The organism is Mesorhizobium sp. B2-5-3 (genome assembly GCF_006441005.1).
GTDB lineage: Bacteria > Pseudomonadota > Alphaproteobacteria > Rhizobiales > Rhizobiaceae > Mesorhizobium.
In genome coordinates this window covers 1-115343 of the sequence record NZ_VFUS01000016.1, presented here as the reverse complement: position 1 = coordinate 115343, position 115343 = coordinate 1, and the positions used below count along the sequence as shown (strand labels likewise).

Genomic DNA, 115343 nt, shown 5'->3' with positions numbered 1-115343 from the left:
GACCTCGCTTGCCTCCAACATGCTCATCGTCGCCGCATTCCCTATCCTTACCGCAACCCTGGCCATGCTAACCCTCGACCGTTATCTCGGCTTCCATTTTTTCACCAACGAAGCCGGCGGTAACCAGATGATGTTCGTCAATCTCATCTGGGCCTGGGGTCACCCCGAGGTCTACATCCTCGTGCTTCCCGCCTTCGGGATCTATTCGGAGATCTTCTCGACCTTCTCGTCGAAACCGCTGTTCGGCTATCGTTCGATGGTTGCGGCGACGATGTTCATCTGCATCGTCTCCTTCATGGTCTGGCTGCACCACTTCTTCACCATGGGCGCCGGCGCTGATGTCAATGCGGCTTTCGGCATCGCCACCTCGGTTATCGCCGTCGGCACCGGGGTCAAGATCTACAACTGGCTCTTTACCATGTATGGCGGGCGCGTGCGCTTCGAAACGCCAATGCTGTGGGCGCTAGGCTTTGTCACCACTTTCATCATCGGCGGCATGACCGGCGTGCTGCTCGCCGTTCCGCCGGCCGATTTCATGCTGCACAATTCGCTCTTTCTCGTGGCGCATTTTCACAACGTCATCATCTCGGGCGTGCTGTTCGCGGCCTTTGCCGGCTTCACCTACTGGTTCCCGAAAGCCTTCGGGTTCCGGCTGCATGAGGGTTGGGGCAAGGCGGCGTTCTGGGTCACGCTTGCCGGCTACATTCTGGTGTTCGTGCCGCTCTATATCGTCGGCCTTCTCGGCATGACCCGCCGCCTTCAGCATATCGACATGGATATGTGGGCGCCGTGGCTTGTCGTGGCGGCCTTCGGAATCGTGGTGATGATCGTCGGCGCCTCATGCCAGATCACGCAGCTCGTCGTCTCGATCAGGCATCGCGACGAGTTGCGCGACGAGACCGGCGACCCTTGGGACGGGCGCTCGCTGGAATGGTCGACATCCTCGCCGCCGCCCGTCTTCAACTACGCGCGGCTGCCGCATGTCGAAAACGAGGAGCCCTACTGGACCATCAAGCAAAGGGCAATGGACGAGCAGAGTCAGGAGACCGAAGAGGACTACGAGGCGATCGAGATGCCGCGCAATAGCCCCACAGGCTTCGTCACCGCCTTCTTCAGCACTCTGATTGGCTTCGCGCTCATCTGGCACATCTGGTGGTTGGCGGTTGTCGGCTTCATCGGGGCCTATGCCACCTTCGTTGTATTCGCCTGGCGCGAGCATGGCGATTACGAGATCCCTGCCGACGAGGTCGGCCGCATCGATCTTGACCGCAAGGCAGCCCAGCTTGCCTGGATGCGTAGACGCGAGCGTGTGGCATGAGCGACATCCCCGCCGGCACCGCAACGCGCGATCCCTACCGGCTGGGCCGCACCGCAGGGCATGGCCATCACGTATTCTCGGTGACCGGCCACGGCGAGGGAGGCCCGGCCTCGAAGTTCGTCACGGTTGCCTACGGCTTTTGGATCTTCCTGTTGTCGGACATCATAATGTTCTCGGCTTTCTTCGCCGCGTATGCCGTCCTGTCCAATTCGGCGGCGGGCGGGCCAACAGGCAAGGAGCTGTTTGAGTTGACGCGCGTCGCGGCACAGACGGCGCTGCTGCTCACCTCGAGCTTCACCGGCGGCCTTGCGATGCTCGCGACCCACCGCCGGTCAATGGCCGCCACCCAGTTCTGGTTGCTGGTGACCGGCCTGCTTGGTGCAGCCTTCCTGTTCCTGGAGGTGCAGGAATTCGCGGCCATGGTGAATGAGCAGGCGGGCCCATCACGCAGCGCCTTCCTGTCCGCGTTCTTCGCCCTTGTGGGCTGCCACGGAACTCATGTTGGACTTGGCCTGCTTTGGCTCGGCACCATGATGGCGCAGCTCTGGATAAAAGGCTTTCGTCCCGACATATTGCGCCGGCTTCACTGCTTCAGCCTGTTCTGGCACGCGCTCGACATCATCTGGATCGCCATCTTCACCCTGGTCTATCTGCTGGGAGCGTCATCATGAGCGAAATGGACAGCCGGAACGAGGACATGCTTGACCGCCGCGATTCCGCACCAGGCGAAGAACGCAGCGAGGAACACGAGGTGGCGGGAGGCCTTTCCGGCTATCTGCTGGGCTTTGGCCTGGCAATCCTGTTGTCAGTGGCGTCCTTCATTGCGGCACAAACCGATCTAATTTACCAGCCGGCCGTGATCTCGGCCCTGACGGTGCTTGCCATCGCACAAATGGGCGTCCATCTCGTCTTCTTCCTGCACCTGACGACAGGACCTGACAACACCAACAACGTGCTCGCGCTCGCTTTCGGTGTGCTGATCGTGACCTTGGTCGTTTTGGGCTCGGTGTGGATCATGAATCATCTCAGCCAGAACATGGGAGCGATGGATGCGCACCAGGCTCACATGATGCCATAACGCGGTTCCAGGTCTGTGGCCTGGGCGCAAAACCGCCTGTCCGTCGGTTCGGTTACCTTGCGCATAGCGTCTGCACTTTCAGGCGTCGAAAATCCATAGGTGCGGAGAGCGGTGAGGAGCTGGTCGAGCTGTTTGGCCCGGCAATGTCTATATCGGCCCGCTCACGGTCGGCGGCAGAATGAGCTGCTGCCCATGGTCGCAACGTCTGTGCCTTCCATCATAATTTCAGGAACTAGGAACATAGGGGCCTCGTCCGAGTTCCATTGAAAGCGTGGGAACATAGCTCAGTTTGCCAAGGGATCGGGCGAGGATTCCTTGCTCTGTGAGCGCTCCCACTTTCCACATTGTGTTCAACGAATGCTCCGGATCATGGGTCGCCCACAGCTTTCCTCCCTGGCTTTCAGCCTCCTGGTACTCGTTAATTGTGCATTGCTGCAAAGCAGGGCCTGGGCACAGCTACCCTGCCCCGCCGACCACGCCAAGCTCCTGGCTGCCCTCAAGGCAAACGTCAAAGCAAGCGGAGGCCCCGCCAATGGCGGCTTCGAGACCAATGAATGGGCGGCGATCGTTACGCGTGACGGGACAGTTTGCGCCGTTGCTTTCAGCGGCCCCACCAGCGATGCGCAGTGGCCCGGCAGCCGGCTGATCGCAGCCGAAAAGGCCAGCACGGCCAACGGGCTCAGCGTTGCCCAGATGGCTCTCTCGACGGCGAATCTATATGCTTCTGTTCAGCCGGGTGGCCCCTTGTTCGGCTTGCAGCTTACCAATCCTGTCGACCAGGCAGCCGCTTATGCCGGCGACAGCAAGACCTTTGGGAGTGCGAGCGATCCGCTGATTGGCAAGCCGATCGGCGGCGTCGTGGCATTTGGCGGCGGCCTTGCTCTCTACGACGGCAAAACGATTGTCGGCGGGCTTGGCATCAGCGGCGACTCCTCCTGCGCCGATCACAATGTCGCTTGGCGCCTGCGTGCGGCCCTGGGCCTGGACAAGGTTCCGGCGGGCGTCAACCCCAACGCCAAGGACGCCATCGTCTACGATCTCGATCCTGGCGGAAAGAGCGCCTCCGGCTGGGGTCATCCGTTGTGCGCGGGAACCGAGGCGGACGTCGCGGCGGAACTCGGCGCCGGAGTGGGAGGTTCGATCCGCAAATGAGGGGATCTCTGAAAGTGGCGGGGAAATACGCATCTGCGACACCAGACGGCCGAGGAGCGGAAAGGGGCCGCGGTTTCGACTTTAGGCCGTTGAAGTGGCTGGTGCTGGCCGCAAGCTGCTCATTGCTGAACGCCGCGGCCGCGCAGTCCGCGGTGACACCATCCATCGCACCGCCCGCCGCGGCCGCGCCACCTGATGACGGCCAATGGACAATGCCGGCTAAGAACTATGCCTCGACGCGCTACAGCGAACTGGCGGACATTAACGAGGACAATGTCAGGAACCTTCAAGTTGCCTTCACTTTTTCGACCGGAGTGAACAAGGGTCAGGAAGCGGCGCCACTCGTGGTCGGCAACACGATGTATATCGTGACCCCTTTTCCAAACATCGTCTACGCGCTCGATCTTTCCAAGCCGGGCGCGCCGATGAAATGGAAATATGAGCCAAATCCTGAACCTGCCGCGCAGGGCGTTGCCTGCTGCGACGTCGTCAACCGCGGCGCGGTCTTCGCCGACGGGCGCCTCTTCTTCAACACGCTGGATGGTCACACCATCGCGCTGGATGCTGCCACTGGCCAACCGGTGTGGAACGCGCATGTCGGCAACATCAACATCGGCGAGACCATAACCATGGCGCCGCTTGTGGTGAAGGGCAAAGTGCTGGTCGGCAATTCCGGCGGCGAGATGGGTGTGCGCGGCTGGGTCAAGGCGCTGGACGCGGGCGACGGACATGTCGTCTGGACGGCTTACGGCACCGGACCGGACAAGGACGTGCTGATCGGGCCGGATTTCAAGCCGCATTACGACATGGACAAGGGCAAGGACCTTGGCGTGACCACATGGCCGCCGGAAGCCTGGAAGATCGGCGGCGGCAACATGTGGGGCTGGATCTCTTACGATCCGGACCTCAACTTGATCTATCACGGGACCGGCAATCCAGGGCCGTGGAATCCGGACCTTCGGCCCGGCGACAACAAATGGACCTCTGGGATTTTCGCGCGCGATCCCGATACCGGAGCCGCGAAATGGTTCTACCAATGGAGCCCGCACGACCTGCACGACTACGACGGCATCAACGAGCAGATCCTGCTCGATATGAATTGGCAGGGTAAGCCGCGCAAAGTGCTCGTCCGCCCGGAGCGCAACGGCTATCTCTACATTCTGGATCGGACCACCGGGGAAGTCCTGTCAGCGACACCCTATGGGGCCGTCAATTCCAGCAAGGGCGTCGATCTGAAAACCGGGCGCCTGATCGAAAACCCGGACAAGAAGACCGGCACCGGCAGGGTGATCCGGGATATCTGCCCGACAGCATCCGGGCTCAAGGATTGGCAGCCATCTGCGTTCTCGCCGAAGACAGGACTGCTCTACATCCCACACAACAATCTGTGCATGGACGAAGAGGGCCTCGAGGTGAACTACATCGCCGGCACTCCCTATGTCGGCATGAATGTGCGCATGATCCCGGGCCCGGGTGGCAACCGCGGTGCTTTCACCGCCTGGGACATCGCGGCCGCAAAGCCAGCTTGGAACCTGAAAGAGAATTTTCCGGTGTGGAGTGGCGCGGTCGCCACCGCCGGCAATGTCGTGTTCTACGGCACAATGGAGGGCTGGTTCAAAGCTGTGAGCGCAAGGACAGGGGAATTGCTTTGGCAGTTCAAGACCTCGTCCGGGATCATCGGCCAGCCGGTCACCTATCGCGGCCCCGACGGGCACCAATACGTCGCGATCCTGTCGGGCGTCGGCGGTTGGGCCGGCGCGATCGTATCGGGCGACCTCGACCCGCGCGACGCTACCGCCGCGCTCGGCTTCGTCAATGCGATGAAAGACCTGAAGAACGCGACCACGGCGGGAGGCACGCTCTATGTGTTCCGGCTCCCCTGATGCTTTCGAGTTGAAGGCAGTTCGAAGACGCGAGGCGAACGGGCGTCTTGTGGCCGCGGTGGTAGCGTTTGCCTCGCTGCTCTTCGCGGTTGCCGCCGACGCACGTGAACTCAAGGTATGTGCCGACCCTAACAACATGCCGTTTTCCAACGCCGCTGGACAGGGCTTCGAAAACAAGATTGCCCAGATCATCGCCAAAGAGCTGGATGCAAGACTTTCCTATACCTGGTGGGCCCAACGCCGCGGTTTCGTTCGCAACACGCTCAAGGCAGGCCTGTGCGATCTCATACCTGGCACTCCCGCCAATCTCGAAATTCTCCGCGCCACCGCTCCCTATTACCGCTCGACCTATGTCTTCGTGACGCGGCGGGACAGTCCCGAGATCACGTCTTTCAACGATCCACGCCTGCGCACTCTACGCATCGGCGTGCAGCTCATCGGCGATGACGGGGCCAACTCCCCACCGGCCCAGGCACTCGGCCGCCGCGGCATTGTCGGTCATCTCGTCGGCTATCCAGTCTATGGCGACTATTCGGCTCCCAACCCGCCCGCGCGCATTGTCGAGGCGGTGGCCAGCGGCGAGATCGATGTTGCCGTCGTCTGGGGCCCGCTCGCTGGTTATTTCGCCGCCAAGCAGAAGACACCGCTGCGCATCACGCCCGTGACACCTCGAATCGACGGGCCTCAATTGCCAATGGTCTACGACATCTCCATGGGCGTCCGACGCGGGGACGACGGGCTGCGCGACGAAGTGGATGCAGCCCTTGCCAAGCACAAGGCTGAGATCGACGCGACCCTGGCCCGATACGGTGTGCCGCGCCTTGATACCGGCGGGAGCGCGGACCGATGAGGCGGAACCTCACCGTGCTCTTGTCGGCGATGCTGGCCCTTGCCGCTTGCCAGCGGGAAGAGCGCGACACACGTCCGCAATCGGCCCTTGGGTCCGGCCAACAGCCAACGCCGGTGACTGCGCTGGAGCCAGGCGGCCAAAGGCCGCTCCCGAGCGACAACAAGGCGGCCAGCTTCGAGGCCAACGCCTTTCATCTTAGCGAGGGCAAGCGCCTGTTCAGCTGGTTCAATTGCTCGGGGTGCCATGCCAATGGCGGCGGCGGCATGGGACCGGCGCTGATGGATGAGAAGTGGGTTTACGGCAGCTCGATCGAGAGTATCCACGCAACTATCCGGGACGGGCGGCCTAACGGCATGCCTAGCTTCCGAAACAAGATACCCGATGATCAGATTTGGGAGCTTGCAGCCTTCGTACGTTCGCTGAGCGGCAACGCCCCCTCCTCCGCCGCACCACAGCGTAACGACGACATGATGGTCCATCCGTCGGAAAATCGCCTCCCCGATGCCGCGACGCTGGGGAAATCGCCGTGAAACGATTTTTTCCCAAAGCGAGTTGCGCAGCCGCTCTCCTGGCGCTTTCAGGTTGCAGCGGCTGGCAGTCCGCTCTCGATCCGAAAGGCCCGGCCGCGGGCGAGCTCGCCTGGCTGATCTGGTTTTTCACTGCCCTGTGCGCGGCCGTGTGGATGCTGGTGATGGTCGTGCTGGTCGCCACCCTGTTCCAGCGAGTTCGAACAGGAAAAGATCCGCTCGTGCTCGACCTCGCTTCCGAACATCGCAAAATGCGCGTGGTCTTGACCGCGGTTGGGGTGACTGCGGCGATCCTAATTGGGCTGACCCTGTTGAGCTTTTTCGCCAACAGGACGCTTGCCGGGATCGGCTCGGATGAGGCGCTGACGGTCCGCGTGACCGGCCATCAATGGTGGTGGGAAGTGCGCTACGAGAATGCCCAGCCAAGCCGCATCCTGACGACGGCGAACGAAATCCATATTCCGGCCGGCGAGCCGGTTCGGCTTCTTTTGACTTCAACAGACGTAATCCACTCCTTCTGGGTGCCGAGCCTTGCCGGCAAGCTCGACCTCATCCCCGGACATATGAATGTGCTGGACATCAGGGCTGACAAGCCAGGCGTCTATCGTGGTCAATGTGCTGAGTTCTGCGGCGCGCAGCACGCCAACATGGGCACCTTCATCATTGCCGAGCCGCGGCCGCAGTTCGATGCCTGGCTGGACGACCAGTTGCGGCCTGCCGCCGCTCCGACCAATGCCGAAGCCAAGGCCGGCGCGGATCTTTTCCTCCAGCGGCCCTGCGTGATGTGCCACAGGATCGGCGGCACACCCGCAGGTGGCACGGTAGCGCCCGATCTTACCCATATAGCCAGCCGGCAAACTCTCGCAGCCGGAACGCTGACGATGAGCCGCGGCAATCTCGCCGCTTGGATCGCCGACCCGCAAGGCATCAAGCCCGGCTCCCACATGCCTGTAACGGCTCTCAATGGCGACGAGCTCAATGCCATCATTGCCTACCTCGAGGGGCTGAAATGACCAGCGCCGACCTGACGAGCGGACGTGACCTGCGGGCGGAGGCGCAAGCAAAGGGAGATCTCGCTCCCGAGCATGACGGACCGCGCGATACCGGTATGGAGCAAGCCGATCTCCAGCGGTGGCTGGAGCGCACCTGGCGTACGCCCCCGGGCATCATCGGCGCGCTGTCGAGCGTCGACCACAAGGTGATCGCCAGGCGCTATCTGATCACTGCCTTTGTCTTTCTGTGTCTGGGCGGGCTCAACGCAGTGGCTATGCGTGTTCAGCTCTCGGGACCACAGCGTGGGCTGATCGGGCCGGACCTCTACAACCAGCTGTTTACCATGCACGGCGTCACGATGATGTTCCTGTTCGCGGTACCGATCGTGCAGGCGACCGGCATTTATCTCGTGCCGCTGATGGTCGGCACCCGCAACATCGCGTTTCCGCGGCTGAATGCGTTCAGTTACTGGGTCTATGTCTCGGGCGGCCTGTTCGCCTGGGTGTCTTTCGCTCTCAACATGGCGCCGGACGTCGGCTGGTTCGCCTATGTGCCGCTGTCCGGTCCCGAATTCGCCCCTGGCAAGCGCGCCGACGTCTGGGCGCAGATGATTACCTATACCGAGGTGTCTTCATTGGCTGTGGCAGTGGCGACGATCGTCACGATCTTGAAGCAGCGTGCTCCCGGCATGTCGCTGGACAAGATCCCGCTATACGTCTGGGCGATGCTGGTCACCTCCTTTGTCATCGTCTTCGCAATGCCCGCGGTGATGATCACCTCGACATTCCTGATCCTCGACAGGCTGGTCGGCACACACATCTTCAACCCGGCCGAAGGCGGTGATGCCTTGCTGTTCCAGCATCTGTTCTGGTTCTTCGGTCACCCCGAGGTCTACATCATCTTCCTGCCGGCGACCGGCATGGTCTCCTCGATCATCCCGGCTTTCGCCCGGCGACCGGTGTTCGGCCATCTCGGCATGGTTCTGTCGTTGATCGCGGTCGGCTTCCTGTCCTTCGGCCTGTGGGTCCACCATATGTTCGCGACAGGCCTGCCCAAGCTCGGCGCCAGCTTCTTCACCGCTTCCAGCATGATGATCGCTATTCCCAACGGCGTACAGATCTTCTGCTGGCTGGCAACGATGTGGGACGGCAGACCGGTGATCCGCACGCCAATGTTGTTCGTGTTCGGCTTCTTCTTCATCTTCGTCATCGGCGGTCTCACCGGCGTCATGCTGGCCTCCGTACCGCTGGATCTGCAGGTGCACGACACCTACTTCGTCGTCGCGCATTTCCACTATGTGCTGATCGGCGGATCGGTATTCCCGCTGCTGGGTGCGGCCTATTTCTGGTTTCCTAAAATCACCGGCCGCATGATGAGCGAGCGCCTGGGCCGCTTGCATTTCTGGCTGGCCTTCATTGGCTTCAACGCCGCCTTTTTCCCGATGCACATCGTGGGGCTGTGGGGCATGCCGCGAAGGGTCTACACCTATCCGGCCGAGCTTGGCTGGGGGAACATCAACCTGTTCATAACAGCAGGCGCGGTGGTCTTCTTCCTGAGTTTCGTCCTGTTCACCTTCAATCTTGTGCATGGCGCGTTGAAAGGCGCAGCGGCAGGCAACAATCCCTGGGAGGCCGGCACCCTGGAATGGGCAACGCCCTCGCCGCCGCCGAGCTATAATTTCGCGCGCATTCCGGTCGTCACCAACGCGGAGCCACTCTGGGCCGAGCGCGACGCTCTTCCCGTAGCGACCGGGCTTCGCGTCGACGCGCGCGAGCTGCTGGTCTCGACAGTCGCTGAAGCGCATCCCGACATTCGCGAGAAATCGGCGACACCGTCGATCTGGCCGCTCTTTGCAGCGTTCGCCGTAGGCGGCACGTTTCTCTATTCGATCTTCACCCCCTGGGCCATCGTGTGGGGCGCCCTGCCAATCGCCGTCACCTTGATCGGCTGGTTCTGGCCAAAAGGTGATCTGGAGGACGAGGAATGAACGAGCGTCCCGTCACAGATGTTTCCGGTCTCCCCACCTTTGGGCATGGTCCGCGCAGCCCGACCTGGTGGGGCACGCTCGCTTTCATGGCTCTGGAGGGCACCGGCTTTGCGCTCGCCGCAGCCGCCTATCTCTACCTGGCGGTCTCTTGGCCTGAATGGCCGTTGAGTGCACCGCAGCCGAACCATTGGCCAGGAACGATCGTCACGCTGCTGCTGATCGCCAGCCTGGTGCCGAACCACATCCTCGATCGCTATGCCAAGCAATGCGCCATCGTGCCGGTGCGGATCGGACTGGTTGTCATGTCGCTGCTCGGCCTCGCCCCGCTCCTTGTGCGCTGGTTCGAGTTTCCGGCCTTGAACGTTTACTGGGATACGAACGCCTACGGCTCGATGCTTTGGGTGCTGCTCGGGCTCCACACCACGCATCTGATAACAGATGTCGGCGATACGATCGTGCTGACGGTGCTGATGTTCACGCGCCATGGCTATAGCGGGCGACGCTTCGGCGACGTCGGCGACAATGTTTTCTATTGGGATTTCGTGGTCGCAACCTGGCTTCCGATCTATCTGCTGATCTACTGGGTACCGAGGCTCGGCTGACATGCGCGCGGTCCGGTTGGGAACTTCTTGGGGTGGGCTTTTGTCGGGCCCGTTGGCTTGGGCGGTCTCGACGCAACTGAACTACTCGCTGGTTCCCTGGCAATGCAATCACCAGGTGCCGGTCGTGCTTCCCTTAGCGTTGCTGCTCGCCTTGTTCTCGCTTCTGGGCGGTGCTCTGTCCTGGCAGGCAAAGCGGCAAGGCGGCGCTGCTTTCAAAGCAGAACGCACGCGCGGTACCGAGCATTTTGTCGCCGATCTCGGCATGCTGGCGGCTCTCCTGTTTGCACTGGTCATCATCATGCAGGGAAGCGCCGCACTTATCCTGGACGAGTGTCTGCGATGAACCTGGCCACGCTCTTCTCCACCTCGATCTGCTATGGCTCCGACGCGCCCGAGGCCGGATGGACACTTGCGCTTCCCATCACGGTCCCGCTGACGGCCGTCGCGCTCATCTACATGGCCGGTGCGATGCGGCTGTGGCGCCGCAGCACTCGCGGCCGTCCGCTACGGATGCGTCAGGCGCTGCTGTTTGCCGCCGGCTGGAGCGTACTGACGGCAGCGTTGGTCAGTCCGATTCATGCTCTCGGCGAGCGGCTGTTTGTCGCGCACATGATCGAACACGAGTTTCTGATGGCGGTGGCGGCGCCGTTGCTGGTCATCGCCTGCCCCGCCCCTGCTCTGCTGTGGGCATTTCCCGTAACGTTCCGGCGTGCCCTGGGCACGGTCGGGCATGGCAAATCGCTGCGAGCGCTCTGGACCTTTGCGAGCCGGCCTGTCACCGCAACGATTGTTCACGGGATCGCGATATGGGTGTGGCACATTCCGGTCCTGTTTGAGGCAGCGCTCGAGCATGGCGTGCTGCATTATGCCCAACATGCGAGCTTCCTCGGCACAGGCCTGCTCTTCTGGTGGGCGTTGCTGCCGCGCCCAAGCCAACAGCAGGCCTATGGAAATGCCGTGATGCATCTTTTCTTCACCTCCCTGCACACCGGCCTGCTCGGTGTCCTGCTTCTTCTATCGCCGAAGCTCTGGTACCCGGAGAATGCTGCCGGGGCGGCAGTGTGGAATTTAAGCCCGATCGAGGACCAGCAGCTTGCCGGGCTCGTTATGTGGATCCCGGCCGGCCTTATCTATGGCGGGGCAGCGCTATTGCTGGCCGGCCTCTGGATAACGACGAGCGGAACCAGGAAGGTCGCGCATGCGCCCTGGCCCATCTAAATTGATCATTGCCGTGTGCATTCTGCTGGTCGTCGCGGGCGGCGCGCTCGCATTGTGGGCCGACCAAGCCCGTCGGGTGCAGCAAGAGGCGGATGCCGCTACCGGCGGCGTCGGTGCACGTGCAATACCGATCATGCTGGCGAATGGCTGCGCCGGCTGCCACACCATCACCGGTGTACCCGGTGCGGTAGGCCACGTCGGCCCACGCCTGGACGCCAGTCTATCTGACAGGATCTATGTTGGCGGTGTGCTGGCTAACAATCCGGAGAACATGATCCGCTGGATACGGTCAGCAAGGGACATTAATCCGCACACCGCCATGCCCTCCACCGGCATCACCGAGCAGCAAGCGCGTGACATCGCCGCCTATCTCTATGCTTTGAGATAGACCGCCGCCTCGGCGGGACTACGGGCTGCGCCCAGGACCATAGCCGACGACGGGGAACAAAGCTGCCCGATTACGGTTTGGACAGCAGCCGGCGCAGTACAAATTCAAGTCCGCCGTGCTGCTGGGCCATAAGCCCCCAGCCAAGAGCCCGCTTCCCCCTCCCTCAAGAGCGGGCTCTTTCCTTGTGGATCGATGCGGAGCGATCAGGGGCGAGGACTGAGGCGACATGAAGCAACTTCTGTCAGATCTCGCCGCAATGGCCGAACCCGGCTTCTGGATCGCCTTGGGGCTTTTAGCCCTGCCTTACTCCGTGGGAGTAATCTTCCTGATCAAGACATGCCACTGCCTCTGATCGCCCAGCCTTCCGATCGTACGGGCTTTGTTACCTGCCAGCGCAAGATGTGAGTGACCATCACGAACTGGAATCGTCGCCGAGGCCATCCGCGCCGCTCGAACACCCATAAGGTTGCCGACCACGCGTTGGAGGAGTTGCTGGGGGAGCATGCATTGCCGCGGAGGAGCCTTCCGCACTTGTATGTCGCCTTCGGTGGGCCCTGAACGATGCGCGGAAGCGCGCGTTCACAGCATCGAACTGGCCGGTTGAGCATACCGCGACGTTGGTCGAAGAATCCGGATTGCGGCGAGCACATTTCTCCCCTTTTTCGGTCACATTTTATCGGGGCGGATCCCACTCACACCGATGCGGCAACCATCGAGTCCGAGGAGACACTGGACAAGTCGTTCTGTTGCTGGCGGCGAAACCAGTCCAGGGTGAGGCGCACACCCTCTTCAAGAGGTATTTGACAGGCCCAGCCGGGGATGATCCTCCGCGCTAGGGTTAAGTCCGGACAGCGGTTCGTCGGATCTTGGGGAATCGGATCAACATGCACGATTTTGGTGCCTGGCACCAAGCCAGCGACGTAACGGGCAACATCGACAACGGAAATCTCACGATCGTTTCCGATGTTCAGGGGACCAATATAACCATGCTCCTTCCCCCAGAAGAATTGTTCTAGGCCGTCCACGATATCGCTGACGTATCCCCAACTCCGCGACTGCAAGCCGTCGCCAAAAACGATTATAGGTTTGCCGAACAGCGCATTCGTGATGAAATTTGATACTGCACGTCCATCGTCAGGTCGTGTCCTAGGTCCGTAGACGTTGAACAATCTTGCAACTCGAATGTCGAGCCCGCTCAATCGGTTACTCTCAAAAAGCAGGGCCTCGGCGCAACGCTTACCTTCGTCATACGATGAACGCGGCCCGGTGCAATCAACGGAGCCCCTATAAGTTTCCGGTTGCGGCGTTACCAGCGGATCGCCGTAAACCTCAGACGTGGACGTGAAACAGAAGCGGCCCCCGGCGCGAAGAAGGGTCAGAAGCCGCATAGTTCCTATTACGTTGGCCGAGATGGTTCGTACCGGATCTTGCATATACCAGGGAGGCGAAGCAGGCGAGGCGAGATGATAGATCTCGTCAAAAAGGCTCCCCTGCTGAAAATCTTCAACAGCCACATCTATCACGACCAAGCGAGGGTCGGCGATATGATCCAGATTGGCACGCGTACCAGTCCAGAAATTGTCAACAGCAACAATTCGATTGATTTCTTGCCTTAACAACAGTCGATCAACCAGGTGGGATCCGATGAACCCGGCTGCTCCCGCGACAAGAACACTTTTCATTTCCGACCCAAAGCTTTGCAGCTTGCTCAGGAGCTATGAACGCTGACTCGTCAAGCCGTCTGAATTTCCAATGAGATGTCACTCCCTCCACGCAATGATGGTTCGCGCAACGCGCATCGCCCGAACAACCCTAATCCGCGCAAATAGTACCACCCCATTGGACAATGGCACATCTTAAGGACCCTGTCACCAGCGGTGCAGTGCATACACTACACTGTAAAAACGACAGATTTCTGTAGCCTGACTATCTTCGATGGGCATAACATCACCACAAGTTCAATGGGAAATGTATCCTCGACAAACCCAGCACAGGTGGGAGAGTAGCGGTAGAAACTCAGACGGCCCGGGCAGGTGTTCGTTCGCATCCGGATCGAACGTAAAGTCCGTGTGCGAGAAATGCCCTCCTTCTTATCGAACAACGGGGATATGTGGCGCGATCTCGCGCCCCCGGAGGATCTGGTCGAGCATTAAGGGCGGCTGCTTGCGCTCTCGAATGGTGAGGTTCGTGGAACGGCAGGCACCATCAAAAGTGCTGATTGCACTGCGCGGAAATGTAGGCCTCAATGGGGCTGTCAAGGGAGGCGGACGCCATCATCGTGTCAGATCGGACAGGCGCGCAATCAGCTGTCGTGACAATCATCGATCCGTCCCGCAAGCGAGGACTGTTCGAACCTTCCGAGCTTTGGCGATATCGGGAAGTTGTGTTCTTCCTGGCCTGGCGTGATTTCAAGGTCAAATACCGGCAGACTTATCTGGGCATCCTTTGGGCAATGCTGCAGCCGCTCGTTGCTATGTCGGTCTTCAGCATCTTCTTCGGCAAGCTCGCAGGCATTTCGTCCAACGGCGCGCCATACCCGCTATTTGTTCTGTGTGGGCTTGTGCCATGGAGTTTTTTTTCGCGAGCCGTCGCCAGCATGACGGGCAGCCTCGTCAGAAACCAGGAACTGGTGAAACGCGTCTATTTCCCGCGTCTGATCATTCCCATCTCCACGATGGCCTCATGCCTGACCGATATGCTCGTCGGCTTCGCTCTTTTGTTCGCCGCCATGCTGGCATTCGGAAGCTGGCCGGCACCACAAGCAGTCTTCTTGCCGCTGTTCGTGCTCGTAATGGCTGCGTCAGCGACTGGAGTGGGCGTGGCATTGTCGGCGATCAACGTTCGCTTTCGCGATGTGGGCTATCTGTTGCCGTTCAGCCTTCAGATACTTCTGTTCATGACCCCGATCGTGTACCCAGCCAATCTCGTCCCTCAATTGTGGCGGCCGCTTTATAGTCTGAACCCAATGGTTGGGACAGTCGAGGCCATCCGCTGGAGCGTGCTGGGCACGCCTGCGGACTGGCTCATGATCTCGATATCAACGCTCTCCTCGCTAGCCCTTCTCGTTGCCGGACTGACTATCTTCTCAAAATCCGAACGCGCGTTTCCGGACCTGATCTGAGTGATGACCGACATCGTGATCCAGGCTGCCAATCTCTCCAAGGCGTATAGACTTGGTGTGGCGAACAACAGCTTCCCCACGCTGCGAGACGCGCTCGCCAGCAAAAGGCGGGGTCTTCGCGGGGAGGCCGATACAAGCCACCGCAAAGGTGCGGACGAGCCGTTCTGGGCGTTGAAAAACGTCTCCTTCGAGGTGCACGCAGGCGAAGTCCTTGCCGTGATCGGTCCCAACGGTGCAGGAAAGAGCACCATTCTCAAGATACTGGCGAAGATCGTGGAGCCGACTTCCGGCCGCGCGACGATACATGGACGGCTGGGAGCTTTGCTGGAGGTCGGCACGGGGTTCCATGCCGAACTGACCGGCCGTGAGAACATTTATCTCAACGGGGCCATACTCGGCATGCGGCGCATCGAGATCAATTCCAAGCTTGACGAGATCGTGGATTTCTCCGGGGTCGAGCCGTTTCTCGATACGCCTGTCAAACGATACTCAAGCGGCATGTACTTGCGTCTGGCCTTCGCGATTGCCGCCCACGTCAATCCCGACATTCTGGTGGTCGATGAGGTCTTGGCCGTCGGCGATGCCACGTTCCAGAAGAAATGCATCGCCAAGGCAGCGAGCATCGCCGGGACAGGCCGCACCGTGCTGATCGTCAGTCACCAGATGCCGGTTCTGCAGCGACTTTGCACCCGCGCAATCCTTATCGACGGCGGGATGATCCAGGCGGACGGTCCGACTCAGGACGTGGTCCGGGATTATCTCCAGACGCTTGAGGCCCGCGCAGGAACCGATCTGATTGTGCGATCCACGCGCACCGGGCGCGGCCGCCTCCGTGTGGTCGGCATCGAAGTTTTCAATGAAATGGGTCCCGTCGCGTCCGGGCAGCCGGCAACTTTTCGGCTTCAGGTTGATGGGCCGCGCGAAACATTGCAGTGCCTTGTGACTATCATTGATGATCTCGGGGATCCTGTGACCTCATTTGATAGCCGGGAGCATTCCCTGCATGACCGTCACGGCGAAGTCTACACGGTACATGTGGACAGCCTTATGCTGAGACCAGGGCGCTACAGGATTGACGTAGCGCTGGTGGCGGACGACAGGGTGGTCGAAGACCATGTCGAGACGGCCGCTGTGTTCGATGTCATGCCCGGTTTGCTCGACGATCGACCGGTCAGCGCCCAGCCTGGCTTTGGCAATGTCAGCTTCCCGCATCGATGGGTGGTCAGGAAGTGACGCCTGTTTTCACCTAGCCACGTGCGCAAGCTGTCGCCGAATCCTGCGCCGCTGCTTTGCTGTCCACATCATGATCTTCAGGGCAAGCCGTTCGGCTTTGCTTCCGATCGTTGCAGGCGTGACATAGGGCGCGCGTGCCAGCCGCAGCGCCAATTGGAGGCGGAAATCCCGCGTTCCACTTTCCATCATATGCTCCGCGATCCAGTCCAGAAAAGCGGCGCGGGCGGGGTGTTTCCCCATCCGATCGTAGAGCCCTCGCTGAGTGGCAATCGCCGAGGCCGAACTGGAATGCTGCCGGTAACGTGCGAGAGTTACAGGAGTGATAAAGGCTGGGAATCGCAGGAACAGCTTCGCCCACAGAGCCTGGTCTTCATAGAGCTCAAAGTGCTCCTCAAAGCCACCAACCGTGCCAACCGCGCTTCTCCGCAAGAGCACGGAACAGGTACACGGAACGTGGCCGTCCTGCATCAGCAGCAGCCGACCCAAAAGCCGGGGGGGCTGATGTAAGCGTGCGGCAAGTCCATCCGTCGGCTCGACCCAGTCGGAGCGCGCTCCATCCGGGTACCACCATTTGGTCGGCCCGAAAATCATTGCGGCATCCGGGTTGGCATCGGCTGCCGCCAGGACCGTCTGCAGCATATGCGGCTCGTACAAATCATCTGCATCCAGGAAGGCAAGCAAATCGCCGCAGCTGGCCGCTATTCCGGCGTTTCTCGCTGCCGCGGCGCCACGCTTGGATCCGGGAGGCCTGCGCAGCACCTTAATTCGAGGATCGATTGCCGCGGCATCATTGGCGATCCTGATACTGTCGTCCGTCGAATTGTCGTCAACCAGCAAGAGCTCCCAATCTGCAATCGTCTGGGCCCGGACGCTGGCGATCGCTTCACCCAGATTTGACGCCGCATTGAGGAAGGGGGTTATGATCGTCACCCGCGGCACGGAAGTCATCGCTGCAGCCGTCTTACGATGCTTCGCTTGCTCGTCTTCCAGGTTTCGCGCGCGAGCACTTTCCAGATTGCGGAACGAATGCGGAAGGAGGCGCCCTGATCCGCCATCACCCCATTCAGCCATCTGAGAAACGTGATACGCGCGGCTTCGTCAGCGCCTGCCCTGGCAGAAGCGGCAGAGCAGCTTTCGACGTGCTGGCGGTATCTCGCCCAGGTCTGGCCGGACACGTAGACGGGCGCGAATGCGAGCGCCTTCGCAAAGAATGTCTGGTCTTCGAACATCAGGCGAAAGCTGTTCTCGAATCCCCCGAGCGTTGCCAACAAACTTGAACGCATCAGGGCGTTGCAAGTTGTCGGCGTCTGGGCTTGGTTCTGCAGCAGCAGTTCCAGCAGCACGGGCGGATCGTATCGGGCGTTCGGTTCGACTCCGAGCGGGTAATAGTAGTCCGCACGACCAGCAAGCTTTGCCCAGCTATGCCAGATCAACGTCCGGCCGTAGATTAGACCGAGCGCCGGATCGTTTTCCATGATGCAGACTTGTTCGGACAGCTTTTCGGGCAGCCATGTATCGTCTGCATCGAGAAACGCGACATAGGCGCCCCGCGCCTCGGCCAGCCCGCGGTTGCGCGACGCGCTGATACCATGATTGCCGTTATCGGGATGGGAGAGTAGTCGCACCTTGCCTGGCAAGCGCTGCGCATAGTCGCGCACGATGACAGATGACCGGTCCGTCGAGCCATCGTCGACGACGAGGAGTTCCCAGTCGGTGAAGCTTTGACCTACAACGCTGTCAATAGCTTCTCGGAGATATTTCTCGCCGTTGAACACGACGATGATTCCCGTGACGCGCGGTTCTCGGCATGCATGGTCAGCCATGGCAAAGGACCGCGCGCCGGAACTCTATCTCACCCCAATCAGCGACCGTGACCCGCGGCAGTCGGAAAGGGTCGACCCTGAGCCCAGCTTCACGCGGCAGGGTGGTTACTGCATAGTCCATGCCAGCAGATCTTACCGCTTCGGCGGTGCTGTCGTCGAAGTCTCCGAAGGGGTATGCGAATCCCGCCACCCTCCGCCCTGTAATCTCTTCGCATTGTTGACGGCTAGCAGAGATCTCGCGTTCAAGACTGTCCCGTTTCAGCAACGGCAGGGATGGATGCGTGCAGGTGTGGGCACCGATCGAAACGCCATCGGTGTCGGCGAGATGCCGCAGCTCCGAATGAGTCATGGCGCGGTCACGCCTTCGGGGGCTGGCGTCGGTTCCTGCCCATCTTGCCAGCTGCTGCAGCGCCCTCCTCCGTTCGTGTACTCTCAACGGCTTCAGCAGTGCGTGCAAGCCGAAATGGAGCGCCGTGCGGCTGATGACGAGATTCGATTTCGCGCGCGTGGCGTCCTCCGTCACGAGCCAATCATAGTTTCGGCCTGCGATCTGGATCGCGAGCCTCTCCGGGAGAGCAGGCGTTTCCAAAGTGATGCGCGACAGAATATCCCACCAGAACACTGAGGGGTCGCTGAGCGCGTGGGTAGTGACGAAGACGGTCACAGGAGCGTTCATGCGTAGCATGACCGGCACGGCATTTTGCACGACATCCGCATAACCGTCGTCAAAGGTAACTGCCGCGGCATTTCTCGCTGGCTTTCCGTCCCGAAGCCGTTGTGCCAGCCATTGCAGGGGAACAATATCGCGCGCCTTTGTCAGGATTTCGATTTGGCGTGCGAAATTTTGTGGCGAGACCGAGAGTTCCCAAGGATCGACGCGTGGTTCTCCGACGCGATGATACATCAGCACGAGCGGCCGGTTGTAACCGGCAAGCAATCGGCCCCGTCGCAGGAGCTTGCTAAGAGCTTGACGCACTGTCACGCCGCTCGTCGCCTGAAAGCGCGCGCGGCGACAATCACCGGGCAACATGGGTCATGCACATCGAGCATTGCCGAATTCAGCTCATGCTCCGCCAAGCCATAGAGAAACCCGGTAGCCGAATAGGCGTTTCCATAGTGGCGGACTTCGACATTCTCCACCCCGAACCTGTCTGAGAGAAGCCGGCCCAGCGCCGCCGGGGTTATCGACCAGAACCAGCTCTCGCCCCATTCTCCTCGGTCAATCGGGCTTACCCAAGGGACCGTGACCAGAAGCACGCCTCCCGGTTTCAGCATCCGCCATAGGGTTGCAACCGCGACAGGCATGTTGAAAAGGAGGTGCAGGGTCTGGGTGAGCACGATGCAGTCAAATGTCTCGAGCGGCAGGTCGTCGCCGTTGGCCAGATCGCCAACGAAGGTCGTCAGCGGGTGGCCTTCATATCGGTTTAGAACGTCGCTCCTGGCAACTCGACTGCCTCCGAAGCGGGTCGTATAGGCGTTGTCCCCGATCTCCAGAACCCTGCCGGATATGTTCAGCGAACATGATGCGAGGAAAGTCTCGACATAGCGGCGGTCCACTGGCTTGCCGCGATCAAAACCGAAATTTGTACTGAAGGGCAGCGGGCGGCTGAGGTCACCGAACCGGACGCCCGATCGGCGCCGACTTGACCAGCCCTTGAAACGCTGCCGCAGCATCATGGTGGTCTGCAATGGCGCTGCGAGCGAAACGGCAATGGTGTTCAGGAGCTGACCGCCGAGCGAAGAACGGGATCGAACCGCTGTACTAAGCTGTCCCAGTTGCATGTGCGCATAATAGCGTTTCCAATTTTCGACGCCCTGATGGTAGGCGGCCGTCCAGTCTGGATTGGTCCGCGCAAGATTCCTCTGCCGGCCAAGGACTTTGAGCGCCGCGCGCAACATCATCGGATTGCTGTTGGACATATTCGTTGCGTGCCTGCGGTAATCTGCGAGACACTCCGGGGTGCATGCGGCCTTGTTTGCCCGAGACAGGCGAAGGTAGACGTCGTAATCCTCGCAAGCCCGCAGGGATCGGTCAAATCCGCCAGCAGCCTCCAATGTGCTACGCCGATAGAGCACTGTCGCATGCATTCCAATCAGGTTGCCGGTCAAGAATCCGGCATACGGGTCCTCTCCCACCGGCCTCAGCGGAACTGAATTCCTGACTGCGCCGGCCTCATCGATGTAGCAATAGGCTCCATAGACAAAGGCGCAATCCGGACTGTCATGGAACAAAGCAAGATTGGTAGCGAGCGCCGTCGGGCGCAGCCTGTCATCGGCATCCAGGAACGCGATGAATTCGCCACGTGCTGCCTTCATTCCCGTATTGCGGGCAGCGGCTAAACCCTGGTTTTCTTGGCGGATGTAGTGGACGTCGACATACCGGCGAACAACATTTTCGGGATTGTCCAACGAACCATCGTCCACAACGATGATCTCATCGGGCCGCACGCTCTGGTTCCGGACACTGTCGATCGCTTCCGCGAGAAATCGAGCATGGTTATAGGTCGTAATGACAACCGAGACACAGGCTGCGGCGGGTCTGACGGTCATCTTTCGCCCACTTGGCTCTGCGCAGTCGGGTAGCCGGCAAAGGTTAGCCATGCGACTGAGCGCCGACATGCCTCCTCGAAGCCGACCACCGGCTGGTATCCGAGCTCGCGCTCGGCCTTAGCCGACGGGAGTTTCACCCGACACCGGTGCAACAGCGCACGTTCTTCAGATACCTTGATCTTTGGAGCCATAGGCGGCCTCTGATCGAGCCCTGATTTCCGCCACTCGGCATAGCCTACCTTTAGTCCGCTACGAACGGGTCTCGGGAGGCTTCGGACAAGCCGCCGGTAAAGGTCGCCATCTCTCAGCCATTGTGTCCAGTTCGGCGCGAATGACAATGGCGCGGAAACCGAAATCGCAGCCAGGTCGAAGCCCAATGCCTCGGCTATCGGGCGGCAAAGATCTGCCCAACTTATCCTTTCGCGGTCCCCGACCAGATAAGTTCGCCCAGCCGCCTCGGGCACTTCGATGGCAAGCTTGATCGCATGAACGACATTGTCGACATAAGCGCTGTTGCAGATGCCATGGCCGCCATCCACCAGATAGGCAGAGCCGTCGAGGAGATCGTTGGCGAAGCCCCCCGTCCAGCTGGAGCGCGGGCCAAAGACAATTCCGGGCCGCAGCACCACCACCTGGACTGCACCGTCCCGTGACAATTCCCCGAGACGACGTTCAGCACGAACCTTGGCATTGTTGTACTCGACCGTCTGGCCGTCGTGCAGCGCGCTCGTTTCGTCCGTTCCGGGCAGCGGCGATTGGCCATGAACGGATGCGCTACTGAGGTAGACCAGGCGAACGACGCCCGCAGCGGCGGCGGCAAGATAGACAGGCTCGACGGCATCGACGATCGTGCGACTATCACCGGCAACTGCATGAACAACGGACTGACAGCCAAGAAGGGCCGCAGTAAGAGCCGGAACGTCATGCGCGTCCGCCACCCTTCCATCGATCGCAAAGCGGGACAGGCTGGCGAAAGCACTCGGCCTGCGAACGATCGGCCTCACCTCAGCCCAGCCGGAAAGATGCAGCAACTCCACTGTCCGGCAACCTATGAAGCCGTTGGCGCCAAGCACGGCAACAGTGCCGGTCATTGTCTGGTCTCGGCGGAAGCAATGACGTGGCGAAAGTCTTCTGCTCCGAGCCAAGGCATGTCCAGCCGTTTCCGTCTGGCATAGCATTCCTCGATTCGCTTGAGCACGTTGCGCCCCGCTGTGGCTGACCCGGAAAGGAGGGTTCCATTTCGGACCGTGTCGACCAAGTCCGAAATCTGATCGCAGAACGCGTCGACGAAATCGCGCGACCGGTCGTCGGTGTTGGTGAAGGAGGCGGTGGCTGCCGTGCGGCATCCTTTCAAGGCGATCTCTACAAGCTCCGTCTCATTGACTGCCCAAGAAATCGAGCCACGTTCGCCCTCAAGACGGTAAAGGTTCGGACGAGCCCAATCACGGCTCAGCCGGACCGTTGCCTCGAAGCCGCCAAAACCTAACCGGACAAGGCAGTTCGCCTCGACGCCGCCCATTGCGTCATCGGCGTAGTGGATTTCATGGGGCTCTCCGAACCACCAGGTCAGGAGGTCAAGGCAATGCGTGCCTATGTCCTGAAGCACGCCACCGCCGGATTCCGCGCGGCTGAAATAGCTCGTCGAAGCGACAGGCCACTGGAAAGGGCCACCCTCAAAACAACAGACACCTTGAATTTTTCCGATCAATCCGCCCTCGACCATGGCCTTTATCGATCGGGTGGCAGGGAACTGCCTTCTGACGAGGCCTGTTGCCACATGTAGATTGTTGGCTGCCGCTACCGCCAGGATAAGGTCTGCGTCGGAGCTGCTCGTGGCCATCGGCTTCTCGCACAGAACATGCATGCCGGCCCGCAACGCCTGCATCGACTGATCAAGATGGTATCGAGGCGGGGAAGCGATGATCGCCACATCGGCGCCCACAGCCAGAAGGCCGTCGAAACTGGCTGCAACCTTCGCTCCGGGCAGCCGCGCCTGTACGACCGCGGCGGATTTCGCTTCGGGATCAAAGATGGCTGCGACTGCGATCTGGCCTCTGCCTTGAAGGCGCGACAGCGCTTCCGCATAGTAGAGCTTCGTGACGGCGCCACATCCGGCCAAAACGAGACGGACAGGCTCACCTTGCCGCAGCCGTGCCGGCTGCCGTTGCACAGTTTCAATTTGGGCGGACAATCTCGCCTCCCTGCTTCGCAACGAGCCACAGCATACGTCCAATTGTCTTGAGCGACGGATCGAGGTGGAAGGCTTCACTCATTTGCGCGAGGCATCCAGCCCAATCACCAGAGCTAAGCAGCCGCCGTCCGGTTTCGAGAGCGCTTTGCGAATAAGTCCGCCGAGCCGATGCGGCGACATCGTCCGCGAGTTCGCTTGGAAGATAGCTCTTGAAAATATCAATCGCCATTCGCGTGTAGGCCATGTCCGCGGCATTCCGGATATGGCGCCCTGTGTTCGATTGCGGGTGCATCCGATAAAGCGCAAGGGCTTGCGGTTCGTACCAGACAGGAAAACGAGAAGCGATGCGTATCCACATCTCCCAGTCTTCGCTGCATTTCAGCCGCCGGTCGAAGCCGCCGAGTTCTTCGTAGACCGCGCGTCGGACCGCGATGGACGGCGTCATGATGCGCTGTTCGAGCGCCAATCGGACCACCGCATTCTCAAGCCTTCCGGAGATTGACTGCATTGCAGGTTCGATCGACAACTGCTGTCCGTGGGCGTCCATGAAGACCGTCCGGCAGAACGCCGCTCCTACTCTCGGATCCGCATCGAAACCCCGACCGAGCAATTCGTAAAATTCTGGTCGGACGGCATCGTCGCCGTGCAGGAGATGGACAAGTTCCCCCTGGGCTCGGCTCAGACAGGTATGGAAGTTGCCGATGTGGCCGAGGTTTTGCGGCTGGCGGAAAAAGCCGACACGCCTTCCCCCGATTTCGTTCACGACTTTTTGCGGATCGTCGGACGAACAATCGTCAACCACTTCGATCTGCATATGAGCCGGGTCAGGGGCTTGCGCGAGCACGCTTTGCAGCGTTGAGGCAAGAAAGCGGGCGCTATTATAGACGGGGATCATCACCGACCACTTCGGACGAACAGCCGCCTGTGGCAATGACGGGACCGGATCGCGATTCTCGAAGTTGCGGAAAGCCGTCATCTCCCGAGCACCGAGGATTTCAGCAGGAGCAGTGCCAACCGCGCGATATCGCGTTTCGGCACGTTGTTTCCGCCAGTGCCGCTTCGCAGCAATCGTAGGAAGCACGATCTGGCCGACGGCAAGTCACCTCCGTTCAGATACTGCTTCGACCATTCGTAAAAGTAGCGGGAACAGCCGCCACGGGCAAACTGTGCCCCACGGGCATCCATGACATTCGCCATTCGCCGGTAGAATCCCTCGATCGCATCAAGCCTGAGCGGGCTTGGCAGCGCCGATACAAGCCCACCCGGGTGCAGACGATAGATACCTGCCACCTCGTCGACAAAGGCGAGGTCTGCTGTCTTTGCGCAATGCACATACAGCGGCCAATCAGTAATCGGAAAGAAATCTGCATACCAAGACGGTACATCCCGAACGCACGCGGTTCGCATCATACCGCCGCAAGTGGCGAAGGGATTGCCTTCCCAAATTTCCCTTTGTGTGATTAAGGGCTTCTGATCCCGTGGCGTCCACCGCCGCGACGTGATCTCGTCGCCGTGCGCCACGAGCGCATTGTAAAATATGGCCGAGAGCTCAGGATGCGCGTCAAGATGGGCCACCTGATCTCGCAGCTTGGTCTTGGATGTCCACAGGTCGTCGCCATCAAGGATCGAGACATAGCGCCCGCGCGCAACCCGGAGTCCTCTCGCAACGACCTCGTTGGATCTCAAATTGCTGCCAGAATAGATCGCCGATAGTCTTTCGGGATAATCGGATACATACCGCTCCACGATCTCCCGGGTACCGTCCGTCGAAAAATCTTCGCTGATCAGGATCTCGACACCGGATTCCGTATCTTGCATGAGAACGCTGTCGATCGCTGCCGCTACGTAGCGAGCGTGATTGTAGGTGACAATGAGCACGGTCACACTGACCGTCGGTTCATTCACTGTCCGCTCAAAAGTGCATTCTGCCCTCTGAGCCAAATTGCGGCCCGACGACATCTGCTCTTCCGACAGCAGCAGCTTCTTCATTCCAAGCCTCTAAGGAGAAACGGGCTGTCTGAGCCGCTGCCTTCTTGGGGCATTGCAAAGGTTCCTCGTTCGGGATGCTGCGCCAAATAGCCTCCGCAGGGTCCAAGTTTGCTGTCCATTGCAGCCAGATTGTTGAGCAAGGCACGGTAATCGGTATTCTCGCCGCGATCGAAAAGCTCATCGACAGCGTAGTCCCAGAACGGTTTCCCGATCCCCGAGCCGCGGCCTTCGCGTTCCAGTTTGGTTCCTTGCTTCGCCTTGCGCCGGAAAATGGCAAGCGTCGCACCGACGACTTTCGCGAACTGCGAGGGCGATCGCCAGAGCACTCTGGCGAAGTTCATGCCGACGGCAGCAAAGCGGCGCCTTTTAAGCCCGAGCCTGGCGATCTCGACATCGTTACGGAACATCACATCCGATAGGATCGGGCTCACCATCTCGCTGCAGCGAGCAAAGAGGCTCTCGAGCACCATCCGACGCGAGATGAGCATTCGGACGAAATCTTGCGACATGGCTCCTGGCGTTCGGCGGTATCCGACCAAGTGCTCCTTGACGACATCGAATCGGTATTTCGAGGCGATACTCAATTGGAGGAAGAAGTCCTCACAACCCTCCGCACCGTTTTCGCGCAGTCGCGAGGAATAGCCACCCATTTCGAGTAAGACATCGCGCCGGAACATTGCCGAACTTCCGTGACCGATAAAGTTCTGTCCGAGATGCTGCATGAATACCCATCCGTGCGGGTGCATGCGCTTAGGCGTAATGATCGCCTTATCATCGGCATCAATCGTCCGGTAAAGCGTATAGACAAGCCCAACATCATTGCCTGCTGCAGCGAAAACACGCAGCTGCTTTTCGAGTTTGGTTGGATGCCAGAGATCGTCGGCGTCTATAGGAGCTATATAGATGCCTTTGCTTGCACGTATCCCCGTATTCCGCGCCGACGCGACGCCACTGTTCTTCTGTTGTAGCAACTTGATACGCGGATCGTCATTGGATAGTCGGCGGACAATTGATGCAGTTTCATCAATCGAACCGTCGTCAACGACTATTATTTCGATGTTTCTGTATGTCTGGTTTATCACCGACGCCAAGGTGCGTTCGATAAATTGTTCTGCGTTGTAGGCAGGGATAATGACAGCCACGAATGCGTGAGTAGGACATTGTGAGTTGCTCGTAGAACAACTCCCCTTGGTGCGGCCACTTCCCTTCACTGTCACCCGGCCTCTGAGCTCTGCATGTACTGCTAAACGGCCGTTGTCCGGCTCACTAACATTTTGGGCCACGCACACTGGACGGCCCTCGCCCGGCCTTCTTAGGTGGCCGATCCATTCTCTTTGTGCCACAGCCCATAGCGTATTTTCCTTTCGCCCCTGGCCGACTTGGGGTTCGAAAACTCACGCAATAGCCCACGCTGCACCCTGACTAAGTGACCCAAAATGATCTCGCCCGTGCGTAGAGCCGCCCACGCAGAGTGGCGGATCCGAGAGTATCTCCTGTTCCTGCAATCTATGCCCCTGGATGGCGAGTAGATAGATCGTCAAAAGCGGTACCCGTTAAGGAAAATTCGCGACGGTTTCGGGATGCCGCGAGAATAAACGGTCTCTTTTCTGCGCGCGTTCACGAATGTCACGAGCTGACTGAATCGCACCCAAGACTGCGGAAATTCGCCTTCCATCTGGAGTTCGCCCCTGGGACCGGACAAATTGAACAAGCAGGATTGCCGGCTGATGGTGCGCGATCAACCTACTACGATCAGCCCGACACCGCCGTGGATGACACAGCGCTCGTCGAGACGATGGGTCAAATCTCCGACAGCTTCGAAGCTTACGGCTATCGCCGCATGCAGGCGGCGCTGCGGCAGCGCGGCATCGTCGTCAGCCCCAAGAAGGTCAGGCGGTTGATGCGCGAGCGTGATCTGCAGCCCAGGATCAGGCGCCGCTTTGTCGCTGGCTGCCTCCGCCCGCCCGATGATGAAGAGCGGGGGTGCCTCGCCCTGATCGATGCGGCACAGGAATTTCCAGATAGACCTTACTGCCATCGTCGAAGGGCGCGCGTCGGCCTCACCCGGTGCCCCGGCAACGGCCGCCTTCGGCGGCAGGACATCGCCGTATATGTCACGACCTTTGCCGGGAAGAATGCTTGCGAATCGCTGCGGAGATCGCCGCCAGGCCACCCCGCAGTTCGTCCTCAAGAGGATAGAGGAAGCCGACACGCATGTGGTTGCGCGGCATCTCGAACCAGTGGCCCGGACCGACATAGGTGCCATAGCTTTCCAGCAGGTCGGCGTAAAAGTCGTCGAAATCGAATCCCGGACCATGACGGAAACGGGGGAAGCAGACCACGCCGCCCTGGGGCTCGACCCATTCGATCAGCTCGTCGCTCTCAATCCAATCGCGCATGATGGCAAGGCGTCCGGCCAGCACTGGCGCCTGCGCGGCGAGGAAGGCGTCGCGGCCTTCCAGGATGCGGGCGCCGATCCACTCGTCGACGACGCTGCCGCAGATGCCGATCTGCTCCTTCGCCGCCAGGAAGCGCTCCATCAAGTGCACGTCGCGCGTCATGATCCAGCCCACGCGGATGCCCGGCGCGCCGTAAGCCTTGGACAGCGAAGCCACACTGATCGCGGCGGGGCTGAGCGAGGCGGCGGGGGGCAGCATCTCGCCATGGGTCAGGTCGCGGTAGGTTTCGTCCACCAGTAGCCTGCATCCCGCCTTTTCGACCAAGGCGATCAGCGCGTCCAGTTGAGGGCGGCCGATCATCGTGCCGGTTGGGTTATGCGGGCAGGTGATGCTGACATAGCGGGTGTTCGGGCGCAGAGCGCTGGCGACGGCATCGATGTCGAGGCCGAACCGATCGTCGAATTTGAGGTCGATAAAGGTGATGCCGCAGCCGATGGCGCGCGGCGTCTCGATGTTAGTGGCATAGTTCGGCCGCACCACGACAAGATGGTCGTCGCGCGATAGAAGCGTGGTGGCGATGATGAACAGCGCGCCAGCGGCGCCGGCGGCCACCAAAACGTTGTTGGGGCCGAGGCCCTTGCCCTGCGCGGCTACCAACGCCCGAAGCTCAGGGTCGCCGCGATGCTCGCCATAGGGCAGCAGCAGGTCAGGGACGGAGAGATGGAAATCGGACAGCTTACGGTCTCGTACGGAGCTTTCCGACAGGTTGAAGCGAATGCGGTCATAGCCGTATTCCTCCGGTGATTCCTTCTCGATCACCATGCGTGCGTAGTCCATGCTTTCCCCCGTCAGGCTGCCAGCCGGGCGACGGCCAAAACGGCCTGGTCGACCTCGTCTGCTGTGGTGTAATGCGATAGGCCGAGCCGAGCGACGCCGCCTTGCTCGCGCAGGCCGAGCAGGCCGGAGGCTTCATAAGCGTAGAAATCGCCGGCCCAGCCGAAGATGTTTTCGCCCGCCAGCGCGGCTGCGATCTCCTGCGGCGACCTCTTGGCCAGCCGGAAGCTGAAGGTGGGCACACGGGCGTCCAGCCGGTTGCGGCTGGCGATGCCGCAGAGCTTGAAACCGGGAATGCCGGCAACACCCGCCAGGAACCGGTCCATCAGTCCGGCTTCGTAGTCGGTCGCCGCCTCCAATCCCGCCACGATGCGCTGGCGCAGCGGCGCGGCAACGTCGACGCCGGCGCACTGCTCGCCGAGCCAAGCGATGTGCTCGATCGCCGCCTGCGTGCCGGCCTGCGCCTCGAAGGAGGGAGTGCCGGGGGTGTGGCGCCACGGCATGTCGAAGGAGGCGGGCCGCACCTTGAGCGGCGTGAGCCGGTCGCACAGCTCCGGCCGTATATACATGACCCCGGCGTGCGGACCGAAGAACTTGTAGGCAGAGCATGCGAGCAGGTCGCAGCCGATCGCCGACACGTCGAGGGCCAAATGCGGCGCCGACTGCACGGCATCGACCATGGTGACGGCGCCGGCAGCTTTACCAGCAGCCACGATACGGGCAACGTCGTTGACGGTGCCAAAAATGTTGCTCGCGTGATTGCAGGCAACCAGACGCGTGCGCGGGCCGATCAGTTCGTCCAGCATGTCGTAGCGATATTCGAAGGTTTCGGTATCGAACTCGAGCCAGCGGACGGTGACGCCACGTTCCTCGGCTGCGATGATCCACGGGCCGACATTGCCATCATGGTCCATGCGGGTAAGCACGATCTCGTCGCCCGGTTTCCAGTCGCGTGCCACCATGCGCGAAAAATGGAAGATCAGCGAGGTGCTGTTGAGGCCGAAGACGATCTCGTCCGGCTGTGCACCGAGCAAGGCGGCCGCCGCTGCATGCGCTCCCACCAAGATGCGGTCGCTATCACGCGAGGTGTGGAAGGCACCGCCCTCGTTGGCGCAGCTTCGCAGCATCACCTCGCTCATGCGCTCGACCACGCGTGCCGGTACTTGCGAGCCGCCCGGCGCGTCGAGATAGATACGTGGCTTGCCGTCGTCGGTGATCGCCAGCGCCGGGAAGGCCCCGCGCACCGCCTCGATGTCCCATCGTCCAGTCGTCATGGAATTCCCTTTCAGGTCGGTCGCACCGCCGCGATCGCGGCCGTCAGTTCGTCGTAGTCGAAATTCCCGCCGCACAGCACGATCGCATTGACTTGGCCGCGGTACCGTTCCGGGTGCTTCATCAGCCCTGCCAGCGCTAGGCCGGCTGCACCCTCGACCAATAGATGCTCTTCGATCGCGAGACGGGCGAGCGCGCCGGCGATCTCGGCTTCGGAACAGATGACCACATCGTCGACGACCGACCGGGCGAGGCCGAGCGTGACTGAATCCTCATCCATGCCGCCGGCGACGCCGTCGGCCAACGTCGGCAAGTGCTCGACATCGATCACCTTGCCCGCTTCCATCGACGCTGCCAGCGCCATGCTGTTGGCGGCCGCGCAGCCGATGATCCGCGTGCGCGGACTGAAGGCCTTCATCACGGCGCCGATGCCGCCGATCAACCCGCCGCCGCCCATGGCGATGAAGACATTGTCGATACGCGAATGCTCTTCCAGCAGTTCGAGCCCGATCGTGCCCTGGCCAGCAACAACGTCGGGATCGTTGTACGGAGATACGTAGACGAGTCCCTTCTCCTCGCCCAGGCGGCGCGCGTGCGCCTCGGACTGGCCGCTTTCATCGCCATGCAGGATCACGTCGACGCCAAAGGACCGTATGCGCGCCAGTTTGGCCTTCGTGACATTGTGCGGAAGCACGACCGACAATTTTCGGAACAGGCGCGACGCCGCGAAGCTGGAGGCTATGCCGTGGTTGCCGGACGAGGCGGTGACGAACGGCCGGCCCCCGGTCGCATCGTCCATCGCGGTCAGCTTCGAGAAGGCGCCTCGCGCCTTGAAGGAGTTGGTGAACTGGAAATTTTCGCATTTGAACAAAACGGTGCTACCGATCGCGTCGCCGACGGCGGACGCGCCCAGCAGCGGCGTCTTCGCGATGTGGCCGCGGATGCGGGCATGCGCCCGCACGGACCGCGCGGCAGCGGCGGCGATGTCACCTTCGTTCGACATGGTTCTGTCCTGGGTCAAGAGTTTGCGGCTGTGCCGGCGCTCGCGAGGATGGCGCTGGCGATTGCCGCGTCCTCTGCGCCGAGGCCGGTCAGGTCGGCGATGCTGATGTCACCAGGCTTGCGCGTCAATGAGCCAGTCCGCAGCGATACGCCGATCTCACCGATCCGCTCTGGCTCGACGAGGCCGGCCGCGATGGCATGAGCGAACTCGCCATGGTCGATGCTCTGCAGGGCCGAATCGGCGAGCAACGTGTTGGCGCGCGCGACCAGCGTATTCTCCAATTCCTGTTTGCCGGGCGCATCGGCTCCGATGGCTGTAATGTGCGTGCCGGGCGCGATCCATTCAGCGCGCACCAGCGGCGCGGTCGCGGGCGTCGTGGTGACAATCACTTGTGAATCGGAACAAAGGTCGGCGAGCGAGCCGACTGGCGATACCTGGAGGCCAAGGTCGGCCACGTCGGCGGCGAAGCGTCCCGCCGCCGCTGGCGAGCGGCCCCATACCGCGACCGAAAGCGGCTCGCCGTGAGCCAGCGCTCGCAGCGCGCGTAACTGCATGCGTGCCTGGGTTCCGGTGCCGACGATGCCGAGGCGCGTCGCGCCCTTAGGCCAGCACAGCCGGGTCGCCAGCGCGCCGGCATAGCCAGTGCGCCAGTCGGTCAGCATGCCTTGGTCGAACAGCAGCGCTACCGGTTCGCCTGTCGTGGCCGACAGCGCCACCATCATGCCGTTGCCGCTTGGAAGGCCCTTGGTCGGATTGTCGTAGAACCCAGTCGCGACTTTGACGACGAAGATCGACGCGCCCGATACATGGGCGCATTTCACATGGCAATCGCCGTTCGCCGCCGCGAATCCCATGTGGACGACGGGCGGCTGCTGGACTGCCCCGGCGCTGTAGGCGACGAGGCTTTCGCGAACGGCCGCAATACCGGCGGCGTGGTCGAGCCGCCGCAGGATCTCCGCCCGGTCGAGGATGAGCGGCATGTTTGCGGCTGGCCTAGCCATGGTCGTTCCGTTCAGGCCGCCGAGCGGGCAAGGCCGCGCAGGAAGAGCTGCACACGTTCCAACCCGCCTTCCAGGACATGCGCCGGCGCGCCGATGCCGACGCGGAAATAGCCGTCCATGCCGTAGACGTCGCCCGGCGCGACAAGCACGCCCTGCTCGTCCTTGACGCGATGCGCCAGCTCGGTCGAATTTATCGGCAAGTGATAGCGCACGAATGCCATGCCGCCTGCCTGCGGCGGCGCCAGCGAGACCAGCCCCTCGTTGGCGCGGACCCAGCGCACCATCATGTCGACATTGCGTGACAGGAGGTCCCGGCTGCGGTCGAGGATCGCCTTGCGGCGCGCCGGCTGCAACACCATCGACGCGACCAGTTCGCTGACCGCGCCGGTAGTGATGGAGGTATAGTCCTTGCGCTGCCAGGAGGCATAGATCTCGGCAGCGGGGCCGACCAGCCAGCCGATGCGCAGGCCCGGCATCGCCATCGCCTTCGACAAGCCGCTGGTGACGATGGCTTTCTCATAAAGGTCGACGCTGCTCGGCGGCTCGAGGGTACCGTATTCGGCTCCCTTGTAGACCTCGTCCGTATGTAGCCAGATGCCGTTGGTGCGTGCGATGGCCACAATTTCCCCGAGCAGGTCCGCCGGCACCACGCGTCCGGTCGGATTGTTGGGCGTGCAGAGCGTGATGACCTTGGTGCGGGGCGAAATCGCCGCGCGGATGTCGGCCGGATCGGGCAGCCAGCCCAGTTCCTCGCGCAGCGGCACATCACGTACCACCGCGCCGAGCGCCTTCGCCCATCCCCTGATCTGCAGGTAGTTGGGGACGACGACGATGATCTCGTCGCCCGGCTCCAGCAGCGTCATCGCCATCAGAAAATTGGCTTCGGCCGAGCCGTTGGTGACCATCACCTCGTCGGCCGTACGATTCTTGTATGTGGCCGCGATCGCCTCGCGAAGGACGACGGCACCGTTCGTCCAGCCGTAACCGAGTTCGGCGGCAAGCACCTTTTCGCGTTCCTCCGGGCTCAGCAGTTCGTTGAGCGAATAGGGGTGTACCCCGCTATCGGAGAGGTTGTACTCGACGATGTTCTCGTAGAGCGACTGGATGCGTTCGAGGGTGAATTCTTCGATCTGCATGTGTGTACGATTCCTCTTCTTCAGGAAGCCGCGCGGGCCGGTGAGGTCGCGTTGGCCAGGATGCCTAGCACAGTTCTGTGCAACTCAGGTGTGGCGCTGGCCACGACGGAACGGCGGCCGGAACGGATCGTCAGCTCGCCGCCCTGCCAGTCGGTCATGACGCCACCGGCGTTACGCACGATCGGGATCAGTGCGCAATAATCGAAGGCGTCCAGCCCCCCGTCCACATTGATGTCCAGCGCGCCGTCGGCGACGCGGCCATAGGCATGGCAACCGCCGCCATAGACGCTCCAGCGCACCTGGCGCCGCAGCCTCTTGTAGGCGGCCGTATCCTTGTCGTCGAAGGATTCCGGGTTGCCGTTGCCGACAAGGGCCTCGCTAAGGTCCTGGCAGGCGCGCGTGCGTACGGGCTTGCCGTTGAGGGTGGTCGGCGAACCGTCGGCGCCCAGCCAGCGCTCGTTGGTGACGGGATTGTCGATGACCCCGAGCATGGGAACGCCGTTGCGGGCCAGCGCGATCAGCGTGCCGAAGGTCGGAATGCCGGTGATGAAGGCTTTGGTGCCGTCGATCGGATCGATGACCCAGACCCATTCCGCGTCGAGGCCGACGGACCCAAATTCCTCGCCAAGGATGCCGTGGTCGGGATACGCCTCCTGGATGCGCGCGCGCAGCCTCTCCTCGACCTCCCGGTCTACCGCGGTGACAGGGCTTGCATCGCCCTTGGAAACGAAGCCGTGTTGCTCGCTGAGCGCTTCCTGGATTGTCGCCCGGCTGACGTCTGCCAGCGAACCGGCGAAAGCCGTAAAGGTCTTGGGGTCAGATGCCGGCATTGTCGGCTCCCTCTATGAGTGGGGTTGCGGGTTCGTCCAGAGGACGCGTGTGTCGTGAAAGCCTGTATTCGAGGGCGCGCAACGCCGTGGTGAGCACGTAGGTAATGGTGAGGTAGATAAGCGCCGCGGTGATGAAGAGCTCATAGGGCGCGAAGGTGCGGGCGACGATCGTGTTGGCGGCGCCGGTCAGCTCCATGACGGTGATGGTCGAGGCGAGTGATGTGGATTTCAGCATGCTGACCACCTCGTTGCCGTAAGCCGGCAGGGCGATGCGGAAGGCGCCCGGCAGGATGATCGTGCGGTAGGTCAACGCCGTCGACATGCCGCAGGCACGCGCCGCCTCGATCTCACCGGCTGGCACCGCCTCGATGGCGCCGCGCAGGATGTAGGCGGTGTAGGCGGCCGTGTTCAGGCTGAAGGTCAGAATGGCGCACACCCAGGCCTGGCGCAGATATGGCCACAGAAAGCTGTCGCGAACGACCTCGAGCTGGGCGAGACCGTAATAGACAAGGAATATCTGGACCAGGAGCGGCGTGCCGCGGAAGAAGTAAATGTACCAGTGCAGCAGGAGGCGCACCGGCGCCGGGCCGCTGACGCGCAGGATGGCGACGGGAAGTGCCACCGCCATGCCGCAGAAGAGTGAGGCGACGAGCAGTTCGATCGTCGTGACGGTGGCCGACAGCAGCGCCGGCAAGCTCTCGACCATAAGCTCGAAGTTCATCGCGCCAGCTTCCTCTCGCCGCGCGTCGCACGCCGTTCCAGCGCGTCGACAATCGAGGTGTTCAGTATGGTGAGCAGGAGGTAGATCAGCGCCGCGGCGAGGTAGAAGCGGAAGGGTTCGCCATTGACCTGCGTCGCCATGGTGGAGATGCGCATCAGCTCCTCCAGCCCGACGATGGAGATAAGCGACGTGTCCTTGATGAGCGAGATCCAGTTGTTGCCGAGGCCGGGCAGCGCGTAGCGCCACATCAGCGGCAGGCGGATGTGGATGAAGCTGGTCGCGGCCGACATGCCGAAGGCATCTGCCGCCTCGATCTCGCCCTTGGGAATGGCGAGATAGGCGCCGCGCAGCACCTCGGCCGCGTAGCCGCCGAAGACCAGGCTGAGCGCGAAGACGCCGGCCGGCATCGCCGGCACTTCGAGAAAGTGGATGCTGGGGTCAATCATCTTCGCCAAGCCGGTCAGGGCCACCGTGCCGCCGAAATAGGCGATGAGGATGATGAGGAGTTCGGGCGTGCCGCGCACGACCAGAGTGAAGCCCCGGCCGATGGCGCGCAGCACACAGTTCGAGGAGAGCTGTGCCAGCGCGCCGAGAATGCCCCAAACGAGGCCGACCGCCAGCGACAGCAGCGCGACCTCGACGGTGGTCATGAGCCCGCTCGCGACCTCCAAACCCCATCCCTGGAAAATGTCCATCTGCCGCTCCTGCGGTGGCAAGAAGAAAGACGCCGGCCATCGGGTGAAATGGCCGGCGATGAACCGTACGGCTCGGCCTAGTTCGATGCCGGCAGCACGCTGAACGACCAGTACTTGTCGTTGATGGTCTTGAACGTGCCGTCGTCGATCATGGCCTTCATCGCCTTGTCGAGCTCGTCGCGAAGGCCGGCATCGTCCTTGCGCATGCCGATGCCCACGCCTGGCCCGAAATACTTCACGTCCTTGATCTCCGGACCGATGAATTTGTAACCCTTGCCTCGGTCCTTGTTGAGGAAGTCGTTGGCGAGCTTGATCGGGCCGGCGAAGACGAGATCGGTCCGCTTGGAGGTCAGGTCGAGCAGCATGTTGTCGGCCGTGTCGTAGAGCTGGATCGTGGCCTCAGGAAAGTTGTCTCGCATGTAGTTCTCGTAAGTTGAGGCACGCTCGATCCCGATGGTCTTGCCCTTGAGACCATCGGGGTTGGGCTTGCCGTCGTCCGTCAGCGGCTTGGCATCGCTTCCGTCCGGACCGACGAACCGGGCGGTGGAGGAGCGGTACGGGATCGAAAAGTCGATGCTCTTCTTGCGCTCGTCGGTGATCGACATCGACGCGGCGAGAAGATCGAACTTGCCGGCGACAAGGCCCGGAATAAGCGAATCGAAAGGCATGCAGACAAAGGAGGCGTCGGCGCCGAGGCGCTTGACAACTTCCTTCGCGACATCGATGTCGAAGCCGCGCAACTCGCCGTTCGCGTCCTTGTAGTTGAACGGCGGGTATGTGCATTCACTGCCGACGCGCAGGTCGCGCGCCGAGACCTGCGTGGCGAAGGCGGCGAGGCCGGCCGCAAGCACCAAGACAAGTTTTTTCATCATGTTCCCCTGTTGTTTGTCCTGTTCAAAGAACGCGCTGCAGGAAGGCCCGGCAGCGCGCCGATTGCGGATCGCCGAGAACCTGTCCCGGCGGGCCGCGCTCCTCCACCATGCCCTGGTGGAGAAAGAGCACCTCGCGCGAGATCTCGCGCGCGAAACCTATTTCATGGGTGACGACGATCATCGTGCGTCCTTCTTCGGCGAGCGTGCGCATGACCGAGAGCACCTCGCCGACCAGTTCCGGGTCGAGCGCGGAGGTCGGCTCGTCGAACAGCATCAGCTTCGGCTCCATCGCCAGCGCGCGGGCGATGCCGACGCGCTGCTGCTGGCCGCCGGAAATATGCGCGGGGTAGTGGTCGCGCTTCTCGAACAGCCCGACCTTGGCGAGATAGGCCCCGGCTCGCTGCCGGGCCTCCTGTTTGGACAGGCCGAGCACCTTCATCGGTGCAAGCATCACGTTGTCGAGCACGGTGCGCTGGCTCCACAGATTGAAGCTCTGGAAGACCATGCCGATGCGGCTGCGGATGCGATTGATCTGGCGCGCATTCAGCTTCGCGCGCCCCGAACTGCGATCCAGCGTCAATTCCTCGCCTTCCACCGCGATCGTGCCGGCGTCGGGAATTTCCAGAAGATTCATGCAGCGCAGGAAGGTGCTCTTGCCCGACCCGCTGGCGCCGATCATGGTGATCACGTCATGGGCATGGGCGACCAGGTCGACGCCTTTCAAGACTTCCAGAGCGCCGAAGCTCTTACGGATGTTATTTGCCCGCAGGACGGTGTTTTGGTCCATGTCCACTTGGTGCCCTTGCCTCCCGATCGGCTGGACACGGAGATTGTCCCGGAAGCGCGGCTGCCCAAAGAGCCAATTTCGCCGACGGGCAGCGGACCAATTCCAGTCCCGTGGGCTGTGAATGCGTCGTCAACCGTGTTCGAGGATAGTCTGCGCGAGGATGTCGACGCAACGCGGGATGCGGCGGACCGACGTGTTGCCGAAGCCCAGCACAAGACCCCTCGGCTTGGTTTCCCGGCGTGCGTAGCGCGAGAGTGGTGGGCAGTCCAGCCCCTTCTGGAGCAGTGTTCGCGATACGGCCACGTCGTCAAACGGTTCGCGTGCGTGGACGGTCAGGTGCAGGCCGGCGTGAACGTCGGGAACGTCGAAGCCGTCTCGCAGCTTTGCGCGCAGGCATTGTGTCAGGCAGGCGGCGCGATCGCGGTAGATGGTGCGCATACGCCGAAGGTGCGAGGCGAGTCGCCCCTGGTCCATGAAGTCGGCGACCAGCGCCTGGTCCGGTAGCGGTGCGTAGAAGGAGAAAATACGCTGGGCGAGGGCGAACGCCTCGACCAGCGGCATCGGCGCGATCAAATAGGCGAGCCGCAGGCCGGGCGCCAGCATGCGGTTGAACGAGCCGGCATAGATGACCCGCCGCGGATCGCGCGCGTAGAGCGTCGTCTGCGCTTCGCCCGACCAGCGGATCTCGCTATTGGAATCATCCTCGAATATCCAGCCGGGCCGGTCCGCCGCCCAATCAAGCAGCTTTTGCCGGCGATCCGCCGTCATCGTGCAGCCGAACGGCCATTGCTCGGTCGGGGAGACAACGGCCATACGCGCCTCTCGGACCATCACGCCGGCGGCTTCTGTATCGAAGCCTTGCCTGTCGAGCGGGGCGGGAACGGTGACAAGGCCGAAGGCTTCCAGCGTGGCGATCTCGGGCATGTGGCAAGGATCCTCGACCAGAACGGTGTCGCCGCGGTCGAGCAGAACATGAGACGCGAGAGCGGCCGCTTGCAGCGTATTGCCGATGACGATGATCTGTTCGGGACGACAGTTGATCGCTTTAGCCTCCGCCAGATAGCCCGCGATGCGGGTGGCCAGCAGTGGCGCGCCGCGCGAATAGTCATAGCCGGTGTGGGCGCTGGCGTGCTCGCGCCAGCGGCGGCTAGCGATCTGAGCGAACTCGTCATAGGGGAACTCGCTCAGCGCCGGCACGCCGGCGCTGAGATCGTAGGTCTCGATGCGTTCGGCTGGCAGGTTCATGTCGAGCAGCGCCTGGCCGCGGCGCGAGGGTGCCGGGAGCGCATTTGGACCTGACACCGGTATGACCGCCGTCTCGGCTCGGGGGTGATTGTCTTCCGGCAGCATGGTTTCGACGAAGGTGCCGGCGCCGATCCGACGTGCGACATAGCCCTCCGTGGCAAGTCGCTCATAGGCGAGGACAACGGTGTTGCGCGAGAGCCCGAGTTCCTCGGCCATGACGCGGCTTGGCGGCAGGCGCGCTCCTGGCGCCACGATGCCATCCCGTATCCAGCGGCGCAACTGCTCGAAAAGTTGCTCGTTCAACGGCGTGCCACGGCTGCGGTCGAAGACGATCCTGTTCCAGCTGGGATAGTTGAAAGCGTGCATGTCTGTTCACCGGCTACGGCGGGACCTCACGAGCGGCGACGCAGCCATAAGGATGATCTTCCTATCGAATTGAAATCACCCTATCACATGACGAACGATGAGCAGAAAGCCTTCTCTGCATGCGTCGAATGCCAGCTTTCAGCCACTGGCAGCGTGCACCAAATGGCCGAGATGCACGCGCAAATTGTTCACGGCTCCACTCGTGAAGTGGAGCCGCTCTTGATCACACCTCAGTTGCCTCGGCAAGTTCGAGAGCATCTTCTACATCGACTCCCAGATAGCGGACCGTGTTCACGATCTTGCTATGACCGAGCAAGTCTGGATGGCTCCCAGAGGATAACTGACCTCAATCCAACAAGCATGTTTCTGACAGCTCAGCCTCCGCACGTCGACAGAGCCGGTTTGGGCGGGCCTGGTCCTTTCCGAATGATTCTCTCTGCTGCTCAGCCGCCGCCAAAGGTTTGTGCCCCTCCGAGCACAGGAACCGTTATTGACCGCTGAATGCCGCAAAGCTTTTTTCGAAGCGGTCGACGACATCCTCGATATCGGACATTGCTAAGCAAAGCGGCGGACACATGCGGATGACATTGCGGTACGGTCCCGAGCGGCTGGCGACGAGCCCGTTGCGGCGCGTTTCCTCGAAAATGGCGAGCGTCTCCTCCGGCGCCGGCTCTTTCGTCGCGCCGTCCTTGACGAGTTCGATCGCAAGCATAAGCCCACGGCCCCTGATATCGCCGATGATTGGAAAGCGCTCCTTCATGTCGTTAAGGCGACCCTTGAGCACCGCGCCGACATCCCGGGCGTTCTCCTGGAGTCGTTCCTCTTTTATGACCTTTAGCACGGCTCGGCCGGCCGCGCATGCCACCGGATTGGCGCCATAGGTGTGGAACAGAAATTTATCGGCCATGGATTCAGCGACATCTCGCTTGGCGATGACCGCGCCGAGCGGGATGCCGTTGCCCACACCTTTGGCGACGACGACGATATCGGGCACAATGCCATGGGATTCAAACGCCCAGAAGGCATCGCCGGTTCGGGCGACACCGGATTGCACTTCATCAATGATACAGAGACCGCCGGCCGCGCGGACACGCTCGACAGCGCCGGCAATGTAGCCCGGCGGCATCGGCACGATGCCGCCATAGCCCTGCACCGGCTCGATAATCATGCCGGCCAGCCCGCCGCTGGTTGAACTCGCTATGGCGCGCTCGACCTCGTCGAGATAGGGCTGCAAGCCTTCGCCATGAATGCCGCGATACTGGTTGGGCTCGGCCACGAAAGTGACCCCGCCAAGCTGGGGCACGGGATGGCGAAAACCCGCTATCCCGGTCACCGACTGCGCGCCGAAAGTGGCGCCGTGATAGCTCGAGGCAAGCGCCAGCATGTCGATGTTGCCGGTATGCGAGCGCGCCATCAGCAGCGCAAGATCGATCGCTTCGGCCCCGCTGTTGGTGAAATGTACGACCCAATCGTGACCGGCCGGCATCGTTGCCACCAGTTCCTCCGCGTACTGAGCCGGAACCGGGTGGTAGAACATCGTCGTGCAATGCGTCAGTTCCGCCAGTTGCTCGGTGGCCGCCTTGACCACCTGCGGATGCGCGTGGCCGACCGAGATGCAAAGGTTCATGCCGAGCAGGTCGATGTATTTACGATCCTTCTCGTCCCAGACATACTGGCCCTTGCCGCGCTTGAGGATCAGCGGGTCCTTGTAAGGAACGAACTTGCGCTGCGTGGCCGAATAGAAGCGGTTCCGCCGATCGACGATGGCCTCGGTCGACCAGTCGATGTCCAGGTTGGAATGGACGTGCGGAGCGTTCATGCCGTGTCTCCCGTGTTGCGAACTCCTGGATTGAAAACACGGAATGCGCGGCGCGCACACCGCCAAACCTCCTTATCAGGATAACTGATGGAGTTGATTAGTCATGCGACGAGGGGCGATCGACGGCATAGCAGTCGGCGGGAAGGCCAGGCAGGCGGGTGCTGATCGCGTTGGTCAGCACTTCCGCGGTACGCGTGGCGAAAGCCTCGGGGAGGTTTCCGAGCTCCCGCTCGCGCGCGACCAGAAGGATGTTGCGCGACAGCCCGGTGAACGGCAAGGGATGGACGTCAATCTCCATACCCTCCGCCAGCCCGTCGATGAGCAGGGTCGGCGTCAGGATCGCAAAGCCCATGCCGGCCGCGACCGGCGCCATCACCACGCTGGAGCGGTCACCTTCCATGGCACGCGGGATCTCGATGCGCAGGCGGCTCAGATGCTGGTCGACGCGCAGGCCAACCGGCGTCTCGCGCGAGAAGCGCACGAAGGCGAGCTTCTTGGAGAGCTTGACGATGTCACCGACATCGCCGGCAAAACCCTTTGGCGTCACCAGCAGGAATTTTTCGGTCATCACAGGATAACGCGTCAGTCCCTCGATCTCGAACAGCTCGCCGGAGGTGACGGCGAGGTCGGCGCGGCGGGCCCGCAGCAAGGCGACGTGGTCGGTCGCCAAACCCGCGAACAGGCTGAGCTCGGGAATGCCGAAACCCTTGCGGGCAAGGACCGAAAGCGCCGGCGCCAGCGTGGTCGCGATCGACGCCAGAAGCGCGATGCGCAACAGCGGCAGCGGTGCTGCATTGACGCGGCGCGCGTCGGTGCGCAGGCCCTCGACCTCGGCGAGTATGGCAACGGCGCGGCGATGCAGCGCGATGCCGGCTTTGGTGAGCTCGATCGGCCGCAAATTGCGATCGATCAGGCTGACGCCGAGCGCGCTTTCCAGGTTCTTCAGGTGCTGCGAAGCGGCCGATTGCGTCATGCCCAGCATCTGTGCCGCTTGGGTGACGTGCCTGGTCTCGACGATGGCGACGAAAACCTCGATCGATCGGAAAAGGTTGAAATCGAAACTGCCGCTCTTCACCCGCAACTCCGCCCGTGAAGCATCATAAGTTTTCCTAATGTTGCGAAATTTGGGTTGAGCGCAAGTGGTTTAGCGGGAAAAGATCGCGCTGTTCCAATCCAGCGAAGGTATCCCACAAGGTGAATGGCAGCGCACGCATCGTGATCATTGGCGGCGGTGTCATTGGCCTCGGCATAGCCTATCACCTTGCCGAACTGGGCGTGAGCGATGTCGTCCTTCTGGAGCGCCACCAACTGACCAGCGGCACATCCTGGCACGCCGCCGGAATCGTCGGTCCGTTACGCGCCAGCCTCAACCTGACAAGGCTGGCGCAATATGCGACCGAGCTGTTTCCACGCCTCGAGAAAGTGACGGGCCAGGCGTCCGGCTACCGCCGCACCGGCGGCCTGTGGCTGGCGCGACGTGCGGAGCGCATGGACGAACTGAAGCGCATCGCGCATTTGGGCGATGTCTGCGGCCTCACCGTTGAGATTGTCGATCAGGCGGGCGTGGCCGAGCACGTGCGCGGCATCGTCACCGATGGCGTCGAGGGCGCGCTGTGGGTCGAGGAAGACGGCCAGGCCAATCCAGTTGATATCTGTGCGGCCTATGCAAAACGGGCCCGCGCCGCCGGTATCCGCATCCTCGAGGGGTTAGCCTGTTCGGGCATCGTGACCCGCAACGGCCGGGTCGCTGGCGTCAAGCTGGCCTCCGGCGTCACCATCGATTGCGAGACCGTCGTCAACTGTGCCGGCGCCTGGGCGCGCGATATCGGCGCGCTCGCCGGCGTTCCTGTGCCGCTGCAGGCCGTCGAGCACATGTATGTCGTGACGGAGCCGATCGCCGGTCTGCAGGATCCGTTTCCCATCCTGCGCGACCTCGACGAAGGCATCTACATCAAGGGCGATTCCGGCAAGCTGGTGTTGGGCGGCTTCGAGCCGAACGCCAAGCTCTTCGATGTTCGCGGACCGGCTGGCGACAGGCCATTCCTCGAACTGCCCGAGGATTGGGAGCAGTTCGAGCCTTTCATGTCGGCCGGACTGAAACTCCTGCCGGCGCTGTCGCAGACCGGCATCAGGCACTTCATGAATGGCCCGGAGAGTTTTACCCCCGACACGCGGCCGCTGATGGGCGAGTCGCCCTATCTGCGCGGCTTCTATGTCGCCGCCGGCTTCAACTCGACAGGCATGATGTCGTCGGCCGGCGCCGGCAAGGCCATGGCCGAATGGATCGTCGACGGCGAGCCCAGCCTCGATCTGTGGGCGCTTGACATCGCCCGCTTCGACCGCGCCGCCGCGGCGCGCTCTTTCGTCGGCGCCAGGATGGAGGAAGCGGTTGCCGACCTCTTCCGCATGCATTGGCCTTACAAGCAGGCCGCCGCCGGGCGCGACGTGCGGCGTTCCGCCTTTCACCGTACGTTCGCCGAAGCGGGTGCTGTGTTCGGCGCGCCGACCGGCTGGGAGCGACCGCTCTGGTTCGGCGGCACGGAGACGCGCGGCTATTCCGTCGGCGCTCAGAAATGGTGGAGCCCGGCCAGGGCCGAAGCCGATCGAATGGCGCAAGGCGTTGGCCTGTTCGAGCTTTCGCCCTTCACCAAGATCGATGTGCGTGGACGCGACGCGATCCAGCTGATGCAAAGCCTGTGCGCGGGGGACGTCGACAGGCCCGAAGGCCGCGCCGTCTATACGCAGATGCTCAACGCACGCGGCGGCATCGAGGCCGATGTGACGGTCACGCGAGTCGACGAGCACGGCTTCCGGGTTATTTCAGGTGCCGCGACCAGACAGAAAGATTTTGACTGGATCGCGCGCCATGCTGAGGATCTTGGTCTCAACGTCTCGGTCTTCGACGCCACGTCCGCAGAGGCCGTTCTCGGGGTCATGGGGCCGAATTCGCGGGCGCTGCTGCAGAGCCTGACCGACGTCGATCTTTCGGACGCAGCCTTCCCGTTCTCGACTTCGCGCCGCATCGACATCGGCACCGCGAATGTGCGGGCGACCCGAGTCAGCTTTGTCGGCGAGCTCGGCTTCGAGCTTTATGTGCCGGTCGAACACGGCGAGAGCCTGCTTGCCATGATCGTCTCAGCGGGCGGCGCCCATGGCCTGACCTTTTGTGGCCACTACGCGCTGGATGGCTGCCGGTTGGAAAAGGGCTATCGCCATTGGGGCCATGATATCGGGCCGAAGGACACGCCGCTGGAGGCGGGCCTGTCCTTCGCGGTGTCCTGGAAGAGGGATGATTTCATCGGCCGCGATGCCCTGCTGAAGCAGAAGGCCGATGGCCTGAAGCGCCGGCTCATGCATTTCGCCGTCGACGGCGACAATCCGCTTCTGCTGCATGACGAACCGATCTATCGCGACGGCAAACTTGCCGGGTTGACGACGTCAGGTGGCCTCGGCGTTCGCACGGGGCTCAGCCTTTGCCTGGGCTACGTTGCCTGTGATCCAGGCGAGACGAAACCGCAGCTGCTTGCCTGCGACTACCAGATCGCGGTGGCCGGTGCGCGCTACAGGCTGCGCCCACTCGACAAGCCACCCTATGACCCAACCGGATCGCGCATGCGCGTAAGCGCGGAGGAAAATTCATGAGACAACAGGCCCGCGTGGTCGTTATCGGCGGCGGCGCCATGGGCGTGTCGCTGCTCTATCACCTGGCCAAGCGCGGCTGGAGCGATGTCATGCTCGTCGAGAGGCAGGAGCTGACAGCAGGCTCGACCTGGCACGCCGCCGGGCTCTGCACGCATTTCGCCCACAATGCGACGATCATGGAGATGCGCGCGCATTCGGTGCGGCTCTATCGCGAAATCCTGACCGCCGAGACCGGGTTGCCGACAGGTTTCCACCCAAGCGGCGCATTGCGCATTACGCGCTCGCCGGAGCGCATGGACGAATTCCGCCATGTGCAGGGGCTTGGCCGGTTCGTCGGCCATGACTTCCACATTCTCAGTCCCGATGAGCTCAAGCAGATCTATCCGCTCTGCCATACCGACGGCATCATAGGCGCGATCTACGAGCCCAATGACGGTCATGTCGATCCGACGCTGGCGACCAACGCAATGGCCAGCGGCGCGCGCTCGCGCGGCGCCGAGATCGTGCGCCACAATCCGGTCCTGGCAATCGAGCGCAAGCCATCGGGCGAGTGGCTGGTCCGCACACAACAGGGTGACATTGTCGCGGAGCATGTGGTGAACGCGGCCGGCACATGGTGCCGCGAGATTGGCGCCATGATGGGGCTCGACCTGCCCGTGGTGCCGATGCTGCACCAATATGTCGTGACCGATACCGTCCCCGAGATTGCCGACCGGATCGCCGCCGGCGCCAAGGAACTGCCGATCATCCGCGATCCGGAAGAAAGCTGGTATCTGCGCCAGGAGCGCGACGGCTTTATCGTCGGCCCCTATGAAAAGTCGGCTCACCCCTGGGCGGTCGATGGCGTGCCACCAGAATTCGGCATGGACTTGCTGCCGCCCGACCTGGATCGGGTCGAGCACATCATCGCGCTGGCGATGGAGCGTGTCCCGGCACTCGCCAATGCCGGCATCAAGACGGTGGTCAACGGGCCGATCACCTTCACGCCGGATGCCAATCCGCTGGTCGGTCCGGCATTCGGCCTCGGCAATGCCTGGCTGCTCACCGGCTCAAGCATGGGCGTGATGGAAGGCGGCGGCGCCGGTCGCTTTCTCGCCGACTGGATCGTCGACGGATCACCGCCAATGGATGCGCTTGCCATCGACCCACGCCGCTTCGGCAATTATGCCGACCGCGACTATCGCATCGACAAGGCGGTGGAAGGGTTCGGCCTGCAATTCGGCATCCACTATCCCAACGAGGAACGCGAGGCCGGCCGCCCGCGCCGCACGACGCCGGCGCTCGAACTTCAGAGAAGCCAGGGGGCAGTGCTGGGCGCCGCCTATGGTTGGGAGCGGCCGAACTGGTTCGCTGCCAAGGGCGCCGACCGTGACCCGCCACTGACCTTCCGCAAGCCCGGCTGGTTCGACGCGGTGCGCGGCGAGTGCCGTGACGTGCAGGCCAGCGTCGGCGCCATCGACCTTTCGGCCTTCTCCAAATTCGAGATCGGCGGACCAGGCGCCAGCGCCTTCATGGCTTCGCTCGGCGCCAACCGACCACCGGAACGTCACGGCCGCATCGGGCTCATTCACGCGCTGACGGCAAAGGGCGGCGTGGCGTCGGAATTTACCGTGACCCGACTCGGCGACGATGGGTTCTACTTGACCAGCGCAGCACTTGCGGAGCGACATGACGAAGGTCTGCTACGCTCACGCGCCGCAGCCTTTCCAGGTGTGACGATCGACAACGTCACCGAGAGGCGCGGCGTGCTCGGCGTGATGGGGCCGCGTGCCCGTGACCTCTTGGGAAAGATCTGCGAAGCCGATCTATCGAATGCTGCATTCCCCTGGCTTTCCGCGCAGATCATCCGCGTGGCCGGCATCAAGACGGCAGCGCTCCGGGTCTCTTATGCCGGTGAGCTCGGATGGGAACTGCACGTTCAGTTGGCGCAGTTCGGCAAGCTCTACGAAGCGATCACCAAGGTCGGAACGCAGTTCGACCTGCGTCCGTTCGGCATCTACGCGCTCAACGCGATGCGGTTGGAAAAAGGTTATCGTGCTTGGGGCGCCGACCTGACCACCGAACGTACGCCGCTGGAGGCTGGGCTGGGTGCGCTGGTCAAGACTGACAACCGGACGTTCGTCGGCCGTGAGGCGATGCTGGAGCGCATCGGCGAAAGCGCCTGGTCCATGCTGCTGCTCGAGATCGATGACGACGGCGAGAGGCTGCCGTTCTACGCCCACGCCGTGATGCAGGCGGGGCGCCCGGTCGGGGTCGTTACCTCCGGCAGCCACGGCTTCCGCACCGGCAAGACCGTTGCGCTCGCCTATCTGCGACCCGGTGTTGCGGCTGAAGGCCTGACCGTCTCGATCCTCGGCAGGGAACTGACGGCGCGGGAGCTGAAGAAAGCGCCTTACGATCCGGACAATCTGCGGCTGCGCGGCCTTCAGGCCGATGCGCCGGCCGCCTTCATGCCTGCCTGATCACGGAGACGAAAATGGACAAGGACGCGATGATCGACGCTCCAGCGCCACGAAGCGGGGGCCGAGCGGGAAGGCAAGGCCAGCGCCTGGCCCAGCAGGCGCCGCGGCGTCCCTACATCAGCCGGCGGATCGGCACGTTCAATATCCTCGACGAGGAAGGCCTGAGCCTGATCGAGGCGAATGCCGACCGGCTGCTCAAGGAGGTCGGCATGGAGTTCCATGACGATCCCGAGATCCTCGACATCTTTCGCGATGCAGGCGCCGACGTGCAGGGCACCAGGGTTCGCTTCGAGCCCGGCATGTGCCGCACGATCATCCGCGCCACCGCGCCTTCGCAATTCAAGCAGCACGCTCGCAACCCAGCCAACACGGTGGTGATCGGCGGCGACAACACCGTGCTGTGTCCGTCGTGGGGACCGCCCTTCGTCCACGATCTCGATCGCGGACGGCGCTACGCCACGATCGCGGACTTCCGCGATCTGGTGAAGATCCATCAGATGATCCCGCATCTACATCATTCGGGCGGCGTCGTTTGCGAGCCTGTCGACCTGCCGGCCAACAAGCGTCATCTCGACATGCTCTACACCCACATCCGCCATTCGGACCGTGCCTTCATGGGCGCGTTCATCGGTTCGAGGCGAGCACAGGACGCGGTCGACATGGCCAAGATCGTCTTCGGCGAGGAGTTCGTCGCCAACAACGCTGTGCTCTACAACGTCTCCAACACCAATGCGCCGCTGGTGCTCGACGCCAACATGTCGGGTTCGCTGAAGGTCTGCGCCCGCAACAACCAGCCGGTCGCCTGCACGCCATGGACGCTGGCCGGCGCGATGAGCCCGTGCACGGTCGCCGGCACGCTGGCGCAGGTGCTGGCCGAGGCGCTCGCCTGTCTCAGCCTCGTACAGCTGATCAACCCCGGCGCGCCCTGCCTGATGGGAAGCTTTGCCAGCACGATCTCGATGCAGAGTGGAGCGCCGACATTCGGGACGCCGGAAGCGGGCAAGATGGTGCTCGCCTGCGGGCAGTTGGCGCGTCGCGTCGGCGTGCCGTTCCACACCGTCGGTTCGCTGTCGGCCTCAAAGCTTCCCGACGCACAGGCCGAGCAGGAAGCGACATGGGGCATATTGATGTCGATGTTTGCCGGCGCCAACGTGATCAACCACGCCACCGGCTGGCTCGAGGGCGGACTGGTCACCGGTTTCGAAAAGACGGTCATCGACGCCGATCTCTGCGGCAAGGTCGCCAGCCTGTTCGAAGGCATCGATCTGTCGCTCAATGCGCAGGCGATGGAGGCGATCGAAGCGGTCGGGCCGGGATCGCATTTCCTGGGCAGTGCGCATACGCAGTCCAATTTCCTCTCGGCCTTCTATCGCTCCACCAGCAGCGACAACAATTCCTTCGAGCAATGGAACGAGGACGGCCGGCTCGACGCCGCGCAACGCGCCAACCGGCAATGGAAGAGGCTGCTCGACGACTACCAGGATCCGGGGCTCGATCCGGCGATCGACGAAGCGCTCCGGGCCTTCATCGCCAACCGCAAGACCAGCGAGCCGGACCAGGCTTATTTCTAGAGCAGGCACCGCATCTTTGATGGCCCGTTCGTGAGATGTTGACCGGCCGAATTCCGCGAGAAGATCGTTCCCAAACGGCTTTATCTGGTTCGTCCTTGCACGATACGGTCGATGATCATGGCGCAGAGAAGTATGGCGAAGCCCGCAAGCAGTCCCTGCCCGACAGCTGCGTATTGAAGCGCGTTGAGGACATCTTCTCCCAAACCTTTGGCTCCGATCAGGGAAGCGATGACCACCATTGAAAGGCACATCAAAATGGTCTGGTTTATGCCGGCCATGATCGAAGGCATCGCCAGCGGGAGGTCGACGCGTGTCAGGAGAAACCATCTCGTTGCACCATAGGCTTGCGCGGCCTCTCTAATGGCCGGCGGGACACCCTGCAAGCCGAGCGCGGTCAGGCGCACCACTGGCGGAGTACCGAAAATCAGCGTGGCGATGACGCCGGGCGGCTTGCCGATGCCGAACAATGCGATCACCGGGATCAAATAGACAAATGCCGGCATGGTCTGCATGAAGTCGAGCACCGGCCGCACGGCGGCATAGACGCGCGGTCGGCGTCCGCACCATATCCCAAGCGGGATTCCTATCGCGAGGCAGATAATGGCCGATGTGCCCAACAGGGCGACCGTTTCCAGGCTCTTTTCCCAAAAGCCAAGCACGGCAAGATAGGCGAGCGCAGCCGCGGTGAAGATGGCGACGCGCGGCCCCGCCAGTTGCCAGGCCAGGGCTAGAATGATCGCCATTGTCACTGGCCAGGGCATGCCCGTCAGTCCATAGGCCAAGGCATCGAGCACCAACGATATTGCGCCTGTGATGCCGCCGAAAAAGCCCTCCCCGAGATGCGACACCGCTCCCATCAGGCTGTCCAGACCCGATGACAACGCGGCCTGCCACTCGCGATTCGAGGGCGCGGCAGTCAGCCAGACGGCTGGTGTCGGCGCGGCGAAGCGATAGACCGAAAGCCCATAGGCTGCGATGCAGAAGGCAAGGGCGCATAGCGCCAGCGGATGATTGAGCCCGCGCTGAAGCGTCGGGTTCGAACGCCAGCGCGCGAAGCGCCGCTCCAGCATCCGGTTGGCGAGGAAACCGGCGATCAACCTGGCGAAGAGCAAAGTGACAATGCCGGACCCAATTACAACTGGCGCCTTCGCTTTTGCGGCGTCGGCCCGCATTCTGGCCGTGTTGGCAGCTTTCTCCAGAGCGGCCGCTGATGATTTCAGGCCAGCTGCATTGTCCACCCCCGCTGCCTCGGCGGCCTTTGCCTGTTCCGCGCGCGCCTGTGCCTGCTTGGTGACGCGTTCGGCGCGTGCTTGCTCCCCGGCGCCGAGGTTGCCAGCCGCGCCGACGCCGATCTGAACCACCGCAAGCGTCTCCAGGAAGAAGATGAGCCAGAACAGAAGTGTGATGCCTCGGGCAGCGGCCCACACCGGCCCAAGCAGCGCGGCCGCCAGGTTGAACGGCCAGACGGCACCGGAAGCCCGCCGGATGCGGGCGAACACATCGATATAGTAATCGGGGTTGCGGAGGACGAATTCTCGTACGAGTCCTTCCTCTACCGGTTGGGCGTGCTCTATCGATTGCACAGCGACAGGATCATGGGCGTTCACGGATTTCGCCCTTTCGCAGACCGTGGAGCAGGATCTGCCTGTCGACGATGCCGACGACAGACCCACCGGGATCTGTCACAGCAAGCGGTGCGGCATCCCGTGCCGCGAGTTCGACGAGTTCGGCCAGGGATTCTCGAGAATCCACCCTGCGCAACCGCTCGACGTCCAATTCCGGATGAGACCGGCTCTTGAAACTCTCGACCGACTCCATGATGCGCCCGGCGGTGATCACCTTCAGGCGCGAGATGTCGGCGACGAATTTCGCGACATAGTCGTGCTTCGGAGATGTGACGATCTCCTCGGGCGTGTCGGTCTGGACGATGACGCCATCTTTCATGATCGCGATGCGATCGCCGATCCGGATCGCCTCGTCGAGGTCATGGGTGATGAAGATCACTGTCTTTCCCATCGAGCGCGAGAGGGCCAGGAACTCGTCTTGAAGTTGCCGCCTTATCAAGGGATCGAGCGCGCTGAATGGCTCGTCCATGAGCAGGATCGCTGGATCGGCAGCCAAAGCGCGGGCGAGGCCGACGCGCTGCTGCATGCCGCCTGAGAGCTCATGGCAGTAGCGATCCCCCCAGCCCGACAGGTTCACCTTGGCAAGTGCCGCCTCGGCCGCGTCAAATCTCCGCTGCTTGGTCGCGGCTTGGATCTCCAGCGGGAGCGCGACGTTGTCGCGTACGGTGCGATGCGGAAGCAGACCGAAGCTCTGGAACACCATGGCGATCCTGCGAGACCGCAATGCCCTCAACTCAGCGGGCGACTTGGCCATGACGTTTTCACCGTCGACGAAAATCTCGCCGGCGGACGGCTCGAGCAGGCGGTTTATATGGCGGATCAATGTCGATTTGCCACTGCCCGACAGGCCCATGACGCAGAAGATTTCACCCGGCCGAACCGAAATGTTGACGTTGGCGACGCCCACGACACATCCGAAGCGCCTGGCCACTTCGTCCTTGTCCAGGCGGTCGCGCAAAATCGCCATCATCGCCACTGGCGCGCGGGCGCCAAAGATTTTCCAGACGCCCTTCAAAATGATGGCGGCACCGTGGCTTGCCGCGTCTCCGCGGTCCGCCAGGCCGGGTCCTCCCGGCGCAATGATCGGTGCGGTGTCCACCGGCTACCGCTCCCGTCCGATCACGGATTTGAGCGGCCGGGCAACAGTGCAGGCCGGTTCAGAGCCTGCAATGCCGGCCCTGGCCTTCAATGACCGAACCACTTCGCCACGTCGTCGGGGTGGGCTTTGATCCATTCCTTCGCCACATCGCCTGCCGGCTTCTTGTCGACGATGATTGCATAGGCCCATTTGCTGATGTCGTCCGGATTGAAAGTAATCCGATCCAAAGCGGCGGTCAGTTCCGGTTGCCGCTGGGCCAGCGAACCAGCATAGGCGATGTGCACGGTGGTGTCAGCATATGCCGACGACACTTTCGATTTTTCGAACCATTGAGGATCCTCGCTCGGCTGCAGCATCATGAACTTGGCTGGGTCGTGTTTCGGTTCGGTGAGAAAGGCAAGCTTGTAGCGGGCGAAATTCTGGTGTGGGCCGTAGCAGTAGCCGACCCATGGCTTGTCTGCCTTCGCGGCCCGGTCGAGCGATGCCGCGGCCACCGCTTCGTCGGTCACCTGGAGATCGAAGAAATCGGCGAATCCATAGTCGCGGGCCCGCACCTTTTCGATGTTTGTCGACTGCCAGCCTGACGCGCCGATCCAGATTTCCCCCTTGCCGTCGCCATTGGTATCGAAGATCTTGGCGTTGTCCGGATTGGTGAGATCCGCGACATCCTTGATGCCATATTTGTCGATCGTGACCTGGGTGACGCAGTAGCCTTGCTTGGCTTCGTAGCCGTTCTGCGCGAGTTTCACCGTGCCGGCGCTTTTGACATATTTGTCTACCAGGCCCTGCTGGTTCGGCAGCCAGACATCTGGCCAGATGTCGACCTCCCCTTTGTTGCGATCCATGGCTTCCCAAATGACTGGGACTGCGGTGGTGGTGACGGTGGAAACGTCGAGCCCAAGCTCCTGTTCGGCCGCGTTCTTGATGACGTTCATGACCGCCGTTGCGGTAGCATAGTTTGGATCCGGCATAGTCACGTCTGCACCGAACGCCGACGATACCGGCGCCAACAATAGAACGCCGAGAGATGGTGCAAGAAGTCGGTTTTTCATATCGTTCCCCAGTTGAGTTGCGCTGGTTTTTCTCAGCTTATTGGTCAAGTTAGCGAAACGTGCAGGCAATCCATCCCAAATTGTGCCGCATTAGCAAAAACGATGAAGCGCATAAGGCGGTCGTTGAGATTCCGATACCCGCTCTGTAGGCAGAGGGTGTCTCCATGCTCAGGCCGTCACGTATATGCTCCCTGCCTCGACGGAGACTGGGAACGTCCTCGCGCGAACGGACGGGTTGACCAATGCTGCGCCCGACCTGATGTCGAATTCCCACCCGTGCCAGGCACAGCGAACGATTTCATTCTCACGGTGATAGATGAATTCGGCTCGCTCGACGGGAGCAGTCGTTCCGCATTGCGGTCCCTCACAAAGGGGGGCCCCTCGATGCGGGCATACATTCAGCAGCGCATGGAAACTATCGCCGATCCGGAACACGCCGATCGACAGGCTGCGCACCTTGGCGATGAACGGCGTTCCGACCTGGATCTCGTCGGCGCGACAAATATACGTCTTCTCAGCCATGTCAGGTCGTCACGCTGCAGCAGCGGCTTGCGGGCGGGGAATGCGCTTGTAAACGTCCAGCGCATTCTGGCCGAGCACCTTGCGGCGCCATTCCGGCGGGATGTGCAAAGTGTTGACGTCATCGTAGTCCCAATGGGGGTAGTCGGACGCAAACAGCAGCGTGTGCTCCCCGTCCATGGCCTCCAGGATCGCCCAGAGGTGGTTGACATTCGAAGGCTGCTCCAGCGGTTGGGTGGAGAAACGTATGTTACGCCGGCAATATTCCGACGGCAGCATTTTCAGCCATGGCGTCTCTTTTCGCAGTGCTTTGTAGTCGGCATCCAGGCGCCACAGGACCGACGGGACCCAGGCGACGCCGCACTCGATGATCACGAAGTAGAGGTCCGGCCATTTCTCAAAAACGCCATGGGCAATCATGCTTGCCACATGCGACATGGCCGACATGTGCAGGATCGCATGGGTCTCCCAGAAGAAAGTGGTGGGCGCTGGCGCGACAGCGTTCCAGTTGATGCCGCCATGTCCACCAAGATGTATGGCGAACGGCAAACCGACCTCGGCACAGGCCTCGAAGATCGGGTGATAGAACGGGTCGCCATACGGCCGCACAGAGCCTTGGGAGGCCAGAACTTGCGCCATCCGGGGATGCGCGCCGAGGCGCCGGATCTCCGCCGCCGCAAGGCGCGGGTCTTGCGGTGCGATGATGATGGAGCCCATGAAGCGGCTGTCTTTCGGCAGCCATTCATTGATCTGGTAGTCGTTGTAGGCGCTTACCAGCGCGCTAGCGTAATAGGGATTTGCCAGTGTCGACGCTTCGATGGGCTCGTCGCCAGTTAGGATTGCCACTCCGACATTGTATTTATCGAGGTGCTTCTCCTTCATGATCAGGTAGTTGTCCGCCTCCACCTTCGGTCGCACATCCTTGCGGGAGAAATCCTGCGGATGAAACCAGGGGCGATGGCCGTGCGGAAAAGCGCCGACCGGGCCGGTCTTCTCGCCCTCGATGAACATGTCTTTCCAGACACCGGACAGGTAGGGCTCCAGCACCGTCGCGTTGGACCAATAGTTGTGGCAATCGCAATCGACTATGAACATTTTTCCCTCTTCCTTTGATGCGGCCGTCACAGACCGTGGCTTCTGCACCGAACTTCCGCTTTGATAGTGCACGGATCAAGCGTATGAACAGCTAGATACGATCGCAAAAATCGATGGCTCGCCTATGCAGTTGGAACAAATAGAGACGTTTCTCGACATCATTGAATCGCGAAACTTCAACCGGTCGGCGGAGCGCCTCGGACTGACGCAATCGACGGTCAGCACTCGTGTCAAGAACCTGGAGGCCGCCGTGGGGTCCGAACTCTTCCATCGCGGCCGCGCCGGTGCCGAGCCGACCGCGGCAGGGCGGCGGTTTGAGGTTTACGCGCGGTCAATGCTGTCGACCTGGTCCCAGGCCCGTCACGACGTGCGCGCCTTTAACAGATTCGAAGGCAGCCTTCGGGTCGCTGCCCAGGTTGGAATGACCCGCTCGATCCTGCCGGGTTGGTTGGAAATGCTGCTGCAAGTCTTGCCGCGGTCCTCGATCCATGTCGAATCCGACTACTCGCCGCAGATGATATCTGATCTGAGCCTGGGAAACCTCGATATTGCTGTTGTTTATGCTCCACGCTACCTGCCCGAGATCACATATGACCAACTGATGGTCGAGGAATATACAATGGTTTCGACCAAGGCACGCCGGCTTAGCGATGTAAGCCCGGACAATTACATCCGGCCGGGTTACACCGTTGCGCTCGAGAAGGCTCATGCCGAGGCGTTGCCAAATCTGACTGCGTGCCGGCTTTCGATGGGCTCCGAAACGCTGGCCGACAATATGCTGAGGCGCGCAGGCGGCACCTGCTACATGCGCGCCGACGATGCGCGTCGCTTCGCCGCCGAGCAACCCTCCCACATTGTGGAAGGTGCTCCAACTCTGCATCAGCCCGTCTACACCGCAATTCTCGCGCGACGCCGGCATGAGCCAAACATAAAGAAAGGCATTCGCGCGCTTCATCTTGCGGTCATGTCGCTGGAAGGTTGATCGATATTGTCGATCATAGATGCTTGAGGTTCCTCCTGTATCGAACGTAGGCCTGCTGGCATTCTTGGCCCCTTAATGGGAGCCAGATGATGAACGCCCTCGTTTCTTTCGCTCCCTCCTGCCGATCCGACCGCGTCAGCGGACGTCACACGCTGATCTGTCGCGGCATCGTTCAGGAGACGCACGACGTGAAGACCTTCGTCTTTTGTCCAAAGCGCGGGCAGGCCGGCCAGTTCAAAGCCGGGCAGTTTATCACTCTGAACCTCGTGATCGACGGCGCTCCGGCCGTCCGAACTTACTCGATCTCTTCGCCGCCAACCCGGGTGGGAGACCTCAGGATAACCGTCAAGCGCGTCCCCGGCGGCCTCGCTTCCAATTGGCTGCATGACAATCTCGAACAGGGAAGCGAAATAGAGATCGACGGCCCGTCCGGCAGCTTCAACTGGGATGACCTGCGGAGCGACCGGCCGCTTTTCCTCTCCGGCGGCAGCGGCATAACACCGGTGATGTCGATGCTGCGTACGCTCGCCGACAGTGGCTCCGACAAGGATGTCTGCTTCATTCATAGCGCACGCTCGCCGAAGGACATCATCTTCGGTGACGAGCTTGACAACCTGGCACGGGACCATCGCAATTTTCACGTCCATGTCGTCTGCGCCGAAGCTGTGCATAATTGGGCCGGTCCAACTGGATTGGTTGGTGAGTCCATGTTGCTGAAGTTTGCTCCCGACATTAGGGAGCGCACCGTTTATGCCTGTGGGCCCGAGCCTTACATGAACGCAGTCCGGAACGCCCTCAACAGCATCGGCTTGGATCCTGGTCGGTACCATGAGGAGAGCTTTGGCGGCCTGCTGAAGCCTGCACCGGTGTTGCAAACAGCCCAGGCCGCTTCCGTGCGTTTTGCTCGCACAGGTGTCACCCACCAATGCCGTTCGACACAGACCCTGCTCGAAATCGCTCGGAGCGTTGGTCTGTACCTGCCAAGCGCTTGCCAGCAAGGGATTTGTGGGACCTGTCGTGTGCTGAAGGTCAGCGGCGACGTGGAAATGGCTGATTTCGGCGGACTCAGCGCACAGGAGAAGGACGCCGGATATGTGCTCGCCTGCTGCACACATCCCATGGGAGCGGTGTCGATAGACTTGTAACTGCAGGCGCACACCGCGGCCGTGCAAATCACAAAGCAATTCAATACCGATATTGTCGTGGAAGGCACCGAACCGATGACCAATTCGCGTGAGAGATAAGACATAGGCAGCATCGATCTGGTGTTCGACGTCATCGGTGGCGACATCCAGAAGCGGTCTGCAGCCCTGATCCGGGGCGAGGTATGCTGGTGACCGTCGTCGGACCAGCCGAGGCGCAGCCCGCGGATGGGTTGGCGGTCGATTTCGTCGTCGAGTCCGGTCGTGGCCAGTTGAGCGAGATCGTCCAGCAGGTGCGGAACGGACGGCTGCGGACGAACATTGGCAAGGTCGCGATCTCGACGAGGCGATCGCCGCCTCAGGAAAAAATACTGTCAGAGCATTGTCACCCGACAACGCTTCACTCACAACAACGCGTGCATGTCACGACGCGATTCGTGGCCGCCCGGTGGCTGTCGCGACGACGATGGCTTCCACGAAACTGCGCTCGCCTTCGATTGTAGCAACTCTTATGTCGCGTGCGATCTCGATCCGAGCCTGATCGGCCCCGGCGCGCTCGGCAAGACCTGCCGCCAAGACTCGAATGTGGGCTTCGGCTGCGGCCATCGCCTCGTCCTCGGTGTCATAGTCGTCCAGCCGCTCGCCGGAATTGAGACGGAAAAGCCCGATCTCCGGTTGGCTGACACGCGCTTCCGCTGACATTCGCACCTGCCCAACCACGGCGCCCAACGCATTTGCGACATCGGCGTGTTCGGCAATGCTGCATTCATTGCCGATCAATTGCGGCAGCCCGGCAAAGTGCAGCGAAGCCGACGCCCCGAGGCCGATCACCGGCCGGTCGAGCGCGATCGACAGCCGCGCCATGCCGCCTCGCCCGCCAACCGCCCGCTGAACCAGCGGGTTGGCAACGGAGACGCCGCCCTCCAGCCCGTCCTCGGCAAATACCGATTCAAGAATTACTTCGGCAGAACGCCGGGTGACGGCGGCAAGAACCATCTCGGAAAACGCTTCTGCGCCTTTGGCGACACGATGCCCCTGGCCGTCGCGCTTGCGTGAGAACAATTCGGCGCCCAGTCGAGCCGCGACAGGATCCCAGTTCCCTTGCCGGCCGAGCACATGGGCTGCATCGGATGGCGTGAAGCCGACGATATGCACCAGGCCACGTGCGACGAGGCGATTGAGCGTCGCGACCTGTGACGTCGATACGAGCAACCGGTCGAGCGCGGCGGGAATTGCCGAAATGTCAGCATAGAGCCGCGTCTCGGTAACCGTCAGGCCTGCGGCTAGACGTTCGGGCACACCTGTGCGCAATGCGAAGCGGCCGTCCAGCCGGCTGGTGTTGGGACTGAGCAATTGCCGCTTGAGACCTTGGTATATGGCATCGCCATGTTTCACCGCAGCGAGCGCGAGCGGTACCAGCCGCCGGGGCCCGAGCACGATCGTCGAAGCCAACGACTGCTCATGAAGCGAAACTTCCGAATCCCCACCAAGGCCAAAGGTGCGCATGGCGACGGCTTCCACCATGGTTCGCATTCCGCCGACGGTGGCGCCTTCCGGATCGAGCCGCAGGCGGCCGCCGTCCAGAACTGCGATGTCGGTGGTGGTGCCGCCGATGTCGGACACCACCGCATCATCGATGCCGGTCATGTACCGCGCCCCCACCAGGCTTGCCGCTGGTCCTGACAGAATGGTCTCGATTGGCCGAGCGCGGGCGAATTCTGCGGTAATGAGCGCGCCGTCGCCGCGCACGACCATGAGCGGAGCGACGATCCCGCGTCTTGCCAGAAAGCTCTCGGTGGCGTCGACAAGGCGATCGATCATCGAGATCAACCGGGCGTTGAGAAGCGTGGTCAGCGCCCGACGCGGGCCGCCGAGTTTCGACGACAATTCATGCGAACAGGTCACCGGGAGCCCGGTGCGCTCGCGGATGACGTCACGTACCGCGATTTCGTGTTCGGGATTGCGAACGGCAAAATAGGAGGCCACGGCGACGCCTGAAACTGTGTCGGCGAGAAACGGCAGCGCAGCCACGAGAGCGTCGAGCACCAGCTCACGCGGATCTCCGTGGACGTCATGTCCGCCCGGGCAAAAGATCACGGGATCGGAGCCGAGGGCTTTTGACAATCCGTTCCGGGCAAGGTCGGCTTCAGTGAAGCCGATCATCACCAGCGCGACCCGCCCGCCCTGCCCTTCGACGAGGGCGTTGGTGGCCAGCGTGGTCGACATCGAGACGAGCTCGATCGCGCTGGGCTCGATGACTGCCTCGGACAAAACAGCGTCTGCGGCGCCGGCGATGCCCTCGGCAAGATCGTGTCGCGTGGTCAGCGACTTGGCCTTGGCCACGATGCCTGTGGATTCCGACCACAGCACGGCATCGGTGTACGTGCCGCCAGTGTCAATGCCCAGATAAAGTGGCGACGGCTGGTGCGCACATGCGTTCATTTTGATCAGTCACCCGACCCAGGTTCCGGCGAAAAATATTTCGCGAGCTTGTCCGCTTCGCCGTCGAACGCCTTGGCGTCGGCGGGTGGATCGCGCTTGATCGCAATATTGGGCCACACAAACGCATACTCGGCGTTCAGCGCGAGCCAATCGTCGAGACCAGGCTCGGTATCGGGAAAAATGGCCTTCGCCGGGCATTCCGGCTCGCAGACGCCGCAGTCGATGCATTCATCGGGATGGATGACGAGCATGTTCTCGCCTTCGTAGAAGCAGTCCACCGGGCAGACTTCCACGCAGTCCATGTATTTGCATTTGATGCAATTGTCGGTGACCACGAATGTCATTCGGTGGCCTTCAGACCAAGCCGTAGGTCATATCGAAGGGAATGCGATGGTCATCGATAGCCCGCACGCCAGCGGTGTTTTCAGCCAGGACGATCGAGGCTTTCCGCTCCTGCTCCGACAGATACGTTCCCCACAGGGTGACCACGCCGTTGTTCACGATCACGTCCGAAGTCGAGGGCCACGATTCGGATCGCAAGGCATCGACAATCTCCATCCTGATGCTGCTGTCGTCATGCAAGGCCGGAGCGCGCCACCCTTTCCTGGCAATGACCAGCGCTCGCACCAGATTAGCGCGACTGACGATCCCAACCACCTGCCCGTCGCGCAGCACTGGGACACGCTTGATCCGATTGTGCTCAAGCAGGATTGCGATCTCGGCGACTGGCGTACTCTCGACCACCGTCGCAACCTGCTGTGTCATGACGTCGATCACATGATCGGAATGAGATTTGACATAGTCTTCCGCCTGAACCGCGTTGTTGGTGAATAAATGAAGCCACCAGGAACGACCCTGCGGTGCTGTTCCGATCTCCGCCCGGCGGATCAGGTCTCCTTCACTGACGATGCCCAGCAGCGCACCTCGATCGATCACCGGCACGGCGCTGATCCCGTGCGACAGAAGAATATCGGCGACCTCGTCCACCGTACTGTCAGGCCCTACCGCGATGGCCGGCGACGTCATGACGTCCTTGGCGATCAGCATTTCGTTCTCCTTCACCGGCCTGCAGGCGGCAGTACCGGCGGCAAGGTCGTTCCAGAGCCTTGCCCGTTGCCAGCATGGAGATGGATCGCGCGACAAAACTCCCTTGCATGGAAAGCGTACGCTTCCAGATCGGCCGGATCGCCAGCGAACAGCCCCATGTCCTCGGCTTTGTGGAAGAACCAGGGAGCGGGCAAACCAGGATCGAGCGCGTTCACGGCAACGGCCGCAAGCAATGGCAGGCCTTCGTCCGCATCGTCGTCCATCAGTTGTTCGAGTGCACCCTGGATCACGCCTGTTGCTTGCGAACCAACCATGCTCTTGGCCAGTCTTGCATAGGTGATCGGCAGCCGGGTCCGTGCTTGCAGGAGCAGTTCCTCGCGCAGCCGGGTTTTGAGAGCATTGTCATCCACGGGTACGATTGGGATGCCGTCATCTGCGTCAGGGCGATTGGCAGATACCATTCGACCGACGACATGACGCCGAATGTCCGGGCCAGAAAGGATCCTGCCGAAATCGTGTTCAAGCCTGTCCATTATTGTCATTGCCGAGCCCAAGGTGCCCTTCGCGCGATATCGCCAAACAGTCCCCTAGCGTTGAGACCTGCTGGCTGGCACCCAATCTGTCGTTTCGCTACGCACGAGCTTCACTCATCCTTATCTGCAAGACAAACGAAATTTATTGCCGCTTCAGCACAATTATTTTGCATCATGATTCGATCGCGGTGAGGGGCGCAACCCTTTCCTTTTCGGATTCGATATGCATTTTTTACGGACGCGGCCGTCGCACTCCCAGCGTCCTGGGTTTCAGCAGGCGGCAATTCGCTCCCAAAGCGATCCAGAAGGAGATTTTGAGGATGATCACTGGTGCTCAATGCCGTGCCGCTCGCGCACTGGTCGAATGGACCCGTGAAAAGCTCGCCGGCAATTCAGGCGTGGATGCGCTGGTCATCGAAGAATTCGAGCGCCGGATCAACCTTCCTGACCGAGATATCTGCGACACGCTGCAAACCGCGCTTGAAAGCGCCGGCGCCGTTTTCATTGCCGAGAACGGCGGCGGTATTGGCGTTCGCCTGAAGCTCAACCGCTCGGAAGTCAAGCGGATCGGCGTTCTGGAGAATGAAGGCGGCATTGTCGGAACAGATGCCGTTCCATAAGCAAGACCTTCGGGGCCCAATGAATTCATGGTCGCAGCCCGTCGCTGGACAATCCAGGATCGGCATCGGCTTGATAGTGCACACAAGGGAGATGGCTCTCATGACAGTTATCTGGGACGATCTCACCAAGGAGGAGCAGACGGCACTCAAGCGAATGAACCGCGGACCCTACCCATCTCTATCGAAAGCCTTGGCCGAACGTCTTGTCTTTCTCGGGCTGGCTGAAGAAAGACCCAGCGGGACCGGGATAAACCGGGCCGGAAGAGAGCTGGTGATAAGAACGTTGCTTGGCGCCCGCTCTGACTAGTTTAGGATTGATACCCGCCAAACTGCACCGAGGTGGCTGACTTGACTTCCCGGATTGCTTCACCAACTATGGTCCTATGAACGCCGCAGTCAGAATTCGTCGCGATTTTCTTTTCCGGGTTTGCCCCATAGCGGGAATGTAGCCCCCGGCTCGGCTGCCATGCGCGCCCCGAGCCGAGGGGCGGTGTGTTTGCCCACACATGGGATGGTTCCGCAGGGCCTCAAGCCTCCGGAGCATCGGCGTTCCATCGAGATTTTCACGAATTGGCCCGATTCCGGCACCCTCCGTGGCGGCTGGTCCGAGCGGAAGCACGAGTATTCAAATGCAAGACAACACGAAAACGCGGCGCAAGCCGAACATCCGCATCTCACAGTCAGACCATGCGCGTCTGTCGGCGGTTGCGAGCACCGTGGCCGCGCGCAATCCGGAGGCCTCCGATGAACTGCTCGCCGAACTCGAGCGGGCACGTATAGTCGCCGATGGTTCGGTCTCCGCCGGCACCGTCCAGATGGGTTCGACGGTGACATTCAAGCCCGATACTGGCAATGCCAAGACAGTCACGCTGGTTTTTCCTGGCGACGCGGATATCTCCGAAGGCAAGGTTTCAGTCCTCACGCCGATCGGCACGGCCCTGATCGGCCTCTCGGCCGGACAGTCGATCATGTGGACAGCGCGCGATGGGCGCCGGCACAAACTGTCGGTGCTTGCCGTAGGCCAACCCGCTGCGGAAGGCGATGCAGTCGATCGGCGCGCACCAGCGTCTTCGGCGATCCCGGCAGACGCCTAGACATGGGCGTTTCCACCCGTCTCCTCAATCACGCAGGCAGCCTGATCGCGGGAGTGTGACCCCTGCGCCGGCCTGTTCTGGTCCGGCACAGGGGTAGCTTCCACATCCGATCAAATGCTTGACGCCGGAACCCTTTCACGGGTCCGTCTTGGAGACGCACCATGCCCACTATCGATAGCTGCCAACTGACCACCAAGGACTTCACGATTCTTGAAGTGATGCAAGAGCGCCATCCCCGCGGCGATGCCTTGTCCGTTGTCCTTCAACGGAAGATTTCGAGCGCAATTGTGATGTTTCGAGAAGACATTCCGCCAACGGTCGTGACGCTCAGCACCCGAGTGACCTATCGTGTAAACGACGGCCCTGCCGAGACCCGCATCGTCGCACATGACGAGATGCGCGGTCTGGTTGGCATGCTTTTGCCGATCACCAACCCGCGCGGCCTGGCGCTGCTTGGTCTGGCCGAAGGTCAGTCCATGTCCATTCCGACCGCGCAGGGCGGCCATGAAACGCTGACTGTGCATGAAGTGGTCTACCAGCCGGAAGCGGCAAGGCGGGAGAGATTGGAGCTGGCGGGGGATGCAGCGCCGGACCCGTGGCGACCGAACGGACCGGTTTTGCGCGTCGCCCCTCACTCTGATGAGTCACAACCCAACGCGGAAAACAGGGCCATGGCGGCTTTCAACGACGGGTTTGACGACCCGGGGCCGTCGGCCGCCTGAGGCCTCGACTACCCAGAACGCGGGGAAGGCGGGTAGACAAGCGTTCCGTCGAGCCTTGCCTCCACACCGTCGGTGAGCTTCGCAGGCTCGACCTTGTCATGGCCCATCAGATGAAAAACAGACTCGCCACGACTGATCAGATAGTCCGCGACGATTCTTCTGTGGCAACGCCACCAAAGCGTTTCCGAGCACATGATGGCGCACCGCTGCTGCCTGCCAAGGGACACAAGCCGCTCCAGGCCGCCATGAAACTCCGCCGACAGCGCGTAGTCGGCGTAGTTGTGAAAACTCTGGTTGATCCAGAATGCATTGAGCGTCGGTGGAATGGGGTGCGCCTTGCCGCGCAGGCCGCCAAGCTCGGCAATATGCTCATATCCGATCGCGAAATCCGCAAGGCTGTCCGGCAGCGTTTCGCTGTTGAATTGCGGATTCGCCCGCGATCGCCGGATGGTCCTTATGTCGACCACGAGGGTAATCTCGCCAACCCGCAACAGGGCGACGAATTCGGCGATCGACCGGGTCGAGTGACCGATGGTGTGGAACGGATAAGGCATGTTCGATCAATCCATGGCGGTGGATTTCTTTCCGGCCGCGTGATCAGTGATTTGGAACTGACAGAACGCGGTCATTTCACCACCTGCTTCAATCCACGTAGCGCCTCCTGTACGTCGGTTCGCGACGCGCTTGCATCCGGATAGACTGCATAGGCCGGATAGGTGAATTCCGGCGCGCCCTCCACGACCTCCAACTGCCCGGCCTCGATATGGGGCGCTGCCGCGCCCCTACGGAAATAGCCCATTCCGCCGGCGCGCAGGATGTAGCTCAGCCCAAGCGGACCAAGGCCGACCATCAATCCCGGCTCCCCGAAGGCAGAGGAACTGGCGCCATGTTGGGCCGCAAACAGCGGCCCCCAATCGACATAGACATAGTCCCTTGAGGCGTCCAACTCTGAGTCCCTGTCCGTGCTCCGAACCAAGACGAGCTGCTCCTCCACGAGGAGCTCCACCCTGAAGCCTGGCAGCAGCTTCGGCGCATAGAGCACCGCGATGTCGAGAACGCCAGTCCTGAGCTGCTCGAGGAGCTGGTCCGGCACGCCGACCTGGGCTTGGATGGCGATTTCCGGCCTGGCCTTCTTCATCCAGACCAGCCAATCGAGCAGTAGCGGGTTCCACAGGCTGAGCTCCCCGCCCAGGGCAACGACGCTTGTCCGTCCCGATGGGATGGCGAGCTGGTGGCGTGCTCGTTCCCAGATTTGCACGAATGATTGCGCGAACCGCTCGAACTCCCGGCCCGCCTGCGTCAACTGCGCACCATTGCGATTGCGGACAAAGAGCTGACGTCCGAGCTCTTCCTCCAACGTGCGTATCCGCGCGCTGACAGTGGTCTGGGTGACGTGGAGTCGGTCGGCAGCTCTCAGAAAGCTGCCGGAATGGACGATTTCCAAAAACGTGCGCGCGCGGTCGATGTCCATGCTGGTTCCCGATTAGTGCAATAATCTTGCATCAATACAGCATTTAATTCCGTTTGCCTTCCTGTTTTACGCAGCGCAACGTCCACGTAGGCGAGGGTCTCCGCTGTAACGGATATGGAGCGTGCGATGTCTGATCGGGAGGATGTATGTCCGGAGACGAGAGAATACGCCTCTCCACCATGCTTTATGGATGAGCTTGTCCCGGGGTACGGCACTGAGCCGGCCGTTCAGGACGCATGGCCCGATGTCTGTCGATGGCGCAAGGCGGAACGCAAGCGTCTAATCGATGAGCGTCTCGCGATCGACGCCGAGGAACGCAATGCGAGGTCTTTACGCATCGCTTCCGTTCTCGACCTGGCCGTCGGTCGGGTGAGCGGGCGGATCGTCAGCGGCTATTGGCCGTTCCGCGGTGAGCCCGACCTCCGCAACTGGGCGATAAAGGTGATCGAGCGCGGCGGGCGGATTGCGCTTCCAGTCGTCATCAAGAAAGGCTGGCCGCTGGAGTTTCGCATCTGGGGGCCGGGAGACCCGCTCGAACGCGGAGTCTGGAATATTCTTGTCCCCTCTCATGGACCTGCCGTCCAACCGGATGTGGTCATCGCGCCCGTTGTCGGTTTCGACGACGCTAACTATCGCCTGGGTTATGGCGGCGGCTTCTTCGACCGGACCCTGGCCGCGGCGCCCAGGCGGCCTCTCGTCGTCGGCGTCGGTTACGCCCGTAGCAGGATCCGAACCATCTATCCGCAGCCGCACGACATTCCGATGGATGCGATCGTCACGGATGAATGAAAGAGCGCAGGCAAGACCTAGCCCCGTGTGACGGCGGATCGCAGGTGCCGTCCATGGTTGAGGCCGTCTTGCCTGCCGGAAGAGGAGAGCAGGAAGCACATCATGTCCAATCCAGCCTCGACCTTGGATGATCACAAGCCCCGGTTTCTCGTCCGATGGCTGTTCTCGACCAACCACAAGGATATCGGGACGCTTTACCTGCTGTTCTCGATCATGGCAGGCGTCTTCGGTACGGCGCTTTCCGTGTTGATCCGCATGGAGTTGCAGGAACCGGGTTTGCAGATATTTGGCGATCCGGGCGTCTACAATGTCGTCGTCAGTGCCCATGGGCTGGTCATGATCTTTTTCGTGCTCATGCCGGCGCTGATTGGTGGCTTCGGCAACTGGATGGTGCCGATCATGATTGGCGCACCCGACATGGCTTTCCCCCGCTTGAACAACATCTCGTTCTGGCTGCTGGTGGTGTCATTCATCCTCTTCATCACCTCGATGTTCGTTCCGGGAGCGCCCGGTACGCTCGGCCATGGCGGCGGCTGGACGCTCTATCCGCCTTATTCGACGGATGGCCAGCCAGGTCCCGCCGTCGACCTCGTTATTCTGTCTATCCACCTTTCGGGGGCCTCCTCGATCCTCGGCGCGATCAACTTCATCACGACCATCTTCAACATGCGCGCACCCGGCATGACCATGCACAAGATGCCTCTGTTCGCCTGGTCGATGCTGGTCACCGCCTTCATGCTTCTCATGTCGCTGCCGGTGCTCGCCGGCGCGGTCACCATGCTGTTGACCGATCGCAATTTCGGGACGACCTTCTTTTCGCCGTCCGGCGGCGGTGATCCGATCCTCTACCAGCATCTGTTCTGGTTCTTCGGCCATCCCGAAGTCTACATCATGATCCTGCCTGGCTTCGGCATCATCAGCCACGTCATCTCGACCTTCGCCAAGAAGCCGATCTTCGGCTATCTCGGCATGGCCTATGCAATGGTGGCAATCGGCGCGATCGGCTTTGTCGTCTGGGCACATCATATGTATACGACCGGCCTGTCGGTCGACACGCAGCGCTACTTCGCCTTCGCATCGATGGTCATCGCCGTTCCAACCGGCGTGAAGGTGTTTTCGTGGCTGGCGACCATGTGGGGAGGATCGATAGAGTTCAAGACACCCATGATGTGGGCTCTCGGCTTCGTCTTGCTGTTCACCATTGGTGGCGTCACTGGCATCATGGTTGCGAACCCCGGTATCGACCGCGTGTACCACGACACTTATTTCGTGATCGCTCACTTCCACTATGTGCTGTCTTTGGGGGCGGTCTTCGCGATCTTTGCCGGCTTCTACTACTGGTTCCCGAAGATGACCGGCTACATGTACAGCGAAACGCTCGGCAAGCTGCATTTCTGGCTGATGTTCATCGGCGTCAACCTCGTCTTTTTCCCGCAGCATTTTCTGGGCATGGCCGGCATGCCGCGACGTTACGCCGACTATCCCGATGCTTTTGCCGGCTGGAATTTCGTCTCGTCGATCGGTTCCTACATCTCAACGGCCGGGCTCGTCGTTTTCTTCATCGCGGTTGCCGAGGCCTTCAGCCGCAGACGCCCAGCAAGCGCCAATCCTTGGGGCGAAGGGGCGACCACGCTGGAATGGCAACTGCCATCGCCGCCGCCCTTCCATCAATGGGAGAAGCTGCCGCGCGTTGCCTGAAATTCAGCTCCGGTTCCGAACCGGCGCCTGCTTCGACATTCTGTCGGGAGAACGTCATGAACGAAACCACAGATCCAAACAACCAGATCCTGCTCGTGGCGATCATAGCGTTTTATTGGGCATTGCTGGGCAGTTGGGGCCAAACTCTGCCGCGCTCGGGCAACGACAAGGCCAAGCAGGACGATGCGCCGAGAGAGCAGCGAACCGGCAGTATCGACGATATATCCTATACGGACACACGCTTGGATGCGATCCGAGAGATCGACCCAACTTTCGACCTTGCCGCGTTTCTGACCGGTGCCAATATGGCTTATGAAGCTATCCTGCGCGCGTATGCGGACAGCGACATCCCAACGTTGAAGCGTCTCGTCGGGCCGGAAGTGCTCGATATCTTCGGACGAGCGATTGCCGGCCGCCGGGATCGGGGGGAGATGCTGCAACTCACCTTCATTGGCACGAAGGAAGCAAAGGTCGTCGACGCTCTTGCGGAGAACGGCACCGCTGAGATTGCCGTTCGCTTCGTTTCCGACGTGGTCAGCGTTACACGCTCGGCCAACGATGCAATCGTCGCCGGCGATCCCCAGCAGATCGTTGAGGTGATCGATACGTGGACGTTCGCCTGTGACACCCAGTCAACAAAGCGCAATTGGATGTTGATCGCCACGGAAGGCGAGTAACGAGTGCATACTCACCCGATGCCTGCCTGACAGCCTTGTCACTATAGATGGGCGGTCAACCCGGAGCGCTCAAGCCGCGCAGAATTTCCAGCTTTTGACAATGTGCATCCACGACTTGTGTATCACGATCAAATCGGCATGACCGGTTCAGTCGATCATTCTCAAGCCGCGAGCGGGTAGCACCGCCAAAGATCCACTCCCTGAACCTGCTGTGGCCTCAGGCGCCGGATATGGTCAGATCCGCATGCATCGCATCGGCCACATCAGCGATTGATCCACCATCAGATCTTTCCGGAAACACGTCAGCCTTCGCCCTTACGCCGTGGCTCGAAAGGAAGGCGACGATATTGTTCAGGCTGTTCCAGGTTTCATCGGTCGCGGCATCCTCGATCGTGATTGCACCAACCCCCTGAGCCATTTGCAAAAATGGCATGGCATCGGTAACCGGACGCTTCGCTTCACGCGTATCCTCCATCCGACAAGAACCTTGTTGCGGAAATTTCCTGGTTGGTCGAGGCGACGAAGACAGGCCGTCCTGCCTGGAGGATCAGGCTACCAGGTGGGTGGAACGATGAAAATTGCCAGAAGAGGCGCCCTCGGGCGACGCTGCAACGATGCCGGCTTGGCCAAGGGGAAAACGTCAACAGACACCCTGCCGCGCAACGCGGCTTCACAACGCGACAACCCTCAATGCCGGAGGTCTACCTGCACAGTTTCAAAAAAGTCGATGATGAACGGAACGATGGTTGTGGTGAGAAGTACGCCGGCCGACGTGATCGTGAATGTCCTCCCTACTCGAACATGATCCGAACGGTGCCTCTTTTGGCAATCAACAGTCTCCGAGCCTCTTGGATCCGCTCAGCCTGTTGTTTGGAATAAGGACCCATTGGCCGAGTCTTTTCATCGCCGCGACGGACCCTGCAGTACCAGCGGCCCCTGTCCGAAAAGATTTCGACCGAGGTCGGCGCCTCATCGGACGCTTCCCTGGCCACACCGGTAGCGAACTTGACGATCTTTGAATGAACGGCGTCCAATCCGTTGGTGGTGCTCGGTTCCTGTTGCATTGTGGACATAAGTCGAACTCCTTTCAGTCACAGCGACGCACCGCTGCGCCATACGGGTTGCACTGTCTATGGATCGCGGTGCCCAAGAGCGCTTGCTACCTTGCCATTTGGCGCTCCATTTCCATCTCCGCCCCTAGACTTTCGATGTCACGGAAGATCGAAGCGACAGCCAGCGTGCGCCCTTCGCGCTTGAAGCGCAGCAGGCAGTCCCTGGCACCGATGTCTCCATCGACAGCAATCTCGTCCCATTGCCCGGCATGGCCGACATAGTTGATGGGAACGTCGTAGTGCTGGCTCCAGAAGAACGGCACGGCCGCGAATTTCTCGCGATGGCCGAGCATGTTCAGGGCCGCGGTTTGCCCCTGCCTCTCTGCAACCACCCAATGCTCGACCCGAATGTTCTCGCCAGTGTGAGGATCCGGCCACCGCGCAATGTCGCCGGCCGCGAATATGTCCGGTGCGCTCGTCTCCAGAAAGGCATTTACGGCGACGCCGCGGTCAAGAGTGAGCCCCGCCCTTTCGGCAAGCCCGGTCCGCGGACGCACGCCGACGCCGGCGACGACGAAATCCGCCGTCAACATGTTGCCACTGCTTAGTTTCACTTTGTTGCCGTCGATGCTGCTCGCGGTGTCCTCGAGATGGAACACGACTCCATGTTCCTCATGGAGTGCGCGGATGAAGTCACCCATTTGCGGACCGAGGACCCGTTCCATGGGTCGTTTATCCGGCGCCACGACATGAACGTCGATATTGCGCGCGCGCAGCGCTGCGGCAACTTCCAAGCCAATGAAACTGGCGCCAAGCACAATGGCGCGGCGCGCAGTCGTGGCTCGCTCGATGATCACCTTGCAATCTGCAAACGAGCGCAGCGTGTGAACATGTGGCTGATCCGCGCCGGGGATGGAGAGGCGCACCGGTTCGGCCCCCGTGGCAAGTAGCAGTCTATCGTAAGGACTCCTGCTTCCATCAGCCAGAATGACCTCGCGAGAACGCAGGTCGATATCGACGGCCTTCGTATCGAGACGCAGGTCGATGTTGTTTTTTGAATAGAATTTCTGGCCGCGCAGCGGAATCCAATCCTCCGGGGCCTTCCCTGCGAGGTAGTCCTTGGAGAGATTCGGCCGGTCGACGGGCGGCGCATGGTCGTCGCTGATCATGACGATGCTGCCCTGGTACTGCTCTCGCCGCAGCATTTCGGCCGCCGCGAAACCGGCCGCGCCGCCGCCGACAATGACGACTTTCTCGGGGACCCCGCCCGCGCTTCCGCCGCGCGGCTTCGGCGCCGTCCGTTTGAGTTTCTCGCCCACGAATATCCGCCCATCGCGCTGTTCCACCGACCAGCAAGCGAGTGGATTGAAGGCAGGCGCTCGCAAGGCTTCGCCTGTGCGCAGATCGAAGCAAGCGTGGTGCCACGGACATCGAATGGAATCCGACACCACAAGACCGTCACCGAGCGGCCCGCCGTAATGTGTGCATGTCGCGCCGATGGCGAAGATCTCGGCCCCGCGGCGCACCAGCAACACCTGCTCGTCGCCGCAATGGCCGACAAGCTTTCCGCCATCGAGAAGGTCGGACAGCGCGATCCCCTGGACCAGATCCGGTCCGTTTGATTTGGTATCAGCTTCAGCCATATTCTCGTCCTTGGCGATCCGTGTCAAAACCGCTCGTGCGGCGAAGCGGCACACTGCTTCGGGGTACCTTCTGCCTGGCTAGTGCGCCTTCAGATTCTCAGCATTATCCGCGCCGACATTCCGACTGCGTCATGTACTGGGCTGAGTGGCTCAGACCGCAGTCTCCCGCTCTCGCGGACATCATGCAAACGAATTTAATCGATAGTTGAGTGCAGTTTTCATGATGGCTTTCCCTCCGCGATTCCACTGCGCACAACTACAAGATCGCCTGCCCAGTCTTTCCCCAGTCGGCAAGAAACGACTTGAGGCCCTTGTCGGTGAGTGGATGTCTGGCGAGGTTTCTGAGTATCGCTGGTGGTACGGTCGCGACATCCGCGCCTGCGATCGCCGCCTGTTTGACATGGAGTGGAGTGCGAATTGAGGACGCCAGGATTTCCGTCGTGAAGGATTTGCCGTTGTCGTAGATCGCACTTCAGGTTCGGGAGCGACTCCGGCTGGCACGGTCATCTGATGAGGCGTTGGCGACTCTCGAAACTGAGCCACATCGGGAATTCCCCGCCAATTTAGATACTTCCGGCCTCGGGCCTGGGGTGATGTCCAGGCAGTTCGGAAATGCCTAGGATTAAGGGCTCGTCATTCGCCGCTTGGTCGGACAGACCCATTTCTGGTGCGGCATCACGGCGTCTTGCCACGCAATAAGATAGATTGATAATATATCTTATATAGAGGATCACATCGAAGAGCGAACCAAGGCTTCAGCCAGCTTGCATCGGAGAAAACAGGAGCTTCGGAATGACCGCGAACGGTCGAAGCAAGAGAACAATCGTGGTCGACGGCGTGCCATTGCCCAACATACTCGACGAGGCAATGATCCGCGGTGTAGTCCACGGGTTTTATGACGAAATTCGCCGTGATGACCTTCTCGGTCCCATTTTCCACGATCGGATCGAGCCAGATAAATGGCCGCAGCATCTGGCGAAGATGTGTGACTTCTGGTCCGCTACTCTACTTCGGACATCCCGATACGACGGCAGGCCACTGCCGCCGCACCTGGTCATAGCTGGCCTCGGCGCGGCGCATTTCCGTCGCTGGCTAATATTGTTTCGGACAACGGTGCGTCGCATTTGCCCGGCCGAGGTGGCGACGCTTTTTATGGATCGCGCGCTGCGAATTGCTCACAGTTTCCGTCTCGCGATCGCCTTCAACCGCGGCGAGACCACGATCGGCATCGAACCTATCGTCGAGAGAGACTTGTGATGCACGACCGGTTTGTGAGTGGTTCCTACAATGCACAGCGATCGACAGGAAGCCGTGATTCATGCGGCTGACCAGCTTTTCGGATTATGCATTGCGGATGCTGATGTACACTGCCGCCGCCGGTAGCCGGCTTATAACGATCGAGGAGGTTGCCCGCACCTTCAACGTGTCGAAGACGCATCTGAACAAGGTCGCCAACACCCTGACCCGTGGCGGCTATATGAAGGCAATCCGCGGCCGTTCCGGTGGTCTCATTCTCGGGCGCCGGCCTGAGATGATCCGGATTGGCGATGTCGTGCGGTTAACCGAGCCGGATTTCGCGCTGGTCGAATGTTTCGCGACCGGAAACCGGTGTGTGCTAACCGCCTCCTGCAAGCTTTCAGGCATGTTTGACGAAGCGACAGCCTCCTTCCTGAACGTCCTTGACCGCTACACGCTCGCCGACATCACACTGATGCCCGAAGACTTCCTCGGCGGTCAGATACCACCCGTTCGCACCGGGGCGACACGCAAGACCGTATAATGTTGCGCGGCTTCGACGCGCGCTGTTTTTGCTCGGATGTGAGATGGGCCATGGCTGAACCAAAGAAGAATGATCAACAGGTCACAAAGGACATTGATTCTGATATCGACCCGGACAACACTCTGCTGCCGATGCTTATCGGTGGGCTTGTCCTGATAGTTATCGGAGCGATCATCGTGATGATGTTTGTGTAGTTTCGCAACGATGGCGTGTGACTTTATCGGCCCGGCTGTTGTCTGGGCGCCTGCAACCCCAATTGCGATTTGGCGGATGGAGAACTGTCGGCCGAGGAGGGGAAGTACAGAGCGCGCGACCGGCGGGCGCTTGGACAGCGCATAGCCGGCGACGATGAGCTGCAGGAGGTATATCGTCGTCTGCGCCAGCCCGGCCCCGATGATCCGGCAGAGCCGATCTCCACGGCCGAGATGCGGCGCAAGCGCCTGCTGCTCACCCCGCGGAGACGTACGTCGTCATTGAGTTCAGAACTTGCATTCCGCTTCGTTAAACTACCATTTCGCACTGCTCTTGTTCCGAGCCCCTCATGACGTCGGCGTACCGTTTTGGGTTGAAGTGCAGATAGAGAAACGCTGTGACGGTCACGCAGCCGAGATGCATGATCCATCCGCTGCTGAAGCTCCCGCTCCAGCCATGCAGGAGCGCGGTGGCGAATGGACCAAGCGCGGCGATCAGAAAACCGCCGCCCTGCATCAGCGCAGCCAGCGCGCCCGCCTGCTCCGGGCGCGGCAGATGATCGAGCGCCGTGACGATTGCAAGCGAGAAGCTTCCGCCAAGACCGGCCCCGCATATCCCCACCCACAGAACGGGCGACAGTGCGGGAAAAACCGCAAGTCCGGCAAAGCCCGCAGCCTGCAACAGCAGGGTCAGCCAGAGCCAGGGACGGCGGTCGATGCCCCGGCGCGCCAGGACAGGCAGCACCAGGGCCGAAGCCGCCTGGCAAATGGCCATCACGGCCACAAGATTGCCGCTGGCGGCACTGCTCCATCCTTGCGCCTGGTAGTAGGGCGCAAGCCAGGCGACCATAGATGAATAACCGGAGTTGACCAGGCCGAAGGCCGCCATCAGGACCCAGGTCCGTGGACGGCGAAGCAGAAAGCCAGTCAAGGCGCGATCGGGTCTTGAAGCCTTGGCGTCGGACAGAACGCGGAATGCGGCGCACAGCGCGATGGCGGCGGGAGCCGCGAGCCAGGCAAGGGCTGCCCGCCAGTCGTATCCGTTGTTGACGAGCAGGGGCGCCAGACGTGCGCCAAGCGCCCCACCGCCCATGATCATGCAGGAATAGAGGCCGGTCACGGCGGGTGTGCTGGTCGGGAACTTTGCCTTGATGATCCCCGGAAACGCGGCCTGGATGAAGGCCACCCCCGCCCCGCAAAGTGCCGCCGTCAGGATCAACGACAGGCCGCCGGGCACGACAAGCCTGAGCAGCGAGCCCGCTGTCAGCACCATTAGCGCCGCGAGCAGGCCCCGGCGCGTTCCGACGGCCGCCTGGATGCCCGGTGCAACGAACGCACCGAGGCCCATCAGCAGCATCGGCAACAGCGTCAGCATGGCCAGGCTGCCATAGCCCATCCCGGTGTCGGCCACGATATAGGCCAATATCGGTCCCGGCGCCGTCAGGAAGGGACGCAGGTTGATCCCGATTAGCACGACGAGGGCAAGCAGCGTCCATTGCCTGTCGGTTGCAGGCTGCGCGGTCATCGACATTTTCGCGCTGTTCATCTGGCGCCCGCTTGCACCAGCAGGGTTATCATCTGCGCATAGCCGTTCCTGCGCGCGTGCCGCAGCGGTGTCGCCCCGTCCTTGTCGGCGAGATTGACGTTGGCGCCGGCCTCGATCAGCCGCCTCACGATCTCGACATGACGCTGCCCGCCATCGCCGAGGATGATGGCCTCCAGCAACGCGGTCCAGCCGAGCTTGTTGACGTGATCGACATCAATACCGGCATCGATCAGCGCGCCGACGGTCTCGACATGTCCGCGTTCGGCAGCCGGAATGAGCGCGGTACCGCCATAGCGATTGGTGCTCTTCAGGTCGGCGCCGTGCGCAAGCGTCATCTTCAGGATTTCGAGATGCCCGCGCGCGCCGGCGTAGAGATATGGACTATCCTGGATATCGTCCTTGGCGTTGACGTCCGCGCCAGCCTCGATGAGAGTCCTGGCAGCGCTGACCTTGTTGCCGTGGGTCGCGACGAGAAGAGCCGTGCGGCCGTTCTTGTCGCGCGCGTCGATCCGGGCCCCCTCGGAAACAAGCATCTTGATCATGGAGACATCGTCATTTGCCGCAGCCGAGTGAAGCCTTGTCTCATTCATGTTCTGCCCCAACGCTATCGATGGAATGCAGGCGACGATGACGCCCAGCAAAAGTCTGCGCTCGATCATCGGCATCAGCCCCCCGACAGGCCAAGGGTGGAAGCCGGGCAGGTTGCCGCGGCGAGCGAAGCCGTCATGCTCCGCCGAGAGGTGGCGAAAGCATCCTGCCTGGGACGGAGCTCCAGGCCGACGAGCAATTCCGCGAGCCTGACAGCCGCCGACACCCCTTCGACGACCGGGACACCGTGAAGGCTGGCCAGTCGCCGCGCCATATCCGACATGCCGGCGCAGCCAAGCACGATGGCGTCGGCGCGATCGACCCGCAGCGCCTCCTGGATTTCTTCGCTGATGATCGACAAGGCCGCCTCGCCATTAGCTTCCAGCGCCAGGACGGGAATGCCGCTCGCCCGCACGGTGGCGAATGGCGAAAGGCCGTAGCGAACCAGATTGTCCTCGAGAATGGGAACGGAAACCGGCAAGGTGGTAATCACCGTGAAGCGCCTCGCCACGATGCTGGCGACACGGGCGGCAGCCTCGCCTATGCCGATGACCGGCTTGCGCGTCAGCATCCGCGCGGCGTCGAGTCCGGTATCGTCGAAGCAGGCGATGATATAGGCGTCCACGGCGTCACTGCGCTCGGCCCCTTCGATACGGTCGAGAAGACCTGGGACCGCCTTCGCGCCATCGATCGCGCCTTCGATGGAAGCCGGGCCGCTGTCGTTCTGCATGGCGATGATTTCGGTGCCCGCCTGCGCGGTTCGCCGCGCCGCGACGGCGATGGATCCCGTCATCGACGCGGACGAATTGGGATTGATGATGCCGATGCGTACCATGGGAAAAATTCCTGAAGCCGCCGCCCGGCCGAACGTGCATCGCTGCCGTTCCGCATCACCGGTGGCCTGTCTCGATATTGAAGCCTATTCGATCAGATCCGTGTCGCGGCTGTGCCGCCAGAACCGGTCCGGGGTCCTGAGCAGATCGCGCAAGCCCAGCCGCTCAATCATCAGTTCCGTCTCCCGTTGCGCAGCATCGAGCACGGCATCCTGATCGACATGAACCGGCTTGCGGTCGCGCAACAGCACGCGTCCGCCGACCAGCACGGTGTGGACGTCGTTGCCGTTGGCAAAATAGGTGACACGGAATTCCGGCATGTTGGCCGGGTAGAGATGCGGGCGCCGCAGGTCGACAAGAATGACGTCGGCCTTCTTGCCGGGCTCCAGCGATCCGACCTGATGGTCGAGGCCCAGGACACGCGCGCCGTCGATGGTGCACATCTCCAGGGCCTTGCCCGGCGGAAGCCAGCTCGGATCGTGGAAATGAGTGCGATGATAGTGCATGCATTGCTGCATGTGACGGAACATGTCCGCGGAGCGGTCCGGCGCGGTCGCATCGGAGCCGATGGCCACCACGACGCCAGCGTCGAGAAGTTCCGTGACCGGGCAGCGCGCGAGAATGGCGGCCACGGCGCTCGGATTGTGCACGATGCTCGTGCCGGTTTCGGCGCAGATCGCTATTTCTTCGTCAGTCAGGGCGGTCGCATGCGACAGCAGTGTGCGCGGCCCCAGAATGCCGATCTCCCCGGCGATCTTCACGCTGCCCTTGGTATGACCATCCTGGGTGAAGATCAGGCCGCGCTGTTCGGCGATCTGCCTGACCTTGCGCGATTGCGCGATGGCGTCCCCTGCCCCGGGACCATCGAGATGTTCCTGATGCATGGTCGGCGTCAGCAGGGCGAGATGCAGACGATCCTCGTGGGTGCCGTGCCAGCGGTCGGCCAGCTTTTGCGAGGTGGCAAGCTGCTGGTCGAACGACACCGGATAATCGGTACGGCTGGCGCCCTTCCAACGTGCATAAGTCAGGGGGTGCGGCGGGCGCGTGGTGCCGACGGCGACCACTGAGCGCGTGCCGATGCCAAGCACGCCTTCCATATGGGCGTTGCCATAGGCCGGATCGTCGGTGCGCATGACCGAATCGCCGCCGCCTAGCAAGGACACGCCGGTCGTCACGCCGAAACGCAGGCGTTCCAGCGCGGCAAGCTGCGCCTCCGCATGCCAGAATTCCGGCGTCGAACCCACCGTATAGGCACCTTGGCATGCCCTGTACCAGAGGTCGCTGCGGCCGCCGCCCATCGTCTTGATCAGCCCGTGCCCGGCATGGGCGTGGCTGTCGACGAAGCCTGGCATGACGGCCATGCCGCGGGCGTCGATCGTCTCGCGCGCCGGATGGTCCCGCGCCACGTCTTGCGAAGCGCCGACGGCCACGATGCGGTCTCCCTCGATGGCTACGGCGCCATCGGGAATGATCCGCCGATCGGGATCGACAGCGATGACGGTGCCGTTTCTGATCAGAATGTCTGCCATCACAGGCTCGCTTCTCTTTTTTCGCTGCAAAGGATGCGGTCGAGCGAAGGCGCGAGGCGCAGGAGTTCGCGCGTGTATTCGTGAGTGGGCGCGGAGAACAATGTTTCGGTATCCGCGAGTTCGACGATCTCGCCGCCTTTCATCACGGCGACCCGGTCGCACATCTGCCGTATCACCGCGAGGTCGTGGCTGATGAACAGCATCGACAGCCCGGCAAGATCTCGTAGGTCCTTCAACAGGTTGAGAATTTGCGCCTGCACCGACACGTCGAGCGCCGAGGTCGGCTCGTCGCAGATCAGCAGCGATGGCCGGGGGCCGAGCGCCCTCGCAATCGCGATGCGCTGGCGCTGGCCGCCTGAAAAGGCATGGGCGAACCGAGAGCCGGCCTGCGCCGGCAGGCCCACCGCCTCGAGCAATGTCTCGGCGTCCAGCCGCGCTTCCGCCGCGCTGGAGGCAAGCTTGTAGAACAGGATTGGCTCCGCGATCGCCGAATTGATCCGCAGCCTTGGATTGAGGGCCGAATACGGGTCCTGGAACACCATCTGGAGTGACTGGCGCACGGTCTTGTCGCGACGGGCGGCCAATGCCGTGCCCTGAAACTCTATGGTTCCCGAACTCTGCGTCACGAGACCGGCAATGGTGTTGGCGACCGTGGTCTTGCCGCAACCGGACTCGCCGACAAGCCCGAAGATTTCGCCGCGGCGCACCTCGAAGGAGACGTCCTTCACGGCCTTGAAGACCGATGCCTTGCGGCCCGGGATGAACGAGCGCTGGCCGTATTCCACGCAAAGATTGCGTACAGTCAGCGCGGCTTCGCCGTTGCGCCCCGCAGCGGTGCCGGTGTTCTTGGAGCGCACGGCTTCGCGCGCCTCCAGTGTCGTCTTCGTTTCCTCGCTTGGGACCGGCAGACGGTCAAGGCGAATGTCGATCGGCGGAACGGCGGCGATCAGCGTGCGCGCGTAAGGCGCCTTGGGCGCCGTCAGCACATCGCGTGTCAATCCACTCTCGACCACGCAACCGTTCTGCATGATCGTGACCCGGTCGGCAATTTCCGCAACCACGCCCATATTGTGGGTAACCAGCAGGACGCCGACGCGGCGATCATCGGCAAGTTCGCGGATCAACTTGAGGATTTGCGCTTGCACCGACACGTCGAGCGCCGTCGTCGGCTCGTCGGCGACGATCAGCCTTGGGTCGCAGGCAAGTGCGGTGGCGATGACGACACGCTGGCGTTGGCCGCCCGACAATTGATGCGGATAATTGCCCAGCCGGCGTTCCGGCTCGGGAATGCCAACGGCTCTCATCAATTCGAGCGCGCGGGCCCTGGCTTCGCGGCGCCCGATCTTCAGATGCGCCAGCATGCCTTCGCACAACTGGCTTTCCACGGTGAAAAGCGGGTTCAGGCTTGTCATCGGATCCTGAAAGATCGCGCCGACGTCACGGCCTGGAATGATCCCCTTGGTGCGACCGGTTCGGATGTCGATCGGCTTGCCCGCTATGGTGATGGTGCCGGAAGCAATCCTGCCGGGAGCCTGCAACAAGCCCATCAGCGCATTGCCGACGGTGGTTTTTCCCGCACCGGATTCTCCCACCAGCGCATGTATCTCGCCGGGCCGGATCGTCAGGTCGATGTCGTCGACGGCAGCGAGAATGCTGCCGTTGGCAAGCGGATATTCGACCCGCAGATTCCTGATGTCGAGTGCGTGTGGCGTTGTGTTTTCCATCAGTTCGCCATCAGTTTGGGGTTGAAGCGATCGCGCAGGTAATCGCCGATTATGTTGACTGCCAGAACCAGGACGACCAGCACGACGGCGGGCATAACGGCGATCCACCACAGGCCAGAGAACAGGAACTCGTTGCCGATGCGGATCAGCGTGCCGAGCGAGGGATAGGTGGCCGGCATGCCGGCGCCGAGGAACGACAGGGTCGCCTCGGTCAGGATCGCGCCCGCCAGATTGATGGTGGCGATCACCATGACGGAGCTCATCACGTTGGGCAGGATGTGCCGCATCATGATGCGGCGGGACGGAAGACCGATGACCTTGGCGGCTCGTACATAGTCGCGGGAAATTTCCACCATGCTGGAGGCCCGCACAGTGCGGGCATATTGCACCCATTCGTTGACGGCGATCGCGAAGATCAGGATGACCGGTGCCCAGCTCGAGACCGTATCGGCGCTCAATTGCGCGCGGGCTATGCCGCTGATCAGAAGCGCGACGAGGATCGTCGGAAAGCTCACCAGAACATCGGCGATCCGCATCACGATGCTGTCGATGATACCGCCGAAATAGCCGGCTATCGATCCCAGCGTGACGCCTATGGCAGCGGCCAACAATACCGCCCCGGCGCCGATCAGCATCGATATGCGCAGGCCGAAGAGGATGACCGAGACCAGATCGCGTCCCTGATTGTCGGTGCCCAGCAGGAAGCGCGGATCGCCACCGTCCATGAACACGGGCGGGATTTCCATGTCGATCAGCGAATATGAGGAGACATCGCGCGGATCGATGGGTGCGATCAACGGAGCGAAGATCACCAGCACCAGCATGGTCACCAGGATCAAGCCAGCGATCATGACCGAGATGGGAGGAAGCCTGCGAGACAGAGATACCTGCGTTGCCATCATTTTGTCCTCAGCCGCGGATCGATCAATGCGTAGAGCATGTCGACGACCATGTTGATCACGACGAACAGGAAGCCGACGAACAGCAGATAGGCCGCGAGGACGGGGATGTCCGGATAGCCGACGGCGTTGGTGAAAAGCAGCCCCATGCCCGGCCACTGAAAGACGGTTTCGGTGACAATGGCGAAGGCGATGAGTTGTCCGATCTGCAGCCCGGTGACGGTCACGACCGGCATCAAGGCATTGCGCAGCGCCAGACGGCCGTAGATGTAGCGGCGGGGCAGACCGCGCGCGAAGGCGAAGCGGACATAGTCCGAAGAGAGCACGTCGATCATCTCGGAGCGCACGAGGCGCATGATCAGCGTCAACTGGAACAGCGCCAGTGTGATCGAAGGCAGGATCAGCGATTTGAGGCCGGAGGCCGTCAGGAAGCCTGTCTTCCAGAAGCCGAGATCGACAAGCTCGCCACGCCCCGAGGACGGCAGCCAGCGCAGACTGACGGCGAAGATCAGGATGAGCAGCAGGCCGGTGACGAATGTCGGCATGGATATCCCGACGAGGGTCAGCGACTGGATCAGCCGCGACAGAAAGCCGTTCGGCTTCAGGGCGCAGAGAACCCCCGTCGGGATGCCGATGAACAGCGACAGGAGGGTCGCGACCACGACCAGTTCCAGCGTTGCGGGAAGCCTGGTCAACAGCAGGCTGACGACAGGCTCCTGGTAGCGAAAGCTGGTGCCGAGGTCGCCATGAAGCGCGCGCCCGACGAATTCGAGGAACTGTACGAAAAGTGGCCTGTCGAGTCCGAGAGCGACGCGCAAGGCATCCTTCTCAGCCTGGCTCGCGCCTTCGCGCACCATCGTGGCGACCGGATCGCCGACGAAACGGAACATGATGAAGGCGATGGCGGTTACGGCAACCATCACGAGGATGGCCTGCAACAGCCGCACCGATAGAATCCGGATCATCAGGAAAAACCTTTCAAGAAGCGCGGATCGAGACAGGCGGGGCTTGCGCCACCGCTGGAGCAGCTCGCGATCCACCACGGATAGCAGGCGCTCCAACCGAGTCAGGCGTGTCCGCGAAAGCTCCCTCGCAAGCGCGGGCACGCCTTACCGGCGCATTTTCCTAGTTCATATGCGCGAACCAGGGACGCACATACTCGTCGGGGAATTGCGGCATGTCGACCTTGTCGCTCATCGCCCAGGCGACCGGCTGCTGGTGCAGCGGCAGATAGAGGGCCTCATCATGCGTGATCTTGAAGGCCGCCTTCAGCATATCCACCCGCTTGGCCTCGTCCAGTTCGGTCGATGCCGAACGGGCCAATTCGTCGATCTTGGCGTTGGAAAGCCCGTTGGGGTTGCTGCCGCCATAATTGCCGTCATTGGTCGCCAGCAAGGCTTGCAGCACGCTGTAGCCATCCATCGGCGGTAGCGAGGCCCATCCGAGCATATAGATATCGAGATCGCCCTTATCCATTCGAGGGAAATAGGTCGTCTTGCTTTCGACGTGCACGTCGGCCTCGACGCCGATCTTGGCCCACATCGACGCGATTGCCAGGCAGATCTGTTCGTCGGCGATGTAGCGGTCGTTGGAACAGGCCAGTCCAACCTTGAAGCCGTCGGGATAGCCGGCTTCCGCCAGCATGGATTTCGCCTTCGCGACATCATAGTCCAGCGGTACGTCGATCGACTGATCGTAGCCGGTGACCTGTGGCGCGACCAGCGTGCCGGAGGTGCGCGACTTTCCGCGCATCAAACGCTTCTGGATCGTGTTCAGGTCGACCGCGTGCCAAAGCGCCTGGCGCACTTTCACGTTCAGCAGCGGATTGGGCTTGCCGGGCGCTGCATGAAGCTCCGGCCGGAAGCTGAAGCCGAGAAAGATCTCGCGCAGCGACGGGTTCTCGACAACCTTCAGGCCGGCGGTGTTGGCGACCCGGTCGATGTCCTGCAACGGAACCGGCGCGATCATGTCGAGTTCGCCCGAAAGCAGCGCCGCGACGCGCGTGGCGTTCGAAGCGATCGGGCGGAATTCCACCCCCGTCAGATTGTGCTGCGGCTTGTCCCACCATTCCTTGTTGACGGCGAAGACCGAGCGCGAGTCCGGCTCGTAGCTGACCAGCTTGAACGCGCCGGTGCCATTGGCATGATTGCTGGCGTAGGTGACGACCCCCGTCGAGGCATTGCCGGGCTTGAGGGCATTGTGCTCCTCCATCCATGGCTTGCTCATCATGTAGATGGCGACGAGATCGTTCAGGAGCAGCGGATAGGGTCCGCGCAGGATCAGGTCGACCGTGTAGTCGTCAACCTTCTCGACGCCGGTTACGGCGGAGAGGTTTTCTCGGTTGCGCGCGCCGGGATCGATCTGACGTTGGATGGTGGCGACGACATCATCGGCATTGAAGGGTTGACCTTCGTGGAACTTGACGCCCTGCCGCAGCTTGAAGCGCCAGCGCGTCGGCGAGACGATCTCCCAGGAGGTCGCAAGCGCAGGCTCGATAGCCATTTCCTTGTTGCGGCGCACCAGCCCGTCGAACACCATGTTCTGGACGCTCTGGGTAAAACTGTCGACCTGGGCATTCGGATCGTACGAAATGACGTCGCCGGCCGATGACCAGCGCAGTGTCTGTGCAAGCGAAGGCGCTGTCACCGACATCACCATCGCAAGTCCGGCGAGCAGGACCCTAACGCATTTTCTCATTCTCTTCTCCCATTTGTATACGAAGTTTCCGATATATTGGATACCATTTATCCCCATTGATATCGTACACACATTGTGCACAATATCAAGGCAGGCATGTTCGATTTCGTTTCTCATGTGCAAAACCGCTCAAGTGACCGTTCCGAAAAGGGATTCCGAATGACCCAGGCCTTGCTGATAGAAAACGGTGTCATCGTCACCATGGATGCGGGGCGCCGGATTTTCTCGAGGGGTCATGTCCTGGTGGAGGATGGCCGGATCGTCACCGCCGGCGACGGCGCGGCCCCCGCCACAGATCAGAAGGTGGCGCGCATCGATGCTTCGGGAATGGTTGTCATGCCGGGTCTCGTCGACACGCACGCGCATGCGGGTCACATGCTGACCAAAGGCCTGGGAGACGATTCCGAAGCCTGGATGACTATCGCGGGGCGTATCTATGCAGAGGCGTCGGATACGGAATTCTGGGCAGCCGAGGCCACATTGTCGGCCCTTGAGCGCATAAAATGCGGAACGACCACCGCTGCCCTGCTGTTTGGCGGCGGGCCGGACATCATGCGCACCGAGGCGCCGGGGGCAGCACGGGCACATCTTGCCGCCATCGCCGAAATGGGAGTGCGCGAGATACTCGCCGTCGGGCCGAACCGGCCGACCTCGTCCCATGTCTATCGGGACCACGCATACGTTCCGTCTGTCGAAATCACCATTTCGCCGGAAACCCAGTTGGCAGTGTGCGCGGAAATCATCGATGATTGGGCTGGTCGCGATGGCCGGGTGCGGATTGCGGTCTCTCTCCCGGTGTTCACTCGGCGCGAACTTGACGAACAAACGGTATACAATCTGTCCCGCAATGCTCGCGACCTTGCTCGCGCAAAAAACGTGCTGTTCATCCAGGATGGCCATCGCGACGGTTCCATCGCCGCCAATGCGGAACGGCTCGATCTGTTCGACGAGCATTCGCTGCTGGCGCACTGCATCGAACTGACCGAGGCAGACATCGCCGCGCTGAAACGCAGCCACGCCAAGGTGGCGCATAATCCAAGTGCTCTGATGTCGGTCTCGGGCCGTTGTCCGGCGACGGAACTGATGGAAAGGGGTGTCACCGTGTCGCTCGGCACCGACGCGGCGGCGCCCGATCGCTCTTTCGACATGTTCCGCAACATGTTCCAGGCGCACCGCTATCATGCCCGGCACTTCAGGAACGATGCGGTCCTGCCGCCGATGCAATTGCTGGAGATGGCGACCATCGAGGGCGCGCGTGCCCTGTCGATGGAGAACGAAATCGGCTCGCTGGAACCGGGCAAGCGCGCCGACATCATCCTGGTCAACATGCGCCAGCCGCATCTGTGGCCGCCGGCACACCCCGCGCAGCGGCTGGCACGCTTCGCCAACGGCGCGGATGTTGACACGACGATCGTCGACGGGCGTGTCCTCATGCGCGGACGCCGCCTCGTCGATCACGATGAAGACGCCATTCTGGATCGCGCCGAAGGAGCCTTCCATCTGATGATGAAACGCGCCGGGCTGGCATAGGCCGAGTTCCGGGGCGCAAACAGGGAGACCCAGATGACCGAAGACCTTCTCATTCGCAATGTCAGGCCCTTGGGCGGCGCTGTCACGGACCTCTACATTCGCGACGGTCGGTTCGCGCACGCAACCAGCGGGAAAGCGGCGCATGAAATCGACGGGCTTGGACAGGTTGCCCTGCCCGGCCTGGTCGAGGCGCACACGCATCTCGATAAGACGCTTGTCGGCATGGACTGGTTTCAGAACCGTGTGGGACCCACGCGCAACGACAGGATCCTGGCCGACAGGAAGGCCAAGCGGGAACTCGGCATCGATGCGCGCAGGCAATCGGCGCGTCAGATCGTGCAGACGCTGGCTTTCGGCGTGACGCATATCCGCAGCCATGTCGATGTGGATACGGAAATCGGCATTACCAACATCGAGGGTGTCGTTGCAACGCGCGAAGCCTTCAAGGGATTGGTCGACGTGCAGGTCGTCGCCTTCCCGCAAAGCGGCATGCTGGGACGCGAAGGCACGCAGGCGCTGATGGAGGACGCATTGAAGGCGGGGGCCGATATTGTCGGCGGCATCGACCCGGCAACGATCGAGCGGGATCCGGTTCGCCACCTGGACGCAATCTTCGCGCTCGCGGATCGATACGGCAAGCCGGTCGACATTCATCTGCACGAACCGGGAGAATTGGGCGCCTTCTGCCTTGAGCTGATCGTCGAACGGACCAAGGCGCTCTCCCTTCAGGGCCGCGTCATGGTGAGCCATGCCTATTGTCTCGGCATGCTGGACACGCATAGGCAGCACACGTTGATCGACGCGCTGGCGGCTGAAGACATCGCCGTCATGACGGTCGGCAGCCCATCCGCGCCGGCGGTTCCGCTGCGCATGATGCGCCAGTCCGGCCTCGTCGTGGCATCCGGTTCCGACGGCATCCAGGGCACCTGGGAGCCATGGGGCAATGGCGACATGCTGGAGCGGGCCAAATATCTTGCGCAGCGCAACGGCATGACCAACGATGCCGATCTGGAAGAGACGGCGCGCGTTTGCACCTTTGGCGGCGCGCAAGGTATCGGCCTGACGGATTATGGGCTTTCGCCCGGTTGCCACGGCGATGTCGTGCTGGTTTGCGCGCGGACCCTGGCGGAAGCCGTGGCCCTGACCCCACGGAAGCGCACGGTCATCCGCGGCGGCCGCGTGCTCGTGCGTGACGGTGCGCGGGCCGGAGATCTGCCCGATGTCGCATAGTCGTCGGACGAACCAGCGTGACGACGGACCCGTCCTGCTCACCGCACGATGGGTTGTCGGCCACCGGGACGGGCGCCATGTCCTTCTGGAGAATGGCGAGGTCGTCCATGAGAACGGCAGGATCGTCTTCGTCGGCCATCGCTACGGCGGGCCTGTAAAGCGGCGGATCGATCATGGCAGGGCGCTGATCGGCCCGGGTTTCATCGATCTGGATGCGCTTTCGGACCTGGATACGGGCGTGCTCGGCCTCGATCATCAACCCGGCTGGAAGAAGGGCCGCGTCTGGCCGCGCGACTATGTGGAAGCCGGGCCGGTCGAAATGCTGGCGCGCGAGGAGGTGACGTTTCAAAAACACTATGCCTTCGCGCAACTCATCCGCAACGGCATCACTACTGCATTGCCGATCGCATCGCTGTTTTATCGTGCATGGAACGAGACATCGGACGAATTCGCATCCGCCGCCGAAAGCGCCGCAGAGTTGGGCCTTCGCGTCTATCTCGGGCCTGCCTTTCGCGCGGGCCATTCCGTCATCGAGGCGGATGGCGGCATCGTCGTCGAGGTGGACGAAGAGCGCGGCGCGGAGGGTCTGGACGGGGCCGTTGCCTTTTGCCTGGAGCACGAAGGGCGCTTCGGCGGATTGGTGCGAACCATGCTTGCACCGGACCGTGTCGAGTTCTGGACCGCCGACCTGTTGCGCAGGACCGCCAATGCCGCGCGAGACCTCGGCGTGCCGGTCCGTCTGCATTGCTGCCAGTCTTCATTCGAGATCGAGACAGTGCGTCGCCGGTTCGGCACGACATCCGCCCGCTGGCTCCAGGACATCCGCTTTCTCAGCGAAAGAGCGTTGTTGCCGCATGGCACCCACGCCGACGGCGATGATCTCGAAATCATCGCCGGTTCGGGTGCCACATTGGTGCATTGCCCGCTGGTGATGGCGCGGCATGGCGCGGCGCTCGACAATTTCGCCCGCCTTCGCGGCCAGGGTCTGCGCATCGGCATGGGCACAGACACCTGGCCACCCGACATGGTGCAGAACATGCAGGTCGGCCTGATGCTCGGCCGCGTCATGGCGGGCAATCTGGAGACGCCGAAATCAGCCGATCTCTATGACGCGGCCACGATTGGCGGCGCCGACGCGCTCGGCCGGTCGGACCTGGGACGTCTGCAGGCGGGAGCCGCCGCCGACATCGTCGTGTTCGACCTGTCCGGCAACCATCTGGGACAGGTCCTCGATCCGATCGCCTGCCTGACGACGTCCGCAAGCGGACGCGATGTGCACACGGTCATCATTGACGGGCGCACCGTGATGAGCGCCCGAACCATTCCGGGTTTCGATCTCGATGCAGCCCACCAGCGCGCACAGGCCCAGTTCGAACGGCTTGTCCAGCGTTATCCGCAACGCACCTGGCGACATCCGACGGTCGCCGAGATTTTCCCTCCCAGCTATCGGATGTTCATGGCATGAGGGCTCCAGAAACGACACACAACGATTGGAATAAACCTTGATGGCACGCGAGCCGACGGCATTGGCCCTCGACGCCGGGCCGTTTGCATCTCTAAACTCCGGCTTTGCGGATGCTTTTCTTCTTGTGTGCTTGGATATGAATTTCAGGATCGGTCATGACAATCAACATTCGCAATAAAAATCCGAAATCCGCCGTATCCAAGTCCGACGCGGTCTATCGCACGTTGAAGCGCGTCATACTCGACCAGGCGCTGACCGCGGGAACAAAGCTGCCTGAGGATTCGATCGGCGAGCGGCTGGGCGTCAGCCGCACCATTGTCAGGCAGGCGCTGGCAAGGCTGAACGGCGAAGGCCTGGTCGAATTGCGCCCGCACAAGGGCGCCTGCGTCGCGCAGCCGAGCCTGGAGGAAGGCCACAATATATTCGAGGTGCGGCGGGCGCTTGAAGCGCTGGTGGTCGACACGCTGATCGGCAAGCTGACGCCGCAAAAGATCAAACAGCTCGAAGCTCATGTCGACGCGGAAGAGATGGCCAAAGCCAACAATGCCGCGTCGTCGATTCAGCTGGCCGGCGAATTTCATGTGCTGCTTGCCTCGCTCACCGGAAACGAACTGTTGCTGCGCTATGTCACGGAACTCGTTTCGCGTTCATCGCTCATCCTGTCGCTCTACGGACGGCCGCATTCGTCCGACTGTGCCGTATCCGAGCATCACGAGATCATTGCCGCCCTGGCCGCGGCCGACCGGAACAAGGCTGCTGCCTTGATGGACCATCATATTGATGCAATCACCACACGTGCACTGCTGAAAGCGAAACCCGAAAATGACTTTCCGGACCTTCTTGCTGCCTATGCGCGGGAGGAAGGGCTATGATTTATTGGATGAATGCCGAAGAGACGAGGAGTGACCCGAAAATGATCAGGACGAAGGTGATGTCAGGTTAAATCCGCCTCCTCATGCGGTCGTGGCGACCAGCACTTCGGTCGGCTGGAACTTCAACACATCGATCAGTCCGATGTCGGAGATGCGCAATTCCGGGATGACGACAAGCGCCAGCAGAGAGTGCTGCATATAGGCATTATTGAGGGCGCATCCGCAGGCAAGCATCGCCGCGATCAGGCCATTGGCTTCTTCTGCCACGATTTCGGCGCGCTGGTCAGACATCAGTCCGGCGATCGGCAGCTTGACAAGTGCAAGTTCGCGTCCTTCGCTGAACAGCACGACGCCGCCGCCGACCTGTCCCAGCCGATTCGCCGCCAGCGCCATGTCGTCCTTGTCGGTACCCACCACGATCATGTGATGACTGTCATGGGCGACGGTGCTGGCGATGGCGCATGGTTTGTCGTAACCGAAGCCGGAAACGAACGCGTTGATGACCTTTCCCGTGCCGTGATGCCGTTCCACCAGCGCGATCTGGCAGACGTCACCGGTCCGATTCATCTGAACGATACCATTCAAGACGCCGAGCGAAGCCTCCAGGGCACGGGTCGGTGCCTGGTTCTCGAGCACGCCGATGACCCGCGCCATGACCTGGTTCGCACCATCGGGCGCCACGATGTCGAAGTCCGCCGCTGAGAGCTTCTTGCCCAAGCGAACCGTGTCCTTGGTCGAGGCGGGATAGTCGTAGGGCGTGATGTCGGCGACGAGCTTGCCGTCGTTCGACACCACACAGCCGCGTGCGATGACGGTTTCGACCGGGAGTTCGGTGAGATCGGAGGTCAAAACCAGGTCGGCGCGCCGCCCGGGCGTTATCGAGCCAAGCTCACGCTCCATGCCGAAATGCTGAGCAGTATTCAGGGTGGCCATCTGAATCGCGGTGATCGGCTTTAATCCCTGGGCGATGGCATGGCGCACAACGCGGTTCATATGGCCGTCATTGACTAGTGTACCGGAATGGCTGTCGTCGGTACACAGCACGAAATTGCGCGAGTCCAGGCTGAGCTCGGTCAGCGCCTTGATCTGCGCGGCGACGTCGTACCAGGCGGAGCCAAGCCGTAACATGGCGCGCATGCCCTGGCGCACCCGCGCAACGCAGTCCGCCAGGCTGGTGCCTTCGTGATCGTCGGACGGACCGGCGGCGACATAGGCATGGAAGGGCAGACCGAGATCCTTCGAGGCATAGTGGCCGCCCACCGTCTTGCCTGCCGCCTGAGTGGCAGCGATCTCGGCCAGCATGTCGCCATTTCCGGCGACCACCCCAGGAAAGTTCATCATCTCGCCGAGGCCGACGATGTTCGGCCACGACATCGCCTCACGCACGTCGGTGGGACCGAGGCTGGCACCCGCGTTCTCGAGGCCCGGAGCGCTCGGCACGCAGCTCGGCATTTGCACGAACACATTGATCGGCAGTCCGGCAGCCTCGTCGTGCATCAGCTTGACGCCCGGCATGCCCAGGACGTTGGCGATCTCGTGCGGGTCGATGAACATCGAGGTGGTGCCATGCGGGATGACCGCACGCGCGAACTCGGTAACGGTAACCATGCCGCTCTCGACATGCATATGCGCATCGCACAGCCCCGGCAGCGCGTAGCGGCCCTCTCCGTCGATAATCTGCGTCTCGGGGCCCACGGCATGGTCGGAATTCGGGCCGACGAAGGCGAAGCGGCCGACCGCGATGGCAATGTCCGTCGCGGGGATGATCTCGCCCGAATGGACATTCACCCAGCGCACGTTCCGGACCACCATGTCGGCCGGCGTGCGTCCCATGGCGACATCAACCAACTGCGGCGCGCATTCGAACCAGCTCTGGATCATCTGTTGTTTTCTCCCCCGGCGCGCGCGCCCGCAAAGGGCCGCACGACCTCGACGCAATATCTTGGCGAACTGTAAGCGGCGCGCTGGCGGTAATAGTCCAGGCAGAAATCAAGGAAAACGGCGAACTTACGCGACACATACCGGCGTCGCATGTAGAGCAGATTGATTGGAACCAGTGGCGAGCGCCATTGCGGGAGCACCGGCACCAGATCGCCGTTCTTGCACTCGATCTCGGTGAAGAAGGCTGGCAGATAGACGATACCCTCGCCGGCTACGGCGAAGTATTTCAGCATCCAGTAGTCGTTCGCCATGCACTGCGCGGTCGGCATGAAGTCGACCGTTTCCGCGCCGCGCTCGAGATGCCAGGATTGCACGCCGCTCGGGCGGCGGAAGGCGACGGCCCCATGGCCCGCCAAGTCTGCGGGCGTCGACGGTTCCCCGAATTGCTCAATGTAGCGCGGGCTGGCGTAGAGACAGAAGGAAGCCTCCCCGAGCTTGCGAGCGATGTAGTCTGAGTTCGCCGGCTCGCCCCAGTGGAATATGCCGTCGAAAGGCTGGTGCTTTTCGGGCGCCAGGAAATAGCCGAGCGAAAGGAAGATCACGTCGACATTCACCTGCGGATACTGTTGGCGGAAGGCGAACAGCAGTTCCGAGGTGAAGGAAGTGCCGAACTCGCCGGTCGAGCCGATCGTCAGCGTGCCGGCGATATCGTGGCCCGCCTCGGCGATCGCCGCTTTGGCTCCTTCGCAACTTTCCTTGATGCGTTGCGCATGGTCGAGTAACTCGGCCCCGGCATCGCTCAAATGCAGTTCCCGACCGTCGCGCACAAACAGTGCGACACCGAGCGAATCCTCCAACGCGCGCACTTTGTGACTGAGGCTGGACTTGGGCAGTCCATACAGTTTCGCGGCGTGCGAGAGCGACTGCGCCTCCGCCACTTTGATAAAATAATCGATCGCTTCAAAATCCATCGATCGTCCAAGAATTTGAACGGTGCGTCCAGAACTAGCCGGAAACTGCCATTTGCATGGACGACCCTAATACGACAGGATCAGAGCGCGCAAGGTGGGATTTTTGGCGCAGAGAAGCTTGGTCCCAAGCCCGAGCGAGGCCACACGAGCGGAGATGAACTTGTCCGACATACGCGAATTCATCCGTGCTGGTCGCGCCGAGCATAAATCGACTCTCATCGTCACCGGCGGCACACTAGTCAACGTCGCTTCGGGTGAGATCTATCCGGCCGACGTCGCCGTCTACAAGGATCGCATCGTCGCTGTCGGAGACGTCTCGGAGTACCGCGGCCCCGAGACCGAGATGATCGATGCTACTGGTTATTTCCTCTGCCCTGGCCTGATAGACGGCCACCTCCACGTTGAATGTTCCAAGATGTCGGTAACTAGCTTCGCCAAGGCGGTGGTGCCGCTCGGCACCACTTCGATTGTGTCGGGCCTCGACCAGATCCTCGTGGTGTCCGGCCTGGAAGGCGCCCGCGAATTCCTCGACGAGGCCAAGGCAACCCCTCTCAAGATCTTCTGGGGCGCACCATGCAAGACGCCCTACACACTGCCTCGCTCCAACGTCGGCTATTATTTCGGACCGGACGATCACCGCGCCACCCATTCCTGGCCGGAATGCATCGGCATATGGGAGACGGTGCGCGAGTTCGTCGACACGATGGATGAGCACGTTCTGCAGGCGGTCGAGATCGCCGAAAAGAGCCGTCTGCCGATTCTCGGCTGCTCGCCGATGTGTCGCGGCAATCGATTGAACAGCTACCTGCAGGCCGGAGTGCGCTCCGACCACGAGAGCTACACGGCGGACGAGATGCTGGAGAAGCTGCGCAAAGGCATGCATGTCGTCATTCGCGAATCTTCGATCTCCCATTTTCTCGAAGAGAACCTGCGGATGGTCACCGAGATGGGAATAGCCGCGACGAGCCGGGTCAGCTTCTGCACCGATGACGTGGTCGCCTCGGATATCCTGGCCCGCGGCCACCTCGACAACATGATCCGCATGGCGGTCGCGATGGGAGTTCCGCCGCTCACCGCCATCCAGATGGCGACCATCAACGGCGCCGAGGCGCTGCGCATCGGCCAGAAGGTCGGCTCGATCTCGCCCGGGCTCGCCGCCGATATCCTGCTGGTCAAGGATATCGCGGATTTCCATGTCTCAGGTGTCATCGCGAAGGGCAAGCTGGCCGCCCGCGACGGCAAGCTCGTGGACGATCTTGCGCCGCCTGCCCGCAGCGCCGTTGTCACCAACACATTCAAGGTAGCGCCGGTTTCACAGAAAGACCTATTGGTGCGCTCGCCCGGAGCGGGCGACAAGGCGGCCGTGCTGGCGATCGCCGTTACGCCCGAGAGAATATTCGTACGCACGCGACGTGATGTCGTGCTCCCGGTCCGCGACGGCTATATAGACGCGGATCCATCACAGGACGTGCAGTATCTCACCGTCGTCGAACGCTACGGCCGCACTTCCCATCGGCCGGTCGCGTTCGCTTCAGGCTTCGGACTGCGCTCCGGCGCACTCGCCACTTCGACGGCGCCTGATGATAACAACATCGTTTGTGTGGGCACCAATCCCCACGACATGTCGTTGGCAATCAACCACATTATCGAGAACAATGGCGGCCAGGCGGTGGCGGACGGCGGTCGGATCGTGTCATTCCTGCCCCTGCCGATCGGCGGAATCGTATCGGACATTGATCCTCCAGAGATGGCGAAGAAAGAGCAGGAGCTCGACGCCGCCGCGCGCGCGCTCGGCTGTAGGCTGCCATGGCCTTTCATGTACATGTTCGTGCTGCAGATCACCGCGATACCCGATTTCGCGATAACCGATCTCGGCCTGATCGATTGCATAAACCTGACGGTGGTCGATCCGTTAAGCCGGCCTCATGACTGGGAACGCTAGAAAAGGGAGGGAACCATGCTGAAAAACCTTGTTGTCGCTGTTTCGCTCGTGGCCGCGACGTGGCTGTGGGGCGGCCGCGTACAAGCCGAAGAGCCGACCAAGCTCAGGATCGCCGGCATTCTTTCGGCGGGCAAGGAAGCACCGTGGGAATCATCCTTCGTGAGTTCCATGGACCGGATCATCGCCGCCAAGCCCCACGGCCTCGACATCGAGGTCAATTATACCGAGAACGTTTACGACAATGCCGAGCAGGTGTTCCGCACCTATGCTGAGACCGGCGACTACGACATCTTGTTCGGCGACACCGCCTATGCAGATGCGATCGAGAAGCTGAAGGACGAATTCCCCGATACGATGTTCGTCATGAGCGGTTCGGGCAATCGCGGACTCGGCGGCAATGCCTATTGGATATTCGTCCACGCGCACGAGCCTGCCTACGTGATGGGGCAACTGGCCGGCAAACTCACGAAGTCGAATGTCATCGGCGCCATCTCCACCTTCCCGGCCGAAGATACCAACGATCAGATCAATGCCTTCTTCACCGGCGCCAAGGAAGCGAACCCAAAGGTGAAACAGAAGATCACCTTCATCCAGTCCTGGTTCGATCCGGCTAAATCGAACGAGGCGACCTCGGCGCAGATCGCCGCCGGCGCGGACATGATCTACCAGATGTCGGGCGCCTTCGAGGTTTGCGAGGAGCGCGGCATAGGCTGCTTCGGCAATTATGTGGACATGTCGAAAGTGGCGCCGAAGTCGATCGTCGCCTCCACCATCGTCAAATGGGATCCGCACATTAATTGGATCATCGATGAATGGTGGAAGGCAAAGACCATGAACGCCAAATTCGACGCGCCGAAGGAACCAAGGTGGTTCAGCTGGCAGCAGGGTTCGGGCGACCTCATCCTCAATCCTGCCTGGGAAGCCAAAATGCCCGATGACGTAAAGGCGCTTGCGGCTGAAACGGCCAAGGCCATCCAGGGCGGCAAGAAGAAAATCGAGCTCAATGTGAACGAGCCGAAATCGGACTGACGCCGGAGGTGGTGCCGGGCCGATCCGAGATGAGCAAGATACCGCGCCTGTCGGTTCGGCACCTGACGAAGCGTTTCGCTGCGCTTGCTGCCAATGACGACGTCTCGCTCGACGTCATGCCCGGAGAATTGCATTGCTTGTTGGGGGAGAATGGCGCAGGCAAGTCGACACTGTCGTCCTGCCTCTACGGGCTCTACCAGCCAGACGCCGGCGAAATTCGGGTGGACGGCAAGACCGTCCAGCTAGGCTCGCCGGGCGAAGCCATCCGCGCCGGCATCGGTATGGTGCACCAGCATTTCGTCTTGGTGCCCAACTTCACTGTGCTGGAGAATGTGGCGGTAGGAACGGGCTCCGGCTGGCGGCTGGGCCGGGCTGAGGCTCTCTCCAGGATCGAGACGATCTGCTCCACCTACGGCATCTCGCTCAACCCACACCGGCACGTCGGCGACCTTTCCGTCGGCGAACAGCAATGGGTCGAGATCGTCAAGGCGCTCTACACTGGCGCCAGACTGCTTATCCTCGACGAACCGACGGCGGTGCTGACGCCCGAGGAATCGCGCCGCCTGTGTGCGATCGTGCGGCGGCTCACCAGTGAAGATCTGTCGGTCGTGCTGATCAGCCATAAGATGTCGGAAGTGATGCAATCCGACCGGGTCAGCGTGCTTCGCAAGGGCAGACTGGTCGGAACGGTCGTAACCTCGAACGTCAGCCGCGACCAACTCACCACCATGATGGTCGGCCGCTCCGTTGCGGCGCCGGCGCGCGCCGCAGATGCGAAAGCGACCGGCGAGACGGTGCTTTCGGTGCGTGGGCTCACGCACCTGCGCGATGGAAGGCCCGTGCTGGACAACGCATCGCTCGACATCGCAGCCGGCGAGATCGTCGGCATCGCCGGCGTTTCCGGGAATGGCCAAGATGAGCTGTTCGAGTGCCTCGCAGGCCTCGCCGCGCCCGACGGCGGCACGGTCTTGCTCGATGGCGAAACTCTGCAGGCGTACTCACCGGCGACGGTTGCTGCGAAAGGCATTGGCTACGTGCCCAGCGACCGCTTCCGCGACGGGCTCGTTGCCGATCTCGATATCGGCGAGAATCTTGTCCTTGGCCAACAATGGCAAACGCGCTGGCGCAATGGGCCATTCATCGACACCGCGGCGCTCGACGCAAATGCGCGCATGGTCATCGCTGCCTATTCGATTGCCGCAACCGGGCCGTCGTCACCCTCTCGCAAATTGTCTGGCGGCAACGCGCAGAAGGTCATCCTCGCCCGCGAGTTCGCCAAAGCGAAGCGGCTTCTGCTGTGCAACCAGCCGACGCGCGGACTCGATGTCGGCGCCATCGAATTCGTTTACCGACAACTCCTGCACAAGCGCGACGAAGGCTGCGCCATCCTGCTTGCGAGCGAGGAACTGGAGGATCTTTTCGCTCTCAGCCGTCGTATATGTGTGATGTTTCGCGGCCGCATCCTTGCGGTGCTCGATACGGAAAAAACCACCTATGACGAAATCGGCAGCCTGATGGCCGGCCATGGGAGCGAGGCTGCGGCGTGACCGGTTTCAATCTCGTGGAGTGGCGCCTCGAGCGCCGGCTGGAACCGCGGCCGACCGCGCGCATTGTTGCACTTGCTTTGGCGGCGATCGCGGCGGTTTTGGTTTGCAGTCTGCTTTTCGCCGCCGCGGGCGCCAGCCCGGGTGCCGCCTTCACGGCTCTCCTGAAAGGCAGCTTTGGCTCGTTGCGCGCCGCCGGCGAAACGCTGGTCAAGGCAACGCCCCTGATCTTCACCGGTCTTGCCGCCTGTGTCGCCTTCCGCGCGCGTATCTGGAACATTGGCGCCGAAGGCCAGGTTTTTGCCGGCGCCATGTTCGCTTATTGGGCGCAGCACAATCTCACCGGATTTTCGCCTTTCATCCAAATTCCTGTGGTTATAATCGGTGGCATTGTCGGCGGCGCACTCTATGCCGGCCTTGCGGGCGTGCTGAAGACCCGCTTCTCGGTCGATGAGGTGATCTCGACCGTCATGCTCAACTACATCATCGTCTATGTCCTTTCGCTGCTGCTGCTGCGCGGCCCATGGAGCGAGGCGGGCGCCTTCTTCGAACAGACGCCGAAGGTCGATCCGGGCTCGGTGCTTCCGTTGCTGTTTTCCGGTTCACGCCTGCATTCCGGCTTCCTGCTGGCGATTGTGGCGGCTGGCTTGGTTCACATGCTGTTGACGCGCACACCGCTGGGCTATGAGATCAAGGCTGCCGGGTCCAACATGCGCGCGCTCGATGTACAGGGCACCAATACTCGAAGGCTGGTCATAGTTGTGCTTCTGGTTTCCGGCGCGCTTGCGGGGCTCGCGGGGATCACGGAAGTCTACGGCGTCCATTACCGCCTGAAGGCAGGCGTAATAGCAGGTTACGGCTACAGCGGCATCATCGTGGCCATCCTCGGCCAATTGCATCCGCTTGGCGTCGTCGTTGCCTCGGTGCTGTTCGGAGCGTTGCTCAACGGCGCTACGCTCATGCAGATCAAGACCGGCGTGCCCTCGGCGCTGATATACGCCATCCAGGCGATCCTGCTTTTGTTCTTCCTAGCTGGCTGGGCGGCGTGCAATTTCCGCCTGCGGAGGGTCGGCCGTGCTTGACGCACTCTTTCAAACCTCAATCCTGGTCAGTGTGGCGGCGGCCACCATCCGCATCAGCACCCCGCTCCTGCTCGCCGCACTTGGAGAACTCATCGCCGAGCGCAGCGGCGTCTACAATATGGGTCTTGAGGGCATGATGCTGATGGGAGCCTTCACCGGCTATCTCGCCGCCTATGAAAGCGGGTCGTTATGGCTGGGCGTCCTCGCCGCCGGATTTACCGGCGCGCTGATGGCTCTCGTCTTTGCCGTGCTGGTGATCACGCTGAAAGTAGAGCAGATCGTCACCGGTCTTGCCGTCAACCTGCTCGGCGCCGGCCTTTCCACATACTGGTTGCGTTCCGCTTTCGCTGGCGACGGCAAGACGCCGACCATCCCTTTCTTCGCCGATGTGCCGGTGCCAGGGCTGAGCGATGTTCCCGTGCTGGGCCCCATCCTGTTTGACCAGCGGGTGCTGACCTACATAGCCTTTCTGATGGTGCCGGCGGTATGGCTCTTCCTGTTCCGGACGCGTTATGGACTGATCGTGCGCTGCGCCGGCGACAATCCCAAGGCCCTCGATGTTAAGGGGGTAAAGGTCGCGCCGGTGCAATATGCCGCCGTGCTCTTCGGCGGCCTGATGGCGGGCGTTGCCGGCGCGTTTCTCTCCGTCGGCCAGGCGGCGCGTTTCGTGCCGGACATGACCAACGGGCGCGGCTGGCTGGCCATCATCATCGTCATCGCCGGCCTATGGCGCCCCTACCCGATTTTCGTGGCGGCTCTGGTGTTCTCCTTCCTCGACGCGCTGCAATTGCAAATCCAGGGCGTCGGTATCGCCATTCCCTACCAATATATGTTGATGATGCCTTATGTTGCGGCGATCGTTGCGTTGATGATCCGTCGCTCGCGGACCAGCGCACCGGCTATGCTGGGCGTGCCGTACAGGCGGGAATAGGGTGGTCGGTTTTCATTCTGCTGCTGTAAGGCTGCCTGTACGTAGCTGCCATGCGGCATGGCTCAACCCGTGACAACGGCAGCAAGCTTCCAGCAAGATCGACCGCTTTGGTGAAGCCGGTATTGTAGTCCAACCCGCCCAGGCAGGGAGACCTGACCGTCAGTCACGGGACGTCACAGGGCAAGCAATTTGCCCCCCTGGAAATCTGGATCGTTGGAACTCGACTATCCCGCTGGTGGTTAGCCAGAAGGCTGCATAAGCCTCGCTCAGGAACGCCAGCCACCACTGCCGAAGTGACCTGAACTACGGAGCGTCGCCAGCAGGATGTTGGCTGCTCCGCGTTGATCAATCTTCGCTTGCTCACCAAGCGGAGACGCATTCCAGGCAGCCAATTCTGCCACCAAAAGAGCGGTATCCCCGTCTACCGATGCGCATCTAAGTTGTCCGTTCTTCCCCATCACGATTATGGCTGTACCTATCACGCCATAACCAATCGCAGCTATCCGCTGAACCCAGGTATCGCCGTCAACGCGGACATCGAACAGAACCGACCCTTCGGTTTTTTCCGCAGCGTCCGCCACACGATCACAGAACGGTCGATTGAGGCCTTCGATGTTGCCGAGTGACTGCTCAAACAAGGCCAATTCGACATGCTCTGCCACCATAGCTGTGAGAGTGCGCGCTAGCTGGCCCAATCAGCAAGACACCAGGACCATTATCCACAGCAGCCACAGCTGGCCCCCTTTTTGCCTACTTAATGCCCCCGTCGGACCGCGAGCCGGGCAACGGCCTCTATGGCTTGGTCGACCTCGTCCGTCGTGGTGTAGTGTGACAGACCCAGCCGGGCGACGCCGCCTTTTTCGCGCGGTCCAAGCCTGCCGGAGGCTTCATGGCATAGAGTGGCGGGCCCAGCCGAAGATGTTTTTCCTCAGCCAGCGCGGCCGCGTTTTCCACCGGCGAGCGATTGGCCAGCGGCGAGGTGCCTGTTGAGCGGCAGATTCAGGGCCCTGATATCTGCGCACGCGGCACATCTTGCCCACCCCGGTTGATCGCCTAAATGTTTGGTCCCGGCATTTGCTGGAGCGGATTGAGTCTGAAGCGTTCCGGCTGTGACGCCCACGCCTTGCAGATGAACTCGTAGCGATCCTTCCGCAGTCAGCCTCCGGTTCAGCGGTCAGCTTCACTCCAATTTCTTCAAGCGATTGCGGGCCTCATCTATTCTCGGCACTACAATTGTCAGCCTACTGAATCCAGCATTCTCTTTATCACGGAAAATTTGAAGGTTCGCGCCTGCGACGCCACGCCATATGGATCAACCCCGGCATGGGACGGTCATCAGGCCCGGGTCGAACAGGTGAGTATAGAACTTCTCTCCACCGCTCATGCTTGGATGTTGCGAGTGCGTCGAAAATTCCTTGGATTTCCGTTGTGCGCGTCCTTCCAAGTCACCAGCATCTGCAATTAGAGAACGTTTGGCTTCGTTCCAAGATGGTTCTCGGGCGGCAGCGCAAAGTCCGCTCGGCGTGCACACCATATGTGTCTCAGCTCGGCCCTTTTTTACTTTGCGTTGGATTCAAGGTGAAATTAGGGGACGCAAGCGAGAGGTCGGCTTTCGGCATCAAGCGGGCTAAGCAGTCATTCAACTCCTGGCCTCAAGCAGCTCATGCACGCTCCACTTGACGGTGCGTGCCGCCCCAGCCGATGTCGGGTTTATCTATGTCGACGGCGAGACATGCCTTTGACCACGCTTATTGGGGGCGCCGACTGGCGAGCCGCTTCGCCATCATTAGCGATGGAACGGAAAAGAAACCATTCTGCATAAGACTGCTGCTTTTCGACGCACCTTTTCGAAACGTCGGAACGAGCGCTTTTCGCGCAGGCCTCGATGCCCCCATAGGTGAACCGGTTCCATGACGAGTCTGACAATACGCCACCGCATCCTCGTCAGTTTCGCTGCAGTTCTGGTGGTTATGTCCGTGATCGCCGTTATCGCGTACGCCTGGTTTCTTCAGGCGGAGCGGGAGGCAACTGAGGTCGAGAAGGGCATCCTTCCAGACCTCTATCACAGCACCGAGATCATGATGGGGCAGATGAAGGCACATAGCCTGCTTCAGGAATATGCCCTCCAGGACAACCCGTCGGATAAAAGCACGCTTGAAAGCACGATCGCGACCAATCGCGACCAAGTGCGGCGGTTGATGGACGAGTATGAAGCAACGATCGTGTCCGACATCGACAAGCAGAATTACGCAGTCGTCAAAGAACTCGCCAACCAATTTCGGCTGGCGGAAACTGCTGTGCTGGACACGAGCCGAGCTGCCTTGTCGAAAGGTGAAACTCCCAATGAAAGCCCGGTCATCAAGAACACGGTAGAGCCGATCTTTGTGAAATTGCAGTCCGCTCTGCAAGCCATGCTCGAGGATCACAGAGGCGAGGCAAACAGCGCGACGCAGCGGATCAGCTCAATCGTTAGCACGGCGGAAGTCGGTTTGAGCGTGGGCTTGTTGATAGCCCTCGGACTAGCCCTTCTTTTGGGTTACCAGCTGTTCCGCGCTGTCACAGCTCCGCTCACACGTTTGGTCGACGCAGTTCAAATGATACGGCAAGGCGACTTCAGCGAACGCCTCGATCTGAGGCGCCGGGACGAATTCAGCGTGCTTGCCGACGGCTTCAACGCAATGGCAGACGATCTCACAACTCTCATTGGTCAGGTACAAAGGTCCAGCATACAGGTTGGCACGTCGATAACTGAGATTGCTGCAACCTCCAAGCAGCAGCAGGCAACAGCGACTGAAATCGCCGCGACCACGACTGAGATCCGCGCGACAGCCAAGGAAATTTCCGCCACTTCAAACGAGCTGGTTCGCACGATGAACGAGGTCTCGACAGTTGCCGAGCAAACGGCTGCCGTCGCGGGCGGAGGGCAAGAGGGGCTGACCCGTATGGAAGGAACCATGCAGCAGGTCATGGACGCGGCGGGTGCGATCAATTCCAAACTCGCAATCCTCAGCGAGAAAGCTGGCAGCATCAATCAGGTGGTGACGACCATCACCAAAGTGGCCGATCAGACGAACCTGTTGTCGCTCAACGCTTCCATCGAGGCTGAGAAGGCCGGCCAATATGGCCGGGGCTTTGCAGTGGTGGCGACAGAGATCCGAAGGCTTGCGGACCAGACGGCCGTCTCCACTTACGATATCGAGCAGATGGTCAAAGACATCCAGTCGGCAGTTGCTGCCGGTGTGATGGGCATGGACAAGTTTTCCGAGCAGGTCCGCCGGGGCATGCACGAAATCCAGCAGGTCGGCGGGCAACTCTTCGACATCATCCAGCAGGTCCAGGGGTTGGTGCCACGTTTCGAAGTCGCCAATGAAGGCATGCAAGCACAAGCGATCGGCGCGGGACAGATAAGCGACACGCTAACCCAGCTAAGCGAGGCAGCTCAGCAAACAGTCGAGTCCCTTCAGCAATCGACGCTCGCGATCGACGAGCTCAATCAAGTCTCAGGTAGCATGCGAAGCAGCATTTCAAGGTTCAAGCTGAGAGCATAGCGGGCCGGCAGTAGGAGGTGATAATGCTATTCCTCGCCTTCAGTATGGGTTCGGATCGCTACTTGATCGATGTCCACCAAATTGAAGAGGTGCTGCCCTATATCGATGTGAAAGTTCTGCCGGGTGCGCCAACCGGTGTGGTCGGTCTGGTCAGTTATAACGGAATACCCATCCCTCTCATCGATGTTACTCTTCTTGCGCTTGGCCGGCCATCGGAGCGCCTATTGAGCACCCGGATCGTTGTTACGCGCTACCCGGCGCGAGATGGCGAGCAACGCCTGCTTGGGTTGGTCGCGGAACGGGTGACGGATACGGTCGAGCGAGACCCTGCCGACTTCGCGCCGTTCGGCCTCGAGCCAGGAACGCCGTCTTATCTTGGTCCGGTGACTTCGGATGGCACGGAGATCATTCAGTGGGTCAAAGCGGAAGCGCTGCTTTCGGAAGAGATTCGTACCGCATTGCTCCGCCAGGCCGTGATGGGTGTTTAATGACCGGCGCAATAGAAAAGCTCCTGATGGAAACCATTGGACTGGACAGTGCCAGCGTTGGCCCGACAGTGGTCCGTCAGGCGGTCAGAGACCGGATGGCAGCGTGCCGGATTGCCAATCCTCAGGCCTATAGGGAACACTTGACCGGTTCCCCGCAGGAGCTTCAGGAGTTGATCAATGCGGTGGTGATCCCGGAGACTTGGTTCTTTCGCGACCGAGAAGCGTTCACGATGTTGGCGCGGCATGCGCGCGTGCACAAGCGTGCTCAGCCAACAAAAGTCTTGAGCCTGCCATGTTCAACCGGTGAAGAGGCCTATTCGGTCGCAATGGCCATGTTCGATGCCGGTTTTGAGGCGCACGAGTTCAACATCGATGCGGTGGACGTCAGTACCCGCAATATCGCGCTGGCTGAACGTGCCGTCTACGGGCGCAATTCCTTTCGCGGCAGCTATCTCGAATTCAGGGACCGCTATTTCGAAGCGGTCGAGGGTGGGTTGCGGCCCAGTGCTGCGGTGCTGAAACAGGTTCGCTTCAGGGTCGGCAACCTATTCGGTACTCGCGCAATTTTTGGGCAAGAGGTCTACGACATCGTACTCTGTCGGAATTTGCTGATCTATTTCAATCGCGAACTGCAGGATCGCGCATTGACCCGCCTGAAAGACCTCTTGGCCACGGACGGACTTCTTCTGGTCGGTCCCGCGGAAGCAGCACTTCCAAGGCTGCATGGCTTTATTTCCGCTGAATGGCCCTTGGCCTTTGCCTTCCTGGAATCGGAGCCCATCAAGGCCGCGGCGCCGACAACTGCTATCCCGGTGCGGACATCAACCCCGAAGCTCAACAAGAGCAAGCCCGTTCTTCGGCCACGACTGACCGTCGGCAAGGAAAACAGTGCGCCGGCCCTGGCCAAGCCCGTTGATCAGGTCTCGGAAAGCCTAGTCGCGGTTGAACGGATCGCCAATGCGGGTCGGGTAAAGGAGGCACAGGAGGTCGCCCTCGCCCATCTCGAGAAATTCGGTCCTTCCGCGCAAATCTTCTACCTGCTGGGCCTCGTTCAGGATGCGGATGGCGCTGCATCCAAGGCCGCGCAAAGCTATCGCAAGGCACTCTATCTCGCGCCAAATCATCGAGAGGCTCTGGTCCACCTGGCTTTGCTGCTTCGCAAGCAAGGCGACCACAGCGGCGCCGAGGCGCTGGCCGACAGGCTGGTCCGGGTCCAGAAAAGGAGCGGCACCTGATGCCGGCTTCGACAAGGATCGCTCTGCCAGTGGAGCAGATTGAAATCGACGATTGCTGGCGGCGGATAGGCGTTCGGGGTGACAAGTCCTGTCCCCAACTGGAGCAGCATCTACACTGCCGGAATTGCCCGACCTACAGGAAGATTGCACGGCGCCTCCTTGATCGTGCGGCGCCCTCGTCATATCGCGGCAAATGGCCCGATAGCGCTGGTCGTGCAGCGGTCGTTTCGGCGGACGATGAAGCGCCACAGACGGCCGTTCTCTTCCGGTTGGGACACGAATGGCTGGCGCTTCCAGCTGGCATTTTTCATGAAGTGGCTGAATCCCGTCCCGTTCATTCCCTTCCACACCGCAGGAATAGTGCAGTGCTCGGCATCGCCAATGTCCGGGGCGAATTGCTGATTTGCCTGTCGCTCGCTGAATTGCTCGGGATCGACGAACCCAAGGAGGAGGAACAAGGCAGACGAGCCAAGATATTTCGCCGCCTCGTCGTGGTGGGCGAGCGGGACAAGCGGGTTGCTTTCACGGTTGATGAGGTCCACGGCTTACATCGCTACCGGGCACGCGACACTCTCGCTGTGCCCGCTACGATCGGCAAGACTCTGTCGGCGGCTACTGTTGCCGTTTTGCCCTGGCGTGAACGGGCTGTTGGCTGTCTCGACCCGGGACAACTGCTCACGATGATGGATCGGAGCATGGCATGACAGATGAGGACTTCAGTCAGGTTTCGATGTTGAGCCTTTTCCAGGCCGAACTGGAGACGCAATCACAGGCTTTGACCTCCGGCCTTCTGGCGCTCGAACGCGATCCTGTCGCCACCGACGCCCTGGAAGAATGCATGCGGGCCGCGCATTCGCTGAAAGGAGCAGCCCGCATTATCGATCTGACGCCCGCCGTCAAAGTTGCAAATGCAATGGAAGATTGCTTGGTCGCCGCGCAACGTGGGCATCTGAGGGTACGCAAGGAGCATATAGATGCGCTTCTGCAAGGCTCTGACCTTCTGAAATTGATCGCATCGGGATCATCGAACGAGAGCGTCAACCCGGAAGTCGAAAGCTTTCTGGCGAAGTTCGAGGAACTGTCCCTCCCCGAGCCCGCACCCCAAGATTCGGCAGCTGATTTCGCAACCCCAGAGCATAGCCGAAAGGAGCCGGCGGCAACCTCGTCAGCGAACCCCCTTGTCGAGCCGAAAGCTCAAGCCCGAGGGAGCATCAGCTCAGATAGAATAGTTCGGGTGACGGCAGACAGCCTGAACCGATTGCTCGGTTTGGCCGGCGAGTCGCTGATGGAAGCTCGGCGGCTCAGGCCATTCGCTGACGGGCTGCTGCGGCTGAAGCGCCTTCAATCAGACATCGCAAGTGCGTTCGACAATCTCGATGCAGTGCTGCTGCCGGTCGCAAAAGATGCGGCTGTGGTGGAGGCGCTGGTTGAAACGCAGCGAAAGCTTCGGTTGAGCCAAGCCTTCTTGGCGGAGCGTCTCGATGAGTTGGATTCAGTCGATCGGAAAGCCACCGATCTTGCCAACCGATTGTACGAGGAGACGTTGGCGAGCCGGATGCGACCTTTTGAAGACGGGGTGAGACACTACGCAAGAACGGTCCGCGACCTCGGTCGTACACTTGGCAAGCAGGTGCGACTGGAGATCGTAGGCGGCTCGACCGGCATCGACCGCGATATCCTCGAGCAGCTGGATGCCCCCTTGGGGCATCTTCTGCGCAACGCGGTAGACCATGGGCTTGAACCGCCTGATGAGCGCCTCGCAACCGGCAAACCCGAAGAGGGACTCATCAGGCTCGAAGCGAGGCACAATGCCGGACTGCTGCAAATAGCCGTGGTGGACGACGGCAGAGGGATCGAGCTCTCGAAGCTGCGCGAGACTGTCGTCGCCCGGCAGTTTGCAACCAGGGAAAGCGCCGACGCGCTCAGCGAAACGGAATTGCTGGCATTCCTTTTTCTGCCCGGCTTTTCGATGAAAGTTGGCCTGTCCGACGTCTCCGGCCGTGGCGTGGGACTCGACGCAGTGCAGGCGATGACGAAGGAGGTCCGCGGAATCACGAGCGTCTCCTCGGAATTTGGTCGAGGAACCCGGTTTCAACTGCAACTGCCGCTGACGTTGTCAGTCCTGCGCACCTTACTCGTCGAAGTCGATGGGGAGCCCTATGCGTTTCCACTCGCTGCCATCTCCAAGACAATGAAATTGCAGCGGGTGGAGATCAACCTCCTGCAGGGCCGCCCGCATTTTCGCTTGAACGATCGACAGATCGGGTTGGTGACAGCGCGCGAGGTGCTGGATCGAGGAGAGTCTGCGTCCGAACCAGAGGAACTCTCGGTCGTCGTGGTGGAAACGGGTCGGGGGGACGCCTACGGCGTAATCGTCGACCGTTTTCTCGGGGAACGCGAACTGGTGATCAGACCTCTCGATTCCCGGTTTGCCAAGATCAAGGACATCAGCGCAGCGGCCCTGATGGAGGACGGTTCGCCTGTTCTGATCTTCGACGTCGATGATCTGGTTCGATCGGTGGAAAAGCTTGCGTCGTCCAGCGGATTTCGAGCCCTTCGGCGAGCCGCGGGCGGTCCCGGACCGAGCAGACGCAAGCGCGTGCTGGTGATTGACGATTCACTCACGGTTCGCGAACTCCAGCGCAAGATGCTGGGCAATCACGGTTATGACGTCGAAGTGGCAGTCGACGGTATGGACGGGTGGAATGCCGTCCGATCTGGTCCTTTTGATCTCGTCGTCACTGACATAGACATGCCGCGCATGGATGGTATCGAACTGGTGAGCCTGATCAGAAAGGACGTCCATCTCAGGAACACACCCATCATGATCGTTTCATACAAGGATCGGGAAGAAGACCGCTCGCGCGGGCTTGACGCCGGTGCCGACTATTATCTGACCAAGAGTACCTTTCAGGACGAGGCGCTGATCCATGCCGTCGTGGACATGATCGGCGAGGCGACTGAATGAGATCGAAATTGGCGACCAACGAATGAGAATTGGCGTAGTCAACGACATGCCGATGGCGGTTGAACTTCTGCGCCGGCTGGTCATGTCGACCGGCGAACACCAAGTCGCATGGATTGCGACCAATGGGCGTGAGGCGGTCGAGGTCTGCAGACGTGATCTGCCGGATCTGATACTCATGGATCTAGCGATGCCAGAGATGGACGGGGTGGAAGCGACCCGCAGAATCATGGCGGAAACCCCATGTTCAATCTTGCTGGTGACAGCCAGTATCGAAGCCAACGTCGCCGGCGTCTACGAAGCGATGGGGCATGGCGCGCTCGACGCCGTCGATATTCCCTCAGTAGGCATCGAAGGTGATGCGTCCTCGCAATCCGCACGGCTGTTGACCAACAAGATAGCAACGATCGGCAAGCTGATCGGCGATGCGCCGGGCAAGGCAAGAAGGAGGATGTCCCGTGCGGCTGAGCCGACAGCTCGACGGCTAATTGCAATCGGTGCCTCTGCTGGCGGGCCGGCCGCCGTTGCCGCAGTCCTGAGCGCGTTTCCCGTTGATTTCGCCGCCGCCATCGTGCTCGTACAGCATCTCGATGCCCAATTCGTTCCAGGCCTTGCTGATTGGCTCGGCCAGCATACGCCTCTCCCGATCCGTCCAGCGCGGGAAAACGATAGTCCTCAAGCGGGCACCGTTCTCATTGCCAGTTCCGCGGATCATCTGGTTTTCAAGTCAGCTCAGCAACTTGGCTATACGCCTAGCCCCGAGGACAGCGTTTATCGGCCGTCCGTAGATGTGTTCTTCGAAAGTGCCGCGCAATGGTGGCCTGGCTCGGTGATTGGAGTCCTGCTCACAGGCATGGGCAGGGATGGTGCGCACGGGTTGAGACAGCTCCGCGACAAGGGGCATCTCACAATCGCGCAGGATAGAGCAACCAGCGCCGTCTACGGCATGCCGAAGGCCGCCGCCGATGTCGGCGCGGCTGTTGATATTCTTCCTTTGAGTGCGATCGGCTCACGCATAATCGAAGCCCTTTCAGCGCTCCAGGTGAAAGGGTTCGTCCGATGACGCTAGAACCACAGCTGGTCCCACCACTTGCAGATAACTATTCATCCATGGTTCTGCTCATCGATGACCAGATCATGGTTTGCGAGGCGGTCAGGCGCGCTCTAGCCAGCGAGCCTGATATCTCGTTACACTTCTGCACCGACCCATTGAGAGCGATGACGGTCGCCGACGAGGTAAAGCCAACCGTCATCCTGCAGGATCTCGTCATGCCCGGGGTCGATGGGCTGCATCTGGTGCGAGAATACCGGAAGCATGCTTCGACACGCGCGGTCCCAGTCATTGTGCTGTCGAGCAAGGAAGACCCAGCCACCAAGGGCGAAGCGTTCGGTGCGGGAGCGAACGATTATCTCGTAAAGCTTCCGGATCGTATCGAGCTGATTGCACGCGTTCGATATCACACGCGGGCCTATCTGGATCACGTCCAGCGAGAAGCTGCATACCGAGCGCTAAGGGAAAGCCAGCGACAGCTGATCAGTGCTAATCTCGAGCTTGAACGTCTGACGCGGATCGATGGCCTGACGGGCCTCGGCAACAGGCGCTATTTTGACGAATATCTGGCGTCTGAATGGAAGCGTGCTTTTCGCGCACAATCCCCATTGTCGCTGTTGATGATCGATGCCGACAACTTCAAACGATACAATGATACCTATGGCCATATGGCCGGCGACGAGGTGCTCAAGCAAATCGCCCGCGTAATCCAGAGCGGTTCCGGCCGTTCCACCGATCTCGCTGCGCGGTACGGAGGCGAAGAGTTCGTCATCGTGCTGGTCGACACTTTACTGGAACAATCCAGTGCGATCGCAGAGCAGCTCGTCCAGAGCGTGCGGGAGCTGAACATACCCCACGGCTCGGATCGCGTGACCATCAGCGTTGGCGTCGCAACAGCGGTGCCCACCGAGAACGAAACGCCGAAGGATTTCGTCAATGCCGCCGATCTGGCTCTTTTTCGTGCCAAATCGGAAGGACGAAATCGTGTTGCGCTTCAGATGTCCCGCGCTTGACGGGTGGCTAGGCAAACTGTTGGGCCATGCAAGCCGTATTGCCGGTCGTGAGCTCATGGCGGCAGGATGGTACACTTTCACCAATTGCATGATAGCGGACGTGCTGCGGCCGCCGACCTGTCGGCCTATCCGAATACCGCAGCAGGCTCCAAACATTTGAAAATACGTTGAATGCACCCCGCTCGCCGGCCTTCAAGAAGGTCTATGCCGACCAGCTCGCTCATTCCGCGGTTGGACATCAAAAACTCATCGCCATTGCATTTGGCTGAAGCGGGCGCCGCAGTTCTGCTCTGACAGGAGCGTGGACCGCAAGCAGTTCGTTCCACTCCACCGAGTTTTCTGCTTGAATACCTCTAAAGCCATCCATGGAGGCCCCTTCCATTCTGAATGATCCCTTCGCCCCCTTACGACAGCGTTTCCTGGCTCGGTGCGCCACTCAACTCGCGGAGTTGAGGGCGGCGCGTCAGAGAGGCCCGTCAGTGGGCTCCAACGACACCCTGATTCCCACCGCGCACTCGCTCGCCGGGGCCGCGGGGACATTCGGGTTTGCGGAGATCAGCGCGCGGGCATCGGCGTTGGAGACATTGCTGATCGAGCAGGCGGACGATGGGGCCTCGCACGCCGCACTCGATGCGCTTATCACGGAGATCGAGCGGACGCTGAAGTGACTCAGCAGACGGGGCTCACTTCTTCGCGCCGCCCAGGCCAGTCCTGGTCATCTCACCCCAGCTCTGGTCGGCCCGAAGAAATTGCCACCAGCCCTTCACGCGCCAGAAATTGTTGAGCTGGCGGTAGCCGAAATTCTCGATCACGGCGACCGCCGTCAATACCGCGAGGTCCCTGGCGCGGGGAAAACGCTGCAACTCGGCCTCTTCGAGAACGAGGGAGCATACGCTCACGCAGACGCCATAGGTGAAGATGAGCGAGGTGAAGGCCAGAAGATATTCGGCCGAAAGGACACCGAGCAGCCAGAAGGCGGGGATGAGGATATAGCCCAGCACCTCCGCCACCGGTCCCAGAACGTCGACAATGAAGATGTGGCCGAAGCCGAGAAAGCCGACGCGGCCATAGCGCGGGTTGAAGAGCATGGAGCGGTAGCGGAAGAAGCATTCGAGCGAGCCGCGCTGCCAGCGCGTGCGCTGCCGGGCAAGGACGCTCAGCGATTCCGGCGCCTCGGTCCAGCACACCGGCTCCGGAATGAACTGGATGCGGTATTTGCGCTTTTTATCCCGCATATAGCGGTGCAGCTTGATGACGAGGTCGAGGTCCTCGCCCATCGAACCCTTGGTGAAGCCGCCGACCGCCACCACTTCGGCCCGGCGAAACATGCCAAAAGCGCCGGAGACCAGCATCAGTGTGTTGATGCGGCTCCAGGCAAGCCGCGCCATCAGGAAGGCGCGCAGGTATTCGACCACCTGGAGCAGTGGCAACAGACGGCGTGGCAGACGGACTTCGCGCACCCTGCCTGCCTCGATCCTGGAGCCGTTGGCGATGCGGATCGTGCCGCCGACGGCAATGGTGCGCTCGGGGTCGTCGATGAATGGCTGGGCGGCACGCATCAGCGCGTCGGGCTCAAGGATAGAGTCGCCGTCGATGACACAAAAGAGCGGCGCGCGACAGACATTGATGCCGGCGTTCTGGGCGTCGGCCTTGCCGCCGTTCTCCTTGTCGACGACGAACAGCCGCTCGGTCATCGGTGACGAATAGAGGCCGCGGATCGGATTGTGCGCGAGCGCCTCCTCATGGGGCCGATGGAACTTTACCAGCTTGAACGCCTCGATAAGGCGCAGCAAGGTCTCGTCTTTCGAGCCGTCGTTGATGACGATGACCTCGAAATTGGGATATTCGAGCGCCAGCATGGAATGGACGCTCTCGACCACGTTCAAGGCCTCGTTGTAGGCGGGCACCAATAGCGCGATCGGCGGCGCGACATCGCCATAGCGGTGCCAAAGCAGCGCCGAGCGCGCGACCGGTGGGCGCTTGGACAATGCATAGCCGGCGACGATGAGCTGCAGGAGGTATATCGTCGTCTGCGCCAGCCCGGCCCCGATGATGAACCAAGACAAGATGGTGGCGGCAAGAACGATCTCGTCGCTCCAGTCGGCGATCATACGGCTGGTCCCTCGGCAAGAATGAGCGAGGCGGTGCGCTGGCTGCGCGAGACCTCGCTGTCGGCAATCTGGCGCAGCAACCGCTCTCCCGGCTGGCCGAAGGAGCGCAGCGCGTTGGCGGCGGCATAGCGCACGTTCCACACCTCGTCGCCCATCAGCTTGGATAGCGGCCGGCCAAGTTCGGCGAGGCCGAGGCGGCCGGCGGCATCGGCGGCCGCGCTGCGCACCTCCCAGTCGCCTTTTGTCATCGCGGTCGAGAGGATCGCCGGCGCGTCGGCATTTCCGGTGAGGCCGAGCGCCCGCAGTGCCGCCGCGGCAACCTCGGACGAGGCGTCGTCGGCCAAGCGGGCGAAGAGATCGGCGAAGCGGAAGCCGCCGGCGCGGGCCAATGCGTCGATCGCGGCCGCCCTTATGAAGGGCACGGCGTCGGCGCGCGCGGCATGGTCCGCCAGTTCCTCCAGGCGCGCGTGCGGAAAGCGCCTGAACAGCTCGATCAGGCGTCGCGAGCGCTGCCCGGCCACGCCGATCTTGCGCAGCGCAATGCCGAGCGGCGGCAGGCTGTTCAGATCGCAGAGCGCTATGGCGACGGCGATCCTGACCTCGCGCGAGCGGTCGTGGTCGAGCGCGGAAAGCAGGCTTGCCACCGCACCTTCCGAGCGCAGCGCCGCCAGCATCTCGGCCGCATGGATGCGTTCGGCGCCGTTGCCCTTTTCCAGTTGCCTGCCGACAAGGGCCGGCAGGCCACATTCCTTGAAAGCAGCAAGGACATCGTCGTGCTCCTCGCCGCGCAAAAGCGAAATGAACTCGAAGCCGGTATTGATCGCCACGCCAGCGGGCACCGAAAGAATGGCCGTTTTCAACACCTCGCGGTCGCGGCTCTCGGTGAAGGCGATCAGCGCAGTCAGAAGCTGACGCCGCTGGTCGGCCGCAGCCTTGCTCCGGCGCTCCTGCAGGACGCGTCTCGCGATCAGGAACAGCATGATCACCAGCGAAAGAGCGCTGAGCAGTATGGAGAGATCCCAGATGTACCACATGGTCAGAACCGCGCGGTCAGGCCGAGACCGAATGTATTCCGGTCGAATCTCGGTCGTTCTTCATGCGCGATGCTGGCGCGCAACGTCAGCGGATCGCTGATGTCCCAGGAAACACCACCAAAGACCGCGCGCGTCGGCACCAGCGTGCCGTCGGAGATTTCGGGAGCGTCGGCATAACCGCCGAACACGTTGAAGTGCGGTGTCGCAGCAAGGTCGACGCGAAGCACATAACCGTCTGCGCCCGTGCCGATATCATCCTGCGCATGAACCCAGCGGGCGGAAAGCCCCAGGCGGCCGTCTAGGATAGAGGTCTGCACCCATGGCGAGATGCTGGTGACATTTGTGTCGGCGAAATTGTCGTAGCGGGCGTCGATGTTGAGCGAAAGCGGGCCGAACGCCTTTGCCGGCGCCATGACCTGCCACGAAGCCCCGGCGCCGATCGAATAGCGCGCGAGGAAATCAGCGTCCGGCGTCGCCGCCGCCAGAGCATAGGCAGAGAACGCCGGCGAGAAGGCCTGGTCGATACGGCCTTCGATCTGGACGTCGGTGCGGCCGAAGCGTGTAGCCAGCCGGGTGCGACCGGAAATCGTGGTGCGCGGCGACAGCCGATAGGCAAGACCTGCCGAACTGTCGGTCCAGTCGCCGAGCTCGCTCGTGAGATCGCTCACCTCGCTGCCGAGATCGAGCCGCCATTTGCGCGGCGGCGGCACGGCCAGCCTTTGCTCGATATCGAAAGAGCCAGGCTCGACGGCGAGCGCTTGGCTGTAGGCATCCCGCGCGTCCTCCTCTTTACCCTCGGCGCGGCGCACATCGCCGAGCCCGACCAGCGCCTCGGCATTGCGCGGATCGGCCGCAAGCACGCGCTGGAACGACTGCCCGGCCCGCGTGTAATCGGCCTCGAGCAAAGCCACTCTCGCATCCAGCTCGAGCGCCTCGACATTGCCTGGCACTGAGGCCAGCACGCCATCGACCAAGCGGCGGGCGCTCGGCGCGTCGCCCCGCCAGATCGCCAGGCGCACCTTGCCGAGCCGCGCGTCGAGAAGGCCCGGCTTGATCGCAAGCGCGCGGTCGAAGAAAAGCCCCGCCTCGTCGAAGCTTTGGCTGGAGCCGACGACCAGGCCAAGGGCGACGAGGATGTCGGTGTTCTTCGGCGCCAGTCCCAGTGCCCGGCGATAGACTTTCTCCGCCTCGGGCAGCTTTCCCGCCGCTCGCAGGCGTCTGCCCTGCTCCATCAGACCGGCGACGGGATCGGGCCGCCGGCTAGTCGGTTTCTTTGTCGGCGCCGGAACCGCGGGAGACCGTCTCACCTCACTGCCGGCGGCTTGCTTCGCCTTCTGGATATTCGCGATAAGCGTGGCGGCGTCAGCGTTGCCGGGCTCCGCCCGCAGGGCCGTTTCGGCTAGCGGAAGCGCGGCATCCAGATTGCCCGAGCGGAACTCGACCTCAGCCATGCCAAAGCTGGCGTCCCGATAGGTTGGGGCCAAGGACAGGGCGTTGGAAAAAGCGTCGCGCGCTGCCGACAGATTGTCGCGGCCGAGTTCGGCAAAACCGAGTTGCACCAAGGCGTCGGCGTTATCGGGTTTAAGCGCAAGGGCGCGCCGTAAAAACTCCACCGCCTCGTCAAAATGCTGCGCTTGCCTGGCCTTGACGCCGAACTCGTAAAGTTCATCCACCGTCTGCGCCAGCACCGCGCCCTGGGGCGCAGCGATCGCCAGGATCAGACATGCGCCAAGGGCTGCGCACCGGCAGCGCCGCATCAGCGTTTCCCGCTCTTTCGCGCGAGCAGACGCGCCAACCGCGCCAGAAGCTCCTCGGGGATGAATGGCTTCACAAGGTAGTCGTCGGCTCCTTTTTCGAGGGCCGAGACGATGTCCCTTTCGCCCTTGCGGGCGGTCAGCATGACGACCGGGGTTTCGGACAAAGCCGGATCGCCCTTGATGCGGGCAAGGACCTCCAGGCCGTCGGCCTTGGGCATCATCGCGTCGAGCACGATGATGTCCGGCGCCTCATGCTCTGCCTTCGAGAGCGCTTCCGCCCCGTCTACTGCTTTGATGACCTCATATCCCTTTGCCCTGAGCCTGAATTCCATCAGCTCGATCAACAAGGGATCGTCATCGCAAATCAGAACTCTTGCCTTCGCTCCGTTCACCAGCCTTGCTCCGGTTCCGTCGCCCCCCGGAGTGATCCCATGAACCGACATCCGCCAATGCGGTCCATGCAGACAGAAATATTCGTCTCGACTCTCTCATCGACGTCCGCCGATGCCACGCGATTATAGACAACCTGATTCGCTGCGCCTGCACCTCGGCACAATCAGTAGATGAATAAGGCGACATGGTATAGGAGCCCTGAACGGCATCGCACAGTGTGCAGACAAACTGCGCTCGGTGGCCAAGCCATACGTCGGCTCAGGTGCGCGATAGAAGCAATCTTTTGACTTCACCGGCAAGCGCAAGCGGGTCGAAAGGTTTGGCGATCACCCCCACCGCCCCCATAGCCAGATAGCGTTCGACCTCATGCGTCTGGGTGCGCGCGGTGATGAACACCACGGGTATCGACGCCGTCGGCCGGGACTCGGCCAGGCGCCTCAGCGTCTCCGGTCCGTCCAAGTCCGGCATCATCACATCGAGCAGGATGAGGTCGGGCCGCCATTCGGCGGCATCGGCCAGCGCCTGCATGCCCGAAGAACAGGATCGCACCTCGAATTCGGGCTCGAGCTCCAGCGACATCTGGGCGATTTCGCGGATATCGTCCTCGTCGTCTACATAGAGGATCCTTGCGGGCATTAGCATCACTCCTTGGCGTGCGCGGCAGGCCGAGTGCCATTGCGGGACGAAACCAACATGTTCCGTACCAACTTTGCCACATCGATTTCCGACGCTCTGGTCTTGGTCATGATCGCCTGCACCCGATCGCCGAGCTTCTGGTCGAGTTCCGCCGCCGAGAACACGATGACCGCAGTCTCGAGCGGCAGATCGGTCAGGAGGTCGAGGCCCGATCCGTCGGGAAGCGCGATATCCAGGATGACTAGGTCGAAGCGATGGCGGGCGATCGCCTCCTGGGCCTGCTTTAGTGTCTTCGCCGAGGTGATCGAGACGCCCGAACCCAGCCCTTCTGACATCACCGCAAGCACGCCCTCATCGTCTTCGACATGCAGGATTTGTGGCTTCGGCTCGACCCTACGGCCGACGATCTTGGCAAGAGCGGCGTGAAGCCGTTTCGAATCCACCGGCTTCTCCAGCCAGTCGACGATGCCGACGGCGCTGCCGTTCAGCGAGCGCCTGGCCTCGTCGGCGACGGCGGAGATGACGATGACCGCAATGTCGGAATTCACCGGTGATGCCCGTATGTCGTGGAAGAGCTTGATTCCGGATTCCCCCGCCAGCTTGATGTCGAGCGTCAGCGCCACGTAGTCGCGCGAGCTCAGCAGCGCCTTGGCGGTGTCGATATCGGGCGCGACGTCGCTGGCAAAGCCTTCTGCATCGAGAAGTGCTGCGATCACCACAGCAATGTCAGGCTCGTCCTCGCAGATGAGGACACGCAGGCGGCCATCGCGCTTGCGCGCCCGGCGCTCGACCGAAACCGGCTTCTCGGTCTGCCTGTGCGCTTCGGGGAGGTCAATGTGAAACGAGGTTCCCTTGCCTTCCTCGGTTTCGAAGGAGATGCCGCCGCCCAGCTTTTCAGTGATGGCCTTGACGATGCTCAAGCCCAGGCCAGTACCGCCTATCTTGCGAGTGCTGGAGGCGTCCGCCTGCTCGAACTTCCCGAATATGCGACTGCGGAACGCCTCGGGGATGCCAGCGCCCTGGTCCACGACCGAGATGCGCAGCATATCGGGGGCACGACGATGGAGTTTCACCGTGACGATGCCATCAGTGTGCGAGAACTTGATCGCATTCGACAGCAGGTTGGCCATCACCTGATGCAGGCGATCCGGATCTATGTTGGCTTCGGCGCGCGGGGCATCGTCGACCAAGACGATCCTGATTCGGCTGTCGGCCATGTAGTTGGTGCTGGCGGCAATCGCCTGTTCCAGGACCGGGCGGACAGCCATCTGCCTGATCTTGAAGGTGATCACGCCAGATTCGATCTTCTCCATATCAAGGATGTCGTTGATGAGAAGAACCAGCCTTTCACTGTTGGTGTGGGCGATGTTGACGAGATTGGCGGCCTTGGGCGGCAGTTCGCCGGCGACGCCGGCCGCGATCAAACCAAGTGAGCCGCGGATGGAGGTCAGTGGGGTGCGCAATTCGTGGCTGACCGTCGAGATGAAATCGTTCTTCAGCTGGGCATTTCGCTTTTGCTCGGTGATGTCGCGATTGTAGGTGATGACGCCGCTGATCTTGCCGGTCTCGTCGCGGAACGGTGCCTTCAGCGTGTAGAGCCAGCCTTGTCTGCCGTCCGGGAAAACCGCCGGCTGGTCGATGCGCAGCGTCTGCCCGGCTTCCAGAGCGCCCATCTCATCCTGCCGGAAGCGCTCGGCCACGTCCTTAGAGTAGAAATCGAAATCCGTCTTGCCGATAAGCTGTTCGACCGAAGCGGCGCGCATCATTTCGGCAGTGGCGGGATTGGCGGCGATGAACCGGCCGTCGACATCCTTAATGTTCAGGCAATCCGGGAGTTCGCGGACCATGGCCCGGTAGATCATGTTGGACATCGCAAGATCGCGCCGCCGCTGCTGCCGGTCCAGCAGAACGCTTATGAGGACGGTGCTGAGGAAGCGGAACACGAGTGATGGGAGTGTGCTCTGCTGCACCAGGTCGGCAACGACTTGCGAGGGGATGATCAGGAGCGTGATCAGCCCGGCGAAAGCTACCGACACGCCGAGTCCGAATATGTCGAACATGGTGCGAGACCGGGCAGTAACGATGTGGTGCCACGCAATACCGACTATAGCGGTGATGAGGATCCCCACGACACCGACGCTCGCGCCCTGTCCACCGAGATAGATGCGATAGGCAATGGAGCCGGCAGTAGCGATGAACATCGCCGGCCATCCACCGAAGAACGCGGCAGCCGCAATGAAGGCGGCGCGGAGATCGACGACGAAGCCGGAGACGGACAAGCCCGTCGCCATGGAAATGATCGCGCCCATGCACATGACCACGCCAAGAACCAGCGACTGCATCCGCGTCGACAGACGCCCGGTGAAGTCCGCCACAAGATCCCAGGCGACCACGAGGATGGAGACCAGGGCAAGATTGGCGAGGAGTGACTGCCAGAACTCGGTCATGACTTTCCCGCTCCTTTTCCCGATAGATACCGCCAAAACCTATCCGAGGTCTAAAGAAGCTACAGACTCCGGCCCTCTGCCAGTTGAGGCTCGCTGCTCGAAGTCGCGTTGGTGGTTAATCCGCGCGTCGACAGCCCTCTGGCCGAGCCTGCCATAGCCCGGGCGGAACCATCCTCTCCACTCGCGGTTTGGGCAGGCAACCCAAGGGAGACCTTCATGACACAATCGCGCGATTGGTTGATACAATGGCTGAGGGACGCTCACGCTATGGAGGAGCAGGCGGAGACGATGCTCTCCGGGCAACTGTCACGCCTCGAGAGCTATCCGGAGCTCGGCGACCGCATCCGTCAGCACCTCGACGAGACGCGACAGCAGGCCTCACGGCTGAGAACCTGCCTTGACCGGATCGGAGAGGGATCTTCCGCGATGAAAGACGCAGGTGGCAAGCTCACCGCCATGGCCCAGTCGATCAGCGGCGTGTTCGCCGGCGACGAGGTGATGAAGGGGTCGCTCGCCAGCTATACTTTCGAGCATATGGAGATTGCCTCCTACATGATGCTCATCGCCGCGGCCCACGCCGAAGGGGAGGCCGAGGTGGCGCGTGTCTGTGAGCAGAATCTGCGCGAAGAGGAAGCGATGGCGGATTGGCTCAAGAGCCACCTCGCCGAGACGACGCAGATGTTCCTGTCTCGCGCCGCGGCCGACAGCGATGCCGCGAAACGGTGACGCCCAAATGGCGCGGGCGGACTTTTTTTCTGACGATCGGGTCCGCGGGCGGCTCTTGCGCCGGCCGCTGGGTCTTAGGTCGCAGCTAAGAGCCCGCTTCTCCTCCCACAAGAGCGGACTCTTGTCTCGAGTTTATGATCGGCCGCGGATTCGTCAGGGCACGGGTGGGGCAACATGAAGCGACTTCTGTCAGATCTCGCCGCAATGGCTGAGCCCGGCTTCTGGATCGCCTTGGGGCTTTTGGCGCTGCCTTACGCAAGTGGGCGTATTCGTCCTCATTAAGACATGCCGGTGCCTCTGATCGCTCAGGCTTCCAGCCGCCCATGCGCGGACCTTAATACACCATCGTTGAGAGCACTTTCGGGTCTCACTGTCATGATCGCAAAGGGGCCGCGTGACCGACGAGGTGGGGATGCATCGACCGATGAAGTTGCAGGGCGCGTGTTGAGCAATCCGCTCGGTGTTATTGCGGGGTTGCTCCCATTCTTGCGCGTGGCGCACCATATTAGCCATTTGACGGGCGCAGATGCCGTTTGCGGGGACTCGCCCACCAAGAGGCTCTAGAGTTGTGAGTGTAGTCTGCTGGCCAGCCAGTCCGATACTTTTTCGGTCAGGGGGCGCGCTTCCCATTCGCCCAAACTGATCTGCCTTGATCGCGCAAGATCCTGGCTGAACAGGTCGATCTGCGTTTTGGCAAAATCCCGGCCGTAGACATTCAGCGTGGCTTCGTCGTTCAGCCGCAAAGAGCGCTCGTCCAGGTTGGCAGAGCCAAAGCTCGTCCAGACGTCGTCGACGATCAGGAGTTTGGGATGATA

103 protein-coding genes and 3 pseudogenes (1 of these 106 running past the window's edge) are annotated in these 115343 nt (G+C 61.5%); 49 read left to right on the top strand and 57 right to left on the bottom strand.

All coding sequences use genetic code 11. The annotated features are described in order from the left end of the window. From cyoB to FJ867_RS26515, 13 genes are all read left to right on the top strand, one after another. A protein-coding gene (cyoB, locus tag FJ867_RS26575; RefSeq protein WP_181168456.1) for a cytochrome o ubiquinol oxidase subunit I crosses the window boundary here: on the top strand, positions 1-1318 show its 3' portion. 686 nt of this gene lie to the left of the window's left edge; only the last 1318 of its 2004 coding nucleotides appear in the window; its start codon lies off the left edge, out of view; it ends in the stop codon at positions 1316-1318. Beyond that, positions 1315-1989, top strand: coding sequence for a cytochrome o ubiquinol oxidase subunit III (gene cyoC / locus FJ867_RS26570; RefSeq protein ID WP_140818996.1), 675 nt, complete (start codon positions 1315-1317; stop codon positions 1987-1989). The genes cyoB and cyoC overlap by 4 nt, the downstream gene beginning before the upstream one ends. Beyond that, positions 1986-2396: a cytochrome o ubiquinol oxidase subunit IV gene (gene cyoD / locus FJ867_RS26565; RefSeq protein WP_140517457.1), complete on the top strand. Its 411-nt coding sequence runs from the start codon at positions 1986-1988 to the stop codon at positions 2394-2396. The genes cyoC and cyoD overlap by 4 nt, the downstream gene beginning before the upstream one ends. A gap of 315 nt (positions 2397-2711) precedes the next feature. Next, on the top strand, positions 2712-3548 hold the full coding sequence (locus tag FJ867_RS26560) for a heme-binding protein (protein ID WP_246675111.1): 837 nt from the start codon (positions 2712-2714) through the stop codon (positions 3546-3548). A gap of 122 nt (positions 3549-3670) precedes the next feature. Next, positions 3671-5431, top strand: a complete 1761-nt coding sequence (locus tag FJ867_RS26555; RefSeq protein ID WP_224647516.1) for a methanol/ethanol family PQQ-dependent dehydrogenase — start codon at positions 3671-3673, stop codon at positions 5429-5431. A 49-nt stretch (positions 5432-5480) separates the two neighbouring features. Then, entirely contained in the window at positions 5481-6281 is an 801-nt protein-coding gene (locus tag FJ867_RS26550; RefSeq protein WP_224655851.1) for a substrate-binding domain-containing protein, read from the top strand. Beyond that, positions 6278-6811: a c-type cytochrome gene (locus FJ867_RS26545; RefSeq protein WP_140500652.1), complete on the top strand. Its 534-nt coding sequence runs from the start codon at positions 6278-6280 to the stop codon at positions 6809-6811. Before FJ867_RS26550 ends, FJ867_RS26545 begins: the two co-directional genes overlap by 4 nt. Then, positions 6808-7821: a cytochrome c oxidase subunit II gene (gene coxB / locus FJ867_RS26540; RefSeq protein ID WP_140584239.1), complete on the top strand. Its 1014-nt coding sequence runs from the start codon at positions 6808-6810 to the stop codon at positions 7819-7821. The genes FJ867_RS26545 and coxB overlap by 4 nt, the downstream gene beginning before the upstream one ends. Further along, positions 7818-9788: a cytochrome c oxidase subunit I gene (ctaD, locus tag FJ867_RS26535; RefSeq protein WP_140818995.1), complete on the top strand. Its 1971-nt coding sequence runs from the start codon at positions 7818-7820 to the stop codon at positions 9786-9788. The genes coxB and ctaD (FJ867_RS26535) overlap by 4 nt, the downstream gene beginning before the upstream one ends. After that, on the top strand, positions 9785-10390 hold the full coding sequence (locus tag FJ867_RS26530; RefSeq protein ID WP_140500655.1) for a cytochrome c oxidase subunit 3: 606 nt from the start codon (positions 9785-9787) through the stop codon (positions 10388-10390). The genes ctaD (FJ867_RS26535) and FJ867_RS26530 overlap by 4 nt, the downstream gene beginning before the upstream one ends. Before the next feature lie 40 nt (positions 10391-10430). Further along, the gene (locus FJ867_RS26525; protein ID WP_224656132.1) at positions 10431-10733 is read left to right on the top strand and encodes a hypothetical protein; all 303 of its coding nucleotides are present in this window, start codon (positions 10431-10433) and stop codon (positions 10731-10733) included. Beyond that, positions 10730-11608: a cytochrome c oxidase assembly protein gene (locus FJ867_RS26520; RefSeq protein ID WP_140584237.1), complete on the top strand. Its 879-nt coding sequence runs from the start codon at positions 10730-10732 to the stop codon at positions 11606-11608. Before FJ867_RS26525 ends, FJ867_RS26520 begins: the two co-directional genes overlap by 4 nt. A gap of 1 nt (position 11609) precedes the next feature. Beyond that, entirely contained in the window at positions 11610-11996 is a 387-nt protein-coding gene (locus FJ867_RS26515; RefSeq protein WP_224684686.1) for a c-type cytochrome, read from the top strand. 692 nt (positions 11997-12688) lie between these two features. Here the strand turns inward: FJ867_RS26515 and FJ867_RS26510 are convergent. After that, positions 12689-13678, bottom strand: a complete 990-nt coding sequence (locus tag FJ867_RS26510) for an NAD-dependent epimerase/dehydratase family protein (RefSeq protein ID WP_140558719.1) — start codon at positions 13676-13678, stop codon at positions 12689-12691. A 629-nt stretch (positions 13679-14307) separates the two neighbouring features. Between FJ867_RS26510 and FJ867_RS26505 the strand changes: the two genes are divergently transcribed. Next, complete coding sequence (locus FJ867_RS26505) at positions 14308-15117, top strand: ABC transporter permease (RefSeq protein ID WP_181168455.1); 810 nt, start codon at positions 14308-14310, stop codon at positions 15115-15117. A 3-nt stretch (positions 15118-15120) separates the two neighbouring features. Next, the gene (locus FJ867_RS26500; protein ID WP_140584235.1) at positions 15121-16350 is read left to right on the top strand and encodes an ABC transporter ATP-binding protein; all 1230 of its coding nucleotides are present in this window, start codon (positions 15121-15123) and stop codon (positions 16348-16350) included. Positions 16351-16359: 9 nt separating this feature from the next. Here FJ867_RS26500 and FJ867_RS26495 read toward each other — a convergent pair whose 3' ends face one another. The 24 genes and pseudogenes from FJ867_RS26495 to FJ867_RS26385 all read right to left on the bottom strand — a co-directional run bounded on the left by FJ867_RS26495 (position 16360) and on the right by FJ867_RS26385 (position 40958). Continuing rightward, complete coding sequence (locus FJ867_RS26495; protein WP_181168454.1) at positions 16360-17298, bottom strand: glycosyltransferase; 939 nt, start codon at positions 17296-17298, stop codon at positions 16360-16362. After that, on the bottom strand, positions 17295-18173 hold the full coding sequence (locus tag FJ867_RS26490; protein WP_140500663.1) for a glycosyltransferase: 879 nt from the start codon (positions 18171-18173) through the stop codon (positions 17295-17297). Before FJ867_RS26490 ends, FJ867_RS26495 begins: the two co-directional genes overlap by 4 nt. Then, a complete protein-coding gene (locus tag FJ867_RS26485) occupies positions 18166-19110 on the bottom strand; it encodes a polysaccharide deacetylase family protein (protein ID WP_181165251.1) in 945 nt (314 codons plus the stop codon). The genes FJ867_RS26490 and FJ867_RS26485 overlap by 8 nt, the downstream gene beginning before the upstream one ends. Positions 19111-19151: 41 nt before the next feature. After that, positions 19152-20723: a glycosyltransferase gene (locus FJ867_RS26480; protein ID WP_140517474.1), complete on the bottom strand. Its 1572-nt coding sequence runs from the start codon at positions 20721-20723 to the stop codon at positions 19152-19154. Next, the gene (locus FJ867_RS26475) at positions 20720-21814 is read right to left on the bottom strand and encodes an NAD-dependent epimerase/dehydratase family protein (RefSeq protein ID WP_181167683.1); all 1095 of its coding nucleotides are present in this window, start codon (positions 21812-21814) and stop codon (positions 20720-20722) included. Before FJ867_RS26475 ends, FJ867_RS26480 begins: the two co-directional genes overlap by 4 nt. Beyond that, on the bottom strand, positions 21811-22914 hold the full coding sequence (locus tag FJ867_RS26470) for a Gfo/Idh/MocA family oxidoreductase (protein WP_181165249.1): 1104 nt from the start codon (positions 22912-22914) through the stop codon (positions 21811-21813). Before FJ867_RS26470 ends, FJ867_RS26475 begins: the two co-directional genes overlap by 4 nt. Continuing rightward, positions 22898-23890 carry a glycosyltransferase gene (locus tag FJ867_RS26465; RefSeq protein WP_140818994.1) on the bottom strand — a complete coding sequence of 331 codons (993 nt, stop codon included), beginning with the start codon at positions 23888-23890 and terminating at the stop codon, positions 22898-22900. Before FJ867_RS26465 ends, FJ867_RS26470 begins: the two co-directional genes overlap by 17 nt. Next, on the bottom strand, positions 23887-24903 hold the full coding sequence (locus FJ867_RS26460) for a glycosyltransferase (RefSeq protein WP_140517478.1): 1017 nt from the start codon (positions 24901-24903) through the stop codon (positions 23887-23889). Before FJ867_RS26460 ends, FJ867_RS26465 begins: the two co-directional genes overlap by 4 nt. Further along, positions 24900-26045, bottom strand: coding sequence for a glycosyltransferase family 2 protein (locus tag FJ867_RS26455; protein ID WP_181168453.1), 1146 nt, complete (start codon positions 26043-26045; stop codon positions 24900-24902). The genes FJ867_RS26460 and FJ867_RS26455 overlap by 4 nt, the downstream gene beginning before the upstream one ends. A gap of 596 nt (positions 26046-26641) precedes the next feature. After that, complete coding sequence (locus tag FJ867_RS29190) at positions 26642-26941, bottom strand: hypothetical protein (RefSeq protein ID WP_246674991.1); 300 nt, start codon at positions 26939-26941, stop codon at positions 26642-26644. Between the two features lie 76 nt (positions 26942-27017). Further along, complete coding sequence (locus tag FJ867_RS26445; RefSeq protein WP_140517481.1) at positions 27018-28139, bottom strand: aminotransferase class I/II-fold pyridoxal phosphate-dependent enzyme; 1122 nt, start codon at positions 28137-28139, stop codon at positions 27018-27020. 11 nt (positions 28140-28150) lie between these two features. Then, positions 28151-29410: a cysteine desulfurase-like protein gene (locus tag FJ867_RS26440; protein ID WP_140818992.1), complete on the bottom strand. Its 1260-nt coding sequence runs from the start codon at positions 29408-29410 to the stop codon at positions 28151-28153. A gap of 11 nt (positions 29411-29421) precedes the next feature. Then, on the bottom strand, positions 29422-30411 hold the full coding sequence (locus tag FJ867_RS26435; RefSeq protein WP_140622704.1) for a pyridoxal-phosphate dependent enzyme: 990 nt from the start codon (positions 30409-30411) through the stop codon (positions 29422-29424). A gap of 14 nt (positions 30412-30425) precedes the next feature. Next, positions 30426-31412: an ornithine cyclodeaminase family protein gene (locus FJ867_RS26430; RefSeq protein ID WP_140517483.1), complete on the bottom strand. Its 987-nt coding sequence runs from the start codon at positions 31410-31412 to the stop codon at positions 30426-30428. Between the two features lie 11 nt (positions 31413-31423). Continuing rightward, positions 31424-32548, bottom strand: coding sequence for an aminotransferase class I/II-fold pyridoxal phosphate-dependent enzyme (locus tag FJ867_RS26425; RefSeq protein WP_140500675.1), 1125 nt, complete (start codon positions 32546-32548; stop codon positions 31424-31426). A 20-nt stretch (positions 32549-32568) separates the two neighbouring features. Beyond that, positions 32569-33378: a histidinol-phosphatase gene (gene hisN / locus FJ867_RS26420; RefSeq protein WP_140500676.1), complete on the bottom strand. Its 810-nt coding sequence runs from the start codon at positions 33376-33378 to the stop codon at positions 32569-32571. Then, positions 33365-34099 (bottom strand): ABC transporter permease, encoded by a 735-nt coding sequence (locus FJ867_RS26415; protein WP_140500677.1) that lies wholly within the window; start codon positions 34097-34099, stop codon positions 33365-33367. Before FJ867_RS26415 ends, hisN begins: the two co-directional genes overlap by 14 nt. Next, the gene (locus FJ867_RS26410; RefSeq protein ID WP_140517485.1) at positions 34096-34794 is read right to left on the bottom strand and encodes an ABC transporter permease subunit; all 699 of its coding nucleotides are present in this window, start codon (positions 34792-34794) and stop codon (positions 34096-34098) included. The genes FJ867_RS26415 and FJ867_RS26410 overlap by 4 nt, the downstream gene beginning before the upstream one ends. A gap of 77 nt (positions 34795-34871) precedes the next feature. After that, entirely contained in the window at positions 34872-35663 is a 792-nt protein-coding gene (locus FJ867_RS26405) for a transporter substrate-binding domain-containing protein (RefSeq protein ID WP_181168452.1), read from the bottom strand. Positions 35664-35688: 25 nt separating this feature from the next. Continuing rightward, positions 35689-36453: an ATP-binding cassette domain-containing protein gene (locus FJ867_RS26400; protein WP_140500680.1), complete on the bottom strand. Its 765-nt coding sequence runs from the start codon at positions 36451-36453 to the stop codon at positions 35689-35691. A 129-nt stretch (positions 36454-36582) separates the two neighbouring features. Next, the gene (locus FJ867_RS26395) at positions 36583-38064 is read right to left on the bottom strand and encodes a PLP-dependent aminotransferase family protein (RefSeq protein ID WP_140818990.1); all 1482 of its coding nucleotides are present in this window, start codon (positions 38062-38064) and stop codon (positions 36583-36585) included. Between the two features lie 223 nt (positions 38065-38287). Then, positions 38288-38380, bottom strand: a pseudogene (locus FJ867_RS29185) (integrase); the annotation flags it as partial. 171 nt (positions 38381-38551) lie between these two features. Further along, positions 38552-39883, bottom strand: a complete 1332-nt coding sequence (locus tag FJ867_RS26390; RefSeq protein ID WP_140818988.1) for an aspartate aminotransferase family protein — start codon at positions 39881-39883, stop codon at positions 38552-38554. Positions 39884-39980: 97 nt separating this feature from the next. After that, positions 39981-40958 (bottom strand): LysR family transcriptional regulator, encoded by a 978-nt coding sequence (locus tag FJ867_RS26385; protein ID WP_140500683.1) that lies wholly within the window; start codon positions 40956-40958, stop codon positions 39981-39983. 119 nt (positions 40959-41077) lie between these two features. On the opposite strand from FJ867_RS26385, the gene FJ867_RS26380 reads away from it, so the two are divergent. From FJ867_RS26380 to FJ867_RS26370, 3 genes are read left to right on the top strand one after another with little or no spacing between them, the layout of a single operon-like run. Then, the gene (locus FJ867_RS26380; protein WP_140818986.1) at positions 41078-43525 is read left to right on the top strand and encodes an FAD-dependent oxidoreductase; all 2448 of its coding nucleotides are present in this window, start codon (positions 41078-41080) and stop codon (positions 43523-43525) included. After that, on the top strand, positions 43522-45987 hold the full coding sequence (locus tag FJ867_RS26375) for an FAD-dependent oxidoreductase (RefSeq protein ID WP_140818984.1): 2466 nt from the start codon (positions 43522-43524) through the stop codon (positions 45985-45987). The genes FJ867_RS26380 and FJ867_RS26375 overlap by 4 nt, the downstream gene beginning before the upstream one ends. A gap of 14 nt (positions 45988-46001) precedes the next feature. Further along, positions 46002-47558 carry a trimethylamine methyltransferase family protein gene (locus FJ867_RS26370; RefSeq protein ID WP_224519141.1) on the top strand — a complete coding sequence of 519 codons (1557 nt, stop codon included), beginning with the start codon at positions 46002-46004 and terminating at the stop codon, positions 47556-47558. A gap of 80 nt (positions 47559-47638) precedes the next feature. Here the strand turns inward: FJ867_RS26370 and FJ867_RS26365 are convergent, their stop codons facing one another. The 5 genes from FJ867_RS26365 to FJ867_RS26345 form a co-directional block, all read right to left on the bottom strand. After that, entirely contained in the window at positions 47639-49165 is a 1527-nt protein-coding gene (locus FJ867_RS26365) for an ABC transporter permease subunit (protein WP_210242251.1), read from the bottom strand. Further along, complete coding sequence (locus FJ867_RS26360; protein ID WP_224519145.1) at positions 49152-50243, bottom strand: betaine/proline/choline family ABC transporter ATP-binding protein; 1092 nt, start codon at positions 50241-50243, stop codon at positions 49152-49154. The genes FJ867_RS26365 and FJ867_RS26360 overlap by 14 nt, the downstream gene beginning before the upstream one ends. Before the next feature lie 125 nt (positions 50244-50368). After that, the gene (locus FJ867_RS26355) at positions 50369-51382 is read right to left on the bottom strand and encodes a glycine betaine ABC transporter substrate-binding protein (RefSeq protein WP_140818982.1); all 1014 of its coding nucleotides are present in this window, start codon (positions 51380-51382) and stop codon (positions 50369-50371) included. A gap of 120 nt (positions 51383-51502) precedes the next feature. Then, positions 51503-51856, bottom strand: a complete 354-nt coding sequence (locus FJ867_RS26350) for a Rieske (2Fe-2S) protein (protein WP_140500687.1) — start codon at positions 51854-51856, stop codon at positions 51503-51505. 9 nt (positions 51857-51865) lie between these two features. Beyond that, complete coding sequence (locus FJ867_RS26345; RefSeq protein WP_140558747.1) at positions 51866-52948, bottom strand: amidohydrolase family protein; 1083 nt, start codon at positions 52946-52948, stop codon at positions 51866-51868. Positions 52949-53072: 124 nt separating this feature from the next. Between FJ867_RS26345 and FJ867_RS26340 the strand changes: the two genes are divergently transcribed. The 3 genes and pseudogenes from FJ867_RS26340 to FJ867_RS29180 all read left to right on the top strand — a co-directional run. Next, positions 53073-53930, top strand: coding sequence for a LysR family transcriptional regulator (locus FJ867_RS26340; RefSeq protein WP_140559947.1), 858 nt, complete (start codon positions 53073-53075; stop codon positions 53928-53930). A gap of 89 nt (positions 53931-54019) precedes the next feature. Beyond that, entirely contained in the window at positions 54020-55075 is a 1056-nt protein-coding gene (locus FJ867_RS26335; RefSeq protein WP_181168451.1) for a hybrid-cluster NAD(P)-dependent oxidoreductase, read from the top strand. Positions 55076-55174: 99 nt separating this feature from the next. Then, a pseudogene (locus tag FJ867_RS29180) lies at positions 55175-55427 on the top strand (zinc-binding dehydrogenase); the annotation flags it as partial. Positions 55428-55495: 68 nt separating this feature from the next. Here the strand turns inward: FJ867_RS29180 and FJ867_RS26325 are convergent. Genes FJ867_RS26325 through FJ867_RS26310 form a run of 4 tightly spaced genes read right to left on the bottom strand, consistent with a single transcriptional unit; the run spans position 55496 to position 59094 of the window. After that, entirely contained in the window at positions 55496-57514 is a 2019-nt protein-coding gene (locus FJ867_RS26325; protein ID WP_140818980.1) for a hydantoinase/oxoprolinase family protein, read from the bottom strand. Between the two features lie 5 nt (positions 57515-57519). Next, the gene (gene fdxA, locus FJ867_RS26320) at positions 57520-57858 is read right to left on the bottom strand and encodes a ferredoxin FdxA (protein WP_140525745.1); all 339 of its coding nucleotides are present in this window, start codon (positions 57856-57858) and stop codon (positions 57520-57522) included. Between the two features lie 10 nt (positions 57859-57868). Further along, positions 57869-58561: a CBS domain-containing protein gene (locus FJ867_RS26315; RefSeq protein WP_210239603.1), complete on the bottom strand. Its 693-nt coding sequence runs from the start codon at positions 58559-58561 to the stop codon at positions 57869-57871. Between the two features lie 11 nt (positions 58562-58572). Further along, complete coding sequence (locus tag FJ867_RS26310; protein ID WP_140525743.1) at positions 58573-59094, bottom strand: hypothetical protein; 522 nt, start codon at positions 59092-59094, stop codon at positions 58573-58575. Positions 59095-59261: 167 nt separating this feature from the next. On the opposite strand from FJ867_RS26310, the gene FJ867_RS26305 reads away from it, so the two are divergent. The 4 genes from FJ867_RS26305 (at position 59262) to FJ867_RS26290 (ending at position 61530) form a co-directional block, all read left to right on the top strand. After that, positions 59262-59714, top strand: coding sequence for a hypothetical protein (locus FJ867_RS26305; RefSeq protein WP_246673078.1), 453 nt, complete (start codon positions 59262-59264; stop codon positions 59712-59714). A gap of 100 nt (positions 59715-59814) precedes the next feature. Beyond that, positions 59815-60021 (top strand): hypothetical protein, encoded by a 207-nt coding sequence (locus FJ867_RS26300; RefSeq protein WP_140500693.1) that lies wholly within the window; start codon positions 59815-59817, stop codon positions 60019-60021. Positions 60022-60343: 322 nt separating this feature from the next. Further along, a complete protein-coding gene (gene rnk, locus FJ867_RS26295; RefSeq protein WP_140560709.1) occupies positions 60344-60808 on the top strand; it encodes a nucleoside diphosphate kinase regulator in 465 nt (154 codons plus the stop codon). 161 nt (positions 60809-60969) lie between these two features. Beyond that, positions 60970-61530 carry a nucleoside-diphosphate kinase gene (locus tag FJ867_RS26290; protein WP_140818978.1) on the top strand — a complete coding sequence of 187 codons (561 nt, stop codon included), beginning with the start codon at positions 60970-60972 and terminating at the stop codon, positions 61528-61530. Positions 61531-61538: 8 nt separating this feature from the next. On the opposite strand, the gene FJ867_RS26285 is transcribed toward FJ867_RS26290, so the two are convergent. Then, a complete protein-coding gene (locus FJ867_RS26285; protein ID WP_140525740.1) occupies positions 61539-62084 on the bottom strand; it encodes a DUF488 domain-containing protein in 546 nt (181 codons plus the stop codon). Between the two features lie 71 nt (positions 62085-62155). Next, on the bottom strand, positions 62156-63001 hold the full coding sequence (locus FJ867_RS26280) for a LysR family transcriptional regulator (RefSeq protein WP_140518333.1): 846 nt from the start codon (positions 62999-63001) through the stop codon (positions 62156-62158). Between the two features lie 186 nt (positions 63002-63187). Between FJ867_RS26280 and FJ867_RS26275 the strand changes: the two genes are divergently transcribed. The 3 genes from FJ867_RS26275 (at position 63188) to FJ867_RS26265 (ending at position 66165) form a co-directional block, all read left to right on the top strand. Further along, the gene (locus FJ867_RS26275; protein WP_246675110.1) at positions 63188-63790 is read left to right on the top strand and encodes a 5-formyltetrahydrofolate cyclo-ligase; all 603 of its coding nucleotides are present in this window, start codon (positions 63188-63190) and stop codon (positions 63788-63790) included. A 102-nt stretch (positions 63791-63892) separates the two neighbouring features. Continuing rightward, positions 63893-65488 carry a cytochrome c oxidase subunit I gene (gene ctaD, locus FJ867_RS26270; RefSeq protein ID WP_140676804.1) on the top strand — a complete coding sequence of 532 codons (1596 nt, stop codon included), beginning with the start codon at positions 63893-63895 and terminating at the stop codon, positions 65486-65488. 56 nt (positions 65489-65544) lie between these two features. Beyond that, a complete protein-coding gene (locus FJ867_RS26265; RefSeq protein WP_181168450.1) occupies positions 65545-66165 on the top strand; it encodes a Tim44/TimA family putative adaptor protein in 621 nt (206 codons plus the stop codon). A gap of 217 nt (positions 66166-66382) precedes the next feature. Here FJ867_RS26265 and FJ867_RS26260 read toward each other — a convergent pair whose 3' ends face one another. The 3 genes and pseudogenes from FJ867_RS26260 to FJ867_RS26250 all read right to left on the bottom strand — a co-directional run. Continuing rightward, positions 66383-66640 (bottom strand): hypothetical protein, encoded by a 258-nt coding sequence (locus FJ867_RS26260; protein ID WP_140633799.1) that lies wholly within the window; start codon positions 66638-66640, stop codon positions 66383-66385. Positions 66641-67324: 684 nt separating this feature from the next. Beyond that, complete coding sequence (locus FJ867_RS26255; RefSeq protein WP_140763905.1) at positions 67325-68860, bottom strand: FAD-dependent oxidoreductase; 1536 nt, start codon at positions 68858-68860, stop codon at positions 67325-67327. A 256-nt stretch (positions 68861-69116) separates the two neighbouring features. Continuing rightward, positions 69117-69326, bottom strand: a pseudogene (locus FJ867_RS26250) (transaldolase family protein); the annotation flags it as partial. A gap of 326 nt (positions 69327-69652) precedes the next feature. Here FJ867_RS26250 and FJ867_RS26245 point away from each other — a divergent pair. From FJ867_RS26245 to FJ867_RS28840, 3 genes are all read left to right on the top strand, one after another. Next, positions 69653-70117, top strand: a complete 465-nt coding sequence (locus tag FJ867_RS26245; RefSeq protein ID WP_140500702.1) for a group III truncated hemoglobin — start codon at positions 69653-69655, stop codon at positions 70115-70117. A 61-nt stretch (positions 70118-70178) separates the two neighbouring features. Next, a complete protein-coding gene (locus FJ867_RS26240) occupies positions 70179-70640 on the top strand; it encodes an Rrf2 family transcriptional regulator (RefSeq protein WP_140518192.1) in 462 nt (153 codons plus the stop codon). A gap of 50 nt (positions 70641-70690) precedes the next feature. Next, the gene (locus FJ867_RS28840; RefSeq protein ID WP_181165452.1) at positions 70691-70834 is read left to right on the top strand and encodes a hypothetical protein; all 144 of its coding nucleotides are present in this window, start codon (positions 70691-70693) and stop codon (positions 70832-70834) included. A 307-nt stretch (positions 70835-71141) separates the two neighbouring features. Here the strand turns inward: FJ867_RS28840 and FJ867_RS26235 are convergent, their stop codons facing one another. The 8 genes from FJ867_RS26235 to FJ867_RS26200 all read right to left on the bottom strand — a co-directional run bounded on the left by FJ867_RS26235 (position 71142) and on the right by FJ867_RS26200 (position 80647). Further along, the gene (locus tag FJ867_RS26235) at positions 71142-72377 is read right to left on the bottom strand and encodes a cyanate transporter (RefSeq protein WP_224680352.1); all 1236 of its coding nucleotides are present in this window, start codon (positions 72375-72377) and stop codon (positions 71142-71144) included. Beyond that, the gene (locus FJ867_RS26230; protein WP_140525732.1) at positions 72374-73036 is read right to left on the bottom strand and encodes an ankyrin repeat domain-containing protein; all 663 of its coding nucleotides are present in this window, start codon (positions 73034-73036) and stop codon (positions 72374-72376) included. The genes FJ867_RS26235 and FJ867_RS26230 overlap by 4 nt, the downstream gene beginning before the upstream one ends. Before the next feature lie 5 nt (positions 73037-73041). Beyond that, positions 73042-73800, bottom strand: coding sequence for an aspartate/glutamate racemase family protein (locus FJ867_RS26225; RefSeq protein WP_140686601.1), 759 nt, complete (start codon positions 73798-73800; stop codon positions 73042-73044). Between the two features lie 84 nt (positions 73801-73884). Then, complete coding sequence (locus tag FJ867_RS26220) at positions 73885-75327, bottom strand: amidohydrolase family protein (RefSeq protein WP_140500706.1); 1443 nt, start codon at positions 75325-75327, stop codon at positions 73885-73887. Continuing rightward, positions 75327-77051: an ABC transporter ATP-binding protein gene (locus FJ867_RS26215; RefSeq protein ID WP_140686599.1), complete on the bottom strand. Its 1725-nt coding sequence runs from the start codon at positions 77049-77051 to the stop codon at positions 75327-75329. The genes FJ867_RS26220 and FJ867_RS26215 overlap by 1 nt, the downstream gene beginning before the upstream one ends. Continuing rightward, positions 77051-77950: an ABC transporter permease gene (locus FJ867_RS26210; protein WP_140518197.1), complete on the bottom strand. Its 900-nt coding sequence runs from the start codon at positions 77948-77950 to the stop codon at positions 77051-77053. Before FJ867_RS26210 ends, FJ867_RS26215 begins: the two co-directional genes overlap by 1 nt. Beyond that, positions 77950-78915 (bottom strand): ABC transporter permease, encoded by a 966-nt coding sequence (locus FJ867_RS26205; protein WP_140500709.1) that lies wholly within the window; start codon positions 78913-78915, stop codon positions 77950-77952. Before FJ867_RS26205 ends, FJ867_RS26210 begins: the two co-directional genes overlap by 1 nt. A gap of 160 nt (positions 78916-79075) precedes the next feature. Continuing rightward, entirely contained in the window at positions 79076-80647 is a 1572-nt protein-coding gene (locus FJ867_RS26200) for an ABC transporter substrate-binding protein (protein ID WP_140581946.1), read from the bottom strand. Between the two features lie 159 nt (positions 80648-80806). On the opposite strand from FJ867_RS26200, the gene FJ867_RS26195 reads away from it, so the two are divergent. The 4 genes from FJ867_RS26195 (at position 80807) to FJ867_RS26180 (ending at position 85744) form a co-directional block, all read left to right on the top strand. After that, positions 80807-82177 (top strand): amidohydrolase family protein, encoded by a 1371-nt coding sequence (locus FJ867_RS26195; RefSeq protein ID WP_140686597.1) that lies wholly within the window; start codon positions 80807-80809, stop codon positions 82175-82177. A 33-nt stretch (positions 82178-82210) separates the two neighbouring features. Further along, complete coding sequence (locus FJ867_RS26190) at positions 82211-83407, top strand: amidohydrolase (RefSeq protein ID WP_140818972.1); 1197 nt, start codon at positions 82211-82213, stop codon at positions 83405-83407. Further along, on the top strand, positions 83397-84872 hold the full coding sequence (locus FJ867_RS26185) for an amidohydrolase family protein (protein WP_140818970.1): 1476 nt from the start codon (positions 83397-83399) through the stop codon (positions 84870-84872). Before FJ867_RS26190 ends, FJ867_RS26185 begins: the two co-directional genes overlap by 11 nt. A 155-nt stretch (positions 84873-85027) precedes the next feature. Next, positions 85028-85744 (top strand): GntR family transcriptional regulator, encoded by a 717-nt coding sequence (locus FJ867_RS26180; protein ID WP_140500714.1) that lies wholly within the window; start codon positions 85028-85030, stop codon positions 85742-85744. Positions 85745-85825: 81 nt separating this feature from the next. Here FJ867_RS26180 and ade read toward each other — a convergent pair whose 3' ends face one another. Further along, positions 85826-87625, bottom strand: a complete 1800-nt coding sequence (gene ade, locus FJ867_RS26175) for an adenine deaminase (protein WP_140518201.1) — start codon at positions 87623-87625, stop codon at positions 85826-85828. Then, the gene (locus FJ867_RS26170) at positions 87622-88596 is read right to left on the bottom strand and encodes a LysR family transcriptional regulator (RefSeq protein WP_140818968.1); all 975 of its coding nucleotides are present in this window, start codon (positions 88594-88596) and stop codon (positions 87622-87624) included. The genes ade and FJ867_RS26170 overlap by 4 nt, the downstream gene beginning before the upstream one ends. 160 nt (positions 88597-88756) lie before the next feature. Between FJ867_RS26170 and FJ867_RS26165 the strand changes: the two genes are divergently transcribed. The 5 genes from FJ867_RS26165 to FJ867_RS26145 are packed head-to-tail and all read left to right on the top strand — an operon-like array spanning position 88757 to position 95124. Continuing rightward, the gene (locus tag FJ867_RS26165; protein ID WP_140818966.1) at positions 88757-90538 is read left to right on the top strand and encodes an adenine deaminase; all 1782 of its coding nucleotides are present in this window, start codon (positions 88757-88759) and stop codon (positions 90536-90538) included. Positions 90539-90553: 15 nt separating this feature from the next. Next, entirely contained in the window at positions 90554-91567 is a 1014-nt protein-coding gene (locus FJ867_RS26160; RefSeq protein ID WP_140500718.1) for a BMP family protein, read from the top strand. 29 nt (positions 91568-91596) lie between these two features. Then, positions 91597-93114, top strand: a complete 1518-nt coding sequence (locus FJ867_RS26155) for an ABC transporter ATP-binding protein (protein ID WP_140818964.1) — start codon at positions 91597-91599, stop codon at positions 93112-93114. Next, the gene (locus FJ867_RS26150) at positions 93111-94193 is read left to right on the top strand and encodes an ABC transporter permease (protein ID WP_224681965.1); all 1083 of its coding nucleotides are present in this window, start codon (positions 93111-93113) and stop codon (positions 94191-94193) included. The genes FJ867_RS26155 and FJ867_RS26150 overlap by 4 nt, the downstream gene beginning before the upstream one ends. Then, positions 94186-95124, top strand: a complete 939-nt coding sequence (locus FJ867_RS26145) for an ABC transporter permease (protein ID WP_140500720.1) — start codon at positions 94186-94188, stop codon at positions 95122-95124. The genes FJ867_RS26150 and FJ867_RS26145 overlap by 8 nt, the downstream gene beginning before the upstream one ends. Positions 95125-95390: 266 nt before the next feature. On the opposite strand, the gene FJ867_RS26140 is transcribed toward FJ867_RS26145, so the two are convergent. Further along, positions 95391-95819 carry a hypothetical protein gene (locus tag FJ867_RS26140; RefSeq protein ID WP_224681964.1) on the bottom strand — a complete coding sequence of 143 codons (429 nt, stop codon included), beginning with the start codon at positions 95817-95819 and terminating at the stop codon, positions 95391-95393. A gap of 1215 nt (positions 95820-97034) precedes the next feature. On the opposite strand from FJ867_RS26140, the gene FJ867_RS26135 reads away from it, so the two are divergent. The 8 genes from FJ867_RS26135 (at position 97035) to FJ867_RS26100 (ending at position 106092) form a co-directional block, all read left to right on the top strand. After that, the gene (locus FJ867_RS26135; protein ID WP_140500721.1) at positions 97035-98672 is read left to right on the top strand and encodes a methyl-accepting chemotaxis protein; all 1638 of its coding nucleotides are present in this window, start codon (positions 97035-97037) and stop codon (positions 98670-98672) included. A 23-nt stretch (positions 98673-98695) separates the two neighbouring features. Beyond that, positions 98696-99160: a chemotaxis protein CheW gene (locus tag FJ867_RS26130; protein ID WP_140525723.1), complete on the top strand. Its 465-nt coding sequence runs from the start codon at positions 98696-98698 to the stop codon at positions 99158-99160. Continuing rightward, positions 99160-100395 carry a protein-glutamate O-methyltransferase CheR gene (locus FJ867_RS26125; RefSeq protein WP_140525722.1) on the top strand — a complete coding sequence of 412 codons (1236 nt, stop codon included), beginning with the start codon at positions 99160-99162 and terminating at the stop codon, positions 100393-100395. The genes FJ867_RS26130 and FJ867_RS26125 overlap by 1 nt, the downstream gene beginning before the upstream one ends. After that, positions 100395-101099 carry a chemotaxis protein CheW gene (locus FJ867_RS26120; protein ID WP_140818962.1) on the top strand — a complete coding sequence of 235 codons (705 nt, stop codon included), beginning with the start codon at positions 100395-100397 and terminating at the stop codon, positions 101097-101099. The genes FJ867_RS26125 and FJ867_RS26120 overlap by 1 nt, the downstream gene beginning before the upstream one ends. Then, positions 101096-103363 carry a hybrid sensor histidine kinase/response regulator gene (locus FJ867_RS26115; protein ID WP_140818948.1) on the top strand — a complete coding sequence of 756 codons (2268 nt, stop codon included), beginning with the start codon at positions 101096-101098 and terminating at the stop codon, positions 103361-103363. The genes FJ867_RS26120 and FJ867_RS26115 overlap by 4 nt, the downstream gene beginning before the upstream one ends. Positions 103364-103385: 22 nt before the next feature. Beyond that, on the top strand, positions 103386-104423 hold the full coding sequence (locus FJ867_RS26110) for a chemotaxis response regulator protein-glutamate methylesterase (protein WP_140500726.1): 1038 nt from the start codon (positions 103386-103388) through the stop codon (positions 104421-104423). A 47-nt stretch (positions 104424-104470) separates the two neighbouring features. Further along, on the top strand, positions 104471-105424 hold the full coding sequence (locus FJ867_RS26105; RefSeq protein WP_281405526.1) for a PleD family two-component system response regulator: 954 nt from the start codon (positions 104471-104473) through the stop codon (positions 105422-105424). 365 nt (positions 105425-105789) lie between these two features. Then, positions 105790-106092, top strand: a complete 303-nt coding sequence (locus FJ867_RS26100) for an Hpt domain-containing protein (protein WP_181165450.1) — start codon at positions 105790-105792, stop codon at positions 106090-106092. 15 nt (positions 106093-106107) lie between these two features. Here FJ867_RS26100 and FJ867_RS26095 read toward each other — a convergent pair whose 3' ends face one another. The 6 genes from FJ867_RS26095 to FJ867_RS26070 all read right to left on the bottom strand — a co-directional run bounded on the left by FJ867_RS26095 (position 106108) and on the right by FJ867_RS26070 (position 113802). After that, positions 106108-107535 carry a glycosyltransferase family 2 protein gene (locus FJ867_RS26095; protein WP_181168449.1) on the bottom strand — a complete coding sequence of 476 codons (1428 nt, stop codon included), beginning with the start codon at positions 107533-107535 and terminating at the stop codon, positions 106108-106110. Beyond that, positions 107532-108569, bottom strand: a complete 1038-nt coding sequence (locus FJ867_RS26090; RefSeq protein ID WP_140558793.1) for a HEAT repeat domain-containing protein — start codon at positions 108567-108569, stop codon at positions 107532-107534. The genes FJ867_RS26095 and FJ867_RS26090 overlap by 4 nt, the downstream gene beginning before the upstream one ends. Before the next feature lie 2 nt (positions 108570-108571). Then, on the bottom strand, positions 108572-110326 hold the full coding sequence (locus tag FJ867_RS26085; protein ID WP_140518213.1) for a YaiO family outer membrane beta-barrel protein: 1755 nt from the start codon (positions 110324-110326) through the stop codon (positions 108572-108574). Then, positions 110326-110718: a response regulator gene (locus FJ867_RS26080; protein WP_140500730.1), complete on the bottom strand. Its 393-nt coding sequence runs from the start codon at positions 110716-110718 to the stop codon at positions 110326-110328. Before FJ867_RS26080 ends, FJ867_RS26085 begins: the two co-directional genes overlap by 1 nt. Positions 110719-110977: 259 nt before the next feature. After that, the gene (locus FJ867_RS26075) at positions 110978-111355 is read right to left on the bottom strand and encodes a response regulator (protein ID WP_140500731.1); all 378 of its coding nucleotides are present in this window, start codon (positions 111353-111355) and stop codon (positions 110978-110980) included. Positions 111356-111360: 5 nt separating this feature from the next. After that, on the bottom strand, positions 111361-113802 hold the full coding sequence (locus FJ867_RS26070) for an ATP-binding protein (protein ID WP_140518215.1): 2442 nt from the start codon (positions 113800-113802) through the stop codon (positions 111361-111363). Between the two features lie 216 nt (positions 113803-114018). Here FJ867_RS26070 and FJ867_RS26065 point away from each other — a divergent pair, with 216 nt between their 5' ends. Continuing rightward, positions 114019-114528 carry a DUF892 family protein gene (locus tag FJ867_RS26065; protein WP_140525817.1) on the top strand — a complete coding sequence of 170 codons (510 nt, stop codon included), beginning with the start codon at positions 114019-114021 and terminating at the stop codon, positions 114526-114528. Between the two features lie 560 nt (positions 114529-115088). Here the strand turns inward: FJ867_RS26065 and FJ867_RS26060 are convergent. Continuing rightward, the coding region (locus FJ867_RS26060; RefSeq protein ID WP_246675109.1) for a phospholipase D-like domain-containing protein at positions 115089-115343 on the bottom strand (255 nt) is incomplete at its 5' end.

Excerpts from the sequence above, each read along its gene's own strand:
- cyoC (WP_140818996.1), top strand. The coding sequence starts at position 1,315 with ATGAGCGACATCCCCGCCGGCACCGCAACGCGCGATCCCTACCGGCTG.
- cyoD (WP_140517457.1), top strand. The coding sequence starts at position 1,986 with ATGAGCGAAATGGACAGCCGGAACGAGGACATGCTTGACCGCCGCGAT.
- FJ867_RS26545 (WP_140500652.1), top strand. The coding sequence starts at position 6,278 with ATGAGGCGGAACCTCACCGTGCTCTTGTCGGCGATGCTGGCCCTTGCC.
- ctaD (WP_140818995.1), top strand. The coding sequence starts at position 7,818 with ATGACCAGCGCCGACCTGACGAGCGGACGTGACCTGCGGGCGGAGGCG.
- FJ867_RS26530 (WP_140500655.1), top strand. The coding sequence starts at position 9,785 with ATGAACGAGCGTCCCGTCACAGATGTTTCCGGTCTCCCCACCTTTGGG.
- FJ867_RS26520 (WP_140584237.1), top strand. The coding sequence starts at position 10,730 with ATGAACCTGGCCACGCTCTTCTCCACCTCGATCTGCTATGGCTCCGAC.
- FJ867_RS26510 (WP_140558719.1), bottom strand. The coding sequence starts at position 13,678 with ATGAAAAGTGTTCTTGTCGCGGGAGCAGCCGGGTTCATCGGATCCCAC.
- FJ867_RS26500 (WP_140584235.1), top strand. The coding sequence starts at position 15,121 with ATGACCGACATCGTGATCCAGGCTGCCAATCTCTCCAAGGCGTATAGA.
- FJ867_RS26495 (WP_181168454.1), bottom strand. The coding sequence starts at position 17,298 with ATGACTTCCGTGCCGCGGGTGACGATCATAACCCCCTTCCTCAATGCG.
- FJ867_RS26490 (WP_140500663.1), bottom strand. The coding sequence starts at position 18,173 with ATGGCTGACCATGCATGCCGAGAACCGCGCGTCACGGGAATCATCGTC.
- FJ867_RS26480 (WP_140517474.1), bottom strand. The coding sequence starts at position 20,723 with ATGACCGTCAGACCCGCCGCAGCCTGTGTCTCGGTTGTCATTACGACC.
- FJ867_RS26475 (WP_181167683.1), bottom strand. The coding sequence starts at position 21,814 with ATGACCGGCACTGTTGCCGTGCTTGGCGCCAACGGCTTCATAGGTTGC.
- FJ867_RS26465 (WP_140818994.1), bottom strand. The coding sequence starts at position 23,890 with ATGACGGCTTTCCGCAACTTCGAGAATCGCGATCCGGTCCCGTCATTG.
- FJ867_RS26460 (WP_140517478.1), bottom strand. The coding sequence starts at position 24,903 with ATGAAGAAGCTGCTGCTGTCGGAAGAGCAGATGTCGTCGGGCCGCAAT.
- FJ867_RS29190 (WP_246674991.1), bottom strand. The coding sequence starts at position 26,941 with ATGGCAGTAAGGTCTATCTGGAAATTCCTGTGCCGCATCGATCAGGGC.
- FJ867_RS26445 (WP_140517481.1), bottom strand. The coding sequence starts at position 28,139 with ATGGACTACGCACGCATGGTGATCGAGAAGGAATCACCGGAGGAATAC.
- FJ867_RS26440 (WP_140818992.1), bottom strand. The coding sequence starts at position 29,410 with ATGACGACTGGACGATGGGACATCGAGGCGGTGCGCGGGGCCTTCCCG.
- FJ867_RS26435 (WP_140622704.1), bottom strand. The coding sequence starts at position 30,411 with ATGTCGAACGAAGGTGACATCGCCGCCGCTGCCGCGCGGTCCGTGCGG.
- FJ867_RS26430 (WP_140517483.1), bottom strand. The coding sequence starts at position 31,412 with ATGGCTAGGCCAGCCGCAAACATGCCGCTCATCCTCGACCGGGCGGAG.
- FJ867_RS26425 (WP_140500675.1), bottom strand. The coding sequence starts at position 32,548 with ATGCAGATCGAAGAATTCACCCTCGAACGCATCCAGTCGCTCTACGAG.
- hisN (WP_140500676.1), bottom strand. The coding sequence starts at position 33,378 with ATGCCGGCATCTGACCCCAAGACCTTTACGGCTTTCGCCGGTTCGCTG.
- FJ867_RS26415 (WP_140500677.1), bottom strand. The coding sequence starts at position 34,099 with ATGAACTTCGAGCTTATGGTCGAGAGCTTGCCGGCGCTGCTGTCGGCC.
- FJ867_RS26410 (WP_140517485.1), bottom strand. The coding sequence starts at position 34,794 with ATGGACATTTTCCAGGGATGGGGTTTGGAGGTCGCGAGCGGGCTCATG.
- FJ867_RS26405 (WP_181168452.1), bottom strand. The coding sequence starts at position 35,663 with ATGAAAAAACTTGTCTTGGTGCTTGCGGCCGGCCTCGCCGCCTTCGCC.
- FJ867_RS26400 (WP_140500680.1), bottom strand. The coding sequence starts at position 36,453 with ATGGACCAAAACACCGTCCTGCGGGCAAATAACATCCGTAAGAGCTTC.
- FJ867_RS26395 (WP_140818990.1), bottom strand. The coding sequence starts at position 38,064 with ATGCACGCTTTCAACTATCCCAGCTGGAACAGGATCGTCTTCGACCGC.
- FJ867_RS26390 (WP_140818988.1), bottom strand. The coding sequence starts at position 39,883 with ATGAACGCTCCGCACGTCCATTCCAACCTGGACATCGACTGGTCGACC.
- FJ867_RS26375 (WP_140818984.1), top strand. The coding sequence starts at position 43,522 with ATGAGACAACAGGCCCGCGTGGTCGTTATCGGCGGCGGCGCCATGGGC.
- FJ867_RS26370 (WP_224519141.1), top strand. The coding sequence starts at position 46,002 with ATGGACAAGGACGCGATGATCGACGCTCCAGCGCCACGAAGCGGGGGC.
- FJ867_RS26350 (WP_140500687.1), bottom strand. The coding sequence starts at position 51,856 with ATGGCTGAGAAGACGTATATTTGTCGCGCCGACGAGATCCAGGTCGGA.
- FJ867_RS26345 (WP_140558747.1), bottom strand. The coding sequence starts at position 52,948 with ATGTTCATAGTCGATTGCGATTGCCACAACTATTGGTCCAACGCGACG.
- FJ867_RS26340 (WP_140559947.1), top strand. The coding sequence starts at position 53,073 with ATGCAGTTGGAACAAATAGAGACGTTTCTCGACATCATTGAATCGCGA.
- FJ867_RS26335 (WP_181168451.1), top strand. The coding sequence starts at position 54,020 with ATGAACGCCCTCGTTTCTTTCGCTCCCTCCTGCCGATCCGACCGCGTC.
- FJ867_RS26325 (WP_140818980.1), bottom strand. The coding sequence starts at position 57,514 with ATGAACGCATGTGCGCACCAGCCGTCGCCACTTTATCTGGGCATTGAC.
- fdxA (WP_140525745.1), bottom strand. The coding sequence starts at position 57,858 with ATGACATTCGTGGTCACCGACAATTGCATCAAATGCAAATACATGGAC.
- FJ867_RS26315 (WP_210239603.1), bottom strand. The coding sequence starts at position 58,561 with ATGCTGATCGCCAAGGACGTCATGACGTCGCCGGCCATCGCGGTAGGG.
- FJ867_RS26310 (WP_140525743.1), bottom strand. The coding sequence starts at position 59,094 with ATGGACAGGCTTGAACACGATTTCGGCAGGATCCTTTCTGGCCCGGAC.
- FJ867_RS26300 (WP_140500693.1), top strand. The coding sequence starts at position 59,815 with ATGACAGTTATCTGGGACGATCTCACCAAGGAGGAGCAGACGGCACTC.
- rnk (WP_140560709.1), top strand. The coding sequence starts at position 60,344 with ATGCAAGACAACACGAAAACGCGGCGCAAGCCGAACATCCGCATCTCA.
- FJ867_RS26290 (WP_140818978.1), top strand. The coding sequence starts at position 60,970 with ATGCCCACTATCGATAGCTGCCAACTGACCACCAAGGACTTCACGATT.
- FJ867_RS26285 (WP_140525740.1), bottom strand. The coding sequence starts at position 62,084 with ATGCCTTATCCGTTCCACACCATCGGTCACTCGACCCGGTCGATCGCC.
- FJ867_RS26280 (WP_140518333.1), bottom strand. The coding sequence starts at position 63,001 with ATGGACATCGACCGCGCGCGCACGTTTTTGGAAATCGTCCATTCCGGC.
- FJ867_RS26275 (WP_246675110.1), top strand. The coding sequence starts at position 63,188 with ATGGATGAGCTTGTCCCGGGGTACGGCACTGAGCCGGCCGTTCAGGAC.
- ctaD (WP_140676804.1), top strand. The coding sequence starts at position 63,893 with ATGTCCAATCCAGCCTCGACCTTGGATGATCACAAGCCCCGGTTTCTC.
- FJ867_RS26265 (WP_181168450.1), top strand. The coding sequence starts at position 65,545 with ATGAACGAAACCACAGATCCAAACAACCAGATCCTGCTCGTGGCGATC.
- FJ867_RS26260 (WP_140633799.1), bottom strand. The coding sequence starts at position 66,640 with ATGGAGGATACGCGTGAAGCGAAGCGTCCGGTTACCGATGCCATGCCA.
- FJ867_RS26255 (WP_140763905.1), bottom strand. The coding sequence starts at position 68,860 with ATGGCTGAAGCTGATACCAAATCAAACGGACCGGATCTGGTCCAGGGG.
- FJ867_RS26245 (WP_140500702.1), top strand. The coding sequence starts at position 69,653 with ATGACCGCGAACGGTCGAAGCAAGAGAACAATCGTGGTCGACGGCGTG.
- FJ867_RS26240 (WP_140518192.1), top strand. The coding sequence starts at position 70,179 with ATGCGGCTGACCAGCTTTTCGGATTATGCATTGCGGATGCTGATGTAC.
- FJ867_RS28840 (WP_181165452.1), top strand. The coding sequence starts at position 70,691 with ATGGCTGAACCAAAGAAGAATGATCAACAGGTCACAAAGGACATTGAT.
- FJ867_RS26235 (WP_224680352.1), bottom strand. The coding sequence starts at position 72,377 with ATGAACAGCGCGAAAATGTCGATGACCGCGCAGCCTGCAACCGACAGG.
- FJ867_RS26230 (WP_140525732.1), bottom strand. The coding sequence starts at position 73,036 with ATGATCGAGCGCAGACTTTTGCTGGGCGTCATCGTCGCCTGCATTCCA.
- FJ867_RS26225 (WP_140686601.1), bottom strand. The coding sequence starts at position 73,800 with ATGGTACGCATCGGCATCATCAATCCCAATTCGTCCGCGTCGATGACG.
- FJ867_RS26220 (WP_140500706.1), bottom strand. The coding sequence starts at position 75,327 with ATGGCAGACATTCTGATCAGAAACGGCACCGTCATCGCTGTCGATCCC.
- FJ867_RS26215 (WP_140686599.1), bottom strand. The coding sequence starts at position 77,051 with ATGGAAAACACAACGCCACACGCACTCGACATCAGGAATCTGCGGGTC.
- FJ867_RS26210 (WP_140518197.1), bottom strand. The coding sequence starts at position 77,950 with ATGGCAACGCAGGTATCTCTGTCTCGCAGGCTTCCTCCCATCTCGGTC.
- FJ867_RS26205 (WP_140500709.1), bottom strand. The coding sequence starts at position 78,915 with ATGATCCGGATTCTATCGGTGCGGCTGTTGCAGGCCATCCTCGTGATG.
- FJ867_RS26200 (WP_140581946.1), bottom strand. The coding sequence starts at position 80,647 with ATGAGAAAATGCGTTAGGGTCCTGCTCGCCGGACTTGCGATGGTGATG.
- FJ867_RS26195 (WP_140686597.1), top strand. The coding sequence starts at position 80,807 with ATGACCCAGGCCTTGCTGATAGAAAACGGTGTCATCGTCACCATGGAT.
- FJ867_RS26190 (WP_140818972.1), top strand. The coding sequence starts at position 82,211 with ATGACCGAAGACCTTCTCATTCGCAATGTCAGGCCCTTGGGCGGCGCT.
- FJ867_RS26185 (WP_140818970.1), top strand. The coding sequence starts at position 83,397 with ATGTCGCATAGTCGTCGGACGAACCAGCGTGACGACGGACCCGTCCTG.
- FJ867_RS26180 (WP_140500714.1), top strand. The coding sequence starts at position 85,028 with ATGACAATCAACATTCGCAATAAAAATCCGAAATCCGCCGTATCCAAG.
- ade (WP_140518201.1), bottom strand. The coding sequence starts at position 87,625 with ATGATCCAGAGCTGGTTCGAATGCGCGCCGCAGTTGGTTGATGTCGCC.
- FJ867_RS26170 (WP_140818968.1), bottom strand. The coding sequence starts at position 88,596 with ATGGATTTTGAAGCGATCGATTATTTTATCAAAGTGGCGGAGGCGCAG.
- FJ867_RS26160 (WP_140500718.1), top strand. The coding sequence starts at position 90,554 with ATGCTGAAAAACCTTGTTGTCGCTGTTTCGCTCGTGGCCGCGACGTGG.
- FJ867_RS26155 (WP_140818964.1), top strand. The coding sequence starts at position 91,597 with ATGAGCAAGATACCGCGCCTGTCGGTTCGGCACCTGACGAAGCGTTTC.
- FJ867_RS26135 (WP_140500721.1), top strand. The coding sequence starts at position 97,035 with ATGACGAGTCTGACAATACGCCACCGCATCCTCGTCAGTTTCGCTGCA.
- FJ867_RS26130 (WP_140525723.1), top strand. The coding sequence starts at position 98,696 with ATGCTATTCCTCGCCTTCAGTATGGGTTCGGATCGCTACTTGATCGAT.
- FJ867_RS26125 (WP_140525722.1), top strand. The coding sequence starts at position 99,160 with ATGACCGGCGCAATAGAAAAGCTCCTGATGGAAACCATTGGACTGGAC.
- FJ867_RS26120 (WP_140818962.1), top strand. The coding sequence starts at position 100,395 with ATGCCGGCTTCGACAAGGATCGCTCTGCCAGTGGAGCAGATTGAAATC.
- FJ867_RS26115 (WP_140818948.1), top strand. The coding sequence starts at position 101,096 with ATGACAGATGAGGACTTCAGTCAGGTTTCGATGTTGAGCCTTTTCCAG.
- FJ867_RS26110 (WP_140500726.1), top strand. The coding sequence starts at position 103,386 with ATGAGAATTGGCGTAGTCAACGACATGCCGATGGCGGTTGAACTTCTG.
- FJ867_RS26105 (WP_281405526.1), top strand. The coding sequence starts at position 104,471 with ATGGTTCTGCTCATCGATGACCAGATCATGGTTTGCGAGGCGGTCAGG.
- FJ867_RS26100 (WP_181165450.1), top strand. The coding sequence starts at position 105,790 with ATGGAGGCCCCTTCCATTCTGAATGATCCCTTCGCCCCCTTACGACAG.
- FJ867_RS26095 (WP_181168449.1), bottom strand. The coding sequence starts at position 107,535 with ATGATCGCCGACTGGAGCGACGAGATCGTTCTTGCCGCCACCATCTTG.
- FJ867_RS26090 (WP_140558793.1), bottom strand. The coding sequence starts at position 108,569 with ATGTGGTACATCTGGGATCTCTCCATACTGCTCAGCGCTCTTTCGCTG.
- FJ867_RS26085 (WP_140518213.1), bottom strand. The coding sequence starts at position 110,326 with ATGCGGCGCTGCCGGTGCGCAGCCCTTGGCGCATGTCTGATCCTGGCG.
- FJ867_RS26075 (WP_140500731.1), bottom strand. The coding sequence starts at position 111,355 with ATGCCCGCAAGGATCCTCTATGTAGACGACGAGGACGATATCCGCGAA.
- FJ867_RS26070 (WP_140518215.1), bottom strand. The coding sequence starts at position 113,802 with ATGACCGAGTTCTGGCAGTCACTCCTCGCCAATCTTGCCCTGGTCTCC.
- FJ867_RS26065 (WP_140525817.1), top strand. The coding sequence starts at position 114,019 with ATGACACAATCGCGCGATTGGTTGATACAATGGCTGAGGGACGCTCAC.